Origin of the sequence: Jiangella asiatica (assembly GCF_004349065.1) — a bacterium.
GTDB classification, from domain to species: domain Bacteria; phylum Actinomycetota; class Actinomycetes; order Jiangellales; family Jiangellaceae; genus Jiangella; species Jiangella asiatica.
The window spans coordinates 57672-147327 of record NZ_SMKZ01000011.1 but is presented as its reverse complement, the minus strand read 5'-3'; the positions used below and the strand labels follow the sequence as shown (position 1 = coordinate 147327).

The 89656-nt window shown below is 70.5% G+C and carries 70 protein-coding genes and 1 pseudogene (1 of these 71 running past the window's edge); 44 read left to right on the top strand and 27 right to left on the bottom strand.

The genetic code is table 11. The features are described from left to right. The first annotated feature begins 486 nt into the window (after positions 1 to 486). From E1269_RS10225 to E1269_RS10215, 3 genes are read left to right on the top strand one after another with little or no spacing between them, the layout of a single operon-like run. Positions 487 to 1518, top strand: coding sequence for a LacI family DNA-binding transcriptional regulator (locus E1269_RS10225; protein ID WP_131894005.1), 1032 nt, complete (start codon positions 487 to 489; stop codon positions 1516 to 1518). 51 nt (positions 1519 to 1569) lie between these two features. Beyond that, positions 1570 to 2886: a sulfatase family protein gene (locus E1269_RS10220; protein ID WP_162606329.1), complete on the top strand. Its 1317-nt coding sequence runs from the start codon at positions 1570 to 1572 to the stop codon at positions 2884 to 2886. A gap of 16 nt (positions 2887 to 2902) precedes the next feature. Then, a complete protein-coding gene (locus E1269_RS10215; RefSeq protein WP_131894001.1) occupies positions 2903 to 4693 on the top strand; it encodes a sulfatase in 1791 nt (596 codons plus the stop codon). A gap of 2 nt (positions 4694 to 4695) precedes the next feature. Here E1269_RS10215 and E1269_RS10210 read toward each other — a convergent pair whose 3' ends face one another. Continuing rightward, entirely contained in the window at positions 4696 to 5580 is an 885-nt protein-coding gene (locus E1269_RS10210) for a LysR family transcriptional regulator (RefSeq protein WP_131893999.1), read from the bottom strand. 71 nt (positions 5581 to 5651) lie between these two features. Between E1269_RS10210 and E1269_RS10205 the strand changes: the two genes are divergently transcribed. From E1269_RS10205 to E1269_RS10185, 5 genes are read left to right on the top strand one after another with little or no spacing between them, the layout of a single operon-like run. Next, complete coding sequence (locus E1269_RS10205; protein ID WP_131893998.1) at positions 5652 to 7073, top strand: sulfatase-like hydrolase/transferase; 1422 nt, start codon at positions 5652 to 5654, stop codon at positions 7071 to 7073. Then, on the top strand, positions 7073 to 8572 hold the full coding sequence (locus E1269_RS10200) for a sulfatase family protein (RefSeq protein WP_131893996.1): 1500 nt from the start codon (positions 7073 to 7075) through the stop codon (positions 8570 to 8572). The genes E1269_RS10205 and E1269_RS10200 overlap by 1 nt, the downstream gene beginning before the upstream one ends. Further along, the gene (locus E1269_RS10195) at positions 8569 to 9852 is read left to right on the top strand and encodes an ABC transporter substrate-binding protein (protein WP_131893994.1); all 1284 of its coding nucleotides are present in this window, start codon (positions 8569 to 8571) and stop codon (positions 9850 to 9852) included. The genes E1269_RS10200 and E1269_RS10195 overlap by 4 nt, the downstream gene beginning before the upstream one ends. After that, entirely contained in the window at positions 9849 to 10793 is a 945-nt protein-coding gene (locus E1269_RS10190) for a carbohydrate ABC transporter permease (RefSeq protein WP_131893992.1), read from the top strand. The genes E1269_RS10195 and E1269_RS10190 overlap by 4 nt, the downstream gene beginning before the upstream one ends. Then, positions 10783 to 11631 carry a carbohydrate ABC transporter permease gene (locus tag E1269_RS10185; RefSeq protein WP_131893990.1) on the top strand — a complete coding sequence of 283 codons (849 nt, stop codon included), beginning with the start codon at positions 10783 to 10785 and terminating at the stop codon, positions 11629 to 11631. Before E1269_RS10190 ends, E1269_RS10185 begins: the two co-directional genes overlap by 11 nt. A gap of 5 nt (positions 11632 to 11636) precedes the next feature. Here the strand turns inward: E1269_RS10185 and E1269_RS10180 are convergent, their stop codons facing one another. Further along, on the bottom strand, positions 11637 to 12716 hold the full coding sequence (locus E1269_RS10180) for a LacI family DNA-binding transcriptional regulator (RefSeq protein WP_131893988.1): 1080 nt from the start codon (positions 12714 to 12716) through the stop codon (positions 11637 to 11639). A 321-nt stretch (positions 12717 to 13037) separates the two neighbouring features. On the opposite strand from E1269_RS10180, the gene E1269_RS10175 reads away from it, so the two are divergent. The 8 genes from E1269_RS10175 to E1269_RS10140 all read left to right on the top strand — a co-directional run bounded on the left by E1269_RS10175 (position 13038) and on the right by E1269_RS10140 (position 26346). Further along, positions 13038 to 15020 carry an ABC transporter substrate-binding protein gene (locus tag E1269_RS10175; protein WP_131893986.1) on the top strand — a complete coding sequence of 661 codons (1983 nt, stop codon included), beginning with the start codon at positions 13038 to 13040 and terminating at the stop codon, positions 15018 to 15020. Positions 15021 to 15025: 5 nt separating this feature from the next. Continuing rightward, the gene (locus tag E1269_RS10170; RefSeq protein ID WP_131893984.1) at positions 15026 to 16021 is read left to right on the top strand and encodes an ABC transporter permease; all 996 of its coding nucleotides are present in this window, start codon (positions 15026 to 15028) and stop codon (positions 16019 to 16021) included. A gap of 10 nt (positions 16022 to 16031) precedes the next feature. Continuing rightward, a complete protein-coding gene (locus tag E1269_RS10165) occupies positions 16032 to 17192 on the top strand; it encodes an ABC transporter permease (RefSeq protein ID WP_203433307.1) in 1161 nt (386 codons plus the stop codon). A gap of 28 nt (positions 17193 to 17220) precedes the next feature. Then, positions 17221 to 19371: an ABC transporter ATP-binding protein gene (locus E1269_RS10160; RefSeq protein ID WP_203433305.1), complete on the top strand. Its 2151-nt coding sequence runs from the start codon at positions 17221 to 17223 to the stop codon at positions 19369 to 19371. Positions 19372 to 19431: 60 nt separating this feature from the next. After that, positions 19432 to 21111, top strand: a complete 1680-nt coding sequence (locus E1269_RS10155) for an alkaline phosphatase D family protein (protein ID WP_131893982.1) — start codon at positions 19432 to 19434, stop codon at positions 21109 to 21111. Next, entirely contained in the window at positions 21108 to 22949 is a 1842-nt protein-coding gene (locus tag E1269_RS10150; protein ID WP_203433303.1) for a DUF2264 domain-containing protein, read from the top strand. Before E1269_RS10155 ends, E1269_RS10150 begins: the two co-directional genes overlap by 4 nt. Further along, entirely contained in the window at positions 22946 to 24337 is a 1392-nt protein-coding gene (locus E1269_RS10145; RefSeq protein ID WP_131893980.1) for a sulfatase-like hydrolase/transferase, read from the top strand. Before E1269_RS10150 ends, E1269_RS10145 begins: the two co-directional genes overlap by 4 nt. Before the next feature lie 581 nt (positions 24338 to 24918). Then, positions 24919 to 26346 (top strand): NAD(P)/FAD-dependent oxidoreductase, encoded by a 1428-nt coding sequence (locus tag E1269_RS10140; RefSeq protein WP_131893978.1) that lies wholly within the window; start codon positions 24919 to 24921, stop codon positions 26344 to 26346. A gap of 18 nt (positions 26347 to 26364) precedes the next feature. On the opposite strand, the gene E1269_RS10135 is transcribed toward E1269_RS10140, so the two are convergent. After that, positions 26365 to 27075 carry a hypothetical protein gene (locus tag E1269_RS10135; protein WP_131893976.1) on the bottom strand — a complete coding sequence of 237 codons (711 nt, stop codon included), beginning with the start codon at positions 27073 to 27075 and terminating at the stop codon, positions 26365 to 26367. 181 nt (positions 27076 to 27256) lie between these two features. On the opposite strand from E1269_RS10135, the gene E1269_RS10130 reads away from it, so the two are divergent. From E1269_RS10130 to E1269_RS10115, 4 genes are all read left to right on the top strand, one after another. Further along, the gene (locus E1269_RS10130) at positions 27257 to 29344 is read left to right on the top strand and encodes a GAF domain-containing sensor histidine kinase (RefSeq protein ID WP_131893974.1); all 2088 of its coding nucleotides are present in this window, start codon (positions 27257 to 27259) and stop codon (positions 29342 to 29344) included. Next, on the top strand, positions 29341 to 30021 hold the full coding sequence (locus E1269_RS10125) for a response regulator transcription factor (RefSeq protein WP_203433300.1): 681 nt from the start codon (positions 29341 to 29343) through the stop codon (positions 30019 to 30021). Before E1269_RS10130 ends, E1269_RS10125 begins: the two co-directional genes overlap by 4 nt. Positions 30022 to 30066: 45 nt before the next feature. Beyond that, complete coding sequence (locus E1269_RS10120) at positions 30067 to 30357, top strand: DUF1330 domain-containing protein (protein WP_131893972.1); 291 nt, start codon at positions 30067 to 30069, stop codon at positions 30355 to 30357. A gap of 122 nt (positions 30358 to 30479) precedes the next feature. Then, positions 30480 to 30941 carry a nitroreductase family deazaflavin-dependent oxidoreductase gene (locus E1269_RS10115; RefSeq protein ID WP_131893970.1) on the top strand — a complete coding sequence of 154 codons (462 nt, stop codon included), beginning with the start codon at positions 30480 to 30482 and terminating at the stop codon, positions 30939 to 30941. A gap of 45 nt (positions 30942 to 30986) precedes the next feature. Here the strand turns inward: E1269_RS10115 and E1269_RS10110 are convergent, their stop codons facing one another. Beyond that, positions 30987 to 31583, bottom strand: coding sequence for a TetR/AcrR family transcriptional regulator (locus E1269_RS10110; RefSeq protein WP_131893968.1), 597 nt, complete (start codon positions 31581 to 31583; stop codon positions 30987 to 30989). Between the two features lie 83 nt (positions 31584 to 31666). On the opposite strand from E1269_RS10110, the gene E1269_RS10105 reads away from it, so the two are divergent. The 14 genes from E1269_RS10105 (at position 31667) to E1269_RS10040 (ending at position 48833) form a co-directional block, all read left to right on the top strand. Continuing rightward, positions 31667 to 32554 carry an oxidoreductase gene (locus tag E1269_RS10105; protein WP_131893966.1) on the top strand — a complete coding sequence of 296 codons (888 nt, stop codon included), beginning with the start codon at positions 31667 to 31669 and terminating at the stop codon, positions 32552 to 32554. 93 nt (positions 32555 to 32647) lie between these two features. Further along, positions 32648 to 33889 carry an ROK family transcriptional regulator gene (locus E1269_RS10100; RefSeq protein WP_131893964.1) on the top strand — a complete coding sequence of 414 codons (1242 nt, stop codon included), beginning with the start codon at positions 32648 to 32650 and terminating at the stop codon, positions 33887 to 33889. Between the two features lie 38 nt (positions 33890 to 33927). Next, complete coding sequence (locus E1269_RS10095; RefSeq protein WP_131893962.1) at positions 33928 to 35526, top strand: ABC transporter substrate-binding protein; 1599 nt, start codon at positions 33928 to 33930, stop codon at positions 35524 to 35526. Next, the gene (locus E1269_RS10090; RefSeq protein ID WP_131893960.1) at positions 35523 to 36485 is read left to right on the top strand and encodes an ABC transporter permease; all 963 of its coding nucleotides are present in this window, start codon (positions 35523 to 35525) and stop codon (positions 36483 to 36485) included. Before E1269_RS10095 ends, E1269_RS10090 begins: the two co-directional genes overlap by 4 nt. Further along, positions 36482 to 37441: an ABC transporter permease gene (locus E1269_RS10085; protein ID WP_131893958.1), complete on the top strand. Its 960-nt coding sequence runs from the start codon at positions 36482 to 36484 to the stop codon at positions 37439 to 37441. The genes E1269_RS10090 and E1269_RS10085 overlap by 4 nt, the downstream gene beginning before the upstream one ends. 5 nt (positions 37442 to 37446) lie before the next feature. Continuing rightward, positions 37447 to 38553: an ABC transporter ATP-binding protein gene (locus E1269_RS10080; protein ID WP_239000844.1), complete on the top strand. Its 1107-nt coding sequence runs from the start codon at positions 37447 to 37449 to the stop codon at positions 38551 to 38553. Further along, positions 38550 to 39608 (top strand): ABC transporter ATP-binding protein, encoded by a 1059-nt coding sequence (locus E1269_RS10075; RefSeq protein WP_131893956.1) that lies wholly within the window; start codon positions 38550 to 38552, stop codon positions 39606 to 39608. The genes E1269_RS10080 and E1269_RS10075 overlap by 4 nt, the downstream gene beginning before the upstream one ends. Next, a complete protein-coding gene (locus E1269_RS10070; protein WP_131893954.1) occupies positions 39605 to 42211 on the top strand; it encodes a discoidin domain-containing protein in 2607 nt (868 codons plus the stop codon). The genes E1269_RS10075 and E1269_RS10070 overlap by 4 nt, the downstream gene beginning before the upstream one ends. After that, positions 42208 to 43134 (top strand): NAD-dependent epimerase/dehydratase family protein, encoded by a 927-nt coding sequence (locus E1269_RS10065; RefSeq protein WP_162606328.1) that lies wholly within the window; start codon positions 42208 to 42210, stop codon positions 43132 to 43134. The genes E1269_RS10070 and E1269_RS10065 overlap by 4 nt, the downstream gene beginning before the upstream one ends. Continuing rightward, positions 43131 to 44408, top strand: coding sequence for an enolase C-terminal domain-like protein (locus E1269_RS10060; RefSeq protein WP_131893950.1), 1278 nt, complete (start codon positions 43131 to 43133; stop codon positions 44406 to 44408). Before E1269_RS10065 ends, E1269_RS10060 begins: the two co-directional genes overlap by 4 nt. A 48-nt stretch (positions 44409 to 44456) precedes the next feature. Next, a complete protein-coding gene (locus E1269_RS10055) occupies positions 44457 to 45443 on the top strand; it encodes a glycoside hydrolase family protein (protein ID WP_203433298.1) in 987 nt (328 codons plus the stop codon). Continuing rightward, positions 45440 to 46888, top strand: coding sequence for a sulfatase family protein (locus E1269_RS10050; RefSeq protein WP_131893948.1), 1449 nt, complete (start codon positions 45440 to 45442; stop codon positions 46886 to 46888). The genes E1269_RS10055 and E1269_RS10050 overlap by 4 nt, the downstream gene beginning before the upstream one ends. Continuing rightward, the gene (locus E1269_RS10045; protein WP_131893946.1) at positions 46885 to 48282 is read left to right on the top strand and encodes a sulfatase family protein; all 1398 of its coding nucleotides are present in this window, start codon (positions 46885 to 46887) and stop codon (positions 48280 to 48282) included. Before E1269_RS10050 ends, E1269_RS10045 begins: the two co-directional genes overlap by 4 nt. A gap of 164 nt (positions 48283 to 48446) precedes the next feature. After that, a complete protein-coding gene (locus E1269_RS10040) occupies positions 48447 to 48833 on the top strand; it encodes a VOC family protein (protein ID WP_131893944.1) in 387 nt (128 codons plus the stop codon). Positions 48834 to 49056: 223 nt separating this feature from the next. Here the strand turns inward: E1269_RS10040 and E1269_RS10035 are convergent, their stop codons facing one another. From E1269_RS10035 to E1269_RS10015, 5 genes are all read right to left on the bottom strand, one after another. Continuing rightward, positions 49057 to 49761, bottom strand: a complete 705-nt coding sequence (locus tag E1269_RS10035) for a response regulator transcription factor (protein ID WP_203433295.1) — start codon at positions 49759 to 49761, stop codon at positions 49057 to 49059. Beyond that, positions 49758 to 50939 carry a sensor histidine kinase gene (locus E1269_RS10030; RefSeq protein ID WP_203433293.1) on the bottom strand — a complete coding sequence of 394 codons (1182 nt, stop codon included), beginning with the start codon at positions 50937 to 50939 and terminating at the stop codon, positions 49758 to 49760. The genes E1269_RS10035 and E1269_RS10030 overlap by 4 nt, the downstream gene beginning before the upstream one ends. A 54-nt stretch (positions 50940 to 50993) precedes the next feature. After that, positions 50994 to 53102 (bottom strand): MMPL family transporter, encoded by a 2109-nt coding sequence (locus tag E1269_RS10025; RefSeq protein ID WP_131893942.1) that lies wholly within the window; start codon positions 53100 to 53102, stop codon positions 50994 to 50996. A gap of 303 nt (positions 53103 to 53405) precedes the next feature. Beyond that, on the bottom strand, positions 53406 to 54101 hold the full coding sequence (locus tag E1269_RS10020; RefSeq protein ID WP_203433290.1) for a GntR family transcriptional regulator: 696 nt from the start codon (positions 54099 to 54101) through the stop codon (positions 53406 to 53408). A 205-nt stretch (positions 54102 to 54306) separates the two neighbouring features. Further along, on the bottom strand, positions 54307 to 54771 hold the full coding sequence (locus E1269_RS10015) for a hypothetical protein (protein ID WP_131893938.1): 465 nt from the start codon (positions 54769 to 54771) through the stop codon (positions 54307 to 54309). Between the two features lie 116 nt (positions 54772 to 54887). On the opposite strand from E1269_RS10015, the gene E1269_RS10010 reads away from it, so the two are divergent. Further along, positions 54888 to 55535, top strand: coding sequence for a TetR/AcrR family transcriptional regulator C-terminal domain-containing protein (locus E1269_RS10010; RefSeq protein ID WP_203433288.1), 648 nt, complete (start codon positions 54888 to 54890; stop codon positions 55533 to 55535). A gap of 188 nt (positions 55536 to 55723) precedes the next feature. On the opposite strand, the gene E1269_RS10005 is transcribed toward E1269_RS10010, so the two are convergent. Continuing rightward, positions 55724 to 57898: an MMPL family transporter gene (locus E1269_RS10005; RefSeq protein ID WP_203433285.1), complete on the bottom strand. Its 2175-nt coding sequence runs from the start codon at positions 57896 to 57898 to the stop codon at positions 55724 to 55726. 145 nt (positions 57899 to 58043) lie between these two features. Here E1269_RS10005 and sigJ point away from each other — a divergent pair, with 145 nt between their 5' ends. The 3 genes from sigJ to E1269_RS09990 all read left to right on the top strand — a co-directional run bounded on the left by sigJ (position 58044) and on the right by E1269_RS09990 (position 61382). Then, positions 58044 to 58937 carry an RNA polymerase sigma factor SigJ gene (sigJ, locus tag E1269_RS10000; protein ID WP_131893934.1) on the top strand — a complete coding sequence of 298 codons (894 nt, stop codon included), beginning with the start codon at positions 58044 to 58046 and terminating at the stop codon, positions 58935 to 58937. 245 nt (positions 58938 to 59182) lie between these two features. After that, the gene (locus E1269_RS09995) at positions 59183 to 59944 is read left to right on the top strand and encodes a class I SAM-dependent methyltransferase (RefSeq protein ID WP_239000843.1); all 762 of its coding nucleotides are present in this window, start codon (positions 59183 to 59185) and stop codon (positions 59942 to 59944) included. A 223-nt stretch (positions 59945 to 60167) separates the two neighbouring features. After that, entirely contained in the window at positions 60168 to 61382 is a 1215-nt protein-coding gene (locus E1269_RS09990) for a serine hydrolase domain-containing protein (protein WP_162606327.1), read from the top strand. Here the strand turns inward: E1269_RS09990 and E1269_RS09985 are convergent. From E1269_RS09985 to E1269_RS09925, 13 genes and pseudogenes are all read right to left on the bottom strand, one after another. Then, entirely contained in the window at positions 61363 to 62490 is a 1128-nt protein-coding gene (locus tag E1269_RS09985; RefSeq protein ID WP_203433283.1) for a sensor histidine kinase, read from the bottom strand. The two genes, E1269_RS09990 and E1269_RS09985, sit on opposite strands and share 20 nt — an antisense overlap. 31 nt (positions 62491 to 62521) lie before the next feature. Further along, the gene (locus E1269_RS09980; RefSeq protein ID WP_131893928.1) at positions 62522 to 63172 is read right to left on the bottom strand and encodes a response regulator transcription factor; all 651 of its coding nucleotides are present in this window, start codon (positions 63170 to 63172) and stop codon (positions 62522 to 62524) included. Between the two features lie 336 nt (positions 63173 to 63508). Continuing rightward, complete coding sequence (locus E1269_RS09975; protein ID WP_131893926.1) at positions 63509 to 64231, bottom strand: DJ-1/PfpI family protein; 723 nt, start codon at positions 64229 to 64231, stop codon at positions 63509 to 63511. 92 nt (positions 64232 to 64323) lie between these two features. Continuing rightward, positions 64324 to 64476: pseudogene (locus E1269_RS34190) on the bottom strand (ABC transporter substrate-binding protein); the annotation flags it as partial. A gap of 271 nt (positions 64477 to 64747) precedes the next feature. Beyond that, positions 64748 to 66817 carry a PQQ-binding-like beta-propeller repeat protein gene (locus E1269_RS09965; protein ID WP_131893924.1) on the bottom strand — a complete coding sequence of 690 codons (2070 nt, stop codon included), beginning with the start codon at positions 66815 to 66817 and terminating at the stop codon, positions 64748 to 64750. Positions 66818 to 66864: 47 nt separating this feature from the next. Next, complete coding sequence (locus tag E1269_RS09960; RefSeq protein WP_131893922.1) at positions 66865 to 68919, bottom strand: DUF6259 domain-containing protein; 2055 nt, start codon at positions 68917 to 68919, stop codon at positions 66865 to 66867. A 35-nt stretch (positions 68920 to 68954) separates the two neighbouring features. Then, complete coding sequence (locus E1269_RS09955) at positions 68955 to 69959, bottom strand: hydroxyacid dehydrogenase (RefSeq protein ID WP_131893920.1); 1005 nt, start codon at positions 69957 to 69959, stop codon at positions 68955 to 68957. 93 nt (positions 69960 to 70052) lie between these two features. After that, complete coding sequence (locus E1269_RS09950) at positions 70053 to 72833, bottom strand: polysaccharide lyase family 8 super-sandwich domain-containing protein (RefSeq protein WP_131893918.1); 2781 nt, start codon at positions 72831 to 72833, stop codon at positions 70053 to 70055. An 82-nt stretch (positions 72834 to 72915) separates the two neighbouring features. Continuing rightward, positions 72916 to 73833 (bottom strand): carbohydrate ABC transporter permease, encoded by a 918-nt coding sequence (locus E1269_RS09945; RefSeq protein WP_131893916.1) that lies wholly within the window; start codon positions 73831 to 73833, stop codon positions 72916 to 72918. Beyond that, positions 73830 to 74819 carry an ABC transporter permease gene (locus tag E1269_RS09940; RefSeq protein ID WP_131893914.1) on the bottom strand — a complete coding sequence of 330 codons (990 nt, stop codon included), beginning with the start codon at positions 74817 to 74819 and terminating at the stop codon, positions 73830 to 73832. Before E1269_RS09940 ends, E1269_RS09945 begins: the two co-directional genes overlap by 4 nt. A 28-nt stretch (positions 74820 to 74847) precedes the next feature. Next, positions 74848 to 76509 (bottom strand): type 2 periplasmic-binding domain-containing protein, encoded by a 1662-nt coding sequence (locus E1269_RS09935; RefSeq protein ID WP_131893912.1) that lies wholly within the window; start codon positions 76507 to 76509, stop codon positions 74848 to 74850. Then, positions 76509 to 78992 carry a PQQ-binding-like beta-propeller repeat protein gene (locus E1269_RS09930; protein ID WP_131893910.1) on the bottom strand — a complete coding sequence of 828 codons (2484 nt, stop codon included), beginning with the start codon at positions 78990 to 78992 and terminating at the stop codon, positions 76509 to 76511. Before E1269_RS09930 ends, E1269_RS09935 begins: the two co-directional genes overlap by 1 nt. Beyond that, the gene (locus E1269_RS09925) at positions 78989 to 79936 is read right to left on the bottom strand and encodes a hypothetical protein (RefSeq protein ID WP_131893908.1); all 948 of its coding nucleotides are present in this window, start codon (positions 79934 to 79936) and stop codon (positions 78989 to 78991) included. The genes E1269_RS09930 and E1269_RS09925 overlap by 4 nt, the downstream gene beginning before the upstream one ends. Positions 79937 to 80132: 196 nt before the next feature. Here E1269_RS09925 and E1269_RS09920 point away from each other — a divergent pair, with 196 nt between their 5' ends. Genes E1269_RS09920 through E1269_RS09905 form a run of 4 tightly spaced genes read left to right on the top strand, consistent with a single transcriptional unit; the run spans position 80133 to position 85308 of the window. Next, a complete protein-coding gene (locus E1269_RS09920) occupies positions 80133 to 81377 on the top strand; it encodes an ROK family transcriptional regulator (protein ID WP_131893906.1) in 1245 nt (414 codons plus the stop codon). A gap of 22 nt (positions 81378 to 81399) precedes the next feature. Then, entirely contained in the window at positions 81400 to 82878 is a 1479-nt protein-coding gene (locus E1269_RS09915) for a sulfatase family protein (protein ID WP_131893904.1), read from the top strand. Further along, positions 82871 to 84280 (top strand): sulfatase family protein, encoded by a 1410-nt coding sequence (locus tag E1269_RS09910; protein WP_338033569.1) that lies wholly within the window; start codon positions 82871 to 82873, stop codon positions 84278 to 84280. The genes E1269_RS09915 and E1269_RS09910 overlap by 8 nt, the downstream gene beginning before the upstream one ends. Further along, positions 84277 to 85308, top strand: a complete 1032-nt coding sequence (locus E1269_RS09905; RefSeq protein ID WP_131893900.1) for a Gfo/Idh/MocA family protein — start codon at positions 84277 to 84279, stop codon at positions 85306 to 85308. The genes E1269_RS09910 and E1269_RS09905 overlap by 4 nt, the downstream gene beginning before the upstream one ends. A 136-nt stretch (positions 85309 to 85444) precedes the next feature. On the opposite strand, the gene E1269_RS09900 is transcribed toward E1269_RS09905, so the two are convergent. Both E1269_RS09900 and E1269_RS09895 read right to left on the bottom strand, forming a co-directional pair. Next, a complete protein-coding gene (locus E1269_RS09900; RefSeq protein ID WP_203433281.1) occupies positions 85445 to 86224 on the bottom strand; it encodes a GNAT family N-acetyltransferase in 780 nt (259 codons plus the stop codon). A 247-nt stretch (positions 86225 to 86471) separates the two neighbouring features. Then, positions 86472 to 87443, bottom strand: coding sequence for a helix-turn-helix transcriptional regulator (locus E1269_RS09895; RefSeq protein ID WP_131893898.1), 972 nt, complete (start codon positions 87441 to 87443; stop codon positions 86472 to 86474). 136 nt (positions 87444 to 87579) lie between these two features. On the opposite strand from E1269_RS09895, the gene E1269_RS09890 reads away from it, so the two are divergent. Further along, positions 87580 to 87975 (top strand): RidA family protein, encoded by a 396-nt coding sequence (locus E1269_RS09890; protein WP_131893896.1) that lies wholly within the window; start codon positions 87580 to 87582, stop codon positions 87973 to 87975. A gap of 93 nt (positions 87976 to 88068) precedes the next feature. Here the strand turns inward: E1269_RS09890 and E1269_RS09885 are convergent, their stop codons facing one another. Continuing rightward, complete coding sequence (locus E1269_RS09885; RefSeq protein ID WP_131893894.1) at positions 88069 to 88407, bottom strand: hypothetical protein; 339 nt, start codon at positions 88405 to 88407, stop codon at positions 88069 to 88071. Further along, a complete protein-coding gene (locus tag E1269_RS09880; RefSeq protein WP_131893892.1) occupies positions 88404 to 89006 on the bottom strand; it encodes a dihydrofolate reductase family protein in 603 nt (200 codons plus the stop codon). Before E1269_RS09880 ends, E1269_RS09885 begins: the two co-directional genes overlap by 4 nt. Before the next feature lie 313 nt (positions 89007 to 89319). On the opposite strand from E1269_RS09880, the gene E1269_RS09875 reads away from it, so the two are divergent. Further along, positions 89320 to 89656, top strand: partial view of an MFS transporter gene (locus tag E1269_RS09875; protein WP_131893890.1) — the start only. The gene runs 899 nt beyond the window's last position; the window shows 337 of its 1236 coding nt (coding positions 1–337); its start codon is at positions 89320 to 89322; the stop codon falls past the right edge of the window.

Below are 89656 nucleotides of genomic sequence, written 5' to 3'. Positions count from 1 at the left end.
GGCAGGTCGTCGGGAAGCTCCCAGGGTTCGTAACTGACCCACACACCGGTCCGCGGGTCACGACCGACCAGCAAACCAGCGGACAAACCAGCAGCCAGACCCTCTTTCTCGAACATGTGAACCACCCCACCCCGACCCACCGACAACGTCCGACCCAGACGTCGCTCGACGGGGTGTCGGGCGATCGAGTCTGCCGGGTTGCGACCCGGTCGGGAGCGACCCGACCCAGCGCCATCAGCGTCGGCGATCCCGATCGTCTGCTTTCACGTCCAGGTGCACCGGTTCGGCCGGTGTGGCGCGTTCGTAGTGCACGACGCGCGGATCACCGGTCCGGTGAGTGGGCCCTGGCGACAACGGCCGTCATCAACAACTGACCGTCAATGGTCGCGCGGCATGCGTTATCGTTAACGCACCGCCGAGACCTGGCCGCTGCTGCCACGACCACTGCGGCGCACGGCTGTCGACGCTACCCACGCTGGAGTTCGAGTGGCTGGACGAGGAAGCGCGAGCGCACCCGACGCCGCGGTGACGATCCGCGACGTGGCGCGGGCGGCCGGGGTCAGCGCGATGTCGGTGTCGCGGGTGGTCAACGGCAAGCCCGGCGTCGGCCCCGAGACGGCGGCGCGCATCGAGAACGCCATCCAGGCGCTCGGGTTCCGGCCCAACCGGATGGCGACCAGCCTGCGGCAGAAGCGCGGGCTGTCGCTGCTGGGCATGGTGGTTCCGGACCCGTACACGCCGATGTTCACCGAGATCGCGGTGGCCGCCGACGCCGCACTGCGCGAGCACGGGCTGATCGTCGTCACGGCGAGCTCCGGCCGGGACCCGGTGCGCGAACGGGCCCTGGTCGGCTCGTTCATCGACCGGGGCCTGGACGGGCTGCTGCTGGTCTCCGAGGACGACGACCACCGGTACCTGGCGCCTGAGCTGCAGCGTGGCCGCCCGGTCGTCTTCGTCGGCGGTCCGCCGGTGGGAGTGGAGGCGCCGGCCATACTCGTCGACAACCGCGGCGGTGCTCGGACGGCGGTCGAGCACCTGCTCGGGCGCGGGCACCGCCGCATCGCGATCATCGCGAGCACGACGGGCTTCCCGGCGGCGGAACGGCTCGCCGGCTACCGGCAGACCCTCGCCGCGCACGGCGTGCCCGTGGACCCGGCCCTGGTCATGCGGGTGCCGCACGGGAGGGTGGACGGTGCGCGGGCCACGGCACGGCTGGTGGACCGGGCCGACCCGCCGACGGCCATCTTCTGCACGAACTACCTGCTCACGGCCGGCGCCTTGCCAGCACTTCGGGAACGCGGCAGCGGCTGTGCCTTCGTGGCCTTCGACGACTTCGAGGCGGCCACGCTGGCGGAGCCGCCGGTCACGGTCGTGACCCAGGACCCCCCGTCGATGGGGCGGCTCGCCGCCGAGCTCGTCGTGGCGGCGATCGACGGAACCGGCGGCGGGCCCGAGCGGGTGACGGTGCCGGCCCGGCTGATCCCGCGCGGCTCGGGTGAGCTTCCGCCGCCGGCTTGAGATACGTTAACGTTAACGCTGATGATGTGTGGTGCGGTACGAAGGAGTCTCGTGTCTGTGTCCGAACGCCCGAACGTGGTCCTGATCCACGGCCACGATGTCGGCCGGTTCCTGTCGTGTCACGGCAGGACCGCGGTGCCGAGCCCCAACCTGGACGCCTTCGCTGGCGGTGCGGTCGTCTTCGACAACGCGTTCTCGACCGCGCCGCTGTGCACCCCGGCCCGGTCGTCGCTCTTCACCGGCAGGTCGCCGCACGTCAACGGCCTCATGGGGCTGGCGCACGACGGGTGGCGCTACCGGCACAGCGTGCGGACCATGCCTGAGGTGCTGTCGGAGCACGGGTACCACACCGCCCTCGTCGGCCTTCAGCACGAGCACCCCGACCCCACTGTCGTCGGCTTCGACGAGGTGCGCGGCATGGGCTTCCTACCGCGCGCGTTGCCGGTGGCCGAGGAGGCGGCGGCGTGGCTTCGGCGGCGACGGGACGACGACGCGCAGTTCCTGCTCACCGTCGGGATGTGGGAGGCGCACCGGCCGTGGCGCGCGGAGGACTACGAGTTCGCCGATCCCGCGACGGTCGAGGTGCCCGCGTTCCTCCCCGACAACGAGCACACGCGGGAGGATCTGGCCGGCTTCTACGGCGCCATCCGGCAGTTCGACCAGGCCGTCGGGCACGTGCTGCGTGCCGTCGACGAGTTCTGCGACCCGGCGAGCACGATGGTGATCGTCACGACCGACCACGGCGCGGCCTTCCCCCGGGCCAAGGGAACCCTGTACGACCCGGGCGTCGAGGTGGCGCTGGTCGTCCGGCCGCCGTCGTCGTGGCGTGCCGGGCCCGCACGCGTCACCAGCATGGTCAGCCACCTCGACATCCTGCCCACGCTCGTGGAGGCCGCCGGGGGAGAGGCGCGGCCGGAGTGGGAGGGTCGCAGCCTGGTCGGCGACCTGCGTGGAGAGGCCGGTCCGGCGGAGCGGGAGCTTTACCTCGAGAAGACCTACCACGACGGGTACGACCCGATCCGGGCCGTGCGAACCCAGCGGTACAAGCTGATCCGCAACTTCGCCGACGGTCCGCGTCTCACGCTCGCCAAGGACTTGGAGGAGAGCCCGACGCGGCGGGGCATGGGCGACGCGCACCTGGCGTCGCGGCCGGCCCTGGAGCTCTACGACCTGCTGACAGATCCGGCCGAGCTGACCGACCTCGCCGACGACCCCGGGCACCAGGAGGTGGTCGCGGGCCTGCGCGGCCGGCTCGAGCGATGGATGACGGCGACGGCGGACCCACTGCTCGACGGAAGCATCGGCCGGCCCGCGGCGTCGTCGCGGCTGGTCGACGCACAGCCGGACCTGGCCGGGCAGACAGGCTGACGGACTGAGGCCCCGGATGCGTGCCGTGATGGTGATGTTCGACAGCTTGAACCGCAGGCACCTGCCGCCGTACGACCCGACATCGGGGACCATCGCGCCGAACTTCGAGCGGCTGGCAGCGCGGTCGGTGACCTTCGACAACAGCTACGCCGGCAGCATGCCGTGCATGCCCGCCCGCCGCGAGCTCCACACCGGCCGGTACAACTTCCTGCACCGCGGCTGGGGCCCGCTGGAGCCGTTCGACGACTCGGTGCCGGAGATGCTCGGGCGCGCCGGGGTCACGACCCACCTCTCGACCGACCACCTGCACTACTGGGAGGACGGCGGTGCCACCTATCACCCCCGTTACGGCACGTTCTCGCTGATCCGCGGGCAGCAGGGCGACCCGTGGAAGGGCTGGGCAGCCGACCCGCCCGTCCCGGACGACCTGCGCATCCGGCGCAGCGGCACCTGGCGGCAGGACCAGATCAACCGGCGCTACCTCAGCGGCCTCGCCGACCACCCGCAGACCCTGACGTTCGATGCCGGCCTGGAGTTCATCGCCGACAACCGCGACGAGCAGGACTGGTTCGTGCAGCTGGAGACGTTCGACCCGCACGAGCCGTTCTTCAGCGACCCCTCCTTCGAGGCCCGCTATCCCGGCGACGACGGGGGACCGGACTACGACTGGCCCGACTACATGCAGGTGGTCGAGGACGAGGCCGTGCGCGAGCGCGTGCGCAGGCACTACGCGGCCCTGGTGACCATGTGCGACGCGTCGCTGGGGCGGGTGCTGGACGCCATGGACGAGTTCGGGCTGTGGCAGGACACCATGCTCATCGTCTACACGGACCACGGCTTTCTCCTGGGCGAGCACGGCTGGTGGGGCAAGAGCGTCCCGCCGTGGTACGACGAGACGATCCACACGCCGCTGTTCATCTGGGATCCGCGTTTTCGTGTCGCCGGCGAGCGCCGGGACGCCCTCGTCCAGACGATCGACCTCGGTCCCACGCTGCTGGAGTTCTTCGGGGTGGAGCGGACGCCGGACATGCAGGGCGCGCCGTTGGCGGGAGTCATCGAGGCGGGGACGCCGGTCCGCGAGTTCGGCCTGTTCGGTGCGTTCGGCGGGCACGTCTCGGTCACCGACGGCCGGTACGTCTACATGCGTGCCTGTGCCGCGGCGGACAACGCTCCGCTGTACGAACACACCCTCATGCCGACGCACATGCGGGGCCGGTTCAGCGCCGCGGAGCTGCGCGACGCGCGGTTGCATCCGGGCTTCTCCTTCACCAAGCAGATGCCGGTGCTGCGGACCGCCGGGCATGCGGGCACGAATCCGTTCGTGTTCGGCAGCCAGCTCTTCGACCTGTGGGACGACCCCGAGCAGGCGTATCCCGTGATCGACACCGACGTGGAGCTGCGGATGGCCGGCGCCCTGGTGGAGCTGATGCGCGCCGCCGACGCCCCGGAAAGTCAGTTCGTCCGCCTCGGCCTGCCTGTGGCGGGACCGGTCGGCCGCGAGCATCTGCTCTGCGAAGCACAGCACGACCAGGTGCTGGCCTCGTCGCGGCCGGCACCGCCCGTCGACGAGTTCCCGTGGTCCCGCCTCAGCGTCCGGACGCCGGTCGGCGTGCTCCTGGATGACGCGCAGGCGGCCGCCATCCTGCGTCGCCGCAGCCCGTCCCTGGCGGTCGGGCCGTTCGGGGAGATCTGCTCGGAGATGTCGCTCTACCGGGCCGCGGCTCTAATGATCGGCGTGCTGCCCTGGGCGACGCTCGCGGAGATCGCCACCGAGTTGGCCGCCCTGGACGACGAGGAGGCGCCGTGACGTCAGCCGACCACGTCTTTCGCCACCGACAGGAAGTTCTCCACCAGCGCGGAGCGGTTCCAGCGGCGATAGGCGAACCACAAGCCGGCACGCAGGTCCGCCGGGTCGAGCGGGATGGCGACCGTGCCGGACCGCGCGATCGACGCCATCGACGCCGCCTGGATCGAGATCCCGATGCCGGCGGCCACCAGCGCCAGCTGGGCTTCGAGGGTGTCGCCGAGGGCCTCGATGCGTGGCTCGAACCCCTGCGCCCGGCAGCCGTCGATCAGCAGGTCGTAGAACGACGAACCGAGGTGACGGTGCCAGAAGACGTAACTCTCGTCGAATAGTTCACCCAGCGAGATCGTGGTCCGCGCGGCCAGTCGATGGTCGTCCGGAAGATACACGACGAACGACTCGTCCAGGATCTTCGTCGTTTCCAGCGACCGAATGTTGGCGACCCGGCGCACAACCGCCGCATCCAATTCTCCAGACAGAATTCCGCGCTCCTGAGTGGCACTGTCGCGCGAGTGAATCAGTTCGATCACGCTGCGCGGCGATACCTGCCGGAATTTCCGCAGAATTCCAGGTAGCGGGCCATTGAGGCCGGCGCCGAGAGAGCCGATCACCATCCGGCCGGTGCGTCCAGCCAGGTGGTCGTCGACGATCACCCGGGTGCGGTCGACGGCCGCGAGTGTTTGCCGGGCGGCCTCGAGCACCTGCTCACCGACCTCGGTCAGGCTGATCTCGCGGCTCGTGCGGGTGACCAGCCGCACGCCGAGCTCGGTCTCGAACTTGTGCAGTTGCTGGCTCAACGCCGATTGTGAAATGCCCAGTCGCTGCGCCGCGCGGCTGAAATGCAATTCATCGGCCAAAACACTGATGATCTCCAGCTGACGTAGCTGCATAAGAAGAGCTTATCGAAGTATCAGGCGCCTGCTGTTGAGCCGCCGGCTGGCGACTGTGTTGAATCAGGCGCATGAGCCCCGTCCGCGCGGAAGCCCGTCCGAACATCGTCGTGATCGTTGCCGACGACATGGGCTTCGGCGATTTCGGATTCGTCAACGGCGGCATCAGCTCCACCCCCGCGTTGGACGACCTGGCGGCGACGTCGCTCGTCCTCGAACAGCACTACTCGGCCTCGCCGGTCTGCGCTCCCGCCCGCGCCGCGCTGCTGACCGGCAGGTATCCGCAGCGCACCGGCGTCATCGACACCCTGGAGGCGCGCGGGACCGATCGGCTGCGGCTCGACGAGGTCACGATCGCCGACGTGCTGCGGCACCACGGCTACCGCACCGGCATCGTCGGCAAGTGGCACACCGGAGCCGTGGGCGAGGCGTACGCGCCGACCCGCCGGGGGTTCGACGAGTTCGCCGGGTTCCGCGGCGGCTGGCAGGACTACTGGGACTGGCACCTGGAACACGACGGGACACCGATGGAGGCCGACGGGCGGTACCTCACCGACGTGCTGACGGAGGAGGCCGCGGGCTTCATTCGCCGCCACGCCGGCCGGCCGTTCTTCCTGCACGTGGCGTTCAACGCACCGCACTTCCCGTTCCAGGCGCCCGCCGATCTCGTCGAGAAGCACCGCGCCGCCGGGCGGACCGAGGTGGTGGCCACGATCTACGCGATGCTCGAGGCCATGGACCGCGGTGTCGGCCAGATCGTGCGCGCGCTCGCCGACGCCGGGCTCACCGAACGGACGATAGTCGTCTTCACCAGCGACAACGGCCCCGATCACGCCGGTGAGGGCGATCGCTGCGCGGCCCGCTTCAATGCCGGGCTGGCGGGCTCGAAGCAACACGTCTATGACGGCGGGATCCGGGTGCCGGCCATCGTGCACTGGCCGGGCACGGTCGCGCCGGGCCGCAGCGACGCCTTCGTCCACCTGACCGACTGGTTTCCGACGCTGCTGCGGATCGCCGGCGCGGGCAGCGGCGGCGCCTCCGGTTCGTCCTCGCTACCGCTGGACGGCCGCGACGTCTCGCCGCTGCTGCTGGGCCAGGCCGTCGAAGACACGCCCCGGTTCTGGCAGTGGACCCGGTACCGGCCGCGGCCGGACTCGAACGCGGCCATGCGCGACGGACGGTGGAAGCTGGTCCGCCCGGCGGTGCCCGCGACCCTGGACCTGCGGGATCGCGACCAGGCGATCGACGTGGACATCAAACGCCGCCGCGGGAGCTACGTGGACGTGGACGACACCGACCCGCCACCACCCGAGGCGATCGACGCACCGCCGGCCCGGCTGTTCGACCTGGCGGCTGACCCGGGCGAGCAGAGGGACGTCGCCACGGACCACCCCGGCGTGGTCGCGAGGATGCAGGCGGAGCTCGACCGCTGGTTCGACGAGATGGAGCGCGACCGGCTGACGCCCGAGGACCGGACGGGAGGTCGGCTCTGATGCCGCGCAGCCACACCAATGTGGTCCTGGTGCTCGCCGACGACCTCGGTTGGGGCGACCTCGGCTGCTACGGCGCCACCCGGATCCGGACGCCGGCGGTTGACCGGCTGGCCGCCGAGGGCGTCAGCTTCCACGACGCCCACGCCGCGTCCGCCGTGTGCACCCCGAGCCGGTACGCCCTGATGACGGGCCGGTACAGCTGGCGCAGCCCGCTCAAGAGCGGCGTCCTGATGGGTCACGGACCGGCGCTGATCGAGCCCGGCCGGCCGACCCTCGGGTCGGTGTTCCAGGAACACGGCTACCGCACGGCGGCCATCGGCAAGTGGCACCTCGGCCTGGGGTGGAGGCACCGGGACGACTCGACGTGGGACGCGTTCGCGGGCGATCCGCTGGAGTACGAGCTGGGCGACCCCCTGGCCCGGCACCGCGACAAGGACCTGGACTTCGGCGCCGACATCGACTACGCCCGGCCGTTCACCGGCGGGCCGGTCGACCTCGGCTTCGACTACTTCTTCGGGATCGCCGGTTCGCTCAACATGCCGCCGTACGCCCTCCTTCGGCAGGACCGGACGCTCGGCCTGCCACAGCAGGAGAAGCGCCGGTTCCTGCCGGGCCAGCGGCCCGGCCTCGAGACCCGGGACTGGGACGAACGCGAGGTCGACCTGCGGTTCACCGCCGAGGCGGTCCGGTTCATCGAGCACAGCGCCGGCGAGCCGTTCCTCCTGTACTTCGCGCCCTCGGCCCCGCACCGTCCGCAGGTGCCGCCGGACTTCCTCCGCGGCAGCTCGGAGGCAGGGGTGCGCGGCGACTCCGTCGTCTTCGTCGACTGGATGGTCGGGCAGGTGACCGAAGCCCTCGAACGGGCCGGGGTGCTCGACGACACGCTCGTCATCTTCACCAGCGACAACGGCGCCCCGACGATCTTCGCCGACGAGGTGGACCTCGACGTGCATCGGCCCAACGGCCCATGGCGGGGACAGAAGGGCGACCTCTGGGACGGCGGGCACCGCGAGCCCTTGGTCATGCGGCTCCCCGGCGTCCTGCCGGCCGGAGCGACCAGTGCCACCCCCATTGGCCTGATCGACCTGATGCCGAGCCTGGCCGGGCTCCTGGACCTGCCGCTGCCGCCCGGCGCGGCACCCGACGGCACCGACCGGTCGGCACAGCTCCGCGGGGCGCCGGGCAGCCCCGGCGACGTCCTCGTACACCACAGCATGGGCGGCGCCTTCGCCGTCACCCGCGGCCGCTGGAAGGCCATCTTCTCCACCGGGTCCGGCGGCGGGCTGTCCGGCCCCGGTGGCGAGCCGGTCGGCCCGGACGACCCGGCCGGCCAGCTGTTCGACCTCGACGCCGACCCCGGGGAGCAGCACAACGCCTGGCTCGACCACCCGGACGTCGTCCACGACCTGTACCGCCGACTGATCGATCTCGCCGGGCACGACCTCGATCCACACCACGGTGAGTCGCCGACCCACCCCGACCAGAGGAGATTCGCATGACACGACGCAGACGTCGTGCCGCTGTGCTCCTGACCACGCTGGTGGCCGCCGCACCGGCCGCCAGCTGCTCGTCGACCGGGCCGAACGCGTCGCCCGGAGACCTGACCGAGCTGAACCTGTCCGCCGTCGAGGCGCCCTGGCTCGGCGCGTACCAGGACATCATCGCCGAGTACGAAGCCGAGACCGGAATCGAGGTGAACCTCACCTCGTTCCCGTTCGACGGCCTCATGACCCAGCAGGCCAATGCCGCCCAGATCGGCTCGAACGCCTTCGACCTGTTCCTGATCAACGAGCAGTGGGTCGGACTGTTCTACGACAACCAGTGGGTCCAGCCGCTGACCGACGTCGACCCGGACTTCTCGTGGGACCCGGACCTCATCGAGTTCGACGGCGTCGGCCGCTGGGACACGGGGACCCGGACCACCGCGCTGGACGGCGACCCGTACGCGCTGCCGATCAACGGCAACATCCACGAGTTCATGTACCGGGCCGACGTCTACCAGCAGCTCGGCCTGCGGGTGCCGACCGACTGGGACGAGGTCGTCGCGAACGCGGAGCGTGCCGTCGCCGACGGGGCGGTGGACGAGGGCTACGTCGCGCGCGGCAAGACACCCACCTACGACTTCAGCGCGGTGCTGTTCTCCTACGGCGGCTCGTGGTTCACCGACGAGGCCGGCGGCGACTGGACCCCCGCCATCGACACCGACGAGTTCCGCGCCGCGCTCGAGCAGTTCAAGGCGCTCGCCGACGTAGGCCCACCGGCGCCGCAGACCATCGCGCAGGCCGAGGCGATCTCGCTGATGCAGGGCGGGACGGTGCTTCAGTCGGCGCTGGTCACGGCCAACGCCGCGCCGCTGGAGGACCCGAACGCCTCACACGTCGCCGGGCGGATCGGCTATGCGGTGCTGCCCGGCCGGACCCCGGTCAGTGGCACCTGGGTGCTCGGGGTGCCGACCGGGCTGCCCGAGGAGCGCACCCAGCTCGCCTACGACTTTCTGACCTGGCTCACGAGCAAGGACACCATGCAGGCGTGGGCGGACAACGGGGGAGTGACGACCCGCAGCGACGTCGTCAGTGACCGGCCCGACCTGCGCGTGATCATCGAGTCTGCCGACGACGTCCGCGGCGGACTGCGCTACCCGTTCACCCCGGCGATGCTGGACATCACCGATCCGGTGATCAGCCAGTACCTGGCCGGCAGCATGAGCCTCGACGACGCCGTGCACGAGATGCAGGACGCGCTCACCGAGGTCGTCACGGATGCGGGGTTCCTCGAATGACCACACGCCTGGACACCGCGCCCCGGACGGCGCCGGCTGTCACGACCTCTACGGCCCGCAGGCCGTTCCCGTGGTTCAAGTACCTGAGCGTCGCACCGCTCGCGGCTGTCTTCGCCGGACTCGTCGCCTACCCAGTCGGCCTGCTGGTCTGGATGGCGTTCGGTCGGGTCCGGCTGGTCGCCGGGGAGTTCCAGTGGGAGTCCGTCGGCCTGGACAACTTCATCCGGATGCTCGACGACGAGACGTTCGTGGTGTCGCTGCGCAACTCCGCCGTCTTCATCACCGCGACGGTCCTGCTGACCCTGGTCCTCGGCATCGTGCTCGCGCTCGCCACCGACCGCGTGGTCACGGCGCAGCGGTTCGCGCAGAACCTCATCATCTGGCCGGCCATCGTCGCGCCGGTCGTCATCAGCGTCGTCTGGCTGTTGATCCTCAGCCCGCAGATCGGCCTGCTCAACCGTGTCCTGGTCTCGCTCGGAGCCGATCCCCAGGCCTGGCTCGGCGACAACATCGGGGCGATGGCCAGCATCATCGTCGTCGACGTGTGGCACTGGACCCCGATCGTGTTCCTCTTCGTCTACACGGCGCTGCGCGGGATCGACACCTCGGTGCTCGAGGCGGCCAGCGTCGACGGCGCGAGCTACCTGCGCCAGGTGCGCCACATCATCCTGCCGTTGCTGACGCCGGCCATCGCCGGTGCGGCGGCGATCCGGCTGATCATGGGCGTGAAGGCCTTCGACGAGATGTACCTGCTCACCTTCGGCGGGCCGGGCACGGCGACGACGGTCATCACCATCTATCTGCGGTCGGTGTTCTTCGACTCGTTCGAGTACGGCTACGGCGCCGCACTCAGCATCACGGTGGTGGCGCTCGTGCTCGCCGTCCTGTTGCTGTCGTTCGCCGTCCGCTCCCTGATCCGGAGGACTTCCCGTGGCTTCTAGGCATCCGAGTCGAGGACACGCACCGGGCCGCTGGATCGCGGGAGCGATCCTGGCCGGGGCCGGCGTCGTCACGGTCGTCCCACTGATCTGGATGGCGATCATCGCCCTCCAGCGACCTCGGGCGATCGTGTCGCCGGACTGGGAGTTCGAGTTCTCGTGGGACAACTTCGCCGAGATCTTCGCCCCCGACGCCGTCTTCGGCACCCAGGTGGTCAACAGCCTGGTGCTCGTCGTGGCGGCGACCGCGCTGACGCTGGTCGTCAGCAGCTTCGCCAGCTACAGCCTGAGCCAGCTGCGGTGGTCGCGGCGCACGGTGCTCGCGATCCTCACCGTCGCCGGGCTGCTGCAGGTGATCCCGCCCATGACGCTGGTGCCCGGACTCTATGTGACGCTACTCAACTACGAGCTGGTCGGGACCCTGGGCGGGCTCATCCTGCTGAACACGGTGTTCAACCTGCCCTTCGCCGTCATCATGACGAAGTTCTACTTCGACACCATCCCGGGGGAGCTGCGCGAGTCGGCGTCGATCGATGGGGCCGGCGAACTGCGGGTGTTCCGGGCCGTCATGCTCCCGCTGGCCGCTCCGGGCATCGCCGCCGTCGCCATCTTCACCGCGATTCAGGTCTGGAACGAGTTCCTCTTCGGCCTCGTCTTCACCGCGGGCGGCACCGAGGCGCCGATCACCGTCGGGATCGCCGCGCTGATCCAGCCCCAGGAGATCAAGTTCGGTGCGATGGCCGCGGTCGGCGTGGTCACCGCCGTCCCGATCATCCTGATGGCGATCGTGGCCAACCGGCAGATCGTGGCGGGTCTGACCCGTGGGGCCGTCAAGGGCTGACGCCGTCAGCGCTTTCGTGCGCCGACGTTGGGCCGCACCGAGTCCCGCACGATGAGCTGGGTGGCGAGCTTCCGGTGGACGAGGCCGGACTCCTCGCCGCGAGCGTCGGCCTGGTGCAGCGCCAGGCGCACCGCGGCGCGGCCCAGCTCCTCGTGCGGGATGTGCACGGTGGTCAGCCCGAGGTCGGAGGCCACTGCGAGGTCGTCGTAGCCGACCATCGAGACGTCGTCGGGGACGCGCAGGCCGTGTTCGCGTAGTGCCTGGATGGCGCCGGCGGCCGCGGGGTCGTCGCCGGCGAAGATCGCGGTGAAGTCGACCGGCCCGGACTCCAGGCGTGCCTTCATCATCTGGTAGCCGGGCAGCCGGCCGAACTCGCCCGCGACGATCAGCGACTCGTCGGCCTCGACGCCGAAGTCGGCCAGCGCGCGCAGGTGACCGGCCAGGCGGCCTTCCGCCGTGGTCTGGCCCGGCTGCTTGCCGAGATAGAGGATGCGCTCGTGTCCCTGGGTCAGGAGGTGGCTGGTCGCCGCGTACGCGCCGCCCTCGTTGTCGAACTCGACGACCACGGCCGGGACGTCGCGGGCCAGCGGCGGCCGTCCGATGAGCGCGAGGCGTGAGCCGGCGGCATCCAGCGCCTGGGCGAACTGCCGCATCCTCGCGTGGTAGGCCTCGTCCGCGACGACCGTGCCGACCAGGACGACCGCCCGGGCGCCCTGCTCACGCATGAGCTGGATGTACGCGAGCTCGCGTTCGGGGTCGCCGCCGGTGGAGCAGACCAGGCAGAGGTGTTTGTCGTCGGTGGCCTGCTCCTCGACGCCTTGGGCGATGTACGCCTGGAACTCGATGGCCACCGATCCGACGAGGATCGCCACCGTCTTCGACCCGCCGCCGGCCAGCGCACGCGCGTGGGCGTTGGCGACGTAGTCGAGCTCTTCGACGGCGCGGAGGACCTTCTCCTTCGTCTTGGCCGCCGTCGGATAACCCCCGCCCAGAACGCGGGAGACCGTCGACATGGAGACGCCGGCGCGGGCGGCGACATCACGGAGCGTCGCGCGGCCGGGCGCCGCTGTCACGTTCTCAGTCATCGGTACACCGCTCCCTCATCGTTCCGCACCTCATCCAAGCATCTCGGTCAACCGTGGCTTGTGTCCGCGTGTCCGACGCGACAGAAAGCGCTTGCGCAAGGCCGTCATGGTAGCTGCTGACGTCATTGCCAGGCAACCTGTCCTCCGAACCCAGTATGTGCCTATGAAAGTGCTTGTAACCTGCGGAGACCGCCTGCGATCTCGGTGACGACCCACGGCGTCGTTTCACAGTGTGCAACCAGCAAAGATGTGTCGTTGACACGTTGTGGCAAGCGCTATAGCTTTGTGCGTCATTCCCAGGGACCTCAGCGAGGAGGCGCCATGACCGATCGCCCATGGACGACCAGACGGATCTCACGCCGTGACCTTCTCGTCGCCGGTGGCGCCTCCGCCGGCCTCGTGGCGCTGCCGGCGTGCTCGTGGCTCGACACCGACCCGGCGGGTGACTCCGGCCCGACCGACGCTGCGGGTACGGACCTCATGGAGGCGCCAGAACTGGCCGCCAGGGTCGAGGCCGGCGAGCTCCCGCCGCTCAGTGAACGGCTCCCGGGCAACCCCGCCGTGGTGGAACCGGTCGATCGGGTCGGCGTCTACGGCGGCACCTGGTCCAGCGCGCTGCTGGGCCCCGAGGACGAGGCCTGGCTGCAGCGCACGGTCGGTTACGACCCGCTGCTGCGCTGGAACCCGGAGTGGACCGAGGCCGTCCCCAACATCGCCGAGTCCGTCGAGCAGTCGCCGGACGGTCACGAGTTCGTCATCACGCTCCGGGCGGGGATGAAGTGGTCCGACGGCACCCCGTTCACTGCCGACGACATCGTCTTCGCGTTCGAGGACTTCCTGATGAATAAGGAGATCTCGCCCGCGGCGCCGACCTTCCTGACCAACGGCGGACAGGTGGCCGCGCTCACGCGGGTCGACGACCAGACGGTGCGCTTCACCTTCGCCGAGCCGAACGGGCTGTTCATCGAGAATCTCGCCCTCCTCAACACCGGCGACGCCCTGACCACCTATCCCAGGCACTACCTCCAGCAGTTCCATCCGGCCTACACCCAGGGCGTGGACGCGGCGGCGGCCGCGGCGGGCTTCGGCTCGTGGACCGAGCTCATGCTGGCGCGGGCCGAGACCTACCAGAACGCCGAGAAGCCGACGCTGAACGCCTGGATGCTCACGAGCGCGCTGGGCGACGCCACCACGGTGACCGCGGAGCGCAACCCGTACTACTGGAAGACGGATCCGGACGGCCGGCAGCTGCCGTACATCGACCGCGTGTCGTTCGAGGTGATCTCGGATGCGGAGGTCATCCTGCTGAAGGCCACGAACGGCGAATTCTCCTTCCACACCCGCCACGTCACCAGCCTCGCCAACAAGCCGGTCCTCGCCGACGGCAGGGAGCAGGGCGGCTACACGTTCACGACGCTGCGCAGCAGCCTCATGAACGAGATGGTGATCTTCCTCAACCTCACGCACCAGGACCCCGTGAAGCGGGCCATCTTCGGCACCAAGGACTTCCGGATCGGGCTGTCGCACGCCATCGACCGGGCGGAGCTCAACACCGCGACGTTCCAGGAGGAGGGCGAGCCGTGGCAGGCCGCGCCGTCGCCGGATTCGAAGTTCTTCGACGAAGGGCTGGCCACCCAGTACCTCGAGTACGACCTCGACCTCGCCAACGAGGCCCTCGACCGGGCCGGCCTCACCGAGCGCGACGGCGCCGGCTTCCGGCTGGGCCCGGACGGCCGACCGTTCTCCATCGAGGTCGAGGTCTCCGACCCGGGCGTGGTGCCGTACTGGCTTGACGCGATGAACCTCGTCGTCGGGTACTGGAGCGAGGTCGGCATCAACGCGCGCACCCGGCCGGAGGACCGCTCACTGTTCAAGGAGCGGACCGAGGCCAACCAGCACGACGCCGGCGTGTGGGTCGGCCCGGGCGGCCTTGGTGACGAGACCCGGCGCCCGTTCTTCTACCTGCCGACCATGCGCTTCGAGCAGGCGTTCGCCCCGCTGTGGGCCCAGTGGTACCAGTCCGGAGGAACGCAGGGTGAGGAGCCGCCCGCCGCGACCAAGGAGCAGTGCGAGCTCTTCTGGCAGTTCGCCCAGACCCCGGACGCCGACGAACGCGACGAGCTGTTCCGCCAGATCCTCCAGATCGCGCACGAGCAGTTCTACGTCATCGGCACGCTGCGGGTCCCGACCGGCTACGGCATCGTCCGCGACGACTTCCACAACGTGCCCGCGGAGATGCCCGAGTCGTTCGACTTCGCCACGCCGGGCGGGTCGAGCCCGAGCCAGTACTTCATCGAGGCCTGACGGACGTGCTGACCTTCGTCGTCCGGCGGGTCGCCTTGATGATCCCGACCCTGGTGATGATCTCGATCGTGACGTTCGTCATCATCCAGCTGCCCCCCGGTGACTTCCTGACCACCTACGTCACGAACCTCAGCGCGCAGGGGGAACAGGTCGACCCTGCCGAGGTCGCGGCCCTGCGCGCGCGGTACGGGCTGGACGAGCCGCTGCCCACCCAGTACCTCACGTGGATCTGGGGGATCATCTCCGACGGCGACTTCGGCCGCTCCTTCGAATGGAACCGGCCCGTCTCGGGGATGATCGCCGATCGGCTGCCGCTGACCATCGTGTTCATGGCCGCGACGGTGGTCTTCACCTGGATCATCGCGTTTCCCATCGGCCTGTACTCCGCCATCCGGCAGTACTCGATCACCGACTACGTCGCCACCACCATCGGCTTCCTCGGGCTGGCCATCCCGAACTTCCTGCTCGCCCTCGCGCTGATGTGGGTGGGTCTGAACGTGTTCGGGCAGAGCTCGGTCGGCGGGCTGTTCTCACCGGAGTACCAGGACGCCGCCTGGAACCTGGGAAAGGTGCTGGACCTGATGGGCCACCTGTGGGTGCCGATGGTCGTCCTCGGCACCGCCGGTACCGCCGGCCTCATCCGGATCCTCCGCGCCAACCTGCTGGACGAGCTGCGCAAGCCGTACGTGGTGGCGGCGCGGGCCCGCGGCATGCCAGAACCCCGGCTGCTGCTCAGGTACCCGATGCGGGTGGCATTGAACCCGTTCGTCTCGACGATCGGGTGGGTGCTGCCGGTCCTGATCGGCGGCGAGGTCATCGTCTCGTCAGTGCTGTCGCTGGAGACCACCGGGCCGCTGCTGCTGTCGTCGCTGCGCAGCCAGGACATGTACCTGGCCGGCTCGATCATCCTGCTGGTCAGCGTCATGACCGTGGTCGGCACGCTGATCTCCGACCTGCTGCTGGCCTGGCTCGATCCCCGGATCCGGCACCGCCTGGCCTGAGAGGACAACCGTGAGCCGACCTTCTGACGTGGACCAGGTGCCGCCCTCCGCCAGCGAACCCCGCGGCGGCGAGCCCGACGCCGAGCTCGCCGTCGCATCCCAGCGCACCCTCGTGTGGCGGGCGCTGCGCCGGCACAAACTGGCGATGGCCGGGCTGGTCGTCACCTGCCTGCTCTACCTGGTGGCGATCTTCGCCGACTTCCTGGCGCCCTACGACCCCAATGACATCAACGCCGACTACGCCTTCGCGCCGCCGCAGCAGCTGCACATCGTCGACACCTCGGGGGACGAGTGGGACTGGGGCCTGTACGTCAACGGCTACGAGCAGACCCGTGACCCGGAGACCCTGGCGCTGACCTTCCGCGAGGACCCGAGCGTGAAGGTGCCGGTCGAGTTCCTCGCGCGCGGTCCGGAGTACGAGCTCTTCGGCCTGATCAGCACCAACATCCACCTCATCGGTCCGGCCGACCCGGACGGTCCGCCGATGTACCTGCTCGGTGCCAGCAGGACCGGCCACGACCAGCTGTCGCGGATCCTCCACGGCGCTCGCATCTCCATGTCGATCGGCCTGGTCGGGCTGGCCATGGCCTTCACCCTCGGCGTCGTCCTCGGCGGCGTCTCCGGCTACTTCGGCGGCAAGGCCGACGCCGTCATCCAGCGGCTTGTCGAGTTCTTCATGTCGGTCCCGGCCATCCCGTTGTGGCTGGGGCTGGCGGCCGCCCTGCCGCGCGACTGGGGTCCGCTCCAGCGCTACCTGGCTATCACCGTGATCCTGTCGATCATCAACTGGACCGACCTGGCCCGGGTGGTCCGGGGCCGGTTCCTGGCGTTGCGCGGCGAGGACTTCGTGACCGCCGCCTACCTCGACGGCATCCGTCAGCGACGCATCATCGGGCGCCACATGCTGCCGTCGTTCGCCAGTCATCTGATCGCGGCCATGACGCTGTCCATTCCCGCGATGATCCTCGCCGAGACGTCCCTGTCGTTCCTGGGCCTGGGGCTGCGTCCGCCGACCATCAGCTGGGGGGTCCTGCTCAGCGACGTCGACGTGCGCGCGCTGGAGACCGCGCCGTGGCTGCTCCTGCCCGGGGTCGCCGTCGTCGTCGCCGTCCTGGCCATCAACTTCCTCGGCGACGGCCTTCGCGACGCCGCCGACCCCTATCAGTCATGACCGCCCGCCGCGGCACCGAGGAGCGACCGTGAGCAGATCCGATGTCCTGCTGGACGTGCAGGGACTGAAGACCCACTTCACGACCGACGACGGCGTCGTGCGCGCGGTCGACGGCATGGACCTCAGCATCTCCCGGGGCCGCACGACCTGCCTCGTCGGCGAGTCGGGGTGTGGAAAGTCGATCACCGCCCGGTCGATCCTGCAGCTCATCGACCCGCCCGGCCGGATCGCCGCCGGGCGGATCTGGTGGCACGGGGGAGAGGAGACGGCCGAACCGACCGACCTCGCGGCGCTGGACCCTCGCGGGGCGCGGATGCGCGCGATGCGCGGAGCCGACATCTCGATGATCTTCCAGGAGCCGATGGCCGCTTTCTCACCCATGTACACCGTGGGCGATCACCTCGTCGAGGCCATCCAGCTGCACCTCCCGCTGTCGCGCAAGGACGCCACCGAGAAGGCGGTCCATCTCCTCGGCCGGGTCGGGATCCCCCGGCCGGACCAGCGGATGCACGCCTACCCGTTCCAGCTCTCCGGCGGGATGTGCCAGCGGGTCATGATCGCGATGGCGCTGGCCTGCGAGCCGTCGCTGCTCATCGCCGACGAGCCGACCACCGCCCTGGACGTCACGACACAGGCCCGCATCCTCGATCTGCTCACCGAGCTGCAGGACGACACCGGCATGGCGATGCTGTTCATCACCCACGACCTCGGCGTGGTCGCGGAGATCGCCGACGACGTCTCGGTCATGTACCTCGGCACGGTGGTCGAGGAGGGCTCCGTCACCGACGTGTTCGACTCACCGCGCCATCCCTACACCCAGGCTCTGATCGCGTCGGTACCCCGGATGGGCAGCCGGGGCGACCGTGCGCGTCGGCTGGCCGCCATCGAGGGGATCGTCCCGCATCCGCTGCAGCGGCCGGCGGGGTGCCCGTTCCACACCCGTTGTCACGCACTGATCGGGGACGTCTGCCACGAGCGGCTGCCGGACCTGCACAGCGTCGACGGCGGGCAGCTGGCGCGGTGTCACCTGTACGACGAGTCCGTCGTCGACCCCGGTGCGGGGCGCGCCCAGCTGCCGCTGCTTCCCGCGGCCCCGGTCGTCACGGGTGACCGGCCGCAACCCGCCCCGGAGGACGATCGTGCGCCCGTGCTCGAGGTGCGGGACCTGACCATGCACTATCCGGTGAAACGCGGGCTGCTCAATCGCACGGTGGGACACGTGCGAGCCGTCGACGGAGTGAGCCTCGCCATCCAGCCGGGGGAGACCCTGGGCCTGGTCGGCGAGTCCGGATGCGGCAAGACCACTCTCGGGCGGGCGATCGTGCGGGCCATCGCGCCGACCTCGGGACAGATCACCTACCGCGGTGACAACGGCGCCGTCGACCTCGCCGGGCTGCCGGACTCCGAGCTGCGCGGCTACCGCGGCCAGATCCGCATGATCTTCCAGGACCCGTTCAGCTCGCTGAACCCGCGCATGACGCTCCTCCAGCTCCTCGCCGAGCCGTTCCGCAACCCCGCACTGCGCCGCGACCGGATCGACTCGGAGATGGAACAGCGGGTGGCGGACATGCTGGCCCGCGTCGGGCTGCGCCCGGAGTACATGCGCCGCTACCCGCACGCGTTCTCCGGCGGCCAGCGGCAACGGGTGAACATCGCGCGGGCGCTGATCACGACGCCGCGCCTGGTCGTCGCCGACGAGGCGGTGTCCGCCCTCGACGTCTCCGTCCGCGCGCAGATCCTCAACCTGCTGGCCGACCTGCGCGACGAGTACCACCTGACGTACCTGTTCATCAGCCACGACCTGTCCGTCGTGGAGCACCTGTGCGACCGCGTCGCCGTGATGTACCTCGGCAAGATCGTGGAGACCACCACGACGGCGCAGCTGTTCGACACGCCGCGTCATCCGTACACCGAGGCGCTGCTCTCGGCGGTGCCGGTCGCGGACCCGCATCGACGGGCCAACCGCCGCGGGACCCGGCTCTCCGACGACCTGCCGGACCCGTCCGCGGCACCGCCCGGCTGCTCGTTCCACACCCGGTGCCCGTACGTCCGAGCGGATCGATGCGGCACCGAGGTCCCGCTCCTGCGCGGCGTCGGGACGGACCACGCCGTCGCCTGCCATCACGCCGAGGCCCTGACCCTGCGCGGAACGACGAGCACGATCTCGACGCCGAACTGAGCCGGCGACACCCGCGCCCGGCGTCCTGCGCCGGGCGACCCGACAGAGGAGGAAGCGCACATGGCCGAACGCATCACCCGTCGTCATCTGCTGGGCGCGGCGGGCGCCACCGGTGCCTGGCTGGCCTGGGCGGCCGCCGGGAACTCCGCCCACGCCGAATGGGCGTCGCCGAGCTTCCCCGGCGATCCGTTCACCCTGGGCGTGGCGTCCGGTGAGCCGCGCTCCGACGGCGTCGTCCTCTGGACCAAGCTGGCACCGGACCCGCTCGCACCCGACGGCCTCGGCGGCATGCCCAGCCGGGTCGTGCCGGTCCGCTGGCAGGTGGCGACCGACACCGCGTTCCGGCAGGTCGTGGCCACCGGGATCGAGCGGGCCACCCCGGAGCTGGGGCACTCGGTCCACGCCGAGGTGACGGGGCTCGACCCGGCCCGTGAGTACTACTACCGTTTCCGCGCCGGACCCGAGGTCAGCCCGGTGGGCCGGACCCGGACGGCTCCCCGGGAGCACTCCGACTACGACGCACTCACGTTCGCCCTGGCCTGTTGCCAGAACTACGCCGCCGGCCACTACACGGCGTACGAGCACCTGGCGGCACAGGACGTCGACCTGGTCGTCTTCGTCGGCGACTACATCTACGAGGGCCCGGGCCAGGGCTCCATCGGCCGTGCTCATCTGCCGCCCCGGGAGATCGTCTCGCTGGCGGACTACCGGGTCCGGCACGGGCAGTACCGCTCGGACCCCAGCCTGCAGGCCGCGCACGCCCGGGCGCCGTGGCTCGTCGTGTTCGACGACCACGAGGTCGACAACAACTGGGCCGACGAGACGCCGAGCGGCGACCAGCCGGTCGAGGAGTTCCTGCGCCGGCGGGCGGCGGCATTCCAGGCGTACTACGAGTTCATGCCGCTGCGCAGGTTCTCCGAGCCCGACGGTATCGACATCCAGCTCTACCGCCGGGTCGACTGGGGCCGCCTGGCCAGCTTCCACATCCTCGACACCCGCCAGTACCGGGACCCGTACGCCTGTGGCGCCGAGTTCTCCACCTGTCCCGAGGCGTTCGACCCGAACCGCTCCATCCTCGGGTTCGAGCAGGAGGACTGGCTGGTCGACGGGTTGCGTCGGTCGCGCGCCCGCTGGGACTTCATCACCCAGCAGGGCGCGTTCGTCCGGCGGCTGATCGACCGGAGCGGTGAGCTCATGCTGAAGATGGACGCCTGGGACGGCTATGTCGGATCGCAGCAGCGGGTGACGCGAGGCTGGGTGGACGCCGGCGTCCGCAACCCGGTCGTGCTGTCCGGTGACGTCCACGCCCACTGGGCTTGTGACCTGAAGCTCGACTACGACTCACCCGACGCACCGGTCGTCGGCTCGGAGCTCATCACCACCTCGATCACGTCCGGCGGCACAGGTGAGGACTGGGTTCCCGGCGTCCACCCCGCCTTCGAGTTCAACCCGCACCTGCGCTTCTACACCAACCTGCGCGGCTACCTCCTGAACACCGTCACCCGCGACGGGTTGCAGGCCGACTACCACTGCGTCCGCGACGTGCTCGCACCGGGCGCCGAGGTGTTCCGGCGGGCGTCGTTCGTGATCGAGGACGGTGTGCGCGGGCTGCGCCAGACCTATGACGGCCCGTCGCCAACGGCGAGCACGACCGCGCCGCGCTTCACCGACGAGGAGCGGAGAAGGGCCATCGACGCGCTGATCGCGTGGGAGTCCGACGACGAGCAGGTGGGTGTGTGACGTCTGAGTCGCTGGTGAGGACACCACTCAACGAGAACCCGTTCGACTCCAGAGCCGATCTTCAGCGGGCGGTCCATGACCTGTGGGTGCCGGTGGCCCGCCGGCTCAGCCCTGGCGGTGCGAGAGCGCGGCTGGGGTACACCGCGGCTCAGTTCTCGAACGTGGCGGCCGAACTGGAGGGCTTCGCCCGGCCGCTCTGGGGACTCGCGCCGCTGGCCGCCGGCGGCGGCGAGGTGGATTGGGCGCCGATCCGTGCCGGGCTGGCCTCCGGTACCGATCCAGGCCATCCCGAGTTCTGGCGGCCGCCCGCCGACCGCGACCAGCGCCTGGTGGAGATGGCCGCGATCGGCTTCGCGCTGGCGCTCGTGCCGGACCAGCTCTGGGCTCCGTTGCCGGCGCCGGTCAAGGACAACGTCGCGCGATGGCTCTCGTCGATCAACCGCGTGGACGTCGTCGACAACAACTGGCTGTTCTTCCGGGTCATCGTCAACCTCGGCCTGGAGAGGGTCGGCGCGGCGGAGTACGACGAGGGAGCGGAGTCCGCCGCGCTCGACCGGCTCGAGACGTTCTACCTGTACGACGGCTGGTACCAGGACGGGCCGACGGGCAGGTGCGACTACTACGTTCCTTGGGCGATGCATTTCTACGGCCTGGTGTACGCCGAACAGGCCGGCCATCGCGATCCGGGACGTGCGCTGAGGTTCAGGCAGCGGGCGGCCGAGTTCGCGCACGAGCACCTGCACTGGTTCGCCGACGACGGCGCCGCCGTGCCGTACGGCCGCAGCCTGGCCTACCGATTCGCCCAGCTGGGGTTCTGGGGCGCCCTCGCCTACGGGGGAGTCGAGGAGCTGCCGTGGGGGGTGGTCAAGGGCGTGCTGCTGCGCGGCATGCGCTGGTGGGCGCGGCGCCCGATCACCGACAACGGCGACGTGCTGACGATCGGGTACGGCTATCCGAACCTGATGATGGCCGACGGGTACAACTCGCCGGGCTCCCCGTACTGGGCGATGAAGGCGTTCCTGCCGCTCGCCTTGCCGGAGAGCCACCCGTTCTGGCAGGCCGACGAGGCGCCGATGCCGGACCTGGACGACGTGGCGAGCCAGCCCGCTCCCGGCATGGTCCACTGCCGCGACCGGTCGGGGGGCCACGTCTTCACGCTGGCGGCCGGCCAGCCAGGGTCGAGGTTCCGGCACGGCGGCGAGAAGTACGCCAAGTTCGCCTACTCGACTGCCTTCGGCTTCAGCGTGCCGGCGAGCGAGCGTGGCCTGGAGCACCGGGCCGCGGACTCGATGCTCGCCCTCAGCGACGACGACCTCCACTGGCGGGTCCGCGTCGATCCGGACGAGACGCGGGTCCACGACGATGTCGTGTGGGCGCGGTGGCGGCCGTGGTCCGACGTCGACGTCGACACCTGGCTGGTGCCGTGGCTCCCGTGGCACGTGCGGGTCCACCGGCTGAGAACCGCCCGAACGCTGTGGAGCGCCGAGGGCGGATGGGCCGTCGGCCGCGACGACGACGAGCCGGCCGAGCTGCTGAGCGGCCCCGACGCGGCCGTCGCGTCGTGCGCGACCGGAGTCAGCGGGCTGCGGGACCTGCTGTCGGCCAGGGACGGCGAGGTCGTCCTGACCGGCCCCAACACCAATCTCCTCCACCCACGCGCCGCGCTGCCGACGCTGCGCGGGAGCCACGGACCGGGCGAGCACTGGCTGGTGTGCGCGGTGCTCGGCTCGGCGAACCCCGGGAGCTGGGAGGCGTCCTGGACCCGGTCGCCGACGCTTGACGCGATCCGCCAGGCGCTGGCGGCCGAGGTCGTCCTCCCACAGGCGGTCACGGCATGACGACACCGCGCCGGCCCAACGTCCTGTTCCTGATGAGCGACGAGCACCGCTTCGATGTGGCCGGCTTCGCCGGTGACGAGCTGGTCCGGACGCCGGTGCTGGACGATCTCGCCCGCGACTCGGTTGTGTTCGACAACGCCTACACCCCGGCGCCGATCTGCATTCCCGGTCGCCAGGCCATGATGGCCGGGCAGTTCCCGCGTCACTGCGGTGTCGAGCGGTTCGGGGAGGACCTGGCGCCGGGACACCTCACCTTCGCGCGGCAGCTCGCGCGGTTCGGCTACCGCACGGTCGCCGCCGGCAAGCTCCATCACCTGGGGGCCGACCAGGCCCAGGGGTGGACACATCTGATCGGGATGGAGAGCGGTGTCTCGCCGCCGCACATCGCCGGCCTCGACGAGCAGTCGTATTGCGGCCTGCCGACGCCGGCCACGCACAAGTGGTCCCAGCTCACCGAGGTCAAGCGGGCCGGCATCGGGCGGTCGCCGTACGTGGCCCGCGACGAGTACACCGTGGCCGGCGCCCTGCAGTACATCCACGAGCACTTCGTCGACACCTACTACGACCGAGCGATTCCCGAGGTTCCCCTCCTGCTCAAGGTGAGCCTGCACCAGCCGCACTATCCGTACCTCACGCCACATCAGGACCTCTTCGAGTACTACCTGAACCGGGTGCCGCTGTACGAGGAGCAGCAGCTGTTCGACCACCCGGTGCTCGGCGGGGACCGGCACGTGGTCCGCTCCGGGGTCGAGGTCTCGCGGCGAGAGCAGCGGCGCGCGGTGGCGGCCTACTACGCGATGGTGGAGACGGCCGACCGGCTGTTCGGCCGGGTACTCGACGCGCTGAGGCACGCCGGCCAGGACCTCGACGACTGGGTCATCGTCTTCACCAGCGACCACGGCGAGATGCTCGGCCAGCACGGCGTGTGGGAGAAGCAACGCTTCTTCGAGGGCAGCGTCCGCGTCCCGCTGCTGATCCGCTGGCCGCGGCGGTTCGCCGCGCGGACCGTCACGGACAACGTCAACCTCTGCGACCTGTTCGCCACCCTCTGCGAGCTCACCGGCGTGCCGACTCCCGACGGCCTGGACAGCAGGAGCCTGGTCCCGCTCATGACGGGCGACTCGGCACAGTGGGACGACGAGTCGGTCTCGCAGTTCGACGGCTCCCGGCTCATGATCAAGCGGGGTGCGCTCAAGTACCAGTTCTACGGCGACGAAGGTCCCGAGGTCCTGTTCGACCTCGACATCGACCCCGCGGAGCTGCGCAACCTCGCCACGGATTCGGACTACGCCGCGACGATGACCTCGTTCCGGCGCCGTCGTGACGAACTGGGCTTCGCGGCCGAGTCTCCTGGCATCGCCGCCCCAGCCGCCCGGGACCCGAAATGATCACGTTCAGCACGAAATCCCGTGTCGCACCATGCTTGTGGGCCTGGTGATGCACACGAAGTCCTCGTGGTGGCCAAACGTGCCGACGGCGTGACACGAATCCTCGCCGCGATCGTGGGTACGAAACGGCCGATCCGGTTTTGACTGGAGACGGGAGGCCTCGGGTCTCCATGGGTCCGCGTGTGCTGGTCGAGCCGCGAGGTAAGAGCGGGAGACTGGGTTTCAGACGGCCCCGGCCGCCGGGGGGTTGCGTCAAGCAGAACGCGGCTGGTCCCGCCCGCCACCAGCACGCGGACCACAGGCTCGAACTGTCGCAACCTGTCCGGGTTGACGATGACGAATAGCCGTTCGACGCCGCGCTCTCTCACGTGGAGGCCGACGACGGCCAGCGGTGTGCCGGCGTTGTCCGCGACCAGCATCCCGCCCGCCCGGTGCCGCCGATCACGACGATCTTCATGGTGGTGCCTTTCGGGAACGTCCTCGACGCCCGCATGCCGGACTGTCACGGCGGCCACGCATGCTTGATGCTGTCACGAACCGGTGCGGTGTCGGTCGTGTTGGTGAGTGCAGGAGGAGGCGGCATGCGCAGGATTCTGATCGTGGGTGGTGGTTATGCGGGGTTCTACACCGCCTGGCGGCTGGAGAAGCGGCTTCGGCGTCACGAGGCGGAGGTCACCGTCGTCGATCCACGGCCGTACATGACCTATCAGCCGTTCCTCCCCGAGGTGACCGCCGGGTCGGTCGAGGCCCGCCACGTCGCCGTCTCCCTCCGCCGCCACCTGCGGCGGACGACGTTGATCGCCGGCAGTGTGATCGACATCGACCATGCGCACCGGAGCGTGACCGTGCGTCCCGCCGACGGGCCGGACCTCACCATCGGGTACGACACGATCGTCGTCACCGCCGGCGCGGTCACCCGGACCTTTCCGATCCCCGGCGTGGCCGACGAGGCGATAGGGCTCAAGCACGTCGAGGAGGCGGTCGCGATCCGGGACCGGCTGCTGACCGCGTTCGAGCGGGCGTCGGCGCTTCCGCCCGGCCCGCAGCGACGGCGGCTGCTCACGGTGACCGTCGTGGGCGGCGGCTTCACCGGCGTCGAGGGCTTCGGCGAGCTGCTGTCGCTGGCCACCGCCCTGCTGCGGTCGTACCCGGAGCTCAGCGCGGACGAACTGGACTTCCACCTGGTCGAGGCGCGGGACCGGATCCTGCCCGAGGTCACCGACCGGCCGGGGCGCTGGGTAGTGCGCCATCTCGAGGAGCGGGGCGCCCACGTGCACCTGAAAACCCAGCTGGTGTCGGCCGAGGGCGGGCACATCGTGCTGTCGACCGGCGAGGAGTACGACAACCACCTGCTGATCTGGACCGCCGGCAACCAGAGCAACCCGGTCGTCGCCCGCCACACCGACCTGCCCGTGGACGAGGACGGCCTGTTCCAGGTGCGTGCGGACCTGCGTATCGGCACCGACGACGCCGCGATCCCGGACGCCTGGGCCGCCGGCGACAACGCCGCCGTCCCCGACCTGGCCGCGGATGTCGCTGGCGCGCGGACCGTCCCCAACGCGCAGCACGCCGTGCGCCAGGGCAAGCGGCTCGCCGCCAACGTCGTCGCCGACCTGCGCGGCAAGCGGACCCGCCCCTACGTACACCACAGCCTGGGCACGATCGCCACCCTCGGGCTCGGCAAGGGGATCTTCCAGTACCGTCGGCTGGTCATCAAGGGCTTCGCCGCCTGGGTCATCCACCGGGGCTACCACGTGCTGGCGATCCCGACGTGGGAACGCAAGATCCGCGTGCTCCTGATCTGGGCGGCTGCCACCCTCTTCGGGCGCGACATCGTCTCGCTGCTCTCCGTCCAGCACCCCCGCGCCGCCTTCGTCGCGGCCACCCTGGGGTCGATGCACGGCACCAGCCAGGCCACCGCGCTGCGCTCCGACCCGGCCGACTCCGACGCCGACGGTGACGGCGACCCGCCGCCATCCCTTGGCGGCCGGAGCCTGGAGGGGCGCTGACCGCCGAAGGAGCAGAGCTCACACCTCACCGACGACCCCTGGCACACCGGCGCTGCGGCGGGGGTCCGACGGCGCGAGGTATGCGGCGCGGCGCCAGGTGCTGATGCCGGCGGCGATGAACCATGCCCAGGTGGCCATCATGGCGAGGAAGCCCGCGGCGTTGTCGAGCATGAGAAGCACGAAGCCGGCGAGCTGCGCTATGGCGAGAACGGCGGCGGCCCAGCCGAGCGAGCGTGCCATGATCGCGCCTGCGGTGGCTTCGACGGCGACGGCACCGAGCAGGACGGCCAAGGGCAGGGCGACCAGGCCGAACCCGAAGCCCATGTCGAGGAAGGTGACCGCGGTGGTCGGGTCGAGCCCGTCGCCGGCGCGGCGGACGGTCCGGATCTGGAAGACCGCGCTGGCGAGGGCGAGCGCGGTGACGATCGCGCCGGACCCGAGGACCAGCGCCGGGAGCACGTCGTCGTTCCCGCGGCGGCGGCGCAGCGTGACCGCGAGGTGCGCGGCGAAGACGAACAGGAGCATCCAGGCGGCGACGCCGAGGGACCTGCCGAGGTAGAAGCTGGTGACGTCCTTGTCGATCATCGCCGCGAGGATCTCGTCGGGCGTTCCGGCATCGGGTGCGGCTTCGTCGCCGCGCGCGATGACGTCGTCGCCGACGACTAGTGCGATCGGGTAGAGCGCGCCGCAGGCTGCTGCCAGGCGTGCCCAGCGTGTGTCCATGCGCATGGCTGCCTCCGCTGTTGTCCGAGCTGATGGCTGGCGACGGTAGGCGCGGCAGCCGGGCCGCCGACACCGTGCGTGCCGCAAACCGGCCCGCGACCGCCAGCACCGCTGGTTGCGGTAGACCGGAACGGACACTGCGATCCGGTGGCTGTCGCGCCGGCGGTTCGGCGGCCATGATGTGTCTGTGCTGGTCCCGCGGTGGGTGTGCCGGGCCGCCGTCGTGCTGGGCGCGGCGGGCCTGGTGGCCTACTGCGTCTGCGTCGTCGCGCTGGAGCCGTTCCGGTGGCGCAACATCGCCTGGTTCCTCGCGCTGCTGGCGCCGCTGTATGCCGTCGGCGTGCTGGCGTACCGGCGCCGCCGCGACCTGTCGATCGCTCGGCTGATGGTGCTCGTCGGCGGACTGTGGGCGGCTCATTCCGGTCTGAGCCACGTCGTGTACGCGTACCTGCGTGGCGGGGGCGCGCCCGACGGAGTGTGGCCGTTGGCGTTGCTCGCCGGCGCTCTCGGTGTGTCCGCGCAGGCGTCGGCCGCCACGATGTTCGCGCTCTTCCCGGACGGGCGCTGCCGCTGGCGTCACGAGCGGGTGTTCGTCGCGATCGTGGTGGCGACGGTGCCGCTCGCCGTCGTCGGACAGGCGGCAGCCGCCTCGACGATGCCGGTTGACGTGGAGTACGACGCGATCGACGTCGCCAACCCGCTCGCGGTGTCCGCGTTGGCTTCTGTCGAGCCAGCGGCGGAACTGTCGTCGGGCTTCGTGCTGCTCCCGGTCGCGTTCGTCCTGCTGGTGCTCCGCTACTGGTGGTCCGGGCCGCGTGCTCGCGGGCAGATCCGCTGGCTGCTCGTGGTTCTGGTCGCGGCGGCGTTCGTCGCCGCGGCGGCGGCCATCGTGGACCTGGCCGATGCTCGGTCGCCGTGGCTGGACGCCGCCGGGTTCGCCGCCGAGTACGCGGTGCTGGCGCTGGTACCGATCACGCTCGTGCTGGCGATCCTGCGCGATCAACTGCTCGACGTCGACGTCGTGCTGCGGCGATCGCTGGTGTACGGCTCGTTGTGGCTGGCCATCGGCCTGGCGTACGTCGGGGCGGCGTCGGGCGTCGGGTTGGCCGGCAGCCGGCTGCTGCCGTTGACGCTGGTGGTCGTCCTCACCGTCGTGGCGACGGTGGCCTTCCAGCCGGCCCGCAGACTGCTGGAACGGCTGGCCGACCGCGCGGTCTTCGGCCGCCGGTTGCGTGGCTACGAGCTGCTCGGCCACCTCGGAGCGACGCTCGAGGAGGCTGTCGACCGCCAGCAGCTGCCGTTGATCATCGCCGACGCCGTCCGTTCGGGGCTACGGCTGTCGTGGGCACGGGTGGTGCTGCACGTCCGGGTCGACGGCTCGGTCGACCGGGAGATGGTCACGACGTCGGGGGAGGGCGCCGGAGCGGCCTCGCAGGCGGTCGCACTCACGCACGGCGGTGAGACCGTCGGGACGATCGAGTGCGGGCCCAGGCGGGACGGTGCGTGGACTCCTGACGACCTCCAGGTGCTCGCCACACTCGCGCGACAGGCCTCGCTGGCTCTGCACAACGCCAGGCTGGGTGCCGAGCTGCGCGCCCGCCTGGACGACATCCGCCGCCAGGCCGACGAGCTGAAGGCTTCGCGGGCGCGGATCGTCCACGCCACCGAGGAGGAACGCCGGCGGATCGAGCGGGACCTGCACGACGGCGCGCAACAGCAGATCGTGGCGCTGATGGCGAAAGTGCAGCTGGCCCGGAACAACCTGGTTCGCGACCCGGCGCGGGCCGAAGCCATCCTGACGGAGCTGCAGGCAGAAGCAGCGACCCTGCACGACGATCTGATCGAGCTGGCCAGGGGCATCCACCCGCCGGTGCTCAGCGACCGTGGCCTGGCCGAGGCGATCCAGAGCCGAGCCGAGCGGTTGCCGATCGCGGTGACACTGGTGACGACGCCGGCGATGCGCGAGACCAGGTTCTCCGACCAGATCGAGGGCGCTGCGTACTTCGTCGCCTCTGAGGCGCTGACCAACGTGCTCAAGCACGGCCACGCCCATCGCGCCGTCGTGCACTTGAGCTGTCACGACGGACACCTGCGGCTGAGCGTCTCCGACGACGGCCGCGGCATCCACGACGGGCCACGCCGCGGATCGGGCCTGGCGAACATGGCCGACCGGCTCGAAGCACTGGGCGGGCGGCTCACCGTGACCAGCCCCGCCGGCGGGGGAACCTGTGTCGAAGCGGAGCTGCCGGCATCCGCGGCGGAGAGCCCGAGATGACGCAAGCCGTGCGCGTGATCATCGCCGAGGACCACTACCTGGTCCGGGAAGGCACGCGCAGGCTGCTCGAGGACGGCGCCGACATCGACGTCGTGGCATCGGTCGGCACCGCCGTCGAGCTGCTGGACTCGGTCCGTCGGCTCCGGCCCGACGCTGTGATCACCGACATCCGGATGCCCCCGGACCACCGGATGGAAGGCATCGAGGCCGCCCACGCGATCAGATCGAGCCACCCCGAGACGGGGGTCGTCGTGTTGTCGCAGCACTCCGACAGCGCCTACGCCATGGAGCTCCTCCGACACGGCAGCGCCGGCCTGGCGTACCTGCTCAAGAGCCGAGTCTCCAACGTCGACCACATCACGTTCGCTCTGCGGGAGGTCATGGCCGGGCGCTCGGTCATCGACGCTCTCGTCGTCGAAGGGCTGGTCGAGCGCCGTCGGCGCGCCGACCAGTCACCCGTGGCCCAGCTGGGCGACCGCGAGCTGCAGATTCTGCGCCAGATGGCCGAAGGGCGCAACAACCACGGCATCGCCGAGACGCTGCACCTGTCGTTGTCGTCGGTCGAGAAGTACGTCACGGCGATCTTCGTCAAGCTCGGTCTCGATCAGCAACCCCATGTCGATCGGCGCATCATGGCGGTGCTGACCTACCTGCGCGACACCGACCAGCACCCCTGACCCGGACGCGAAAACCAATGATCGGCAGCCAGGAGGGAAGCGACCATGACCGGGATCATCATCGGAACCACAGAGGTCACCGAGCCGTTCGCCTTCGCTGAATACCTCCGTGCTGTCGAGGCGATCGTCGACCACCATGGCGGCAGGCTCATCGGTGCGGGTCGCGGCATCGACGTGTTGGAAGGCGACGTGCCGCCCGAGGCGGCCGTGGTCATCGAGTTCGACACGGTCGATGCCGCCAGGCGCTGGTACGAGTCCGCCGACTACACCTCGGCCCGCCGTATGCGCCAGCGCAGCGGACGCAGCACCGTCGTACTCCTCGACACCCGCGCCTGAGCCCGAGGCTCGCGTTCTCACGGTGCCGCGGCCAGACCGGTCAGGAATCGAGAAGCGCCCGGTTCCGGGCCGCACCTAGCGTAGCCGCCAGTGGAGATCACGTTGATCGACTGGAGGCGCACATGACGCAGAACAAGCAGGACCGCAAGCCCGGGACGCCCGGCGCGTTCTCGCGGTGGATGCAGCACAAGGCGAACGCCCGGACGAACCGCAAGATCCGCGGTGGCCGCGGCCACCTCATGGGCATGGACCTGCTGATCCTGAACACGGTCGGTCGCCAGAGCGGGCGGCCGCGGGCGAATCCGCTGGCGTGGTTCGCCGACGGCGACGACGGCGCTCGGCTGATCGTCGGGTCGGGCGGCGGGAGCCAGCACCCCGACTGGCACGCCAACCTGCTGGCACACCCCGACCAGGTGTCGATCGAGCTGCCCGGCGAAGCTCCCGTTCCGGTGACGCCACATCCTCTCGAGGGTGCCGAACGGGACCGCGCCTGGGAGATCATCGCGACCGCCCAGCCTCGGATCGCGAAGTACCAGAGCAAGTCCGACCGGACGTACCCGGTGGTCCGCCTCATCCCGCGATGACCTCATGCGCCCGCGGCCGCGCAGCCGGCCCGATCCAGCGGCCGGTCACGCCGGGTCCGGGGACCTCCGCGAGGCGTGGGCGAGCGGCAGGACGACGTCGTCGACGAGGTGGCGAACGTAGTCACGCTCCAGCGGTTCGCCGGTGATCAGCAACCGCAGGAACATCATGGCCGGCGGCAGCCGCCAGAGCATGTCGATGTCCGCGTCCGCGGGCAGCTCGCCGCGGGCCTTGGCGCGGGACAGGATGTCGAGCACCCCGTCGCGGCCGGGTGCGACGAGGTTCTCGCGGAACGCGCGCGCCAGCTCTGGATCGCGACGTGCACCCGAGACCAGGCCGGGGATGAGGTCGCCGAAGCCCTCGAGCTCGAGCCGGAGCCCTTCCAGCACGATCAGCAGGTCGTCGCGGAGCGAGCCGGTGTCGGCGTTGACCGGTAGGTCGTTCGTCGCGTGCGACACGGCGGCGATGACGAGCTCGGACTTGGTCGGCCAGCGCCGGTAGACAGTCGTCTTGCTCGCGCGGGCCTTGGCGACGACGGCGTCGACGGTGAGGCGGTCGTAGCCGGTCTCCCGGAGCACCTCGACGACGGCGTCGAGCAACTCGCTCTCCCGAGACCGGCCCATCCGCAGTGGAGCATCTGGCATGGTCCGCACTCTAGCGCATCGGGATACGGTACGGTACGGTACGATGATACGATACCGTATCGTACCAACGGAGGTGGATTCCGATGCCTGCTACGCACATCGACTGGACGGCGGTCGACGTGCCCGCCCAGAACGGCCGCACGGTGGTCGTCACCGGCGCGAACAGCGGCCTCGGCGCGCAGCTGAGCCGCGTGCTGGCCCGGGCCGGCGCGAGAGTGATCATGGCGAGCCGCAACGTGGACGCGACTCGGGCCGTGGCCGAGACGATCGGCGGGAACACCGAGGCCCGCCGGCTCGACCTCGCCGACCTGTCGTCGGTCCGTGCCTTCGCCGACGGCCTCGACGGCGACGTCGACGTGCTGATGAACAACGCGGGAGTCATGGCGGTGCCGAAGGGTGTGACGGCCGACGGGTTCGAGCGGCACATCGGCACCAACCATCTCGGGCCGTTCGCGCTGACCGGCCTGCTGATCGATCGTGTGCGTGATCGCGTCGTCACCGTGTCCAGCGGGCTGCACGTGCTCGGCCGGGTGCGCGACGACCTGAACTGGGAAAACCGTCGCTACCAGCGGTGGTTCGCCTACGCGCAGTCCAAGCTGGCCAACCTGCTGTTCGCCTACGAGCTCCAGCGACGGCTGGAGGCGGCCGGCCGGAGCACCATCTCGGTGGCGGCTCACCCCGGCGTCTCCGCGACCGAGGGCCAGCGCCGGGACACGTCCCTGCAGGGGAAGATCCTGGCCGGCGGGCGCGCGCAGAGCCCCGAGATGGGCGCGCTGCCGCTGCTCTACGCCGCGACCGCGCCCGGTGTCGACGGCGGCTCCTGCATCGGGCCGGACGGGCTCATGCAGCGCAACGGCCACCCGACCGTGGTCCGTTCGAACCGAAGGTCGCGAGACGCCGCGCTCGCCACCCAGCTGTGGGAGCGCTCAGAGCGGCTCACCGGCATCCGCTACGCCCTCGACCCGCGCTGACAACCGAACCGGAGGCTGCATGCGTAGGAAGGGCGCAATACTGCGGGCACGGACATCACCCAACAGGCGATATTTCGTTCACACTCTTGACAGGTGTCCCAGGCGTCCACCATGCTCCGCACCATGGTGGATACGGGCAACGGGTCGCTGCGATCCCTGCGCGAGAGCAACCGCGAGCGGTTGCTCGGCCTGCTGCAGGAGAACGGGGTGCTGCACCGCGCCGAGCTCGCCCGCCGGGCCGGCGTCTCCCGGACCACGGTGTCCACCATCGTCGCCGACCTGCTCGACGAGGGCATCGTGGTCGAGGTCGGCGACGACACCGACAGGTACGCCGCGGTGGACGACGTCGAGCGCAAGGGATCCAGGCCGCGGACCGGGCTGAGCCTCAACCCCAAGGCGGGCGCGGTCATCGGGCTGGACTTCAGCGCCGACGCCGTCGTGGGTGTCGTGGCGGACCTCGGGCACGAGGTCCTGGCGGAGGAGTCGCACGACCTGGGGGCCGAGCTGCCGTGGGAGAACCGTCTCGACGTCGGTGTCGACCTTGCTAAAACTTTGCTGGCCAGGGCAGACATGCCGTGGTCGCGGGTCGTGGGCGTCGGCCTCGGGGTTCCGGGTCCGGTTGACCAGCGCACGGGCGAGGTCGGTGCGTCGAGCCGGTCGCTGCCCTGGGCCGGCGCACATGCGGCCAGCGACCTGAGCCGCCGCCTGAACGTGCCCGTCAGTATGGACAACACCGCTCATCTCGGCGCGCTGGCGGAGATCGCCTGGGGCGTCGCGCAGGGCTGCCGCAACGTCATCTACGTGAAGATCTCCTCTGGCCTCAGCGCCGGCCTCGTGGTCGACGGAAGGGTGTTCGGTGGCGCCATCGGCGCGACCGGCGCCCTCGGCCACATGCCGGTGGACCTCGACGGCCCGGTGTGCCCGTGCGGCAGCCGGGGCTGTCTCGAGCTGTACGCGGCGGTTCCGGCGCTGGTGGCTCAGCTCCAGGGAATGTCAAGAGACTTGACGATCGGCCACATCCTGTCGATGGTCGACGACGGTCACCGGGCCGCCCGGCGGGTGCTCGCCGACGCCGCCGGCACCTTGGGCCGCGTCCTCGCCGGGGTCTGCAACCTGCTCAACCCCGAGCTCGTCGTCATCGGGGGCGACCTCGCGGCGGCGGGCGAGCACTACCTGGCGCCGCTGGAGAGCACGCTGCTGGACCACGCGTTGCCGATCGTCGCCGACCAGCTCCGCGTCGTGCCGGGTCAGCTCGGCGACCGGGCTGGCGCCCTGGGTGCGGTCGCCTGCGTGCTCCGCGAGGCCACCCCGCTCAGATCGACCAGCACCACCTGACCATCTCCTCACTCTTCGAAGCTTCCAGGAGGCAGGCCATGTCCACCCGGCTTGACGCACTCCGGCGTATGCCGCGCACGATCATGGCCGGCGGAGCGGTCGCCGTCCTCGCTCTCGCTGGCTGCTCTCCCGTCGACAGCGCCGGCGGGACGGGCGACGACAACCAGACCGAGGTCGGGAGCTCGTCCGGCGAACCGGTCCGCGGCGGCAGCCTCACGATCGGCCGGCCGGCCGACATCGTGAGCCTCGACGGCAACGTGCTCGGCGAGGTCCAGCTGCTCTATGCCGACGCGGTGTACAACACCCTGGTCGAGCTCGACGACGAGCTGCAGCCGCAACCGGAGCTCGCCGAGTCGTGGGAGCTGGCCGACGACGCCACGAGCATCACGCTGACGCTGCGCAATGGCGTCACGTTCCACGACGGCAAGGAACTGACCTCCGCCGACGTGAAGTACACCGTCGAGCGGGTGGCCGATCCCGTGGTGGGAGCGCCGCAGCTGGCCGCGTTCGCCAAGCTCGTCACCGGGGTCGAGACTCCCGACGACCGCACGGTCACCATCGCGTTCAGCCGCGCGCTGCCGAACATATTCGACTTCCTGGAGATGCTCTACATCGTCGATCAGGCGACCGTCGAGGGCCCGGACGCCACCACGGTCGCCAACGGCACCGGTCCGTTCGCCCTCGCCGAGTGGCAGCCGGAGCGCAGCTACACGCTGACGCGCAACGAGGACTACTGGGACGACGAGCTGCCGTACCTCGACGAGGTCGTGGTGCAGGTGGCCCCGGACCCGCAGACCATGGTCGTCCAGCTGGAGTCGGGTGAGCTCGACGCTGTCAGCAACGTCCCGCTCAACGAGGTCGCCCGGCTCGAGGACGGTGGCTGGAAGGTCACCGTCACCGATCCGGCCGGTTCCTACTACATCGCGGCCAACGTGAGCGACCCAGCGCTCACGGACCCGCGGGTGCGGCAGGCGATCAACCACGCGATCGACCGCGAGCGGTTCGTCGAGCAGACGCTGTCCGGCATCGGCGACCCGACCGCGCTGCCGTGGCCACTGACCTCGCCGGCGTACGACGAGGAGATCGACGCCTCGATGGCCTACGACCTCGACGAGGCTCGGCGCCTCCTCGACGATGCCGGCGTCGACTCGCTGTCGCTGGACCTGTGGAGCAACGGCGGCCAGGCACCACTGGTGGACTTCGCCCAGATCCTCCAGGCCGACCTGGCCTCGATCGGGGTGGAGCTGAACGTCGAGACCCCTGAGGTTCCCCGGTGGCGTGAGTTGTCGCAGCAGGCGAACTACACCGGTCTGCTGTCCGGGCCGTACGGATCGTCCAACTTCAGTCCCGCTTCGCTGTTCCTGCTCTCCCGGCCGTTCAACCCCGAGACCAACCAGTCCAACTACGCCGGTGAGGCGTACACCGCGCTGGTCGAGGAGCTGTGGTCGGCCACCGATGACGCCGCCAGGGAGGAGATCTACGGCCGGCTGAACGAACTGCTCCTGGAGGAGTCGTTCGTCATGCCGATCGCCACGAACAACCTCGTGATGGCGAGCGACGCCACGGTCCACGGCTGGGGCGAGCGGCGGCCCAACGGCGGCTTCGACCTGCGGGAAGTCTGGGTGGACGAGGGGTGACTCGCTACGTCATCGGGAGGCTGGCGCAGTTCGTCCCGGTCCTGCTGCTGTCGAGCTTCCTGATCTTCATGATCCTGCACCTCGCTCCGGGCGACCCGGCCAGCCTCGTCGCCGGTGAGGACGCCAGCCCGGAGGCGATCGCACAGGTCCGGCGGGAGCTCGGGCTGGACCGGCCGGTCGTCGTCCAGTTCATCGACTGGCTCGGCGGCGTCCTGACCGGCGACCTGGGCACGTCCTATGTCAACGGCCAGCCGGCCGCCGAGCTGATCATGACCCGCGTCGGGCCCACCCTGCAGCTGGCGCTGACCAGTATCCTGATCGCTGTCGTCATCGCGATCCCGCTCGGCTGCCTGGCCGCCATGCGGCCCAACGGCGTCGTGGACCGGCTGGTCACCACCCTGACGGCGCTGCCCATCGCCATCCCGAACTTCTGGCTCGCGATCATCGGCATCCTGGTCTTCGCGCTGTACCTCGGGATCCTCCCCGCCGGCGGCTACGCGTCGTTGACCGACAACCCGGGCGAGGCGGCGAAGTACCTGATCCTGCCGGCGTTCGCGCTGGCCAGTGACCAGATGGCGATCCTCATCCGGTACTGCCGCACGGCCATGATCGAGGCTCTGTCCGAGGACTACATCCGTACCGCCGTCGCCAAAGGGATCAGCCGGGTCCGCGTCGTCGTCCGGCACGGGCTTCGCAATGCCTTGATCCCGGTCGTCACCATGCTCGGGATCATGCTCGGCCACATGCTGTCCGGGGCCGTGATCATCGAGGCGATCTTCGCCTGGCCGGGGCTGGGACGGCTGCTGGTGCAGTCGATCCTCAACCGTGACTACCTCGTCGTCCAGGGAATCCTGCTGCTGATGGTGGCGTGGTTCGCGCTGATCAACCTCATCGTGGACCTCGTCTACGGCGGCATCGATCCTCGGATCCGGCTCGGCCGCCGGGAGGTCGCCGCATGACCGCGCCGCGCATGCTCTCCGAGGCCCAGCCGGTCGGCCTCGCCGACTCCGGCACGACCGATGCGGCCGACGGCAGCGCCGCGCGACCGACCCGGCTGGGCCAGCGGCCGCGGCGCCCTTTGCGACGGGCGCTCACCACGACCGTCCGCTCGCCCCAGGGCATGGTGGCGCTGGGTGTCGTCGCGCTGTTCGCGCTCGCCGCGGTGCTTGCGCCACTGGTCGCGCCGCACGACCCGATCGCCCAGGACCGCGACGCCGTGCTCGCCCCGCCGGGCGGGGAGTACTGGTTGGGCACCGACCAGCTGGGCCGCGACATCCTCAGCCGGATCATCTTCGGCGCCCGGATCGCGCTGACGGTCGGCATCGGCGGAGTGCTCCTCGGTGCCACGGTCGGCACCCTGCTCGGCATCGCGTCCGCGTACTACCGCGGGTGGGTCGACTCGGTCACCGGGCGCATCTGGGACGCGCTGCTGGCCTATCCCGGCCTCCTGCTGGCGATCGTGGTCGTCGCCGTCCTCGGCACCGGAACCGGCCAGGTCCTGGTCGCCATCGCCTTGATCAACATCCCGGTCTTCGCCCGGCTCGCCCGTGCCTCGACGCTCAGGGAGCGCGAACGCGACTACGTGGTCGCGGCCGAGTGCCTGGGCGGCCGGGACGCCCACATCATGGTCAAGCACCTCCTGCCGAACGTGCTCGGGCCGCTGCTGGTGCAGCTCAGCCTGGCGATCGGCATGGGCATCCTGCTCGAGGCCGGCCTGTCGTTCATCGGCCTGGGCACCCAGCCGCCACAGCCGTCGTGGGGGCTGATGCTCAACGAAAGCCGGACCTACCTGCGCGACGCCCCCTGGTACGGCGTCTTCCCGGGCCTCACCCTCGCGGTGTTCCTGCTGGCACTGAACCTGCTGGCGGACTCGCTGCGGGAGTCGCTCGGGGGGCGGAAGAGCCGGGTGTGGTGAGCCGCGTGACCGCAGCGACGAAGGACAGCGCCATGAACAGCGGCTCCGATGCCCGCGACGACGTCATCCTCGAGATCCGCGACCTGGAGGTCACGTTCCACGGCGACGACGGATCGGTGCAGGCGGCCGACCGGGTGAGCTTCACGGTCCGGCGCGGCGAGACCGTCGCCGTCGTCGGCGAGTCGGGGTCGGGCAAGAGCGCGTCGGTCCTGGCCGTGTTGCAGCTGCTACCGCGCTCCGGCAACGTCGAGGTGCGTGGCAGCGTGCGCCTCGACGGCAGGGAACTGCTCGACGCCGACCGGCGCACGCTGCGGGCGGTCCGCGGCGGCGCGGTCGCGATGATCTTCCAGGACCCGATGACCTCGCTGAACCCGGTCGTGCGGGTCGGCAAGCAGCTGGTGGAGATGCTGCGCGAACACCGCTATCCGGGCGGCCGGCGCGCGGCCGAGCGGCGGGCCGTCGAGCTGCTGCGCGTCGTCGGCATCCCACAACCGGAGCTGCGGATGCGGCAGTTCCCGCACGAGTTCTCCGGCGGCATGCGCCAGCGCGTCATGATCGCCATGGCGATCGCCAACGAGCCGAGCCTGCTGATCGCCGACGAGCCGACCACCGCGCTCGACGTCACCATCCAGGCACAGGTGCTCGACGTCCTGCGCGACGCGAAGGCGGCCACGGGCGCCGCCGCGATCGTCATCACTCATGACCTCGGCGTCGTCGCCGAGCTGGCCGACACGGTGGTTGTGATGTACGGCGGCCGGGTGGTCGAGACCGGCTCGGCCGAGGAGATCTTCGCCGCGCCCCGGCACCCGTACACGATCGGGCTGATGGCCGGGCTGCCCCGACTCGACGCCGACGTCGACCGGCTGGTCCCGATCCCCGGTTCGCCGCCCAACCTGGCCGACCCGCCGCCCGGGTGCCGCTTCCATCCCCGGTGCACGCTCCGCGCCGGCCGCGACGTGTGCGCGACGGAGACACCGGAGCTGCGCGAGATCGCCGCGGGGCGCCGGTCGGCGTGCCACTTCACTGAGGAGATCAGTGCGGAGGAGACCGCGGCCGAGGCAGCCCGGGTCAGCGAGCTGACCGGGGTGCCGCTGACGGGAGACGGCCGATGACGACCTCCGCACTTACGCCGGCCGGAACCCCGGCCGGAAGCTCGATGGGTCGCGCCGGCGGCGAGATCCTGCGCGTGGAGAACCTGACGATCCACTTCCCGGTCCGCTCGGGACTCCTCGGCCCGCGGCAGACCGTCCAAGCGGTGAACGACGTGTCGTTCACCATCGGGCGCGGCGAGACGCTCGGGCTGGTGGGGGAGTCCGGCTGCGGCAAGTCGACCACCGGCCTGGCCGTGATCCGGCGGCTGCGGCCGACCTCGGGCCGGATCGTCTTCGACGGGCGGGACATCTCGACGGCCAGCCGGTCGGCGCTGCGGCCCGTCCGCCGGAACATGCAGTTCGTCTTCCAGGACCCCGCGGAGTCGCTGAACCCGCGGATGACGACGCACGAGATCATCGCCGAACCGCTGCGGATCCACGGCCGGTACGACGCCGCCGGTCCGGCCAAGGTGGCCGAGCTCATGGAGCGATGCGGGCTGGACCCGCGCTGGTCCGGCCGGCTGCCGCACGAGTTCTCCGGCGGGCAGCGACAGCGGATCGGCATCGCGCGGGCGCTGGCCCTCGACCCGTCGCTGCTGATCCTCGACGAGCCGGTGTCAGCGCTCGACGTGTCGGTGCAGGCGCAGATCGTCAACCTGCTCGTGGACCTCCAGCGCGACCTCGGCCTGTCGTACCTGTTCATCGCGCACGACCTCGCCGTGGTCCGGCACATCAGCCACCGCGTCGCCGTCATGTACCTGGGCCGCATCGTCGAGTACGGCGAGAAGGACCAGATCTACCGCAGCCCACGCCATCCCTACACCCAGGCGTTGCTCTCCTCGGTTCCGGCGCACACCCCCGCGGAGCGGAACCGTCCCGGCCGGATCAAGCTCACCGGCGACGTGCCCAGCCCGCTCGACCCGCCGTCGGGGTGCCACTTCCACACCCGGTGCCCGAAGGCGATCGACCGCTGCTCGCACGACGATCCCGCGCTCGACCTGCGCGGCGGCAGGCAGCTCGTCGCCTGCCACCTCGCCGAGCCGGGCGCCGACCACCAGACCCAGGGAGAACGATGATGTTGCTCCGACGCACCCGCGTGGTACCCGCCGTCACCGCTCTCGCGTCCGCGCTCGTGGCGTCGCTCGCGGCGCCCCCGACGACAGCCGCGCCCGCCACCGCCGCACCCGTCACCGCCGATCGCCTGACCTCGACCGCCGGTGAGATGGCCGTCGGGGCGGACTGGGTGATCGTCCACGGTTCCGACGCCGTCGAGCGGACCGCGGCGGACCACCTCGCCGGGCAGCTGGCAGACCACCTCGGCGCACCGGCACCACTGGAGGTACGCGAGGCGGGCTCCACCCTGAGCGCCACCGCCTGGCTGCGCCGCGAGAACCTCGGCTCCGCTGCGGGCGTCATCGTCGTCGGCACCGTGGCCGACCACCCGCTGGCCGGCATCGCACACCGTCGTGACCCGTTCGACCTGCCCGGCGACTCGCCGGAGGCCTACCACCTCGACGCGCGGACCGACGGCACGACGGATGTGCTGTACGTCGTGGGCGCCAGCCCGAAGGGCGCGATGAACGGGGTGTTCCGGCTGGAGCAGCACATCGAGCGCGAGGCGAGCCTGGACGTCGCCGCGCTGAACGAGGCCGCCGAACCCGCGTTCGTCAACAGGGTGGGCGGGCACCGGTTCACCCAGTCCCCGCCGCCGGACTGGACCGACGACCAACAGGGCCGGTACTACGCGGAGAACTACATCAACGTGGTGTGGGGCGAGAAGCACGGCGCCCCGTTACCGGCCGACGTCCGGGAGAAGTGGGGCCTGAAGCTGGCCTACGAGGTGCCGCTGCCAGGGGTGGGTGCGGCATGGTTCGACGATCCGGCCAACGAGAGCTCCACCTGCGTCCGAGGCGACGGCACCCGCACCATCGACCCGTTCACGCCGCGGGGCGCGCAGGCCTACGCCGACGTCTTCGCCGCGGCACTCGCCCAGCACGACGACATCGTGATCCTGGAGACCCTGTTCGGCGACTACAGCCACATCCCGACCCCCAACAGCATCCGTGCCGGCACCGACGGCGAAACGTGCGACATCCAGAAGTCCGACGTCGCCGTCGAGATCATGCGGATCATGAAGGACGTCATCGGCGACCGCGACGTCACGCCGATGGCCTGGATGTGGCACCTGTACCCCGCGGGCGGCGACGCTGCCACCATGGCGCGGCTGCGCGACCTCGGCGTCGGCATCCTCTACAACGAGGACGGCAACGGCGACAACTGGGTCACCAGGCGGACCAACTTCAGCGACGTCGCCATCGACACCGTCGACGAGACCGGCGTGACCACGTGGGGCCCGGACTACGCCTCGCTGGTCTCCGCCGGCGGCAGCTGCGAAAGCGTGAAGCCGGTCATCGGGCTGCCGGTACCGCACGCGGCCGCCAGCAAACTGCATGCCCTGGCCGAGATCGGCGTGCGGAACTTCTACCTGTGGTGGGGCGGAGTGGAGGGCTGGACCTACTCGGCGAACCTGTCGGTCATCCGGGAGATGATCTGGGACCCGGGCCTGTTCGACCCAACCGACACCACCCCGTTCGACGCCGCGCACCCGGAGCCGCTGCTGAACCGGGTCGCCACCACCGACTTCGGCGCGGACCGTGCCCCGGACGTGCTGCGCTACTGGTCGCTGGTCGACCGCGCCCTGGTCGACCCGTCCTACGCCACGGGCGACCCGGCCGGCCTGCGGGTCTACAGCTGGTACCAGCGGCTGGCCATCTACCTCAACCCGGCCGTGCTCGGCGGCGGGGCGGCGCTGCGACCGATCACCCCGGACGGGCTGAAGAGCAACCCGTTCACCCAGTACCGGCCCTGGGGCACCGATCCGGACACCATCGCCAACTTCACGCAGGTGGCCGCGGAGCTGGCCCGGGCCAACCAGATCGGCGCCCAGCTGGACGACGGGACCTCGGCGCGGTTCGCCCAGATGCGGCACTGGACCGAGCTGTACACGCACGTGTTCACGTCGCGGCTGCACTTCCTCCAAGGCCTCCGGGTTGCCGACCAGTACACCGACGTGGACGACCCGGCGTTCCGGGTGGCGTTGGAGCCCATCGCGGCTGCCGAGATCGACACCATCGAGGCGATGGAGACGGCGCTGGCGTCCATGCCGCCCAACGCGACGTTCTTCGACGGGACGCGGGTGGTGGTCCAGGGTGCCGGCGACCGCGAGAAGGATCTCGACCTGCTGGCCGCCAAGCGCCTGGCCACCCAGGCCTGGCTGGACGGCGAGGTCAACCTGGCGGCCGGACGTCCGGTCAACGCGTCGTCGGCGCCGGATCAGACCCGGCAGCCGGCGTTGGCCGTCGACCGCGACTGGACCACCGAGTGGCGCTCTGCACCGTCGAGCGGCCAATGGATCTCCGTCGGCCTCGGCGAAGTCATGCCGGTCGATCTCGTCCTGGTCCGCTGGAACCCGAACCAGACGGCGCTGTCGTACCAGGTCCAGGTGGCCGACTCCGCGAGCGGTCCCTGGACGACGGTGGCGACGATCACCGAGCCGACGGGGCGCGACGACGCCATCCCGCTGCCGGCCGGCACCACCGCGCGGCAGGTGAGGATCGTCGGCGGCCAGCCCGCCGCGAACAACCTGACGATCCGGGAGCTGGAGGTCTACGGGCCGTGAGCCGGACAGTTCTGGTCACCGGTGCCGCCGGGCGGCTCGGCCGGTCGGTGGTGACGATGTTGCGCTCGGCCGGGTCGGCGGTGGTCGCGGTGGACCGGGCACCGGGCGTCGTCGACGGCGTCCAGGTGCGGGCCGCGGACCTGGCCGATCCGCACGCGGCCGACACCGTGGTGGCCGGCTGCGACGAGGTGATCCACCTGGCCGCGATCCCTGGCCCGCACGCCGCGCCGGCCGCGACGGTGTTCGCCAACAACACCGCCGTGACGTTCCGCGTCCTGCACGCCGCGGCGGCGCGAGGCATCCGCACCGCGGTCGTCGCCTCCAGCGTCTCCGCCTACGGGCTGACGTTCGGCCCGGCGTCGTTCTCGCCGCGGTACGTGCCGATCGACGAGGACCACCCGCTGACGCCGTACGACCCGTACGGCCTGAGCAAGCAGGTCGACGAGCACACGGCGGCGATGATCGCCCGCTCGACCGGGCTGACGGTGGTGGCCCCGCGCTTCGGCTGGATCGCGACGCGGGACATGGTCGCGGAGCGGGTGCGGCAGGTCGCGGCCGACCCCGGCGCCGGCAAGTCGGTGCGCGAGTTGTGGGGTTACGTCGAGCTGGGAGACGCCGCCCGGGCCTGTGTCGCGGCACTGGACGTGCGCGACGGCCACCACAGCGTGAACGTGCTCGCACCGGACTCGCTGTCCACGACGCCCACGGCCCAGCTGGTGGCCCGCTTCCACCCGTCGACCCGGATCCGCGCCGGCCTGACCGGCACCGCGAGCGCCTGGAGCGGCGACCGCGCGGCCCGGCTGCTCGGGCTCGGTTCGATGTGGAGCTGGCGCGACGCCGACGCATTGGAGGGCACTGTGTCGACCGCGGACCGCGAGGTCCCAGCCGGCGGCGAGTCCCACGAGGCAAAGGGGGAGTCGTGACCGAGAATCCCTGGCCGCCGCCGTGGCAGCGCGACGATCCGGCCGGCGTGCGCATCGCCGACGTCCGGACCGTCGTCACCGCACCGGCTGGCGTCCCGCTGGTCGTGGTCAAGGTGCTGACGAGCGACGACGGACTCTACGGGCTGGGCTGCGCCACCTTCGCCCAGCGGCCGCTCGCGGTCGTGTCGGCGATCCAGGACTACCTGCGACCGCAGCTGATCGGCCGCGACCCGGCCGACGTCACCGACAGCTGGCACGCCCTGCAGCTGTCGTCGTACTGGCGGGCCGGGCCGGTGCTCAACAACGCGCTGTCCGGCGTCGACCTGGCGCTGTGGGACATCAAGGGCAAGCAGGCGGGGCTCCCGGTGTGGCAGCTGCTGGGCGGCCGTGCCCGGCTGGCGGTGCCGGCCTACGTCCACGCGCGCGGCCGCGACGCCCACGAGGTGACCGACGCCGTGCTCGCGCACCTGGAAGCCGGCTTCGGGCACGTCCGGTGTCAGGTCGCGGTACCGGGCGTGCGGACGTACGGCTACCCGGAGGTCGTCGCGGCGGACGGCGCCGACGGCGTCCGCCGCGGCCTCGCGGCCGACGGATGGGACGCCGAGGCGTACCTGCGGACAATCCCGCGGCTGTTCGAGCACCTGCGCGGCGCACTGGGCGAGGAGGTGCGGCTGCTCCACGACGCGCACGAGCGGCTGACCCCGTCGCAGGCGATCCGGCTGGCCAAGGACCTCGAGCCGTACCACCTGTTCTTCCTGGAGGACCCGGTCGCGCCGGAGGACCTCGGCTGGCTGCCGACCCTGCGGGCACAGACGTCGACGCCGATCGCCATCGGCGAGCTGTTCGTCGGGCCGGGGGAGTATCTCCCGGTCGTCTCGCAGCGGTGGTGCGACTACATCCGGTGCCACCTGTCGGCGATCGGCGGCATCACCCCGGCGCTGCGGCTGGCGGCGACCGCCGAGCTGTTCGGCATCCGCACCGCCTGGCACGGCCCCGGTGACGTCTCGCCGGTCGGGCACGCCGCGAACCTCGCCCTCGACATCGCCCTGCCCAACACCGGCATCCAGGAGCTCTACGCCTTCCCGGACGCGGTACGGGAGGTGTTCCCGGGCACCCCGGTCGCCGCGGACGGACACCTGTGGCCGTCCGCGGCGCCGGGCCTCGGCGTCGACATCGACGAGCGACTGGCCGCGGCCTTCCCGCCGCTGCCACCCCTGACCCGAGACGGCTGGACCGCGACGAGGCGGACCGACGGCGCAGTGCAGCGCCCCTGACAGCCGCACCGACCCCGCACCGCAGAACCACCCGAGAGGAACACCACGATGACATCGGTTCCCGTCCACGACCTCGCCGGCCTGGAGCGCTTCGACGTCGAGGACGCAGTCACCGTCCTGGCGCCGGAGCACCCGCGGTCAGGATTCTGGGTCGGCTGCCCCAGCGTCGTCCACGAGCCCGAGCACGGCCGGTTCCTGATGACGTACCGGCAGCGGCGACCCCGCGGCGAGGCGGCCGAGCGGGGCTGGCGCTGCGCGATCGCGTCGAGCAGCGACGGCGTGGAGTTCACCGACATCTGGTCGGTCGAGAAGGATGAGCTGGGCACGTCGTCGATGGAGCGGTTCGCCCTGGTCCGCCACGGCGGCAGGTACCTGCTCTACGTCAGCTACGTCGACCCGGCCGACAACCGGTGGCGGATCGACGTCGCCCAGGCCCGCACCCCCGACGCGTTCGACCTCACCACCCGGGTCCCGGCCCTGACGGCGGCCGCCACCGGCACCGAAGGCGTCAAGGACCCGGTCCCGGTCGTCGACGGGTCGAGCGTGCGGCTGTTCGTCAGCTACGCCGCCGCCGCGGACTTCTCCGACGAGGACCGCCGGCTGGCCCACGAGAGGGCCGACATCTACGTCACCGACATGACGACGTTCCCGACCGGGCTCGCCGTCAGCGAGGACGGCCTGCAATTCAGCTGGACTCCGGACGTGTTCCCGGTCGGCGCCGGCTGGGACCGCTACCAGGCACGGCTCACCACCGTCGTCGACATTGGCAACGGCTACGTCGGCCTCTACGACGGGTCGCGCGACGCCAGCGAGAACTACGAGGAGCGCACCGGCCTGGCCGTGTCCGCCGACCTCGCCTCGTGGACCAGCATCACGCCGGACCAGCCGTGGCGGACGTCGCCACACAGCAGCGGCTCGGTGCGCTACGGCGACATCGTGGAGGTCGACGGCACCTGGTTCGTGTACTTCGAGTACGCCCGCCCCGACGGCGCCCACGAGCTGCGGCTGGCCCGCGTACCTCGGACCTCCCAGTGAGCGCCGGACCTGCCCAGAAGCCGAACATCGTGCTGGTCATGACCGACCAGCAACGGTGGGACGCCCTGGCGGCGGCCGGCACGTTCCCGGTCCGGACACCGAACCTCGACCGGCTCGTCGCGGAGGGGACCTGGTTCCGCCGCACGTACAGCCAGAGCCCGCTGTGCGTGCCGAGCCGGACCAGCATGCTCACCGGCCGCTATCCGCACCAGCACCAGTGCCTGGACAACGACACCTCGCCGTGGCCGGAGGCGCCGTCGTTCGTGCGGTGCCTGCGCGACGCGGGATACCGCACCGCGAACGTCGGCAAGCTGCACTACACGTGGTTCCACGACGTCGAGCTGCTGGTCTCCGACCCGATCCTGCGGGCGATGGGCTTCGACGATCCGTTCGAGACCACCGGGAAGATGAGCCGCGGCAACCTGCGCGCGAGCGCCTACACCGAACACCTCAAGGCACGGGGGCTGCTCGACGCGTTCCACGCGGACCTGCTCGAGCGGGCCTCTGACGGTCCGTTGCGGTCCCGCGCCTCGTTCCTGGACGAGCACGACCACATCGACGGGTGGGTGCTGGGCCGGGCGGAGCAGTGGCTGCTGAACGCGCCTGACGAGCCGTTCTTCCTCTGGGTCGGTCCCGAGGGTCCGCACGACCCCTTCGATCCGCCGGAGCCGTACGCCTCGATGTACGACCCGGCCGGCATGCCGCTGGGTCCCCTCGACTACCGGTACCCGGTCGGGGCGAGCATCGCCAGCTCGGACATCCCCGACGCCACCGCGGACGAGATCCGGCGGATGCGGGCCCACTATCTGGCCAACGTGACGTTCATCGACGCCTGGCTGGGGAGGCTGCTGGCGGCGCTGGAGACGCGCGGGCTGCTGGACAACACGTGGGTGGTGTTCACCAGCGACCACGGCGACCTGCTCGGCGACCACCGGCTGGTCGGCAAGGGCCAGTTCTTCGAGTCGTCGGTCCGGGTGCCGCTGATCGTCCGCCCGCCGAACGCGGTCCCCGCCGGTCGCGGCCTGGTCCGCGACGCGCTGGTCGAGCTGATCGACGTGCCCGCCACGATGCTCGACCTCGCTGGCACGGCCCTGGCCGGGCAGCGCGGTCGCAGCCTGCTCCGGCTGCTGGACGACAGGGCCGACGACCTGCACCGCGAGTTCGTCATCTCCGAGATCGACGACCGGACGATGATCACCGACGGCGAGACGAAGGTCGAGCTCGGGCCCGGAGACCGGCCGATCCACGCCTTCGACCTGGTCGAGGACCCGGACGAGGAGCACGACCTGGCCGGCACCGACGCGTCGTGGATCGCGCTGCTCAGCAAGGCCGCGTCGGCATACCGCGTCGACACCCCCGCGGACATGCCTGCGCCATGGCATCATCTGACGCCCAACGCACACTGGGGGCGCAACCCGTTGAGGGAGTACGGAGCCGGCACATGAGCGTGAGCAACATCCTGCTCATCACCGCCGACGACCTCGGCGCGGACACGCCCGGATGCTTCGGTGGCGCCGGTGGTGTCACGCCGGCCATGGATCGGCTGGCCACCGAAGGCGTCGTGTTCCGCCGAGCCCATGTGCCCATCGCGGTGTGCCAGCCCAGCCGCTCGGCGATGCTCACCGGGCGATGGCCGCACCGCAACGGCGCCGAGGGATTCGAACCGATCCATGACGGCGTCCCGCTCCTGACCGACCTGCTGCGGCCGGCCGGCTACCGCGTCGGGATCTTGGGCAAGGTGCACCATCTGGAGCCGGTGGCGCGGTTCGGCTGGGACTATGTGCGGCAGGTGGACGAGCTCGGCATGGGCCGGGACCCGAGGGCCTACGCCGCGGCCACGGCGGAGTTCGTCGCCACCGCCGCGGCGCAGCGGCGACCGTGGTTCCTGATGGCCAACGCCCACGACCCGCACCGGCCGTTCCACGGCAGTGACCAGGAGTTGTCGCACTTCACCGCGGCGGAGCGGGCCACCATCCCCCGGCCGTCCCGGGTGTACGAGCCCGCTGCCGCGACACCGCCGGGTTTCCTGCCGGACCTGGCCGACGTGCGCCGGGAGGTCGCCGAGTACTTGAGCTCCAGTCGCCGGTGCGACGACGTCGTGGCCGCGGTGCTCGGGGCGCTCGAGGCGTCGGGCCAGGCCGAGCGGACGCTCGTCGTGTTCCTCTCGGACAACGGGATGGCGTTCCCGTTCGCCAAGGCCAACTGCTATCTGCACAGCACCCGGACCCCGTTGATCGTCCGGTGGCCGGGCCACACCAGCGCAGGGACGGTGGTGAGCCGGCGGTTCGTCTCCGGGCTGGACCTGCTGCCGACGTTCTGCGACGCGGCGGGCGTCCCGGCGCCTGACGACGTCGACGGTCGCTCCCTTGTCACCCTCCTCACCGGCGGGGACGAGGACCGGCGGGACCACCTGGTGACCGTCTTCCACGAGACGTCGGCCGGAATTCGGTACGAGATGCGGTGCGTGCAGAACGAACGGTTCGGCTACGTGTGGAACGCGTGGGCCGACGGCGCCATGGCCTACCGCGCCGAGAACATGCAGGGCCGCACCTGGCCGGCCATGCTCGCCGCCGCGTCGACCGACCCGGCCGTCGCCGTCCGGACCCAGCACTACCTCACCCGCGCGCCGGAGGAGCTGTACCGCCTCGACGCCGACCCGGACGCGCTGACCGACCTGAGCGGCGACCCCGAGCGCGCCGACCAGCTCACGGCAATGCGCCGCACGCTGGCCACCTGGATGCGCGACACCGCCGACCCACTGCGCGAGCGGTACCTGACGACCGTGCTCGATCACGCACACGTGACCGCCCTCGGGCGATTGCGGCCCTTCGTCTGTTGATCATGGCCTGACGGGCCTTCAGGGCGCCGCCCCGGAACGTGCGTTGAGCCATGATCAATGTGGTTGTGTCACGGGCTGGGCAGGCGAGGTGTTCACAACAGCCGCTCAGGGTGTCTTCTCAGCGAATCGGGAGAGGAGTACGTTCGCTTTTGGGGGGTGATGGCATGCTCAACGACTATCCGGTTTATGCCACGATCGCGACCGGCGACCTGGCACGAGCACGTGCCTTCTACGAGGGGACGCTGGGGTTCAGCGCCGAACTGGTTGACGAGGTCGATGGCGTCTTCTACCGGTCGGGAGGGACCCGCTTCCTCCTGTACTCGAGCACCTTCGCGGGAAGTCCTCAGCAGACGGTGGCGACCTGGGTCGTCGCCGACGCCGATGCGGCGGTCGCGGAGCTCGCCGACAAGGGCGTGACCTTCGAGCAGTACGACCTGCCCGGACTCAAGACCGATGAGCGGGGTATCGCCGAGATGGGACCGTTCCGGGGCGCATGGTTCAAGGACCCCGACGGCAACATCCTCAACGTCGGCGAAGGGCCCGTGAGCTAGCCGCTCGACCGATCGCCGGCGGGGTGCGGTGACCGTCGACCGCACCTGGCGGTGATACGCGAGCCGTCACCATTGAAAATGATCACGTTCAGCAGGATCCCCCGAGCCTCGCCATGATTGCGAGCATGGTGCGACACGAGATTTCGTGCTGAACGTGATCATTTCGGGGTCCCGCGCGCCCGCGGATGCAACGAGACGAGCCGTGACGATCTGATCAACCCGGTCAGGAGCCTGCCGATGGGGCGGTGACCGGGCCGGTCTCATAGGCGGTGACGACGAGCTGGGCGCGGTCGCGGGCGCCCAGCTTGAGGAACAGCCGCGACACGTGGGTCTTCGCGGTCAGCGGGGAGAGCACGAGGTGCTCGGCGATCTCGTGGTTGGACAGACCCCGCCCGACGAGTGCGAGGATCTCTCGCTCGCGCGGGGTCAGGTCGTCCAGCCGGCGGTCGTCCGGCGCCGGGACCGCGGCGGGAGCGGCGACGGGCGCGGGGTCGGCGGCGATGTACGCCTCGATCAGCCGCTTGGTGACTCGCGGCGCGAGCAGGGCCTGCCCGTCGTGCACCAGCCGGACGGCGTCGACCAGCGCCTCGGGCTCGACGTCCTTGAGCAGGAACCCGGCGGCGCCGGCGCGGAGCGCGCCGAAGACGTACTCGTCGAGCTCGAACGTCGTCAGCACGATCACCTTGACGGAGGCGAGGCGTGGGTCGGCGGTGATCCGGCCGGTGGCCTCGAGCCCGTCGACGTGGGGCATCCGGACGTCCATCAGCACCACGTCGGGCACCAGCATGCCGGCCAGCCGGACCGCTTCGGCGCCGTCGACGGCCTCGGCGACGACCTCGATGTCGGGCTCGGAGTTCAGCAGTGCCCGGAACCCCGCGCGCACCAACGTCTGGTCGTCGACCAGCAGCACCCGGATCGCGGCGGTCACGCGGCGCCCACCGGCAAGGACGCGGCGACCCGCCAGCCGCCGCCGGCACGCGGGCCGGCCTCGAGCGAGCCGCCGACCGCGGCGGCCCGCTCGCGCATGCCCCGCAGCCCGTTGCCGGACCCGGTGCCGTCGAGCGGGGTGGGACCGTAGCCCCTGTCGTTCTCGACCTCGATCACGACCATGTGGTCGCGGTGCGTGACCCGCACCCGCGCCGAGGTCGGGCCGACGTGGCGCATCACGTTGGTCAACGCCTCCTGGACGATTCGGTAGCCGGTGGCGTCGATGGCGGCCGGCAGTGTGTCGATCGCCGGGTCGAGGTCGACGTCGAGTTCGACCCCCGCCGAGCCGAGGCCCTCACGCAGATCCTCGATCTCGGCCATGCCCTGCGTGGGCCGGACCGGCGCCGCCGACCCGGGGTCGTGGTCGTCCTCGCGGAGCAGCCCGAGCATCGAGCGCAGGTCGCCGAGCGCCTCGCCGCTGACCCTCTTGATGTCGCGCAGGGTGGACCGAGCCTGCTCGGCGTCGCGGTCGAGGAGGTGGGCGCCGACGCCGGCCTGCACGTTGATGGCGACCATCGCGTGGGCGACGACGTCGTGGACGTCGCGCGCGATCCGCAGCCGCTCCTCGCCCACCCGGCGCAGCGCTTCCTCCTCGCGCGTCCGCTCGGCCGACTCGGCCCGTTCGACCAGCGCGGCCGTGTACGCGCGCCGGTCGTGCGCGGCGACGCCCAACGCGAGCGGAAGGGCGACGAAGCCGAGGTTCTTCAGGGTGTCCCTCGTGAAATACCCGTGCGGGCTGTAGACCTGCAGCATCAGCACCACCACCGGCAACGCGGCCAAAGCCGCGCCCAACGCGGCCCGGCGTCCTCGTGCTTCGGCCAGCCCGTAGCCACAGATCATGGCCGGGATCGCGATCGTGACGTAGATGCCCGCGACCGTCAGCACCGCGAAGAGCAGCGCCATCGCGAGCACGAACGCCGACACCGGCGCACGACGACGCAGCAGCACCGGCAGCGAGGCCACGACGATCGCGGCCACGGCGGCGACGGTGACCTCGGCCTCGTCGGACCGGGCCAGCTCGACGCACATCAGGGCTACGCACAGGCCGACCGCGACCACGTCCTCGACGTGATCGCGGACGGCACGGAGCCGGCGGAGGAGGGCTGGCGAGGTCACCACGCCCCTTACGGTAATGACGAGCGTCCGGCTCGGCGTCCTCCCGGGGGAGTACGTCTAGACCCGGTCAGGGCTCGTGGCCGGCTCCTTCGCCGGCTCGACCGCGACCGCCTCGCGCTCCGACAGACCGACCTTGTCGTGCACCCGCCGCAGCCACATCGGCGCCCACCAGTTCCACTTGCCCATCAGACCCATCAGCGCCGGGACGAGAAGGGTGCGGACGAGGAACGCGTCGACCAGGACGCCGATCGCGGTCGCGACGCCGATCTGCTGGAGGAAGGAGATCTCGCTGGTGCTGAACGCCCCGATCGCGACCGCCAGCAGCAGCGCCGCGGCGGTGACGACGCTGCCGGTTCGGCCGAGCCCGACCGCGACCGCCTCCCGCTCGGGGAGTCCCGCTTCCCTGGCCTCCTTGATCCGGCCGAGCAGGAAGACGCCGTAGTCGGTGGAGAGGGCGAAGACGAGCGCCGCCGTGATCAGGAAGTTCGTGGGCTCGATGCCGCCGTTGGATGTGTAGCCGAGCAGCTCGGTGAACCGGCCGTCCTGGTAGACCCAGGTGATGGCACCGAGGGCGACGCCGACGGTGAGGGCGTTCATCACGACCGCCTTGACCGGCAGCACGACCGATCCCGTCATCAGCCACAGCACCAGCATCGTGAGCAGCACGAGCAGCCCGGCGGCCACCGGGAGGCTGTCGGCGATCGCGTTCTGCTGGTCGATGAACTCCGCGGCCGGGCCGGCGACGAGCGCGTCGGTGCCGTTCGCCTCGGCCAGGTCGCGGACGTCCGCGACGACGGCGCGGGCGTCCTCGCCGGCCGGGTCCCCGGCGACCTCGAGGTCGACCTGCCAGACGCCGCCACCGAGGTCCACGGGATCGGCGGGCGCGACGACGCCGGGCAGGGACGAGGCCTGCCGGGCGAGGTCGGCGGCACCGTCGGCTGCCTCGCCGGCGTCGCTCGCCGCGACGGCGATGGTGACGGGGGTGGTGCCGGTGCCGCCGTACTCGCTCTCGATGGCGTCGGACACGACGCGGGCGCTCTCGCCCAGCGGGACGACGGTCGCGTCGACCGGCGTCCACTCGGCGCGCAGAGCCGGGGCGGCGAGCACGGCCATCATGGCGGCGGTCGTCACGGCGACCATGCCCGGACGACGCATGACGGCGTGCGAGATCCGGTACCAGCGGCCCGCGGCCGCGTCGCCGCCGCGGCGGGCCAGCTTGGCACCCCAGAGCCCGAAGACGATCGGGCTGACGACCAGGGCGGCCGCGGCCGCGACGACCGCGACGACGGCACCGGACAGACCCATCGACTTGAGGAAACCCATGGGGAAGGCGACGAGAGTGGCCAGGGCGACGGCGACGGTCGCCGCGGAGAACACCACCGTGCGGCCCGCGGTGCGCATCGTGGTGACCATGGCGCCCAACGTCGGCCCCTGCCGGTTCAGTTCCTCTCGGTAGCGCGTGAGCAGGAACAGCGTGTAGTCGATCGCCAGACCGAGGCCGAGCCCGATCACGAGGTTGAGCGCGAAGGCGCTGAGCCCGTACACCTGGTTGATCCCGGTCAGCGCCAGGAACGTGCCGAGGACGGTGGTGATGCCGACGGTGAGCGGCAGAACGGCGGCGCGGCCGCCGAAGACGAGCAGCGACAGGAGCACCAGCACCGGGAACGCGAAGATCTCCGCGCGGACCAGGTCCTCCTCGATCTGATGGCCGAGTCGGAGGCCGGCGACCGCGCCGCCGCCGACCGTCACGCCGGGGTCGTCGGCGAAGACCTCGACGGCGTCCTCGGCAACGCTCTGGCTGTCCGCCGCGGCCTCGAGGGTGCCGACGACCAGCGCCGAGGTGCCGTCGGGTGCGGCGCCCCCTGCGGCGGCCGAAGCGATGCCGTCGACGTCGGCCAGGGTCGACGTGGCCGCGTCCACCGCCGCCGCGCCCGTGCCGGGTGGTGTCTGGACCAGGAGCACGATTCCGGGTGAGGGTTCGAGGCCGGTGGCCGCTTCGATCCGTTCGACCGCGCGCACCGAGCCGGCGCCCGGTGGAGCGAAGCCGCCGTCGGAGTCGAGCGCACCCGCGACGGGACCGCCGATCGCTCCGGCCGCGACGACGAAGAGGAACACACCCACGAGGGCGCGGCGCGGCTGGGCGTGCAGGGCCCGCAGGACTCGCATGATCGGGCCGACGACAGGGGGAGCGGGGTGAGGCCCGGGTTGGTCACCGGGTCGCCTGAGATTCATGCTCTCGACCCTCGCCGCAGCGGTGGGGCTGCCGCGTCCGGCCCGAGGAGTAACCGGGGTGCTTCGGCGAGCCGGGCTACTCCCGCCGGCGTACACCGGTCGTCGCACCGTCGCGTCGCTTTCAGCCGGTGCGGCCGTGCGGTTCATGGTAGGCGCGGCGGGCTTCGGGTGAGGAGTGGTCGTGGTCAGAAAGGGTGGTCGTCTTCCGGTACGCCTGCAGGGACTCGCCTCGCGAGGTCAGAGTCCCAGGGGCGCCGATGAAGTGGACGGACTCGGCGTGAACCCGGTGATGAGGGCCTCGATGACGCGCCGCCGGCTCTGCTCGATCTGGTCCGCGCTGAGCTTCCGGGCGAGTGCCGTGTCGCCGGAGAGGATGGAGTCGTAGAGCGCGTGATGCTCGTGCATCTGCTCGCTGCTGGTGTCGCGCACGGTCAGGCTCAGGAAGAACAGCCGCTGCATCTCCTCGAGCAGGGCGCGGATCGAGCGAGCCAGCCGGTGGTTGCCGGCCGCGTCGGCAAGGCGGACGTGGAACTCGCGGTTGTCGACGAGGAACTGTTCGTAGCTGCCGGGATCGCTGTGGTCGTACTCGGCGTGTGCGAGGTCGTGCAGGGCCCGGATCGTCTCGCGTGGCGCGCGGGCGGCGGCGAGCTCGCAGGCCGCTGGTTCGAGCATCAGCCGCAGCTCGAACACCTCGTTGACGTCGGTGATCTTCAGATCCGTGACGCGGTAGCCCTTGCGGGGCCGGACCTCCACCAAGCCGTCCTGCACGAGCCTGCCGAGGGCTCCCCGCACGGGGGTGCGTCCGAGCTGGAACTGCTCGGCCAGCAGGGCTTCGCGCAGTTCGGTGCCGGGAGCGAGCGCGCACGTGAGGATGGCCCGCTTCAGGCGCTCGTAGGCGAGATCGGTGGCGGTGCCCCTGGTGGTGTGTGTCAACCGCCTCGCCTCTCCTCGCGGCTCGTGCCACGGTGATGCATCACTCGGAAGGCTACCCGACCATGCCGCGCCGGGGTTCGTCCCGAACAGATGAGATCCGCACGAGACCGCCCACATCGGTGCAGGGCGGCGTGACCGCCGACTATGACGCGTTCAAGCAGGTGGTTGAGGCCAGTGCCTGACCCGGAGCGACGGTCGTCGCACGTCAACGCGACGGTATGCGGCGCAGCACCATCACCGTGACGGCCAGCCCGACCGCGACCGGAAGCAGACCCAGCGCCCCGTGTGCCGGGGGAACGATGCGCTCGTACTCGCCACCGGGGATGCTCAGGTTGGTGAGCGCGACGAGGGTGCCGAGGGTGAACATGGTCACCGCGATCCGCCGGGCCGAGCGTCTGCGCCCGGCGACGGCACGCATCGTCAAGATCCATCCCGCGACGCCGATCAGCCAGACCGCCGCCAGGTAGCCGGCGATCGCGTTGCGCTCGGTGGCGACGGTGCTGTCCGGCCACCGCGGGTAGGCGTCGCGCACGTGGTCGCCGATGGTGTCAACGGTGGCGATGTCGATCAGCGGGGCCAGCGCGGCGAGCACCGTCAGTGCCAGTCCGGCGTACATGGCACCGCGAACGTGGTCGAGCCTGGACTCCCGGGCGGGTGCTGTCGTGGTCATGGGGTGGTTCCTTCCTGGGTTCGACGGCGTCCTGCCGCTCAATTCTTACGATGTATGATTCTTTCATCGACTATACTTACGTCGTAAGAATTGTCAAAGACTCGGAAGGAGTGGCCGTGACGCCGAGCCGAGGCCGCGGGCAACGCGTGGGACTCACCAGATCGGCCATCCTGCGGGCCGCGATACGGCTGGCCGACCGCGACGGACCGGGGGCGCTGACGATGCGTCAGATCGCCGCCGAGCTCGACGTCGAGGCGATGACCCTCTACCACTACGTTCCGAACAAGACCGCCTTGCTGGACGGCGTCGTCGAGCACATCATCGCCGAGACGGCGCCACCGCACCCGGCCGGCGCATCCTGGCGGGCGACGCTGCGCGAGTTCGCCGGATCGCTGTACGCCACGCTGACGGCCCACCCGAACGTGATCCCGCTCCTGGTCACCCAGCCGGCCATGACGACCCGCAACCTGGCGACCACCGAGGCAGTGCTCGTCTCGCTGCAGGCGGCGGGCTTCCCCCCGCGCCGTGGCCTGCAGATCGTCCACGCCGTCACCGGGTTCGTGCTCGGGCACGCCCTCGTCGAGGCGACGGCACGACCGAGCGGGACGCGGGACACCCCGAACGCCGCCACCACCGCCGACGCCGTCGACCGGGAGCTCTACCCCCTGATGGCCGAAGCCCTCAGCGACGACGGCGCCGTCGACGCCACCACCCGGTTCACCGTCGCCCTCGACGCGCTGCTGTCCGGCTTCGACGCATCATGACACCGCCCGCCCGGAGGCTCGGCGCGCGGCGCCTGGCACGCGCAGCGCCTTCCCGTCCACCTTGTAGGCGTTCCTCGCGGCGGCCTCGTCGCCTACCCAGCATCGTCGTCCCCTCAACTCGGCGGATGCTGTGACCGTAGGCCCTCGATCGGCTGCCTGCCTCACCCGCGGCGGGTGGAACCTCTGACTCAGTGCCGCTCCAGCTCCACCTTCGGCAGCAGCCGGAGCAGCGGTGCCGGCATCCACCAGGCGCGGCGACCCAGCAGCTGCATCGCCGCCGGAACGATCAGGCACCGGATGATGACCGCGTCGACGAAGATCGCCACCGCCATGCCGAAGCCGGTCTGCTGGAGCAACCGTTCCGGACTGAGCATGAAAGCGCCGAAGATCACGATCATGATCGAGCCCGCCGCGGTGATCACCGAGCCGGTGTGGGCCAGACCCTCCCGTACGGCGTGGGACGGGTCCTTGTTCTCCGATCGCACCCATTCCTCATGCATCCGGGAGACCAGGAAGATCTCGTAGTCCATGGAGAGCCCGAAGACGATGGCGAAGATCATCACCGGCAGGTAGGCCTCGATCGGGCCGCCCTCGATGCCGAACAAGCCGTCCTGGTACACGAGCTTCATCGCGCCCAGCGCGGCGCCGATGCTGAGCAGGTTCAGCAGCGCGGCCTTCAACGGGATGAGCACGGAGCGGAACACCGCCATCAGCAGAAGGACCGAGAGGCCGACGACGATGGCCATGAACAGCGGCATGCGTTCACCGACCTTGCCGGAGTAGTCCTCGGACGCCGCCGTGGGCCCGCCGACCAAGTACTGCGCGTCGTTCTGCGCGGACAGCTCCGGCAGCACGTCGTCGCGCAGGGTGCTCACGAGCTCGGAGGTCTCCTCGTCCTGCGGTGCGGAGGTGGGGAAGACGAGGACCGTCGCGGCCTCTCCGTCCGGTGTGGGCAGCGGGTCCGCGACGGCCTGGACGCCCGGGGTGTCGCGGAGCGCCGTGGCGGCCGCGGCGCCGGCCTGCTCGCCGCCGTCGGTCACCACCAGCAGCGGGCCGTTGAACCCTGGGCCGAACCCTTCGGAGAGCAGGTCGTAGGCTTGCCGGCCGGTGCTGTCGGCCGGGTCGCTGCCCGCGTCGGAGAAGCCGAGCCGCACGCCCAACGCAGAGACGGCGAGGGCGCCGACGAGGATCGTCCCGGCCAGCAGGGCCGCCAGCGGACGCCGCTGCACCACGGCCGCGAGCCGGCGCCAGCGAGTGCCGTCAGCGGCCTTGCCCTTGGCCGTGCGCCGCTCGGCTCGGCGGGTGAACTGGCGGGCGAAGCGGCTGCCGAAGATGCCGAGCAGGGCGGGCAGCAGGGTGAGGGAGGCGAGCATGGTGACCAGCACGGTCAGCGCGACGGACAGCGCCATGCCCTGCAGCGAGCCCAGGCCGAGGGCGACGAGACCGAGCAGCGCCAGGATGACGGTGCAGCCGGCGAAGAACACCGAACGGCCGGCGGCGTCCATCGCATTGACGGTGGCGCGCTCCGGCTCGCTGCCCCGCACGAGCTCGGCACGGTACCGGGCGAAGATCAGCAGTGCGTAGTCGATGCCCACGCCCAGGCCGACCAGGATCATGATCGGCGGAGTCCACTCGGCGATCGTGAAGACGTGCGACGCCACGATGATGACACCGACGGTGGACCCGACCGCGAACAGCGCGATGATGATGGGCAGCCCGGCGGCAATGACCGTGCCGAACATCAGGACCAGGATGACCAGCGCGGCCAGCAGGCCCGCGCCCTCGGCGGCGCCGGTCCCGCCCTCGGCCAGCAGGCGGGCCGCGTCGCCGCCCAGCTCGACGCGGAGCCCGTCGCCCTCGACTTCCTGGGCGGCGTCCAGGATGCGCTCGGTGTCAGCCCTCGGCATGTCGTCCGACGGAGTGTCGAGCATCACCGTGGCGTAGCCGATCGTGCCGTCCTCGGAGATGGCGGCCTCGTCGTCGTACAGGCTGCGGACGCCGTCGACCCTGGGCAGGCCGGCGATCTCGTCGAGCATGTCCTCCACGCGCTGCTCGACGCCGGGCTCGCGTAGGCCGCCGTCGTCGTGCAGGACGATCTGGACGGTGTCACCGGCGCGGGCGGCGCCGTGCTCGGCCAGCAGGTCGGCCGCCTGCTGGGACTCTGTGCCCGGGAGGGAGAAGTCGTTGCGGTAGTCGTCGCCGGCGACCGAGGCAGCGGTCCAGACGCCGGCCAGCACGGCGACCCACAGGAGGAGGCCGAGCCATCGGCGGCGGTGGGCGAAGCCGGCGACGCGAGCGAACACCCCGCCCGGAGGCAGGTCCGATCGTGTGCTCTCTCCTCGGTTCAGCTCTGTGAAAGTCATGGTCTCTTCCCCGGAAAGGTTGTCGGGCGTCACGGGGCGGCCGAGCCTCCGCGCCCTGTTGACGACGTAGCCTGACGGGGTGTGACATCGACCTCGCCGGGAGGCGGCCGTGTCACACCGGGACGGGCTACGTCGTCAACAGGGCATGGGTAGGGGAGTGCGGGACGCGGAGGAGTCGCTGGCGCGGGCGTTCGAAGCCAACCGGTCGCGGCTGCTGCGGGTGGCCTACGCCACCACGGGTTCGCTGATCGATGCCGAGGACTGCGTGCAGGAGGCGTGGCTGCGGCTGCGGGGCCTGGACGACCCGGGTACGATCCGCGATCTCGCCGCCTGGCTGACGACGACGGTCAGCAGGCTGGCGCTCGACGCCCTGGGCAGCGCGCGGGCGCGCCGGGAACAGTACGTCGGAACGTGGCTGCCCGAACCACTGGTGGAGGCCCGGTCGCACGACCCGGCCGAGCGGGTGACGTTGGACGAGTCGGTGAGCATGGCGCTGCTCGTCGTCCTGGAGCAGCTCTCGCCCGCCGAGCGCACCGCGTTCGTGCTGCACGACGTCTTCGGCGTCCCCTTCCCCGAGATCGCCGAGGTCGTCGGCCGCACGCCGACGGCGGTACGCCAGCTCGCCTCACGGGCACGCCGGCACGTCGAGGACGGCCGACCGCGGACGCCGGCCACGGCAGCTGAGCAGCGGGATCTGGTCGAGGCGTTCACGGCCGCCTGCGAGGCCGGCGACCTCCCCGGGCTCATCGCGCTGCTCGACCCGGACGTCGTACTGCGCAGCGACGGGGGCGGCAAGGTCGCCACCCTGCCGCGCATCGTGCGAGGAGCTGGCCGGGTGGCCTCCGCGCTGGTCCACTACGGCCAAGACCCGTTCGACGCGCGTCCCGTCGACGTCAACGGCGCTCCGGGACTGGTGATCCGCAACGGGGACGACGGCGTGGTGACGGTCATCGCGTTCACGGTCGACGCCGGGCGGATCACCGCGATCGACGGGGTGCGCAACCCGGACAAGCTCGGACGGATCCCCGACCTGGACTGACGGCGCCGGCGCGGTAGACCGCCGACTCGCCGAACCTCGGCCCGACGATCTGCACGGCACCGGGCATCCCGTCGTCGCCGGTGCCGATGGGCACGGTGAGACACTGACCCATCACGACGCAGTTCAACCACTGGTTCTCTCTCGCGACCCCCGGTCATCGCTGGTTGCGTCACGGCGAGACGGCCTGAGGTAGGCATGCCGCCGGGCGATGGCCCCGTCGCGTGAACCTCGCTAGCGTCGACGCCGTGGCCTTCGACTACGACGGTGAAATGCGTCATCTCGACCCGCTCTTCCGTGCCGCGCTCGGCATCCGGAAAGGGGATCGGGTGCTCGACGTCGGCTGCGGCAGCGGTCGCCCCACTCGCGACGCGGCCAGGATCGCGACCGACGGTTTCGTGATCGGCGTCGACCTCTCGCGGACGCGGATCGAGCAGGCGCGCGAGCTCGCCGATCTCGAGGGCTTGCGCAACGTCGCGTTCGACGTCGCGGACGCGCAGGCGCACCCGTTCCCCGATGCGGATTTCGACGTGGTGATGAGCCGGTTTGGGACGATGTTCTTCGCCGAACCCGTGGTGGCGTTCACGAATCTCGCGCGGGCGACCAGACCCGGCGGCCGCCTTGTGATGACCGTCTGGCGCGAACGCGCCGCCAACGAGTGGTCGGGTCCGCTGATCGACGCCATCCTGAGCGGCGCGGGTCCGGCACCCAGTGACGACGGCCCGTTCTCTCTCGCCGATCGTGTGTCGACCCGCTCGCTGCTGGAGTCAGCGGGCTTCGGCGACGTCGAGTTCTCGGAGTTGTCGCGACCGGTCTGGTACGGCGCGGACGTCGACGCGGCGTTCGACGCGGTGTTGCAACTGCGGGATCCGCGCAGGGCCCTCGGCCGGTTCGCCGGTGCCGATCTCGAACGCGCCCGGGAGCGCCTGCGTGCGCAGCTGGCCGCGCACGCGACCCCGGAGGGCGTGATCTTCGACGCCCGCGCCTGGCTCGTCGTCGCCCGCCGCTGACGCGAGGACGAGCCTACGGCTTCGGGCACCGGGTCCAGATGAGCCCGGGCCAGTTCGACGACCTGGTCGGCCGCGCGAAGCGCGGTGACCTCGATGGTCGGCTGACGCCCACCTGACCGGGCATCGCGAAAGGTTGTGGAAACATCCCGTCGTCTTTGCTGGTGGTGTTCATGTCACCGGCGGAAGGAAATGGATGATGTACCAGCGGTTCGATCGTGATGTGGTGACGCGACGCCGCCTGCTCGTCATGGGCCTCGCGGGCGTCTCCGGCGCGGTCGCGGTCGGCGTGCCGACGATGTCGCGAGCGGTTGCCGCAGCGGGCGGTACGCGAAAGCGCCAGAGTGAGAGTGAGCTCGACGCCGCGTTGCGCGCCATGGTGGGTGGCTCGGACGATCCGGCGCTGGAACCGGTGGGCGCGACCGGGCTGGTCGTGGCGAACGCGATGCGCTGGCGCGGCGCTGCGGGATACGCGGACTGGGAACGACGGCAGCTGGCCCGCTCAGGCGTGGACTACCGGTTCCGGTTCGGTAGCGTCGGCAAGACGTTCACCGCCACCATGGTGCTGCAGCTGGCGGACGAGGGCCGCCTGAAGCTGGACGACCCCGTCGGTCGGCACCTGCCCGACGTCGTGCCCGCCGACGATCAGATGACCGTCCGCCATCTTCTCGGCATGTCGAGCGGCCTGGTCGACTACACGACGCTGCTGAGCCCGACGCTGCGACCCGGATACGCCTCCTACCGCGAGTTCTTCGACGCGACCCGCGCCCCGATCGCGCCCCGTGACCTGGTCGACCTGGCGGTCGGCGAGGGCATGAGGTTCCAGCCGGGCGAGCACTTCGACTACTGCACCACGAACTACATCGTCCTGGGCTTGGTGCTCGAGCGGGTCACCGGGCGGCCGTACGTCGACGAGCTGCAACGCCGGATCACCGATCCGTTGGGGTTGCGCCACACGTCGGTGCCGGAGGGGCGAGAGCTACCGGCGCCGTTCCTGCACGGCTACGGCCACTTCAACGACCGGGCACGGGAATGGGTGGACGTCAGCATCCGGTACGAGCAGGGCTGGGCCGGTGGCGGGTTGGTGTCGACCATGACCGACGTCAGCCGGTTCTTCCAGGCCCTTATGACCGGCCGGCTGCTGCCACCGCGCTGGCTGACCGAGATGAAGACCCCGCTCGGCGCACTGCCGTTTGCTGGCGGCCCGGACGGGCAGGACTACGGCCTCGGGCTGCAGCGGTTCGACCACGCGACGGGCGACAGCACGTGGGGCCACGGCGGGCAGACCCACGGCTACATGAATACCGCGATGTGCAGCGCGGATGGCCGGCTGAGCATCGTGGTGTGCTACACCGGCTTCCCGCGTCGAGAAGGGGGGACGGCAGACCCGTCGGCCGCCTTCCTCGACGTCGCTCGCGAGGTCAGCTGCTGGGCAGGATGACGTGGATGGTCAGCCCGCCGGCCGGGTTCGGCGTGGCGGTGATGACGCCCGCGTGGGCATGGGCGATGGCCCGGACGATCGAGAGCCCGAGCCCGGCGCCGCTGTTAGAGCCGGTCCTGGTGGCGTTGCCCCTCTGGAACGGCTCGAACAGCCGGTCCACGTCGCCTGCCGGCACCCGCGGACCGGTGTTGGTCACTTCAACGCCGACCGGCGTCAGCGTGCGCACCGCGACCCGTCCGCCCGGGTGGTTGTAGCGGATCGCGTTCTGGACGAGGTTGCTCACCAGCTGGTCGAGCAGTGCGGAGTCACCGGCCAGCCTCACGGGTCGGGCGTCGACGGCGACAGTCACCTCGTGCTCGGCCGCGAGAGCTGCGAAGCGCTCGGTGACGTCGTCGACCACCACGGCCAGATCGACCGGCTCACGGGTGGCCAGGCCGGCGTCGCCTCTCGCCAGGACGATGAGTCCGTCGATCAGGCGCTCCGATCGCCGGTTGGTCTCCAGCAGCTGGTCCCGAACCTCCCGCAGCTGATCCGGCGTTGGATCACGGAGGCCCACCTGGATCGCCGTGCGCTCGATGGCCAGCGGGGTGCGCAGCTCGTGCGCCGCGTTGGCGGCGAAGCGCCGTTGGGCGTCGAACGCCTGGTCCAACCGCGAGAGCAACTCGTCGAAGGTGTCCGCCAGCTCCTTCAGCTCGTCCCGCGGCCCGTCCATGGCGATACGGCGGCGCAGGTCTTGCCAGGACAGGTCCCGTGCGGTGGCCGTGACTCGGTGCAGCCTGCGCAGCACGCGACCGGCCACCCACCACCCCACGGCGACGGACAGCGCCGCGAGTACGGCGACAGCCAGCGTCGACGAGAGCAGGATGTTGTCCAGGGCTGCCTCCCGTGCGCTCGCCGCGACGCCCGGCAGCCAGCCGTCCTGCATGTCAGGCGGCTCCGGCTGGCCGGTAGGCGATCCGGACGACCCAGGACGGTCCGGTTCGTCGACGCCGTCGATGATCGACTGGGTGGTGAGGGTTCCCCGCACGAGCACATAGACGACGGTCAGGAGCACCAGCCCCGACACGAGCACAAGACCGCCGTACAGGGCGGTGAGCCGGACCCGCACTGTCGTCCGTCTCAGCCGGCGCCAACCCATCTCAGATCCGGTACCCGGCCCGGGGCACGGTCTCGATCAGCGGCTCACCCAGCTTGGCGCGCAGCTTGCTGACGCAGACGCGCACCGCGTTCGTGAACGGGTCTGCGTGCTCGTCCCAGGCGCGCTCTAGCAGCTCCTCCGCGCTCACGACGGCGCCGCGAGCCTCCACGAGCACGGTCAGCACGGCGAACTCCTGGCTGGTCAGCGAGAGGCGCCGGCCGTCCCGGGTGACCACCCGGCGGGCCACATCGACGACGAGGCCCCGGTGTTCGAGCACTGGCGGACGACGTGGCTCGGCGCGCCGTGCGAGGGCGTGGACGCGGGCCAGGAGCTCTTCGTACTCGAACGGCTTGCCCAGATAGTCGTCAGCACCGAGGTGCAGCCCGTCGACCCGGTCGCGCAGGTTCGTCGCCGCGGTGAGGATGAGGATCCGGGTACGCACGTCCCGCTCCACGACCGTCCGGCAGACGGCATCGCCATGCACGCCAGGCAAGTCACGGTCCAGCACGAGCACGTCGTAGTCGTTGACTGCCAGCTTCTCCAACGCCTCGTCACCGTCGTACGCGACGTCGACCGCCATCGCCTCCCGGCGCAGCCCCTTCGCCAGCATGTCCGCCAAGGCCCGCTCGTCCTCGACAACCAGCACTCGCATCGGACCCCCGTTCCGCCTCCGGCTCGTTCTACCAGGCATCCGCTTGCCGGTGGGCCGCGACGAGCGGCTTCACAGCATGTTCTCAGCTGATCCAGCTTCGCGTGGTCGTCGAGGCGATCCTCGCAGGCGGGTCTGGCTGGCATACACGATGGGTGCGTGGGTGAGCTGACCGCGCGACACTGATGCCACCGAGCGCGACGGTCGGAGACCGCGTACGACGATGACCGCGGGAGAGAGGACTGATCACGTCGGCGGCCTGCGGCGCCGCGGATGCACGACACGCCGCGTCGCCTCGGACGAGGTCGGTCACCTTCGACGATCCAGTACGACGCGGCCTCAGCGTTCGTCGCCGCGCCGGTCGGGAAGCACGGTGAACTCCCCGAGATCGAGGGGGTCGACCTCGCTGAGTGCGCGTTCGAGTGCGGTCTGCTGCGGTGACCCTGGTGGTGCGGGGTCACGCCCTCGGATCACGTCGCCCAGGCGTGCCCAGAGGTTGCGGCGCGTCGGCCGGGCGGGGTCCTGGCGGGCGGTGGCTGTGGTAGCGCCGATTCGAGTGACGAGCTCAGCTCCTCCGTAGGTCCTGGCGACGATCAGCGCGGCTTGGAACGCGGCCGGGCCCCCAGAGCAGGTGATGACCGGGCCGTCAACGACCAGTCGCTCGTGCGACGGGTGCGCTCCGTAGTGTTCGAGGAGCGGACCGGCCAGCCAATGGGTTGCCGCGGTGGCGTCGTCGAGCAGGCCGGCCGCCGCCAGCAAGGCGGAGCCCGTCGAGCTCGCGAGCAGCCATCGTGGTGACACGCGGCGCAGCCAGGCGGCGATCTCAGGGTGCCGGTCCGCTCCGACGCCGCCGGGGACGGCGACGATCTCGGGGGTGCTGATCTCGTCGATGGTGGCGTTGACGATCTGGACCCCTCCCAGGCCAGGCACCTGCCCGAGCGCGGTGCCGACGACCACGGTGCGGAAGCCGGGGATTTGTGACAGCACGAACCGGAAGATCTCGGCCTCGTCGGTGGAGACACCCCGATAGGCGACGATCGCGGTCGTCGAGCTGGCATCCATGACAACTCCTCGTCGCCACCCATCATAGGTGCGAGCTCGGATCTCAGCCGGCGTGAAGGATCCGCCCGCGGGTCCCTTCGACCGCGACGCGCGGCGGGAACCTGGGCCAGCCGCTCGCGAAGGCCCGCCTCGGCTCGTGCACCGAGTGGGCTGAGGCGCTCGGGCAAGTAGCGCAAGAACGGGATCGCGGCACTGTCGTCGCCCAGCAACCTCGCCCATTCGGCGAACTCCGGTTGCAGCGATGGCCGCGCATTCATGCGTTGGCGTCTCCCGCGTGACGATTCGGTCGCAGCTTGCCCAAATCGCGGAGGGGCAGGGCCAGATAGTACGCGTCCTCCTCATCACGGCCTCGGCGGACCGCCCCGAACGACCTCCACCGTCAGGCTGTCGGCCGAGGTGGCACGCCTGAGCGCACCCGCGTGCCCTCCGTGCCGACGATGTCGCGCATTTCCGCTTCGCTTGTGTGACTCGCTGCTGCCTGGGACCTCGCGGTCGGCCTTGGCTTCTCCATCGGGCTCAGAGCCTCAGCCGGTACAGCGAGATCTCGTTCTTGGCGTAGTAGATGTTCCCGTCGGGGCCAAGCGTGGCGGGTCCGGCCTCGGTGTCGATGATCTCGATGGCCATGGTCGCTGGGTCGACGCGGAACAGGTCGCCGTCGCCGGTGCTGCCGTAGGTACCGCCGTCGGGCGCGGCGAACAGGGCGGGGAAACCGGTGTTGGCATCCGCGCCCGGCCGAACGACGGCGGAGCGGAGGACCTGCCGGCTGTCGACGTCGAACTCGAACACTCGGGCGTTGTTCGTCACTCCCCACAGCCGGCCGTCGTCGGCGAAGAAGAGATGGCCGATGTCCTTCGCGTCCTCGAACGGAACACCATCCCAGAGGAGCCGGTCGGCCGCGGCGTCCCACAGGAAGAGCCGGGCAGCGGGGGCGGTCGGCGGGGTGCTCGAAACCCGGGTTGACGTGCCGCCGGCGAGGAGCAGCCCATGAGCGGCCAGACTGGGCACGCCGTGACCCTCGAAGAGGGTGCCGATGACGTTCAGCTCACCGGTGGCCGGGGTGTAGAAGCTGAGGGCGCCGTCGAGCGAACCGACCGGCGCGGTGGTTCCGATGGCGAGCCGGTCGCCGACGCTGGCCAGACCCCAGGGCCGCTCCTGCCCGTACCCGTCGAGGTTGAACAGCTGACGGGGGTTCCGGCCATAGTCCCAGGGCTGCACGGGGTCGAACTCCGCGATGCCGGCGCCGGTGTACGTGCCGAGGTAGAGCTTGCCGTCGTGGATGCCGAAGGCCTCGACCTGCGTCGGCCCGTCCAGTTGCTCGAAGCGCTCCTCTGCGACGATGTACCGCGCCATGACGCCGGAGCTGAAGAACGGCCCGACGTAGACGTTGCCGTCTGGCCCGCCACCGGTCGCGCGGATCGGCACCGGTGATCCCTGCACCTCGGAGTCGATCCATCGCTGCTCGCCGGTGATGGGGTTCCAGTGCCACATGCGGCCCGTCACGCCCATCCCGACCAGGGTCAGACCTGGGAAGCCGCGGCCGGCGAGCGTCGTGTGGCCGATGACCCGCGTCGTCGTGCCCAGCCGGCCGGTGTTGAAGTCCGTGAGCGTGGCCCGCCGGGCGACGAGGTCGTACTCCCAGAGGTTGCGGCTGTCGAGGTCCTCGGCGAAGACCGCGGTGCGCAGCTGCTCGGTCGGCCCGGCGTCGCCGCCGTAGCGAGGCAGGTCGTCGGCCCACTGCCCGGTCCTGGTGTCGTAGACCAGGGCCGCGCGCGAGGGCGAGACGAACACGAACAACAGGCCCTGGACCCAGGCTCGCGGCGTGGCGGCGGACTCGCTCGAGGCGTACGGCTCCGGAAGGGGGATCTCGGACTTCGTCCCGGTCGCGAGGTCGATCGCGAAGAGCCGGCCGTTCGGGCTCGTGCCGGCGTAGAGCAGGCCGTCGCCGACGGCACCGAGGCGGCAGAAGGTCTCACCCTCGGCGATGGGCCCGTAGTCGGTGAACTCGCCGGTGCTCGGGTCGAAGGCGAACGCGTGCCCGTCGGGGTTCGTGCCTCCGTAGACGACGCCGTCCTCGTCGACCGCAATGCTGGGGATCCGGTAGGCGTCCTCGGTGACCTGTCCGAGGTCGACCAGCCGATCCTCCGCCGGCAGGTAGCGGAACAGCCGGCCGCCGGGCCGTCCTTCGAAGTAGACGGACTCGTCGGGGGCGATCTTCAACGCGAACGAACTCTCGTGGTTCGTGATCTCGTGCGCCGTGATCAGGGCCCCCGTCTGCGCGTCGATCACGTTGAAGATCGCGGGAATGCCGTTGCTGACGACGTAAATGACCGGCCGGCCGTCCAGGCGTCCCACGGCACCGGTCCGGACGTTGACGCTGCGCATCGCAATCCCGAGGTCTTCGCCGGCCGTCATCCCGGCCGCCGTGGTCGTCCCGGTGGCGGCGGCTTCGCCCGTGCTCACCAGCCGGGTTCCGGCCCACGCTGGCGCCGCACCCGTGGCGGCGGCCGCTGCGATGGACGCACCTGCGTAGATGAACGCGCGCCGGCCGAACGGCGTCCAGTCGTCATGTCTTTGATCCTGTGGCATGGCTTCACTCCTTCGAACGGGGGTCTCACGAGCGGGGTGTGGATTGGTCAAGCGGCGGGTTCCTGGCGCCGCGCGAACTCGACAACGCGCAGGTCGTCCGCGGTCAGGGACATGCGAACGGTGGTGCCGGGCTCGACCGGGGTCGCGTCCACGACTCGAGAGTCGAGGTCGTAGACGGTCGCGATGGTGGGGCGGGACGATCGTCCCCAGACCGTCGGATCGACCTCGATCGCGGCCTCGACCGGCCGGTCCGTAGGGTTCGCGGTGATGACCAAAACGTCATCGCCGTGCGTGTAGAGCCGTGCGGCGCAGGCATGGGCTCGCAGCCCTTCGAGGAACCGGAACTGCCCGGCGGTGAAGTAGCGGAGGAACCGGCGCCGGAGCCGCGCGAGCTTGCGCAGCACGGCCAGGAGCTCCGGGCAGTCGGCGAGGCGCCGGCTGTGCATGCTTCCTGGCATCACATTGAGCAGGGCACCTTCCATGAACGCCAGCAGCGCACCGCGTGAATGCTCGTTGACGTTCGCGTTGAGGCGGAATTGGGGAAAGACGTAACGGAACGGTGCCGCGTCGGCAAGCTGGTGCGCGCTGCACCACTCCCAGCTGTAGTCGAGGACAGGCACCTTGACGTCGGTGACGTGCTCGCCGGAGAAGGTTCCGCCCGGGCTCGCGGTGCGGATGAGCGCCCGGGCCCGGTTTCCGAACGCCAGGAGTCGCTCGCCCTCCTCGTCCGGGCGGCCGTCCGCGGTGGGATTGAGGTTGGGCTCGGGCCAGGCGGAGAACTGGTCGAAGCAGATCGACGTCGCGCCGAGATCGAGCAGGCGCCGGTAGGCCTGGAGCCCGGTCTCGCGCCACCCGGATGACAGAGCGGAGCCCCGGGTCATGGTGTGGGTGCCGAGGAACGCGACCGGGAACACCGGCAGGAACCCGGGCCCGTAGGTCCAGTCGCTGGTCACCGCCTGCCCTGTTGCGTCGAGGTGGAGCCACTCCGCGTCGGTCTCCGGACCATTCCTGACGAGGTGGTGGCTGACGAACAACGAGACCGGCACGCCGGCCTCGCGGCACCGGCGCAGGGCGTTGCGCAGGTCGTCCTCGGTTCCGAGCCTGGGGTCGAGGACGATCGGGTAGCCGTTCCTGACCCACCAGTGCCAGACGCACAGCTCGGCCAGGCCCAGGTCGGGATCGGCGATCTCGGCGGCGTACTCGGGCAGCTCGTCGATCGGGAACGTCGGCGGCGCGTTGCGCACCGCCGGCCACACGGACCGGATGCCCAGTGCCTCCTGTATCCGGCGCGGCGCCCGGTACGGATAGCGCGCGGCGGCGAAGGACCGGTATGCCCGCGCCCCGGCGTACCAGTCACCGGGGTGCACGAGCAGGACGTAGTCGCCGCTGTCCCAGGTCGTGCCCGGTTCGATGAACGGATAGTGCGCCCAGTGGATGTCGACACGGTCGACGCCACGGTCCGGACGGGCCACGACCAGGCCCTGGGTCGTGTAGCGCGGGTCACGCGAGTAGAGCGTCAGGCCGCGGGAGGAGTCGCCGTAGTCGAGCCACTTCATGGCGAAGTCGATGGCGCCGTAGGGCACGTAGGTCTGCAGGCCACGGTCGAGCCACCAGGCGTCGTCCGGCCGCATCCGCAGCTCCTGGAACGGCAGGATGCGCCGGCGGCCGAGCTGCAGGCGAGCCCGGCTGGTGCCGCCGATCGGCTCGAGCCCCAGCAGCCGGGGGAACAACACCTGCGGGACGCGCTCCGACCCGGCGTTGTGGACACGAGCCCTCAGCACGAGTCCGTCGTCGGCCGGCGTGAACGTGATCTCCACGTGCAGCGCCGCCCGGTGATGTTTCGAGGCGAGCTCCCGATAGGTCAGCTGGAGGGTGCCGTCGTCGTGCTCGACCTCCGGTCGCCCGTGGATGCCGGTCTCGATGAAGTGTGAGGGGTAGTCCGGAAGCGGGACGGCGAGGCGCAGCAGACCACGGCCCGTCGAACTGCGCACGAAGTGTGTCTTCGGTTCGGTGAGCCGCACCATTGCCACCGCGCCCGATTCGGGATCGACGCCGATCCGTCCGGCCGGGATGTCGATCCACGTCATCGTCGCCTGTCGCATCAGCCCTCCGTTCACTCGTCCCGGTCAGGCCGGGTTCAGGCCAGGACGTCGTAGGTGTCCAGCGTGATCTCGTGGGCCAGCGGCTCACCGGCCACGAAGCGTTCGATCTCGCCGACGACGACGTCACCCTGGTGGAACCGCGCCTCGACCGTCCCACCGGCGACGTGCGGAGTGATCACGACGTTCGGCAGCCCGTAGAACGAGCTGCCGGGCGGCAGCGGCTCGGTGTCGAACACGTCCAGACCGGCCCGAAGCCGTCCGGACACCAGCTCAGCGAGCATGGCGTCCTGGTCGACCACCCACGATCGCGCCGTGTTGACGAAGACCGCGCCGTCGGGCAGCAGCGCCAGCTGGCGGGCGCCGATCATCCGCCGCGTCTCCTCGGTGGTCGGCGCGTGCACGGCGACTACCTGGCTGCGGGCGAACAGCTCGTCCAGGCCGACGAGCTCCACGCCGAAGTCCGCGCAGGCGGCCGGGTCGGCGTAGGGGTCGTAGGCGCGGATCTTGCGGACGCCCATGCCGCGGACCATCGACGCGTAGTGCCGGCCAGTGCGGCTCATGCCCACGATGCCCACCTGCTGCTCGGACAGCGCCCGCCCCAGGTCGGGCTGACGGGCGCTCGCCCAGTCGCGGCCGGTCCACAGCCCGCGGTCGTGGACGTGCACGTTCCGGAGCAGGACCAGGGTGAGCGTGACGGCCAGCTCCGCGACCGCGGGCGCCATCGCCTCGGCGGCCTGAGTCACCCGAAGCCCCTGCTCCAGCAGCTTTCTCGGAATCCGGGCGCGCACGGAGCCCGCGCTGTGCGCGGCCAGGCGCAGCCGGGCACCGAGGAGCGCACCGGCTTCGAACGGCGCCGTGCTCCACGACGTGATCACGACATCGAACGAGTCCGCCAAGCCGGCGGGCAGCGCGGCCCTCGCGCCAGATGCCGCGAAGGTCACCTCCCCGAGCCCGCCGAGCCGTTCCCGAGCCGTCGGATGGAACAGGAGGTCCACTTCGTGCCGCGTCACAGCGACGAAGATGCGGAGGTCAGGCGTCACTGTTCGGTTTCCTTCCGATCCAGGGTTCGCGGGGCGTAGGTGTGACGACGGTGGCGGCGCCGTGCGGACCACGATGGCGGGCCCTCTGCGCCCTCAGCCGCGTGGTGGCCTGCGGTGGAACGTGACCCGGTGGCTGCGGGCATCGCCGGCGCTGGTATCGACTGCGATCGTGATCTTGTCGCCGAACTCGACGACCTCGACGGTGTCGTCGCCGGTCCACGTGCGGTAACGCCCACGTGGTTCGACGGACAGCCGCAACCGAGCTTGCTCCTGGGTGGGATCGGACACGGCGATGCTCAGTTCGCTGCCGCGTTCCCGGACGAGCACCGAGCAGCCGCCACGGTGTCGCATCGGACCGAGCCGAACGGCGTCGGCCACCGCGACGCCGTTCGTGCCGTCGCGGACCTCGACGTAGTACGCCTTGCCGGCGGTGAAGTCGAACGCCCCGAGCGGCACCCAGCGCGAGCCGAACGTGCGCTGCCCGATCAGCCGCTCGGTCACACCGCCGTCGTGCTGGATGGCGAACGGCGTGTCCGTCGCCCGGCTGTCGCCGTCGAACCACCACGCGTCCACGCCGTAGCGGCCGGAGACCGGAACCGTGATGTGGAACCGGGCGACGGCCGTTCCACCGGCGGGATGCGCGTGGTGCTGGTGCCCGTTCCAGCGGCCGTTGCCCTGGCCGGTCAGCCAGGTCCCGCTGACGATCTCGAACGTGGGGTCCAGGTCGTCGAAGACGAGCGTCGGCACGTCGGTGTTCGCGGGTGGTTCGGCGGTGATCCCGCCGACCGTGCCGGCGTCCCAGAAGTTGGCGGCGGTGATCCCGGTCGACGGCTGGCGAACGGCGTGCAGGTCCTTGGTGTCGGACAGGATCTCCAGGTCCGGATCCGTTGCCAGCTCTGCGGTGCGCGCGGCGGACGCCCCAGGCACCAGGAGGTAGGCGTAGGTGTCGCCGGACGGATGGGCGCCGTGATCGACCCACAGCGTCAGATACCGGCGGGTGATCGGCGTGGGATCACCGCCGGATCTCATGTCGGCCCAGCTGCCCGTCCGCTCGTTCCGGAAGGCGTTGACGGTGAGCCCGGCCGGGAAGACGTAGCCGGCCACGCCGTCGATGTGCGCCCATCGCGCGTTCGAGAAGGTGCCGGTCCAGCCCTGGTCATCGGGTTGGAGGCTGCCGTCCACCCGCAGCTCGTTTTTCCCGTCGGCATGCAGGTGGCGGTTCTCGACGATGGTCTCCACCGAGTTGCCGGTCGGGCTCTCGATGACGGTGCCGAGCGCGAGGACGTACTCGTCGAAGCAGAACCACGACTTGCGGGCGGCGAGGGGATAGACCCGCTCCTGGACGTCCATGCCGACCGCACCGAAGCTGCCGTCCAGGGCCGCACCGCCGGCCCACAGCGCGGTCGAGGTCCGCCACCCGATGTCGTCGGAGAGCGGTGTGGTGTCGACGGTGATGCCCGGCAGGCGCATCTTGTCGACGGTCGGCCAGAAGTTGTCGCTGTACTGCCCGTTGTCGCCGTCGTACAGGTAGGTCATCCCGCTGGCGGTGTACGTCCCCTTGCGGTTCTCGCCGTTGTTGGCCTCGAACGCCTTGACCCAGCGGCTGTGCATGGCGATCGCGACGGCCCATCCGTTGCGGCGGTGGACGGCCCGGTCCATCGGGCCGTACGAGAAGTGCCCGTCGGGTTCAGGGCTCGGCGTGACGCCGGCGTCGGTCAGCAGGTCGTGAAACCGAGCGGCGGCGGCCACGCCGAGTCCCTCGTACGGCGGGTGGTACGTGTCGCGCTCCAGCCAACCCCGGCACGCTGCCCGCCACCTGGCCTGGGTCTGGGCGTCGACGGCCGGCACCAACCCGAGGATGGCGTTGATCGCCGCCTGACCCTGGGTGTGCTCGATGGCCGGCGGACGAGCGATCGTCCGACCGTTGACGCAGTCCATCATCCGGCCGTCATGGATCAGCGGGACGTAACCGAGATCGATCAAGCCGAACAAGTTGTGGATCGTCGGATCGGTGATCTCCCACGGCGATCCGGCCAGGAGCGCGACCGTGCTGCTGATGCCGGCGACCAGGGTCAGCCCGTACGAGCCGTTGTACGGCACGCCGGTGTGCTGCAGGAACGACCCGTCGGGCATGAACCCGTCCTCGGTGGAGTGCTTGATGTACTGGTACGTGACGCGCAGTCCGTCGAGGGCCTGGGCGATTCGCTCGCTGCTCCCCGAAACGATGCCGTCGATGGCCGCCACCATGCAGGTGTCCACTCGGTTGGCACCGCTGTGGCCGTTCTGTGACGGGTCGGGCACGAAGTGCCGAATCGCGGCCACGTATCGATCGCGGTCGGCAGCGGGCAGGTGGTCATACACGATCGCCATCGTGTCGCCCAGCCGGCGCGGGGCGGCGATCTGCCACGGGTACCAGTTGCCGGCCTCCTCGCGCCCCTCGTAGTAGGCGACCGCGTTGGCGACCCGGAGTCCTTCCAGGACCTCGGCGAGCACGTGGGCGTCGCCCTCGACCGCCGAGCCAGGAGTGAACCACGCCCGCGCCATGTCCCGGAGCCGGCCGTACGTCGTCGTCAGCATGGCGGAATCGGTCAGGTTCGCGAGCTCGACGTCGCTGAACACGCCCACGTCGCTTGGCGCGTACAGGGCTCGGGACTCCGCCACCTCGGCGTCCATGGCCGCGATCGCCTCGACGAAGACCGGCTCGCCCGGCCGGACCAGGCTCGCACCGGTCATCATGTCGCGCCACCGCGCGCGCAACGCCGCCGTGGCGTCCGGTTGGGCTTGTGCACCACCGACGCCGATGCCGGGGACTGCGAGCGCCGCTGCGGTGGCTCCGGCAGCGGAGAGAAGCGATCGGCGGGTGAACGGGCTCATGTGTCCTCCTCGACATGCGGACGGATTGCCAGGCGTCCCCCACGTGCGCAGGTCGTTCGTCACTGGTGCTCCTTGCGGGGATTCAGCCTTTGATCGCGCCGATGTAGATGCCCTTGGCGAAGTGCTTCTGCAGGAACGGGTAGATCAGCGCGATGGGCACGATGCTGACCACGAGGACGGCCATCTGGAGCGACTGCGGTGCCGGGATGAAATCGCCGACGACGTTCGGATCGACGTCCATGGTCGCCTCGTCCACCACGTACGTGCGCAAGACCAGTTGGAGCGGCCACTTCGAGGCATCCTGCATGTACAGCAGCGCGTTGAAGAACGCGTTCCAGTACGCGACGGCGTTGAACAGACCGATCACCGCGACCACGGCCTTGGAGAGTGGAAGGACGATGCGCGTGAGGATCTGCAGCTCGCCGGCGCCGTCGATCCGGGCGGCGTCGATGAGCTCCGGTGGGATGTCGAGGAAGAACGCCCGCACGATCACGACCTGGAACGCCGTGACCAGGCCGGGCAGGATCAGCGACCAGTAGGAGTTGAGCAGACCGAGTTGCTTGATGGTCAGGTACATCGGGATCATGCCCGGGCTGAACAGCATCGTGAACAGCACGGTCAGCAGGATCGGCTTGTGCGCGAAGGTTCCGGGTCGGCTCAGCGAGTAGGCCAGCAGGGTGATGCAGACGATCGACAAGGCGGAGCCGACGAGGGTGATCCCGACCGAGACCATCAATGCCCGGGTGACGATCCCGCCGGCGAAGATCGCCCGATACGCGTCGAGGGAAGGGTCGTCCGGCCACAGGACGTAACCCCCGGCCGCGTTGATCTGTGGCTCCTGCGCCAGGCTGGTCGAGACCACCGCGAGGAACGGGAGGACGACGACGGCACAGCAGAGGAACAGCACGATGCCCTTGGCCGCGCGGACCGGATGACTGGGCAGCGCGGCACCGTTGATCGTGCGTAAGCGGCCCTCACGGGGGGTGTCGGTCTGGCTCACTTGGAGTACACCCCCCGCTCGCCGAACAGATGGGCGACCTTGTTCGCACCGAGCACCAGCACGAGGCCCACCAGGCCCTTGACAAGGCCGACGGCCGCCGACGTGCCCCAGTTGCCGCCGACGATTCCCTCCGTGTACACGTAGGTGTCCAGGACCTCCGACGCCTGTGTCCCGACCGCCCGCTGTTGCAGGATGATCTGCTCGAAGCCGACGGTGAGCACGTCACCGAGCTTGAGGATGAGGAGTAGGACGATCACCCCGCGGATGCCGGGCAGCGTGATGTGCCACAGTTGGCGCATCCGCCCGGCGCCGTCGACCGCCGCGGCCTCGTAGAGCTCGATGTCCATCCGAGACAGGGCCGCGAGGAAGATGATCGTGCCCCAGCCGGCGTCCTTCCAGATCACCTGCGACGTGATCAAGGTGATGAACAGGTCCGGATTGCCGATGATCTCGAACGTGCCCCAGTCCTGGGACCGTAGCCACGAGTTCAGCAGGCCGGCGTTGCCCACCATGTGCTGGAAGATCGCGACCACGACCACCCAGGACAGGAAGTGCGGCAGGTACAGGATCGACTGCACCGTCCGCTTGAGCCGCTCGCTGAGGAGGCTGTTGAGCAACAGGGCCAGCGCGATCGGCACCGGGAAGACGAGCACGATCTGGACGAACGAGATGATCAGGGTGTTCTTCAGCGCGTTGAGGAACTGCGGGTCGCCGTTGAAGACCACGCTGAAGTTGTCGAACCCGACCCACGGCGAGTCCAGGATTCCGATGTAGGGCTGGTAGTCCTTGAACGCGATGACGTTGCCCAGCAGCGGGACGTACTGGAACACGACGACGATGATCAGACCGGGCACGCCGAGGAGCAGCAGGAACCGGTCCCGGTGAAGCCTGCGCCACCGCGACAGCCGGCGCTCGGGCGGACGCTCCTCCCGGGCCGCCGCGGGTCCTCGTGGCTCACGCGTCACGAGGTCGTGTGGTGCCGCCATGGCCTCTCCTTCACGCGGATGGGACGGCTCAGGCGTCGGCCGCCGCGAACGCCTCTTCGTACTCCTGCCGGATCTTGTCGCCCACCGACCGCTTCCAGTCCTCGACCGCACCCGCCCAGTCCGAGACCGGGCGCCTGCCCTGGACGATGTCGCCCTGCAGGGCCCACATGTTCCGGTCCTCGGTGGCGCCCTTGGTCCCCGCCGTCTCCGAGTACAGACCGACGGTCGGGTCCGGCGCGCCGGAGGGCAGCACGTCACTGAGGAACTCGTGCTGGGCACGGGTGACGTCGGGGACTCCGGGGACGTAGAGCGGAACGTTCCTGGCGGACCCGATGTAGTTGGTCGGGATGACACGGCTGAGGTACTGCTCCGTCACGACCGGATCAGTTCCGTCCAGGGTGTAGTCCTCTCCCTCGATGCCGTAGTTGACGAGGAGGAACTCCTGGCTGCCGAATGGGGCTGCCAGGTAGTCCGCGATCCGGAGCAGCTCCTGGACCCGCTCGGCGTCGGCCTTCTTGAAGGCCATGAAGTCCTCGACCGCGCCACCGGTGAGGAGCTTGGGAGCCGGCCCACCGCCGTCCCATCTCATGGGCGGGATGACCGAAAGGTCGTACTGGGGGTGGGTCTTCGTGAAATTGCCCCATCCGGGGAACGCCTGGAAGTAGATGACCGCGGAGCCGGAGTGCCACATCTGCGCGTTGTTGCCGGTGAACGAGTCCGGGTGCAGCAGGCCCTCCTCCCACATGCCGCGCACGACGTCCAGCGCCTCCGGCATCTGCTCGGTCTCGTACATGGACGTGAACGCGCCGTCGTCCTCCGACCACGGGTGCGACCGGTTGGGCGCCGACATCATCTCCAGGACGTAACCCAGCGACCACTGGGACGGGTCTGACGCGATCGCCCACCGGTTGCGCGCGGGATCGGTCAGCTCGCGGCACAGGTCGAGGAAGTCCTGCCCATCGGAGACGTCCACAGTGACGCCCATCTCGTCGAGCAGGTCACCGCGGATGCTGCAGATCGGGCCGACCGGCGGCCGGGACTGGGGGATGCCGAAGATCCGCCCGTTGACGGTGACGGTCTTCCACGCCAGCGACGGAATCGCGGCGAGGGCCGGGTAGTTCTCGATGGCGTCGCCGGACAGGAACTCCGTGAGGTCGGCGAACTCGCTGTCCAAGACGCGGGGAAACTGCGCCATCGACTTGAGCTGCATGATGTCGGGGAGGTCGCCGCCGGCGAGCGTCACCGACTGCTTGGCGTCCCACTCCGTCGGCATCGCGACCTCGAAGGTCAGTTCGACGCCGAGCGACTCGTTGAGCTTCTGCCACCGTGTGTTCCGGTCCAGCGGGACCCCGATCTGGCCCGCCTGGGTCAGGATGTGGACGGTGCCACCGTTGCCGGGCCGGCCGTCGAAGAACGGCGGCGGGTCGGCCGGGTAGCGGAAGAACGCGTCCGGGACGTGGTGGGCGGGGTCGCCCGGCAGGTCCGGCGACACCCCGGTGTACGGCGCGAACGACGGCGGTTCCGCCGCGTCCTGCGGAGCGACCGGGTCGGAGCTGTCGCTGCCGCCGCCGCAGGAGCCGAGCACGGTGCCTCCGATGAGCACCAGTCCGCCCTGGAGGAAGCGGCGGCGCGGCAAGGCGATCGGGGCGGTCGCGCCCCCGGGTAGTGGAATGCGTTCGGCCGAAGTCATCACGCAACCTCCGATTCGTCGTACGTCGATGCTGATGGGGGAGCGGCGCGTCCGTGCAGCCGTGACGAGGTGCGGCCGAGCCGGACGAGTGTCGCGGAGCCTCTGGCGAAATAGAGGCCTCCTTCGTTGTCACGGGCGAAGGCGGCGCCGGTCGGTGGCGCGGTGTGGGTGGCCAGCACCGTCCAGTTCTGCAGGCCGGGGTCGACGACGGCGAGCTGGCCGTTGATCCCGCAGAGGACCTGACCGGAGGGCAGGCACTCCAGCCGGCCCGATCCCCACACCGGGGAGGCGGAGGGGTCGTGCGCAGCGATGTCGGCGAGGCCGCGGACGGCGCCGGTCACTGGGTCGGCGGCGAAGACCCCGCCGCGGGCGACGCCCCAGACCTCGCCGTCGGGCAGTGTGGTCAGTCCGGTGACGTACTGCTCGCCCGGCAGGGGCATACGGTCCCACACGAGACGCAGGTCGGGCAGGTCGATCCGCAGCAGGTGCGCGGAACCGTCGGCGAGCGGCGCGCCGAGCCCACCCAGCACGCAGGTCCCGACGTAGAGCGCGTGACGGCCGGCGTCGTAGGCGAGCGCCGTGACACTGTGCTCGGCGACGCTTTCGGGCATTGGCACGACTCGTGGCGCGCCTCCGTCGAACGGGATGAGGAACACCCGTCCTCCCCGCCGGCCGTACTCCGGCACCGTGCCGGCGACGACACCGTCGGGCGTGCCGACGAGTGCCAGCGGGCGGTCCTGCGGCACGTCGCTCAGGTGCCCCAGTCGGGCGGCCACCTTCGGGTTGGACCCGACCACGGGAGGGGCGGCGGGGTCGAACACCAGGACGTCGGCTCCCGGGTACGTGCCCAGCCATACCCGGCCGTCGTGGACGAGCACGTTCTCCGTCTGCTTGGTCGACTCGGGAAGGCACTCGGTCAGGGTGTCCGCGCGCGTGTCGTACCAGCCAAGGCTTCCGGGCGCGAAGCCGCCGAGGTAGATGTGCTCGTCGGCGCCCGCGGACAGGCGGTGGATCTTGAGCTCGTGCTCGGGCAGCTCGACCGGCGTCTCGACCGCAGTGCCACTGGCCGGATCGTAGGCATGGATCACGCCGCGGCGGTCGACGAACACCAGGACGTGTCGGGACAGCCCGATGCCGGTCAGGTCGGCCCACGCGTACCCGGTGGCCAGGGTGCTCGGCCCGGTGGCCGGGACCGTGACGGCGACGCTCGTGTCCGTGACGCTGCCGGTGTCGAGCCGGCAGGCCTGCAGCGTCCCGTTTCCGGCCGCGAGCCAGTAGACGCGGCCGTCGTGCTCGGGGGCGAAGTCGACGCCCGCGCCGCGGCCGAGCCGCTCGCTCCAGGCGAGCGTGGCGAGGTCCAGCGCGTAGATGCTGCCGTCGCCGCTGCCGCGGATGAGGACGGTGTCAGCGGTGGCCGCGAGATCGTAGACCATGGGCTGGGCTGCGGAGAACCCGTCCGGCAGCGGCACCTCCTCCCGGACGGAGAGGTCGTCGGCGTCGAGCCGGAACAGCCGGGCCGGGGTTCCCAGCCCTGCCCACACCGATCCGTCGGCTACCGCGATGCTGCGCACGTACCTCTGCGAGGCGGCGACCTGGACGCATTCGAGCGATCCGCCGGCCGGGTCGTAGCGGAACACCTTGCCGTTCGGGTAGGTACCGCCGAAGACTCGGCCGCGCTCGTCCACGGCCACGCGCCACAGGAACGACTCCCCGTCGGCGGGCGTGCCGAGATCGGAGCCCTCGCTCTCGCCCGGCCGGTAGCGGTAGAGATGCCCGTTGGTGCCGGCCACGTACACCGTTCGGTCCGGCGCCTGGGCCAGACCGAACGCACCATAGGGCGTCGTCGCCGGCGGCAGGCGAACCGTGGCGACGGACGATCCGTCGCGGACGTCGGCCACGGTCACCGTGGGCGGGTCGCCCTTGACGAAGAGGTAGGCGACGACGCGGCCGTCCACCCACGTGCCGGTCACCGCGCCGTGGACGGCCGCGGTGTGAAGTGGCGTTCCCAGCTCCGTCAGCGGGCCGGCCGTGACCAGCCGGACGTCGTCGACCAGCGCCGTGGTCGGCATGCCTGCGGCGCAGGAGATGGCGATGTGCGCGGTGACGGCGCCGAGGGGTGCCGCGCCGCTGATGGCGACGCCGCTCCATCGGTCACCGGCGTGCCGGGCCATGGACGAGGAGGACGCCAGCTCCCTGTCCTGATGGTCGCGGTAGCTCAGGCGGAGCAGCACCGCTCCTGTCTCGACCAGGACGCGGGCCTGACCGGCGTACTCGAATCCCGGGCGGATCGGCAGCGCCGCGCTCGACAGCGTCGGCCGCGGGTCGAGTGCGGCCGCCTCGACGCGCAACCGTGTCGCCGCACCGGACCGCTCGATATGGAACGCGCCGCCGGTCCCGTCCGCGCTCGTCCAGTGCGCGATGTCCTGGTCGCCGCCCTCGCCGAAGCCGCCGTTGGGAACGGGGATCTCCTCGTACATGGTCATGGCCTGGTCTCTCGCAGCGAGGTCCGCAGCTCGTGGGAGCCGTCCGGGCGGGTGAACTCGTAGAAGAACCGGATCCACGCGGTGGTCTGGACGGCTTCGACGTAGCGCACCGTTCCCGTCCCGCCCGGCGCACCGACGGCGGGTCGGGCGCTGGCCCGGCTCCAGTGGTCCGCTCCGTCACCGATGACCAGACCGCAACGTTCTTCGTAGTTCTGCTCGACGCCGCCGCACCCGTCGTAGAAGCCGAGCCAACCGTCGGCGGTGGCGACGACGCTGGTGAGACGCGCCGTATAGCTGTCCCATCCGCCTGCCGACGGGGTCAGCACGGCGCCAGCCCAGCGCCAGGTCAGGCCGTCGTCGCTGGTGGCGATACCCGTCGACGACGTCGTCAGACCGGTGGTGAACACGTCCATGGTGCCGTGCAGATCGCTGCGGTCACCGGTGCCGTGGGGAGGGGCGTCGACGTAGGACGCGAGCAGCTGCCAGCCGCCGTCGCGACGGGCCACCCAAGGGTCTTTGACGCCCTCGGCCCCGATGTCGGCCGCGGTGAGTACGGGGCGCCGCTGCCGCGGGTCGAACCTGTCCGGCGCCGCGCCTTCGAGCAGGTCGATCCGCCAGCGCCCGTCGGCCGCGTCCACGTAGCTGACGTAGAGCCGCCAGTGCCGGTCGGCGACATGGACCAGTGCGGATCGTTCGATGGACGGGGTGTCGAACTCCTCCTTCTGCGCGGTCCAGATCGTCTCGAATCGCACACCGTCGTCGCTCACCGCGATGTGGGTCGAACCGCCTCTCTCCGGCCGCGGCCGGCGCAGCCGGTAGCTCAGGTAGAAGCGTCCGCCGCTCCAGAGCGCGCTGGGCGCGCCCGCCCACCAGCCGGGCCCGGAGCCGAGCGGCTCCACCACGGTCGTGCCTCGCTCGGGGTCGAACGGCGGCTGGGTAGGCACGCGCAGGAGATAGCCACGGCTCGAGAGATCGCGGTTCACCTGTCCGCGCGCCGCTTGCTGGCTTGTCACACCGGACGTGCCGTGGGACACTGACGCCTCCTCCTTTGATTTATTGTTTGTTTCAATTATTATGGAGTGCCGTACTGTACTGAGCCACGAACAGGCGTGTCAAGGGTGAGAGGTCTTCGGCATCATCATGGGAACCAGCGGCTATGCGGGCGCCAACCACCGCAGCGTCAAGCAGGGCAACCGGGCGGTGATCTTCCGGGCCATCCATGCGCTCGGGCCCATCGCCAGGATCGACCTGGCGCGGCGGACCGGGTTGAATCCCGGCACGGTCTCCAACATCGTCGACGAGCTGATCGAGAGCGGTCTCGCCCATGAGTCGGGCTTCCAGGCCTCGACGCGGGCCGGTCGTCGCGCGGTCGATCTGGAGGTCGTTCCGTCGGCCCGTTACGCCATCGGCCTCGACATCGCACGCAACGCGGTCACCGGCGCCGTCGTCGACCTGTCCGGGCAGCCGCTCCATCAGCTGAGTGAACCGGTCCCCGATCCCTGGGAGGGCGAGGTCTCGCAGTCGGCCGCCCTCCGGATCGCCCAGCGGCTCGTCTCGGAGCTGCCGCGCGACGAGCGAGACCGGGTCGTCGGCGTCGGCGTCGGCATCGTCGGCCCGGTCGACATCCGCGCGCGGCGGAGCTTGTCGCCCCGATCACGCGACGTCTGGCAGGACCTCGACCTCGTGACGGAGCTCGAGCGGCAGATCGGCCTGCCCACCCACTACGACAACAACGCGAACACGGGCGCCCTGGCGGAGCTGTGGTTCGGTGCCGGCCAGGGGGTCGACGACTTCGTCCTGCTCACTCTGGGCACCGGTATCGGTTCCGGTCTCGTTCTCGGCGGTGACCTGCACCACGGCGACCACGGCCTGGCCGGGGAGGTGGGTCACATGAGCGTGCGTCTCGATGGACCACGGTGCGCGTGCGGCAACTTCGGGTGCCTGGAGGTGTACGCCGCCGTTCCGCGCATCCTCGACGCGGTCCGGTCGAGGCTCGCAGCAACCCCCTCGTCGGTCCTGCATACGGAGACGGGGCTGACCATCGATGCGGTCATCGCAGCGCTGGATGCCGGCGACGAGGTGGCGACCGCCGTCTTCGACGACGTCGCGCGCTATCTCGCGGCCGGAATCATCAACATCATCTACGCCGTCGACCCACAACTGATCCTCCTGGGCCGTGAACTGGCCCGAGCCGGAGACGCCCTGATCGACCGGGTCCGCGCCGAGGTGGACCGCCGCGTGTTTCCGGCGGTGCGCGACGCCGTGGAGATCAGGTCCGCCGCGGTACGCGACGCACCAGTGGTCGGCGCGGCCACGCTGGCGCTGCGCGAGTTCTTCCGGGCACCACTGGACACACCGAGCGCCGCGTCGCCGGCCCCGATCTGACGCCGCCCGGCGAAGGGACACCATGAACATCCTCTTCCTGATGACCGACCAGCATCGGGTGGACACACTCGGCTGCTACGGCAGCCGGCACGTGGCCACCCCGGCGATCGACTCGTTGGCCGCCGGCGGCACCAGGTTCGACCGGTGCTACACGCCGACGGCCATCTGCACGCCCGCGCGGGCGAGTCTGCTCACCGGGTCGGCGCCGTTTCGGCACCGTCTGCTGGCCAACTACGAGCGCAACGTCGGTTACCTGGAGGATCTCCCGGACGACCAGTTCACCTTCACCGGCCCTCTGAACGACAACGACTACGCGCTGGGACTGCTCGGCAAGTGGCACGTGGGCACCCACAGGACCGCGGCCGACTTCGGCTTCGAAGGGCCGCACCTGCCCGGCTGGCACAACCCGGTGGACCACCCCGACTACGCCGCCTACCTTGCCGAACAAGGCCTGCCGCCCTACGCGATCGGCGAGTCGATCCGCGCGGTCACCGCCAACGGTGAACGTGGCAACCTGCTGGCCGCACGGCTGGCACAGCCACCTGAAGCGACATTCGAGCATTACCTGGCGACCAGGACCATCGAGACGCTGGAGCGATACGCCAAACGACGTGACACCACGGGCGCGCCGTTCTTCCTCGCGACCCATTTCTTCGGGCCGCACCTGCCCTACCTCCTGCCCGGCGAGTACTTCGACCGCTACGACCCCGATCTCGTCGAGCTGCCGGTGTCGGTGGCGGAGAGCTTCGCCGGCAAGCCGCCGGTGCAGCGCAACTACAGCGCGCACTGGGGCTTCGACACCATGCCGACCGAGCAGACCCGCCGGCTCATCGCGGCCTACTGGGGATACGTGACCCTCATCGACGTCCAGATCGGCAGGATCCTCACGGCACTGGACGAGCTGGGACTCGCCGACGAGACCGCCGTCGTGTTCACCGCCGACCACGGCGAGTTCACCGGTGCGCACCGGCTGCACGACAAAGGGCCGGCGATGTACGAGGACATCTACCGCATCCCCGGCATCATCCGGGTTCCCGGCGCACCGGCCGGGCAGGTGCGCGACGAGTTCGTCAGCCTCACCGACTGGACCGCCACGATCCTCGAGCTGGCCGGGGCCGACCCGGCGCCGGCCGAGGACAGCCGCAGCCTGATGCCGCTGATCCGGGGCGAACGTCCCGACTGGCCGGCCGAGCTCGTGGCGGAGTTCCACGGGCACCACTTTCCGCACGCGCAGCGGATGATCCGCGACGAACGCTACAAGCTGGTGATCAATCCGGAGTCGTGCAACGAGCTGTACGACCTGAGCACCGACCCGCACGAGCTGCACAACCGGTACCAGCATCCCGAGCTGCGCCCCGTTCGTGCGCGACTCACGCGCCGCCTGTATCATCTGCTCCGCGACCGGGGCGACAACTTCTACCACTGGATGACCTCGATGTACGACGTTGGCCCTACCGACTACGACCCCACCCTCAGCGTGTTCGAGCGCAGCGGTGCGTAGCGGCGCGCCGCCGGTGGACGATCCAGTGGGGTCCGACGGCCGGCCGAGCATCCTGCTGATCATGACCGACCAGCAGTCCGCGAACGCGATGAGCTGCGCAGGAAACCCGGACGTGCGCACGCCGGCGATCGACTCGCTGGCTGCCCGCGGGGTGCGGTTTCGGCACGCCTACTGCACGAGCCCGCTGTGCGCCCCCTCGCGGGCATCGATGGTCACCGGCCGGATGCCGTCCGAGCTGGGCGTCAACGACAACATCGCCGCGGTGCCAGCCGGGTTCCCCGCTCGGTCACTCGGCCGCGTCTTCCGTACGGCCGGCTACGACTGCGCCTACGCGGGCAAGTGGCATGTTCCCGGTGTGCGGCACGATGGCCCGGACGGGGCGCCGACGCCCAAACCGGATGCGCCTCCGGCCAGCGGATTCGACCTGATCCACGCCGGCGACCACGACGGGCTGGCCGAAGCCTGCGGCCGGTACCTCGCCTCCGACGAGCGGGGGAGAAGACCGTTCCTCCTCGTCGCCTCCTTCAACGAGCCGCACGGCATCTGCCAATGGGCGAGGGGCCAGAAGCCGCCGTCGGGGGAGGTCCCCGACGCCGACTGGCGCGAGCTGCCGCTGCTGCCGCCGAACTTCGCCGCCGGATCGGAGGAGCCCGAGGCGCTGCGGCTGGTGCAGCGGTTCGCCTGGTTGATCTACCCCACACAGAGCTGGGACGAGGAGAAGTGGCGCCGGTACCGGTACGCCTACTTCCGGCTGTGCGAGCGTGCCGACACGGAGATCGCGACCCTGCTGTCGGCGCTCGCGGCGGCTGGCCGACGCGAGGACACTCTGATCGTGTTCACCTCCGACCACGGCGACATGCAAGGGGCCCATCGCTGGAACCAGAAGAAGAACCTGTACGAGGAATCAGCGGGGGTTCCGTTCGTCGTCGTGCCGCCGGCCGGCGCCCGTGCCGGCCACACCCGCGACGACCTGGTCTCCGTCGGCCTCGACCTGCTGCCCACCCTGTGTGACTACGCGGGCATCGAGCCGGACCCGCGGTGGGCCGGGCGCAGTGTGCGGTCGCTGGTGGAGGCGGCACCGGCCGGACAGCCGTGGCGAGAGCATGTCGTCGCCGAGACGGAGTGGTCGTTTCCGGGGCCGGCGCCCGCACCGGCGAAGGGCGCGCTGGTAGCCCGCATGGTCCGGACGGCGCGGTACAAGTACCTGTGTCACTCGTGGGGGCTCCACCGGGAACAGCTCTTCGACCTGGACCGGGATCCGGGCGAGCTGACCAACCTGGCCACCAGCGGCGCACACCAAGGCATCCTCGCCGACCACCGGAGCAGGCTGGTGGAGCATTGCCGCGCCATCGGCGACGTCTTCGTCCGCCACGTCCCGGCGCCTGGGCTCGCACCACGATGAGCGGCGAGGTCCTGAGACTGGGAATCGTGGGTGCCGGGGCGATCGTCCGGAGCCACCACCTGCCAGGCTTCCGGGCGGTGCCAGGCGTGAAAGTGGAGGCCGTTGTCAACCGCACCCGCGAGTCGAGCGAGCGGGCGGCCGAGGAGCTCGGCATCCCCCGAGTGTGCGAGCACTGGCGCGATCTGGTGCACGACGACGACCTGGACGCCGTCGTCGTCGCCACCTGGCCCTACCTGCACGCGCCGGTGGCCATCGCCGCACTGGACGCCGGCAAGCACGTGCTGGTGCAGGCCCGCTTCGCCATGGACGCGGGGGAGGCCCGGGCGATCCGGGCGGCGGCGATGCGCCGGCCCGACCTCGTGGCCATGGTGTCGCCGGCCCCGCACACGCTGTGGGCCGACGCGACCGTCCAGCGGCTGCTGGCTCGCGGTGCCATCGGCGACCTGCGGCTGGTCCGGGCGTTCTGGGGCGGCGGCGACGGCGGCCGGCGCACTCCGCCCGCCTGGCGCCAGCAGCGTCGCTACTCGGGCAACAACGTGCTCGAGCTGGGCATCGTCTACGAGGCACTGGCCCGCTGGGTCGGGCACGCGACGTGGGTCCAGGCCAGCGAGCACCTGTTCGATCCGGCCAGCCCGCTCGGCCCGGCCGACGTGCCCGACCACGTGTCGGTGCTGGCCGGCTTGCCAGGCGGTGCCGCGCTGACCGTGGACCTGAGTCCGCACGCCCGGTTCGGCGGGCCGAACGGCGCCTATCTGTTCGGCAGCGCGGGCACGCTCGTCGTCGACGTCACCGGCCGGCGGCTCACCCTGCGCCACGACGACGGACTCGAGGAGGACGTCACCCCCGGCCCTGGCGAACGGGGTGCCTGGCGGGTCGAGGCGGAGTTCATCGGCGCCATCCGTGGCACCGAAGACGTCCGGCTCACCGACGTCGACACCGCCGTGCGCTACATGGAGTTCACCGACGCGGTGCGCCGGTCCGCCGCCGAGGGCCGCCGCGTAGGGCTTCCGTTGATCGTCAACGGTTAGCGACGTCGTGGTGTCGCCACCGGTTGATGATCATGGACGTCGGTCCAGGAGCTCGGGTACGACCTCGTGCTGTTCACTACCGCGCCCGGCTTAGGCGGCGGCGCTCGAACTCCTCACGGGCTACTACGACAAGCCTTCATGCTCGGGTGTTCCACTCCTCGGCCAGGAGGGCGTAGCCGAGGCTGTCGAGCCACCGGCCTGAGCGGTGCAGGGAGTCGCGGACGGTGTGTGACTCGCGCCGCAGGCCGATGCGCTCCATGAGCCGCCAGGAGGGCTCGTTGTCGGCGAAGCACAAGGCGGTGATCCGGCGCAGGCCGAGTTCGGTGAAGCAGAGCCTCAGCAGTTCGCGTACGGCCTCGGTCGCGTAGCCGTCGCCGTGGTGGGTTGGGTCGAACACCCAGCCAAGCTCGGCGTGAACGGCGCGGGCGGTGTCGGCCACCTCGGTCTGGGCCCAGCCGTCCTCGACCCGGACCATGAGGTCGCCGATGATGCTCCCGTCGCGTTCGACCATGAGGCTCGTCGCAAGCCGACCAGGTGCGGTGAAACGGGCGCGGAAGGCGCCCGGATCCGCTGGCAGTTCGGTGATCCACTGGGCCACCGACTCGAGGCGGCGGTACTGCCAGACGGCGTCGGCATCGGCCGCGCGGGCGGGGCGGAGGGTGAGCCGGTCGGTGTGCACGGGCCAGTCGAGCCGATCGAAGACGCCTGGACTCGGCGTGGCCATGGTCCGGACCGACAGCAGTGTGGTGCCGAGGTCACGTATCCGGGCCAGCAGTGCGTGCAGCTGGGCTTGGTCGGCGACCGGGCCGGTGAAGGTGGTGGTGCCGTCGGCCTGGTGCTCCAGGCACAGGCCGCCGAGCTGAACCGCCACGAGTGCGTCCGCGTGGCCGTCGATCCGGATCTCGTACGTGTTCATCGAACGCCGAGCGTATCCGCCCGGGCGCGGGTGGGAGTGTCACCCCGGCCTGCCGCGAGCCGCGCCACGCCGAGGTTCGGAAGCCGAGGAGTCCGGGGCCCGGTGGGCACTGCACCGGTCGCTCAGCACATGCTGCCGGACACAAGGCAGCGCTGCGGCTTGCGCATGCGTCGTTCGGAGAGCTTGGCGTCTATCAGGATGGAGCGGCCCGAATCGCCGCGGCGGCGTCCGCAGAAGGTGACGACGCTCAGGATGACGCTCGGTAGCGGGTGGCGATCGCGGCGGCGCGGTTGCGCAGTGAGGTGCGCAACGACTGCGGAGCGAGGGCTTCCGCGTCCGTGCTGAGCTGCCACAGCGCCCATTCGGCGTGTCGAGTGTCCTGGTAGGTCACGTCCAGCCGCAGCCAGCCGTCTGCGTCGGGCACTTCGGCGCGGACGGCCACCGCGGTGTTCAGCAGGTCTTCCCGCCGCGCCGGGTTCACGCGCACCAGCACGGTGATATGGCCGTCGGACAGGAACTGCGCGCAGCGTTCCTGCCAGAGCCGTTCCAGATCGACCTGGTTCGGTCGCTGTGCCGGTTCGGGGAGTTCCTCGGCGGCCAACATCCGCGACAACCGGTAGGTGCGGTCCGCGCCAGATCTCGTGGCCAGCAAGTAGCGCCGGTCGCGTACGGTGACCAGGCCGATCGGGTCCACCGTGCGCCACTGTGGTGCCTGGCCCGTGGCCGCGTAGTGGATGCGGAGCTTGTGTCCGGCGAGCACCGCGCGCCGGACCTCGATCATCGTTGTGTCGGGCACCTCCTCGGTGACCAGCCGGCGTGAGAGCAGGTCGGTCTCCGGCTCGACGAGAAATCGCTGGGCCGCGTCACTCGCGGTGGTCCGATGGCTGTCGGGCAGCGCGTCGACCACCTTGCGCATGGCCGACGCGAGCGCCGAGCCGAGGCCGAACACCTGCTCGCCACGCCCCGATCCGGCGGTCAACAAGGCAAGGGCCTCGTCGTGGTTCAGTCCGCTGAGCTCGGTCCGGAAACCGGGCAACAACGTGAAACCGCCATGCCGGCCGCGTTCGGCGTAGACCGGAACGCCCGCCGCGGACAGCGCCTCGATGTCGCGCAGGACGGTACGAGTGGATACCTCCAGCTCGCTGGCCAGCGTGTCCGCAGTCAACCGACCTCGCTGACGCAGCAGCAGCACCAGCGAGACCAACCGGTCGGCGCGCATACGAAAACGCTACAGGAATACATGACCAGGGATGTCGTGATTTGTTGCCAGGCTCGTCGGCACGATGTCGAAGACGGCGACTACCGAGCCGATGGACGTCCGCACTCTCGATCAACCGAATGGAGCTGATGTGGCGATGGAACGAACCGCGGTCAACCCGGTGACGTGGTCGGTGGAGATGGGGTTCAACCAGGGGGAGATCGTCTCCGGGCACACCCGGACCCTGTACTGCTCCGGGCAGACCGCGATGAGCGGCGACGGCAAGCCCCAACATGACGGTGACATGGCGGCACAGTTGGCGCTGAGCCTGGACAACCTGGAGGCCGTGCTCGGCGGGGCCGGCATGTCCCTCGCGAACCTCGTCCGGCTCAACGTCTACACCATCGACGTGGATCTGCTGTTCCCGCACTACGGCGTGCTGGCGTCGCGGTTGAGTGCCGCCGGGGTGGCGCCGACCACCACCATGCTCGGGGTGACGCGGCTGGCTGTCCCTGGCCAGATGGTCGAGCTCGAGGGGACCGCCGTCGCGTGATGCGACCGTGCCGCCTCCGCTACTCGTGCTGGCGCGAACCAGATGCCTGCCACCGCTCGTTGATCGCCCGACGATCGGTGCAGCAGCACCCCGTCACGCGGGCAGGGTGTCTCCTGGGAAGCTGTGGCACGAGTAGACCTCGCAGAGAATCATCCTGGTCCGGACGCAGGGGTCGGCGTCCATGATCTCCTCGGCTTCCTCGATCGGTACGTTCATGACGGCCACGCCGGCCAGGGTGGCGGAGGCGATCGGACACAGGATCGCGATCACCCCGTCGGCGCGCAGCGACACCATGCGTCGTTGGTGTTCCAGTTCCGTTGCCTCGGCACGGTCCATGTGTCTCTGCGGACCCCACCGAAGGACCGCCAGACTGTAGGGCTTCGCCGTTTCCGCCAAATCTCGAATCTGTTCATCGGTCACGGTCGTGTTCATGATGTCTCCTCGATCTCGTAGCGGAGGTGGATGACTCCTGGCGCCGGCACGGCTTCGACGAGGCGAAGGTGCACGTGTCCGGGCAGTGATCGGAAGAAGGGTCGGCCGCCGCCGAGCAGGACCGGCACCTGATGGAGGATCAGCTCGTCGACGAGTCCGGCCTCCAGCGCGCACTTCAGAACACCGCCGCCCATGAGCGCGACATCCTTGCCTCCCGCTGCCTCGCGGGCCGCCGCGACCGCATCCTCGATGCCGGCAGTGACCAGGGTCTGGAGTCCGCCCATCCGCGGCGCGGGCCGGTGGCTGAGCACGAACAGCGGGGCGCTCGGGTGTGGGCTGCCGTCATCGCCGAAGCGTTCGGAATCCTCGTAGGTGTTGCGCCCAGCCACGGCCGCACCCACGCGTGCGGCGAGGGAGTCGAAGACGAGGGCGCTGGGCTCGCTGAGCCTGAAGCCGTCGAACACCTGACTCGGTGTGTCCCCGTCGGTATACCAGTCGAAGAGCATCGTGCCGTCGCCGAGTCCGTGCCCGGGGCGGGGGTCCCGGCCGGTGATGTAGCCGTCGACCGAGACGGAGTGTGCGCTGATCACCTTGCTCATGTCTGTCCTTTGCTCTTGATCAGATGGCTCGGGGAAAGACAGGTCGGCAACGAGCTCGACGCTACAGCCGACGAACTGACCAGTTCTTGAAGGAATCGAGCAGGGTCCAGCCGGGCAGCCTGCCCGGCAGGCGCATGCCCGGGCCGAAGATCGGCGGGGCCGTCGCCGCTCGAGGCGCCGCCGACTGCGAGGGGACCGCGGCGAAGGATACTGGCCACCGCGCTCCAGGTGGTCTTGGGGACCGCCGCGCGGGGAGTACCGCCGTGATCGTGATCAAGGGCAGATGGGACGGAGAGCATTGGCTGGCTCGGACATGGCACGTGACCAGCGCGTCGACGACGACTCATCTGACACGCCGCTGTGGACGGCGGACTTCCGGCTGTTCTTCGCTGCCCGTACCACGTCGCTGCTGGGGGACACGATGCTCCCCGTCGCGATCACGGCCGCCGTGATCGTGGCGGGGTACGGGGCGAGTGGCGTCGGCTATGCGCTGGCCGCGCTGATCGGGCCGTTCGCAGTGCTGATCATCTTCGGCGGGGTGCTGTCCGACCGCTTCGGCGCCCGGCGGATGATGATCGTCTCGGACACGTCCCGGCTGTGCTTCCAGGCGGTTCTCGCGCTGCTGTTCCTGCTGGGTACGCCACACCTGT

Bases quoted from the DNA above. Each gene is read 5' to 3' on its own strand.
- E1269_RS10215 (WP_131894001.1), top strand. From the start codon at position 2,903: ATGCGTGCCGTGATGGTGATGTTCGACAGCTTGAACCGCAGGCACCTG.
- E1269_RS10210 (WP_131893999.1), bottom strand. From the start codon at position 5,580: ATGCAGCTACGTCAGCTGGAGATCATCAGTGTTTTGGCCGATGAATTG.
- E1269_RS10205 (WP_131893998.1), top strand. From the start codon at position 5,652: ATGAGCCCCGTCCGCGCGGAAGCCCGTCCGAACATCGTCGTGATCGTT.
- E1269_RS10200 (WP_131893996.1), top strand. From the start codon at position 7,073: ATGCCGCGCAGCCACACCAATGTGGTCCTGGTGCTCGCCGACGACCTC.
- E1269_RS10195 (WP_131893994.1), top strand. From the start codon at position 8,569: ATGACACGACGCAGACGTCGTGCCGCTGTGCTCCTGACCACGCTGGTG.
- E1269_RS10190 (WP_131893992.1), top strand. From the start codon at position 9,849: ATGACCACACGCCTGGACACCGCGCCCCGGACGGCGCCGGCTGTCACG.
- E1269_RS10180 (WP_131893988.1), bottom strand. From the start codon at position 12,716: ATGACTGAGAACGTGACAGCGGCGCCCGGCCGCGCGACGCTCCGTGAT.
- E1269_RS10175 (WP_131893986.1), top strand. From the start codon at position 13,038: ATGACCGATCGCCCATGGACGACCAGACGGATCTCACGCCGTGACCTT.
- E1269_RS10155 (WP_131893982.1), top strand. From the start codon at position 19,432: ATGGCCGAACGCATCACCCGTCGTCATCTGCTGGGCGCGGCGGGCGCC.
- E1269_RS10145 (WP_131893980.1), top strand. From the start codon at position 22,946: ATGACGACACCGCGCCGGCCCAACGTCCTGTTCCTGATGAGCGACGAG.
- E1269_RS10140 (WP_131893978.1), top strand. From the start codon at position 24,919: ATGCGCAGGATTCTGATCGTGGGTGGTGGTTATGCGGGGTTCTACACC.
- E1269_RS10135 (WP_131893976.1), bottom strand. From the start codon at position 27,075: ATGCGCATGGACACACGCTGGGCACGCCTGGCAGCAGCCTGCGGCGCG.
- E1269_RS10125 (WP_203433300.1), top strand. From the start codon at position 29,341: ATGACGCAAGCCGTGCGCGTGATCATCGCCGAGGACCACTACCTGGTC.
- E1269_RS10120 (WP_131893972.1), top strand. From the start codon at position 30,067: ATGACCGGGATCATCATCGGAACCACAGAGGTCACCGAGCCGTTCGCC.
- E1269_RS10115 (WP_131893970.1), top strand. From the start codon at position 30,480: ATGACGCAGAACAAGCAGGACCGCAAGCCCGGGACGCCCGGCGCGTTC.
- E1269_RS10110 (WP_131893968.1), bottom strand. From the start codon at position 31,583: ATGCCAGATGCTCCACTGCGGATGGGCCGGTCTCGGGAGAGCGAGTTG.
- E1269_RS10105 (WP_131893966.1), top strand. From the start codon at position 31,667: ATGCCTGCTACGCACATCGACTGGACGGCGGTCGACGTGCCCGCCCAG.
- E1269_RS10095 (WP_131893962.1), top strand. From the start codon at position 33,928: ATGTCCACCCGGCTTGACGCACTCCGGCGTATGCCGCGCACGATCATG.
- E1269_RS10085 (WP_131893958.1), top strand. From the start codon at position 36,482: ATGACCGCGCCGCGCATGCTCTCCGAGGCCCAGCCGGTCGGCCTCGCC.
- E1269_RS10075 (WP_131893956.1), top strand. From the start codon at position 38,550: ATGACGACCTCCGCACTTACGCCGGCCGGAACCCCGGCCGGAAGCTCG.
- E1269_RS10070 (WP_131893954.1), top strand. From the start codon at position 39,605: ATGATGTTGCTCCGACGCACCCGCGTGGTACCCGCCGTCACCGCTCTC.
- E1269_RS10055 (WP_203433298.1), top strand. From the start codon at position 44,457: ATGACATCGGTTCCCGTCCACGACCTCGCCGGCCTGGAGCGCTTCGAC.
- E1269_RS10045 (WP_131893946.1), top strand. From the start codon at position 46,885: ATGAGCGTGAGCAACATCCTGCTCATCACCGCCGACGACCTCGGCGCG.
- E1269_RS10040 (WP_131893944.1), top strand. From the start codon at position 48,447: ATGCTCAACGACTATCCGGTTTATGCCACGATCGCGACCGGCGACCTG.
- E1269_RS10025 (WP_131893942.1), bottom strand. From the start codon at position 53,102: ATGCGAGTCCTGCGGGCCCTGCACGCCCAGCCGCGCCGCGCCCTCGTG.
- E1269_RS10015 (WP_131893938.1), bottom strand. From the start codon at position 54,771: ATGACCACGACAGCACCCGCCCGGGAGTCCAGGCTCGACCACGTTCGC.
- E1269_RS10005 (WP_203433285.1), bottom strand. From the start codon at position 57,898: ATGACTTTCACAGAGCTGAACCGAGGAGAGAGCACACGATCGGACCTG.
- sigJ (WP_131893934.1), top strand. From the start codon at position 58,044: ATGGGTAGGGGAGTGCGGGACGCGGAGGAGTCGCTGGCGCGGGCGTTC.
- E1269_RS09980 (WP_131893928.1), bottom strand. From the start codon at position 63,172: ATGCGAGTGCTGGTTGTCGAGGACGAGCGGGCCTTGGCGGACATGCTG.
- E1269_RS09975 (WP_131893926.1), bottom strand. From the start codon at position 64,231: ATGGATGCCAGCTCGACGACCGCGATCGTCGCCTATCGGGGTGTCTCC.
- E1269_RS09965 (WP_131893924.1), bottom strand. From the start codon at position 66,817: ATGCCACAGGATCAAAGACATGACGACTGGACGCCGTTCGGCCGGCGC.
- E1269_RS09960 (WP_131893922.1), bottom strand. From the start codon at position 68,919: ATGCGACAGGCGACGATGACGTGGATCGACATCCCGGCCGGACGGATC.
- E1269_RS09950 (WP_131893918.1), bottom strand. From the start codon at position 72,833: ATGAGCCCGTTCACCCGCCGATCGCTTCTCTCCGCTGCCGGAGCCACC.
- E1269_RS09940 (WP_131893914.1), bottom strand. From the start codon at position 74,819: ATGGCGGCACCACACGACCTCGTGACGCGTGAGCCACGAGGACCCGCG.
- E1269_RS09935 (WP_131893912.1), bottom strand. From the start codon at position 76,509: ATGACTTCGGCCGAACGCATTCCACTACCCGGGGGCGCGACCGCCCCG.
- E1269_RS09930 (WP_131893910.1), bottom strand. From the start codon at position 78,992: ATGACCATGTACGAGGAGATCCCCGTTCCCAACGGCGGCTTCGGCGAG.
- E1269_RS09920 (WP_131893906.1), top strand. From the start codon at position 80,133: ATGGGAACCAGCGGCTATGCGGGCGCCAACCACCGCAGCGTCAAGCAG.
- E1269_RS09915 (WP_131893904.1), top strand. From the start codon at position 81,400: ATGAACATCCTCTTCCTGATGACCGACCAGCATCGGGTGGACACACTC.
- E1269_RS09905 (WP_131893900.1), top strand. From the start codon at position 84,277: ATGAGCGGCGAGGTCCTGAGACTGGGAATCGTGGGTGCCGGGGCGATC.
- E1269_RS09900 (WP_203433281.1), bottom strand. From the start codon at position 86,224: ATGAACACGTACGAGATCCGGATCGACGGCCACGCGGACGCACTCGTG.
- E1269_RS09895 (WP_131893898.1), bottom strand. From the start codon at position 87,443: ATGCGCGCCGACCGGTTGGTCTCGCTGGTGCTGCTGCTGCGTCAGCGA.
- E1269_RS09890 (WP_131893896.1), top strand. From the start codon at position 87,580: ATGGAACGAACCGCGGTCAACCCGGTGACGTGGTCGGTGGAGATGGGG.
- E1269_RS09885 (WP_131893894.1), bottom strand. From the start codon at position 88,407: ATGAACACGACCGTGACCGATGAACAGATTCGAGATTTGGCGGAAACG.
- E1269_RS09880 (WP_131893892.1), bottom strand. From the start codon at position 89,006: ATGAGCAAGGTGATCAGCGCACACTCCGTCTCGGTCGACGGCTACATC.